111 protein-coding genes and 3 tRNA genes (2 of these 114 only partly in view) are annotated in these 111,048 nt (G+C 72.2%); 72 read left to right on the top strand and 42 right to left on the bottom strand.

Going from position 1 to position 111,048, the window contains the following annotated elements; translation table 11 throughout:
• The 5 genes from obgE to ABT158_RS27260 all read left to right on the top strand — a co-directional run.
• Positions 1–215, top strand: the final stretch of a protein-coding gene (gene obgE, locus ABT158_RS27280; RefSeq protein WP_352358007.1) for a GTPase ObgE. The gene continues 1,138 nt to the left of window position 1, outside the view; 215 of the gene's 1,353 nt are visible here — the last part of the coding sequence; its start codon lies off the left edge, out of view; its stop codon occupies positions 213–215.
• 198 nt (positions 216–413) lie between these two features.
• Entirely contained in the window at positions 414–1,535 is a 1,122-nt protein-coding gene (proB, locus tag ABT158_RS27275; protein WP_502911572.1) for a glutamate 5-kinase, read from the top strand.
• Between the two features lie 10 nt (positions 1,536–1,545).
• Complete coding sequence (locus tag ABT158_RS27270) at positions 1,546–2,829, top strand: glutamate-5-semialdehyde dehydrogenase (RefSeq protein WP_352358005.1); 1,284 nt, start codon at positions 1,546–1,548, stop codon at positions 2,827–2,829.
• 50 nt (positions 2,830–2,879) lie between these two features.
• Positions 2,880–3,056 carry a hypothetical protein gene (locus tag ABT158_RS27265; RefSeq protein ID WP_352358003.1) on the top strand — a complete coding sequence of 59 codons (177 nt, stop codon included), beginning with the start codon at positions 2,880–2,882 and terminating at the stop codon, positions 3,054–3,056.
• Between the two features lie 91 nt (positions 3,057–3,147).
• A complete protein-coding gene (locus ABT158_RS27260; protein ID WP_352358001.1) occupies positions 3,148–5,124 on the top strand; it encodes a serine/threonine-protein kinase in 1,977 nt (658 codons plus the stop codon).
• 21 nt (positions 5,125–5,145) lie between these two features.
• Here the strand turns inward: ABT158_RS27260 and ABT158_RS27255 are convergent, their stop codons facing one another.
• The gene (locus ABT158_RS27255) at positions 5,146–6,177 is read right to left on the bottom strand and encodes a M48 family metallopeptidase (RefSeq protein ID WP_502911571.1); all 1,032 of its coding nucleotides are present in this window, start codon (positions 6,175–6,177) and stop codon (positions 5,146–5,148) included.
• Positions 6,178–6,264: 87 nt separating this feature from the next.
• Between ABT158_RS27255 and nadD the strand changes: the two genes are divergently transcribed.
• From nadD to ABT158_RS27240, 3 genes are all read left to right on the top strand, one after another.
• Positions 6,265–6,882, top strand: coding sequence for a nicotinate-nucleotide adenylyltransferase (gene nadD / locus ABT158_RS27250; RefSeq protein WP_352357997.1), 618 nt, complete (start codon positions 6,265–6,267; stop codon positions 6,880–6,882).
• A 91-nt stretch (positions 6,883–6,973) separates the two neighbouring features.
• Positions 6,974–7,369 carry a ribosome silencing factor gene (rsfS, locus tag ABT158_RS27245; protein ID WP_125639389.1) on the top strand — a complete coding sequence of 132 codons (396 nt, stop codon included), beginning with the start codon at positions 6,974–6,976 and terminating at the stop codon, positions 7,367–7,369.
• Positions 7,366–7,995: a histidine phosphatase family protein gene (locus tag ABT158_RS27240; protein WP_352357994.1), complete on the top strand. Its 630-nt coding sequence runs from the start codon at positions 7,366–7,368 to the stop codon at positions 7,993–7,995. Before rsfS ends, ABT158_RS27240 begins: the two co-directional genes overlap by 4 nt.
• A gap of 9 nt (positions 7,996–8,004) precedes the next feature.
• Here ABT158_RS27240 and ABT158_RS27235 read toward each other — a convergent pair whose 3' ends face one another.
• Positions 8,005–9,192, bottom strand: a complete 1,188-nt coding sequence (locus ABT158_RS27235; RefSeq protein ID WP_352357992.1) for an FAD-dependent monooxygenase — start codon at positions 9,190–9,192, stop codon at positions 8,005–8,007.
• A 155-nt stretch (positions 9,193–9,347) separates the two neighbouring features.
• Between ABT158_RS27235 and ABT158_RS27230 the strand changes: the two genes are divergently transcribed.
• Both ABT158_RS27230 and ABT158_RS27225 read left to right on the top strand, forming a co-directional pair.
• Positions 9,348–10,259, top strand: coding sequence for a TetR/AcrR family transcriptional regulator C-terminal domain-containing protein (locus ABT158_RS27230; protein WP_352357990.1), 912 nt, complete (start codon positions 9,348–9,350; stop codon positions 10,257–10,259).
• A 66-nt stretch (positions 10,260–10,325) separates the two neighbouring features.
• Positions 10,326–10,398 (top strand) — tRNA-Ala (locus tag ABT158_RS27225).
• 45 nt (positions 10,399–10,443) lie between these two features.
• Here the strand turns inward: ABT158_RS27225 and ABT158_RS27220 are convergent.
• Entirely contained in the window at positions 10,444–10,926 is a 483-nt protein-coding gene (locus ABT158_RS27220) for a hemerythrin domain-containing protein (protein WP_352357988.1), read from the bottom strand.
• Positions 10,927–11,066: 140 nt separating this feature from the next.
• The gene (locus ABT158_RS27215) at positions 11,067–12,038 is read right to left on the bottom strand and encodes a helix-turn-helix transcriptional regulator (protein WP_352357986.1); all 972 of its coding nucleotides are present in this window, start codon (positions 12,036–12,038) and stop codon (positions 11,067–11,069) included.
• Positions 12,039–12,084: 46 nt separating this feature from the next.
• Between ABT158_RS27215 and ABT158_RS27210 the strand changes: the two genes are divergently transcribed.
• On the top strand, positions 12,085–12,540 hold the full coding sequence (locus ABT158_RS27210; RefSeq protein WP_352357984.1) for a hypothetical protein: 456 nt from the start codon (positions 12,085–12,087) through the stop codon (positions 12,538–12,540).
• 21 nt (positions 12,541–12,561) lie between these two features.
• Here ABT158_RS27210 and ABT158_RS27205 read toward each other — a convergent pair whose 3' ends face one another.
• From ABT158_RS27205 to ABT158_RS27190, 4 genes are all read right to left on the bottom strand, one after another.
• Complete coding sequence (locus ABT158_RS27205; RefSeq protein ID WP_352357982.1) at positions 12,562–12,831, bottom strand: hypothetical protein; 270 nt, start codon at positions 12,829–12,831, stop codon at positions 12,562–12,564.
• Positions 12,832–12,915: 84 nt separating this feature from the next.
• Complete coding sequence (locus ABT158_RS27200; RefSeq protein WP_352357980.1) at positions 12,916–13,392, bottom strand: hypothetical protein; 477 nt, start codon at positions 13,390–13,392, stop codon at positions 12,916–12,918.
• 36 nt (positions 13,393–13,428) lie between these two features.
• Positions 13,429–15,225 (bottom strand): Na+/H+ antiporter NhaA, encoded by a 1,797-nt coding sequence (gene nhaA, locus ABT158_RS27195; RefSeq protein WP_352357978.1) that lies wholly within the window; start codon positions 15,223–15,225, stop codon positions 13,429–13,431.
• Positions 15,226–15,315: 90 nt separating this feature from the next.
• Positions 15,316–16,686 carry a Dyp-type peroxidase gene (locus ABT158_RS27190; RefSeq protein ID WP_352357976.1) on the bottom strand — a complete coding sequence of 457 codons (1,371 nt, stop codon included), beginning with the start codon at positions 16,684–16,686 and terminating at the stop codon, positions 15,316–15,318.
• A gap of 141 nt (positions 16,687–16,827) precedes the next feature.
• On the opposite strand from ABT158_RS27190, the gene ABT158_RS27185 reads away from it, so the two are divergent.
• Positions 16,828–17,427, top strand: coding sequence for a TetR/AcrR family transcriptional regulator (locus tag ABT158_RS27185; protein WP_352357974.1), 600 nt, complete (start codon positions 16,828–16,830; stop codon positions 17,425–17,427).
• A 41-nt stretch (positions 17,428–17,468) separates the two neighbouring features.
• Entirely contained in the window at positions 17,469–17,849 is a 381-nt protein-coding gene (locus tag ABT158_RS27180; protein ID WP_352357972.1) for a hypothetical protein, read from the top strand.
• Here the strand turns inward: ABT158_RS27180 and ABT158_RS27175 are convergent.
• The gene (locus ABT158_RS27175) at positions 17,825–18,319 is read right to left on the bottom strand and encodes a 2-thiouracil desulfurase family protein (RefSeq protein ID WP_352357970.1); all 495 of its coding nucleotides are present in this window, start codon (positions 18,317–18,319) and stop codon (positions 17,825–17,827) included. The two genes, ABT158_RS27180 and ABT158_RS27175, sit on opposite strands and share 25 nt — an antisense overlap.
• 79 nt (positions 18,320–18,398) lie before the next feature.
• On the opposite strand from ABT158_RS27175, the gene ABT158_RS27170 reads away from it, so the two are divergent.
• From ABT158_RS27170 to ABT158_RS27150, 5 genes are all read left to right on the top strand, one after another.
• Positions 18,399–18,761: a hypothetical protein gene (locus ABT158_RS27170; protein ID WP_352357968.1), complete on the top strand. Its 363-nt coding sequence runs from the start codon at positions 18,399–18,401 to the stop codon at positions 18,759–18,761.
• Complete coding sequence (locus tag ABT158_RS27165; protein ID WP_352357966.1) at positions 18,758–19,135, top strand: hypothetical protein; 378 nt, start codon at positions 18,758–18,760, stop codon at positions 19,133–19,135. The genes ABT158_RS27170 and ABT158_RS27165 overlap by 4 nt, the downstream gene beginning before the upstream one ends.
• Before the next feature lie 31 nt (positions 19,136–19,166).
• The gene (locus tag ABT158_RS27160) at positions 19,167–19,778 is read left to right on the top strand and encodes an SRPBCC family protein (RefSeq protein ID WP_352357964.1); all 612 of its coding nucleotides are present in this window, start codon (positions 19,167–19,169) and stop codon (positions 19,776–19,778) included.
• Positions 19,779–19,959: 181 nt separating this feature from the next.
• Positions 19,960–21,141 (top strand): CynX/NimT family MFS transporter, encoded by a 1,182-nt coding sequence (locus tag ABT158_RS27155; protein ID WP_352357962.1) that lies wholly within the window; start codon positions 19,960–19,962, stop codon positions 21,139–21,141.
• A complete protein-coding gene (locus tag ABT158_RS27150; RefSeq protein ID WP_352357960.1) occupies positions 21,138–21,959 on the top strand; it encodes an alanyl-tRNA editing protein in 822 nt (273 codons plus the stop codon). Before ABT158_RS27155 ends, ABT158_RS27150 begins: the two co-directional genes overlap by 4 nt.
• A gap of 25 nt (positions 21,960–21,984) precedes the next feature.
• On the opposite strand, the gene ABT158_RS27145 is transcribed toward ABT158_RS27150, so the two are convergent.
• Positions 21,985–22,725 (bottom strand): dienelactone hydrolase family protein, encoded by a 741-nt coding sequence (locus tag ABT158_RS27145; RefSeq protein ID WP_352357958.1) that lies wholly within the window; start codon positions 22,723–22,725, stop codon positions 21,985–21,987.
• A gap of 50 nt (positions 22,726–22,775) precedes the next feature.
• On the opposite strand from ABT158_RS27145, the gene ABT158_RS27140 reads away from it, so the two are divergent.
• From ABT158_RS27140 to ABT158_RS27105, 8 genes are all read left to right on the top strand, one after another.
• Complete coding sequence (locus tag ABT158_RS27140) at positions 22,776–23,195, top strand: MarR family winged helix-turn-helix transcriptional regulator (RefSeq protein ID WP_352357956.1); 420 nt, start codon at positions 22,776–22,778, stop codon at positions 23,193–23,195.
• Between the two features lie 50 nt (positions 23,196–23,245).
• Complete coding sequence (locus ABT158_RS27135; protein ID WP_352357954.1) at positions 23,246–23,461, top strand: hypothetical protein; 216 nt, start codon at positions 23,246–23,248, stop codon at positions 23,459–23,461.
• Between the two features lie 3 nt (positions 23,462–23,464).
• Positions 23,465–23,995 (top strand): Clp protease N-terminal domain-containing protein, encoded by a 531-nt coding sequence (locus tag ABT158_RS27130; protein WP_352357952.1) that lies wholly within the window; start codon positions 23,465–23,467, stop codon positions 23,993–23,995.
• A gap of 105 nt (positions 23,996–24,100) precedes the next feature.
• A tRNA-Ala gene (locus ABT158_RS27125) sits at positions 24,101–24,173 on the top strand.
• A 139-nt stretch (positions 24,174–24,312) separates the two neighbouring features.
• Positions 24,313–25,110, top strand: a complete 798-nt coding sequence (locus ABT158_RS27120) for a hypothetical protein (RefSeq protein WP_352357950.1) — start codon at positions 24,313–24,315, stop codon at positions 25,108–25,110.
• On the top strand, positions 25,107–26,225 hold the full coding sequence (locus ABT158_RS27115) for a sensor histidine kinase (protein ID WP_352357948.1): 1,119 nt from the start codon (positions 25,107–25,109) through the stop codon (positions 26,223–26,225). The genes ABT158_RS27120 and ABT158_RS27115 overlap by 4 nt, the downstream gene beginning before the upstream one ends.
• Complete coding sequence (locus ABT158_RS27110; protein WP_352357946.1) at positions 26,222–26,863, top strand: response regulator; 642 nt, start codon at positions 26,222–26,224, stop codon at positions 26,861–26,863. The genes ABT158_RS27115 and ABT158_RS27110 overlap by 4 nt, the downstream gene beginning before the upstream one ends.
• A 76-nt stretch (positions 26,864–26,939) precedes the next feature.
• The gene (locus ABT158_RS27105; protein WP_352357944.1) at positions 26,940–27,386 is read left to right on the top strand and encodes a MarR family winged helix-turn-helix transcriptional regulator; all 447 of its coding nucleotides are present in this window, start codon (positions 26,940–26,942) and stop codon (positions 27,384–27,386) included.
• Here the strand turns inward: ABT158_RS27105 and ABT158_RS27100 are convergent.
• From ABT158_RS27100 to pdxR, 3 genes are all read right to left on the bottom strand, one after another.
• The gene (locus tag ABT158_RS27100; protein WP_352357942.1) at positions 27,383–28,879 is read right to left on the bottom strand and encodes a pyridoxal-dependent decarboxylase; all 1,497 of its coding nucleotides are present in this window, start codon (positions 28,877–28,879) and stop codon (positions 27,383–27,385) included. The two genes, ABT158_RS27105 and ABT158_RS27100, sit on opposite strands and share 4 nt — an antisense overlap.
• 87 nt (positions 28,880–28,966) lie before the next feature.
• Positions 28,967–29,152, bottom strand: a complete 186-nt coding sequence (locus tag ABT158_RS27095; RefSeq protein ID WP_352326433.1) for a DUF4236 domain-containing protein — start codon at positions 29,150–29,152, stop codon at positions 28,967–28,969.
• A 36-nt stretch (positions 29,153–29,188) separates the two neighbouring features.
• Positions 29,189–30,634 carry a MocR-like pyridoxine biosynthesis transcription factor PdxR gene (gene pdxR / locus ABT158_RS27090; protein WP_352357940.1) on the bottom strand — a complete coding sequence of 482 codons (1,446 nt, stop codon included), beginning with the start codon at positions 30,632–30,634 and terminating at the stop codon, positions 29,189–29,191.
• Positions 30,635–30,705: 71 nt separating this feature from the next.
• Here pdxR and ABT158_RS27085 point away from each other — a divergent pair, with 71 nt between their 5' ends.
• The 12 genes from ABT158_RS27085 (at position 30,706) to araA (ending at position 45,460) form a co-directional block, all read left to right on the top strand.
• Positions 30,706–31,455, top strand: a complete 750-nt coding sequence (locus ABT158_RS27085) for a metallophosphoesterase (RefSeq protein WP_352357938.1) — start codon at positions 30,706–30,708, stop codon at positions 31,453–31,455.
• Positions 31,456–31,907: 452 nt separating this feature from the next.
• Positions 31,908–32,885 (top strand): ABC transporter substrate-binding protein, encoded by a 978-nt coding sequence (locus ABT158_RS27080; protein ID WP_352357936.1) that lies wholly within the window; start codon positions 31,908–31,910, stop codon positions 32,883–32,885.
• A gap of 52 nt (positions 32,886–32,937) precedes the next feature.
• Positions 32,938–34,446, top strand: coding sequence for a sugar ABC transporter ATP-binding protein (locus ABT158_RS27075; RefSeq protein ID WP_352357934.1), 1,509 nt, complete (start codon positions 32,938–32,940; stop codon positions 34,444–34,446).
• On the top strand, positions 34,446–35,459 hold the full coding sequence (locus tag ABT158_RS27070) for an ABC transporter permease (RefSeq protein ID WP_352357932.1): 1,014 nt from the start codon (positions 34,446–34,448) through the stop codon (positions 35,457–35,459). Before ABT158_RS27075 ends, ABT158_RS27070 begins: the two co-directional genes overlap by 1 nt.
• 5 nt (positions 35,460–35,464) lie before the next feature.
• A complete protein-coding gene (gene yjfF, locus ABT158_RS27065; RefSeq protein WP_352358048.1) occupies positions 35,465–36,439 on the top strand; it encodes a galactofuranose ABC transporter, permease protein YjfF in 975 nt (324 codons plus the stop codon).
• A gap of 208 nt (positions 36,440–36,647) precedes the next feature.
• Positions 36,648–37,766: a multiple monosaccharide ABC transporter substrate-binding protein gene (chvE, locus tag ABT158_RS27060; protein ID WP_352326442.1), complete on the top strand. Its 1,119-nt coding sequence runs from the start codon at positions 36,648–36,650 to the stop codon at positions 37,764–37,766.
• 61 nt (positions 37,767–37,827) lie between these two features.
• Complete coding sequence (gene mmsA / locus ABT158_RS27055; RefSeq protein ID WP_352357930.1) at positions 37,828–39,357, top strand: multiple monosaccharide ABC transporter ATP-binding protein; 1,530 nt, start codon at positions 37,828–37,830, stop codon at positions 39,355–39,357.
• Between the two features lie 5 nt (positions 39,358–39,362).
• Positions 39,363–40,622 carry a multiple monosaccharide ABC transporter permease gene (gene mmsB / locus ABT158_RS27050; protein ID WP_352357928.1) on the top strand — a complete coding sequence of 420 codons (1,260 nt, stop codon included), beginning with the start codon at positions 39,363–39,365 and terminating at the stop codon, positions 40,620–40,622.
• 71 nt (positions 40,623–40,693) lie between these two features.
• Positions 40,694–41,677 carry a LacI family DNA-binding transcriptional regulator gene (locus ABT158_RS27045; protein WP_352358046.1) on the top strand — a complete coding sequence of 328 codons (984 nt, stop codon included), beginning with the start codon at positions 40,694–40,696 and terminating at the stop codon, positions 41,675–41,677.
• A 53-nt stretch (positions 41,678–41,730) separates the two neighbouring features.
• A complete protein-coding gene (gene araB / locus ABT158_RS27040) occupies positions 41,731–43,350 on the top strand; it encodes a ribulokinase (RefSeq protein ID WP_352358044.1) in 1,620 nt (539 codons plus the stop codon).
• A gap of 11 nt (positions 43,351–43,361) precedes the next feature.
• Positions 43,362–44,009, top strand: coding sequence for an L-ribulose-5-phosphate 4-epimerase (locus ABT158_RS27035; protein ID WP_352357926.1), 648 nt, complete (start codon positions 43,362–43,364; stop codon positions 44,007–44,009).
• The gene (araA, locus tag ABT158_RS27030) at positions 44,006–45,460 is read left to right on the top strand and encodes an L-arabinose isomerase (protein WP_352357924.1); all 1,455 of its coding nucleotides are present in this window, start codon (positions 44,006–44,008) and stop codon (positions 45,458–45,460) included. The genes ABT158_RS27035 and araA overlap by 4 nt, the downstream gene beginning before the upstream one ends.
• 6 nt (positions 45,461–45,466) lie before the next feature.
• Here araA and ABT158_RS27025 read toward each other — a convergent pair whose 3' ends face one another.
• Positions 45,467–45,814, bottom strand: a complete 348-nt coding sequence (locus ABT158_RS27025) for a PLDc N-terminal domain-containing protein (protein WP_352357922.1) — start codon at positions 45,812–45,814, stop codon at positions 45,467–45,469.
• Positions 45,815–45,880: 66 nt separating this feature from the next.
• On the opposite strand from ABT158_RS27025, the gene ABT158_RS27020 reads away from it, so the two are divergent.
• The 3 genes from ABT158_RS27020 to ABT158_RS27010 all read left to right on the top strand — a co-directional run bounded on the left by ABT158_RS27020 (position 45,881) and on the right by ABT158_RS27010 (position 48,410).
• The gene (locus tag ABT158_RS27020) at positions 45,881–47,086 is read left to right on the top strand and encodes an FAD-binding protein (protein WP_352357920.1); all 1,206 of its coding nucleotides are present in this window, start codon (positions 45,881–45,883) and stop codon (positions 47,084–47,086) included.
• Positions 47,087–47,177: 91 nt separating this feature from the next.
• A complete protein-coding gene (locus ABT158_RS27015) occupies positions 47,178–47,969 on the top strand; it encodes an LLM class flavin-dependent oxidoreductase (protein ID WP_352357918.1) in 792 nt (263 codons plus the stop codon).
• A 36-nt stretch (positions 47,970–48,005) separates the two neighbouring features.
• Positions 48,006–48,410, top strand: a complete 405-nt coding sequence (locus ABT158_RS27010; RefSeq protein WP_352357916.1) for a DUF3224 domain-containing protein — start codon at positions 48,006–48,008, stop codon at positions 48,408–48,410.
• A 29-nt stretch (positions 48,411–48,439) separates the two neighbouring features.
• Here ABT158_RS27010 and ABT158_RS27005 read toward each other — a convergent pair.
• Positions 48,440–48,512: transfer RNA gene (locus tag ABT158_RS27005), tRNA-Ala, on the bottom strand.
• A 94-nt stretch (positions 48,513–48,606) separates the two neighbouring features.
• Here ABT158_RS27005 and ABT158_RS27000 point away from each other — a divergent pair.
• A complete protein-coding gene (locus tag ABT158_RS27000) occupies positions 48,607–49,272 on the top strand; it encodes a tRNA-dependent cyclodipeptide synthase (protein WP_352357914.1) in 666 nt (221 codons plus the stop codon).
• 25 nt (positions 49,273–49,297) lie between these two features.
• Here the strand turns inward: ABT158_RS27000 and ABT158_RS26995 are convergent, their stop codons facing one another.
• On the bottom strand, positions 49,298–50,788 hold the full coding sequence (locus ABT158_RS26995; protein WP_352357912.1) for a vWA domain-containing protein: 1,491 nt from the start codon (positions 50,786–50,788) through the stop codon (positions 49,298–49,300).
• A gap of 271 nt (positions 50,789–51,059) precedes the next feature.
• Positions 51,060–52,079, bottom strand: a complete 1,020-nt coding sequence (locus tag ABT158_RS26990; protein ID WP_352357910.1) for a type III polyketide synthase — start codon at positions 52,077–52,079, stop codon at positions 51,060–51,062.
• A 196-nt stretch (positions 52,080–52,275) separates the two neighbouring features.
• On the opposite strand from ABT158_RS26990, the gene ABT158_RS26985 reads away from it, so the two are divergent.
• Complete coding sequence (locus ABT158_RS26985) at positions 52,276–53,223, top strand: helix-turn-helix domain-containing protein (RefSeq protein WP_502911573.1); 948 nt, start codon at positions 52,276–52,278, stop codon at positions 53,221–53,223.
• Between the two features lies 1 nt (position 53,224).
• Here the strand turns inward: ABT158_RS26985 and ABT158_RS26980 are convergent, their stop codons facing one another.
• Positions 53,225–53,881 (bottom strand): TetR/AcrR family transcriptional regulator, encoded by a 657-nt coding sequence (locus tag ABT158_RS26980; RefSeq protein ID WP_352357906.1) that lies wholly within the window; start codon positions 53,879–53,881, stop codon positions 53,225–53,227.
• Between the two features lie 22 nt (positions 53,882–53,903).
• On the opposite strand from ABT158_RS26980, the gene ABT158_RS26975 reads away from it, so the two are divergent.
• The gene (locus ABT158_RS26975; protein WP_352357904.1) at positions 53,904–55,235 is read left to right on the top strand and encodes an MFS transporter; all 1,332 of its coding nucleotides are present in this window, start codon (positions 53,904–53,906) and stop codon (positions 55,233–55,235) included.
• Positions 55,236–55,524: 289 nt separating this feature from the next.
• On the opposite strand, the gene ABT158_RS26970 is transcribed toward ABT158_RS26975, so the two are convergent.
• From ABT158_RS26970 to ABT158_RS26960, 3 genes are all read right to left on the bottom strand, one after another.
• Positions 55,525–56,388: a pyridoxamine 5'-phosphate oxidase family protein gene (locus ABT158_RS26970; RefSeq protein WP_352357902.1), complete on the bottom strand. Its 864-nt coding sequence runs from the start codon at positions 56,386–56,388 to the stop codon at positions 55,525–55,527.
• Positions 56,389–56,832 carry a VOC family protein gene (locus ABT158_RS26965; RefSeq protein ID WP_352357900.1) on the bottom strand — a complete coding sequence of 148 codons (444 nt, stop codon included), beginning with the start codon at positions 56,830–56,832 and terminating at the stop codon, positions 56,389–56,391.
• Positions 56,833–56,920: 88 nt separating this feature from the next.
• Positions 56,921–57,496 (bottom strand): CGNR zinc finger domain-containing protein, encoded by a 576-nt coding sequence (locus ABT158_RS26960; RefSeq protein WP_352357898.1) that lies wholly within the window; start codon positions 57,494–57,496, stop codon positions 56,921–56,923.
• 98 nt (positions 57,497–57,594) lie between these two features.
• Between ABT158_RS26960 and ABT158_RS26955 the strand changes: the two genes are divergently transcribed.
• Both ABT158_RS26955 and ABT158_RS26950 read left to right on the top strand, forming a co-directional pair.
• Complete coding sequence (locus ABT158_RS26955) at positions 57,595–58,218, top strand: TetR/AcrR family transcriptional regulator (RefSeq protein WP_352357896.1); 624 nt, start codon at positions 57,595–57,597, stop codon at positions 58,216–58,218.
• On the top strand, positions 58,215–59,696 hold the full coding sequence (locus ABT158_RS26950) for an FAD-dependent monooxygenase (protein ID WP_352357894.1): 1,482 nt from the start codon (positions 58,215–58,217) through the stop codon (positions 59,694–59,696). Before ABT158_RS26955 ends, ABT158_RS26950 begins: the two co-directional genes overlap by 4 nt.
• Here the strand turns inward: ABT158_RS26950 and ABT158_RS26945 are convergent.
• Positions 59,655–60,269, bottom strand: coding sequence for a TetR/AcrR family transcriptional regulator (locus ABT158_RS26945; protein ID WP_352357892.1), 615 nt, complete (start codon positions 60,267–60,269; stop codon positions 59,655–59,657). The two genes, ABT158_RS26950 and ABT158_RS26945, sit on opposite strands and share 42 nt — an antisense overlap.
• Before the next feature lie 38 nt (positions 60,270–60,307).
• Here ABT158_RS26945 and ABT158_RS26940 point away from each other — a divergent pair, with 38 nt between their 5' ends.
• Both ABT158_RS26940 and ABT158_RS26935 read left to right on the top strand, forming a co-directional pair.
• Entirely contained in the window at positions 60,308–60,757 is a 450-nt protein-coding gene (locus ABT158_RS26940) for a hypothetical protein (protein ID WP_352357890.1), read from the top strand.
• Positions 60,758–60,795: 38 nt separating this feature from the next.
• Entirely contained in the window at positions 60,796–61,560 is a 765-nt protein-coding gene (locus ABT158_RS26935; RefSeq protein ID WP_352357888.1) for a class II aldolase/adducin family protein, read from the top strand.
• Between the two features lie 5 nt (positions 61,561–61,565).
• Here the strand turns inward: ABT158_RS26935 and ABT158_RS26930 are convergent, their stop codons facing one another.
• Positions 61,566–62,516 carry a GlxA family transcriptional regulator gene (locus ABT158_RS26930; RefSeq protein ID WP_352357886.1) on the bottom strand — a complete coding sequence of 317 codons (951 nt, stop codon included), beginning with the start codon at positions 62,514–62,516 and terminating at the stop codon, positions 61,566–61,568.
• A 71-nt stretch (positions 62,517–62,587) separates the two neighbouring features.
• Here ABT158_RS26930 and ABT158_RS26925 point away from each other — a divergent pair, with 71 nt between their 5' ends.
• Positions 62,588–63,856 (top strand): MFS transporter, encoded by a 1,269-nt coding sequence (locus ABT158_RS26925; RefSeq protein WP_352357884.1) that lies wholly within the window; start codon positions 62,588–62,590, stop codon positions 63,854–63,856.
• A complete protein-coding gene (locus tag ABT158_RS26920) occupies positions 63,856–64,524 on the top strand; it encodes a peptidyl-tRNA hydrolase (protein WP_352357882.1) in 669 nt (222 codons plus the stop codon). The genes ABT158_RS26925 and ABT158_RS26920 overlap by 1 nt, the downstream gene beginning before the upstream one ends.
• On the opposite strand, the gene ABT158_RS26915 is transcribed toward ABT158_RS26920, so the two are convergent.
• Positions 64,514–65,479: a DUF3616 domain-containing protein gene (locus tag ABT158_RS26915; protein WP_352357880.1), complete on the bottom strand. Its 966-nt coding sequence runs from the start codon at positions 65,477–65,479 to the stop codon at positions 64,514–64,516. The two genes, ABT158_RS26920 and ABT158_RS26915, sit on opposite strands and share 11 nt — an antisense overlap.
• A gap of 170 nt (positions 65,480–65,649) precedes the next feature.
• Here ABT158_RS26915 and ABT158_RS26910 point away from each other — a divergent pair, with 170 nt between their 5' ends.
• The 6 genes from ABT158_RS26910 (at position 65,650) to ABT158_RS26885 (ending at position 71,908) form a co-directional block, all read left to right on the top strand.
• Positions 65,650–66,444: a hypothetical protein gene (locus tag ABT158_RS26910; protein WP_352357878.1), complete on the top strand. Its 795-nt coding sequence runs from the start codon at positions 65,650–65,652 to the stop codon at positions 66,442–66,444.
• Between the two features lie 37 nt (positions 66,445–66,481).
• On the top strand, positions 66,482–68,401 hold the full coding sequence (gene ftsH / locus ABT158_RS26905; protein ID WP_352357877.1) for an ATP-dependent zinc metalloprotease FtsH: 1,920 nt from the start codon (positions 66,482–66,484) through the stop codon (positions 68,399–68,401).
• A gap of 101 nt (positions 68,402–68,502) precedes the next feature.
• Positions 68,503–69,093 (top strand): DUF937 domain-containing protein, encoded by a 591-nt coding sequence (locus tag ABT158_RS26900; RefSeq protein WP_352357875.1) that lies wholly within the window; start codon positions 68,503–68,505, stop codon positions 69,091–69,093.
• 28 nt (positions 69,094–69,121) lie between these two features.
• Positions 69,122–69,703 carry a Maf family protein gene (locus tag ABT158_RS26895; protein WP_352327805.1) on the top strand — a complete coding sequence of 194 codons (582 nt, stop codon included), beginning with the start codon at positions 69,122–69,124 and terminating at the stop codon, positions 69,701–69,703.
• 10 nt (positions 69,704–69,713) lie between these two features.
• A complete protein-coding gene (locus tag ABT158_RS26890) occupies positions 69,714–70,493 on the top strand; it encodes an EI24 domain-containing protein (RefSeq protein WP_352357873.1) in 780 nt (259 codons plus the stop codon).
• A gap of 311 nt (positions 70,494–70,804) precedes the next feature.
• A complete protein-coding gene (locus tag ABT158_RS26885; RefSeq protein ID WP_352357871.1) occupies positions 70,805–71,908 on the top strand; it encodes a DUF4192 domain-containing protein in 1,104 nt (367 codons plus the stop codon).
• Between the two features lie 44 nt (positions 71,909–71,952).
• On the opposite strand, the gene ABT158_RS26880 is transcribed toward ABT158_RS26885, so the two are convergent.
• Positions 71,953–72,297: a hypothetical protein gene (locus ABT158_RS26880; protein ID WP_352327808.1), complete on the bottom strand. Its 345-nt coding sequence runs from the start codon at positions 72,295–72,297 to the stop codon at positions 71,953–71,955.
• Between the two features lie 130 nt (positions 72,298–72,427).
• On the opposite strand from ABT158_RS26880, the gene ABT158_RS26875 reads away from it, so the two are divergent.
• The gene (locus tag ABT158_RS26875) at positions 72,428–73,024 is read left to right on the top strand and encodes a DUF1707 and DUF4870 domain-containing protein (RefSeq protein WP_352357869.1); all 597 of its coding nucleotides are present in this window, start codon (positions 72,428–72,430) and stop codon (positions 73,022–73,024) included.
• 607 nt (positions 73,025–73,631) lie between these two features.
• Here the strand turns inward: ABT158_RS26875 and ABT158_RS26870 are convergent.
• From ABT158_RS26870 to ABT158_RS26855, 4 genes are all read right to left on the bottom strand, one after another.
• Positions 73,632–74,429 (bottom strand): septal ring lytic transglycosylase RlpA family protein, encoded by a 798-nt coding sequence (locus ABT158_RS26870; RefSeq protein ID WP_352357867.1) that lies wholly within the window; start codon positions 74,427–74,429, stop codon positions 73,632–73,634.
• A 764-nt stretch (positions 74,430–75,193) separates the two neighbouring features.
• Positions 75,194–76,717 carry an ATP-dependent DNA ligase gene (locus ABT158_RS26865; RefSeq protein WP_352357865.1) on the bottom strand — a complete coding sequence of 508 codons (1,524 nt, stop codon included), beginning with the start codon at positions 76,715–76,717 and terminating at the stop codon, positions 75,194–75,196.
• A 108-nt stretch (positions 76,718–76,825) separates the two neighbouring features.
• Entirely contained in the window at positions 76,826–77,200 is a 375-nt protein-coding gene (locus ABT158_RS26860; RefSeq protein WP_352357863.1) for an FKBP-type peptidyl-prolyl cis-trans isomerase, read from the bottom strand.
• Positions 77,201–77,339: 139 nt separating this feature from the next.
• Positions 77,340–78,779 (bottom strand): GuaB1 family IMP dehydrogenase-related protein, encoded by a 1,440-nt coding sequence (locus ABT158_RS26855; RefSeq protein WP_352357861.1) that lies wholly within the window; start codon positions 78,777–78,779, stop codon positions 77,340–77,342.
• A 96-nt stretch (positions 78,780–78,875) separates the two neighbouring features.
• Between ABT158_RS26855 and ABT158_RS26850 the strand changes: the two genes are divergently transcribed.
• Positions 78,876–79,328 carry a GyrI-like domain-containing protein gene (locus ABT158_RS26850; RefSeq protein ID WP_352357859.1) on the top strand — a complete coding sequence of 151 codons (453 nt, stop codon included), beginning with the start codon at positions 78,876–78,878 and terminating at the stop codon, positions 79,326–79,328.
• Between the two features lie 10 nt (positions 79,329–79,338).
• Here ABT158_RS26850 and ABT158_RS26845 read toward each other — a convergent pair whose 3' ends face one another.
• Positions 79,339–79,857: a TetR/AcrR family transcriptional regulator gene (locus tag ABT158_RS26845; RefSeq protein ID WP_352357857.1), complete on the bottom strand. Its 519-nt coding sequence runs from the start codon at positions 79,855–79,857 to the stop codon at positions 79,339–79,341.
• Between the two features lie 82 nt (positions 79,858–79,939).
• Between ABT158_RS26845 and ABT158_RS26840 the strand changes: the two genes are divergently transcribed.
• Positions 79,940–81,166 carry an FAD-dependent monooxygenase gene (locus ABT158_RS26840; RefSeq protein ID WP_352357855.1) on the top strand — a complete coding sequence of 409 codons (1,227 nt, stop codon included), beginning with the start codon at positions 79,940–79,942 and terminating at the stop codon, positions 81,164–81,166.
• 7 nt (positions 81,167–81,173) lie between these two features.
• On the opposite strand, the gene ABT158_RS26835 is transcribed toward ABT158_RS26840, so the two are convergent.
• Complete coding sequence (locus tag ABT158_RS26835) at positions 81,174–82,295, bottom strand: CaiB/BaiF CoA transferase family protein (protein ID WP_352357853.1); 1,122 nt, start codon at positions 82,293–82,295, stop codon at positions 81,174–81,176.
• Between the two features lie 222 nt (positions 82,296–82,517).
• On the opposite strand from ABT158_RS26835, the gene ABT158_RS26830 reads away from it, so the two are divergent.
• The 4 genes from ABT158_RS26830 (at position 82,518) to ABT158_RS26815 (ending at position 87,778) form a co-directional block, all read left to right on the top strand.
• Positions 82,518–84,056: a serine/threonine-protein kinase gene (locus tag ABT158_RS26830; RefSeq protein WP_352357851.1), complete on the top strand. Its 1,539-nt coding sequence runs from the start codon at positions 82,518–82,520 to the stop codon at positions 84,054–84,056.
• Positions 84,053–85,036, top strand: coding sequence for an NAD(P)-dependent oxidoreductase (locus tag ABT158_RS26825; protein ID WP_352357849.1), 984 nt, complete (start codon positions 84,053–84,055; stop codon positions 85,034–85,036). The genes ABT158_RS26830 and ABT158_RS26825 overlap by 4 nt, the downstream gene beginning before the upstream one ends.
• A gap of 130 nt (positions 85,037–85,166) precedes the next feature.
• A complete protein-coding gene (locus ABT158_RS26820) occupies positions 85,167–86,516 on the top strand; it encodes an FAD-binding oxidoreductase (protein ID WP_352358042.1) in 1,350 nt (449 codons plus the stop codon).
• A gap of 2 nt (positions 86,517–86,518) precedes the next feature.
• Positions 86,519–87,778, top strand: coding sequence for a class I SAM-dependent methyltransferase (locus ABT158_RS26815; RefSeq protein ID WP_352357847.1), 1,260 nt, complete (start codon positions 86,519–86,521; stop codon positions 87,776–87,778).
• Between the two features lie 92 nt (positions 87,779–87,870).
• Here ABT158_RS26815 and ABT158_RS26810 read toward each other — a convergent pair whose 3' ends face one another.
• Positions 87,871–88,248 carry a hypothetical protein gene (locus ABT158_RS26810; protein WP_352357846.1) on the bottom strand — a complete coding sequence of 126 codons (378 nt, stop codon included), beginning with the start codon at positions 88,246–88,248 and terminating at the stop codon, positions 87,871–87,873.
• 93 nt (positions 88,249–88,341) lie between these two features.
• Between ABT158_RS26810 and ABT158_RS26805 the strand changes: the two genes are divergently transcribed.
• The gene (locus ABT158_RS26805) at positions 88,342–88,704 is read left to right on the top strand and encodes a DUF488 domain-containing protein (protein WP_352357844.1); all 363 of its coding nucleotides are present in this window, start codon (positions 88,342–88,344) and stop codon (positions 88,702–88,704) included.
• Positions 88,705–88,717: 13 nt separating this feature from the next.
• Here the strand turns inward: ABT158_RS26805 and ABT158_RS26800 are convergent, their stop codons facing one another.
• Genes ABT158_RS26800 through ABT158_RS26790 form a run of 3 tightly spaced genes read right to left on the bottom strand, consistent with a single transcriptional unit; the run spans position 88,718 to position 91,803 of the window.
• Positions 88,718–89,728 carry an aminoglycoside phosphotransferase family protein gene (locus ABT158_RS26800; protein ID WP_352357842.1) on the bottom strand — a complete coding sequence of 337 codons (1,011 nt, stop codon included), beginning with the start codon at positions 89,726–89,728 and terminating at the stop codon, positions 88,718–88,720.
• A gap of 9 nt (positions 89,729–89,737) precedes the next feature.
• On the bottom strand, positions 89,738–90,271 hold the full coding sequence (locus ABT158_RS26795) for an HAD family hydrolase (RefSeq protein ID WP_352358040.1): 534 nt from the start codon (positions 90,269–90,271) through the stop codon (positions 89,738–89,740).
• On the bottom strand, positions 90,268–91,803 hold the full coding sequence (locus ABT158_RS26790) for a long-chain-fatty-acid--CoA ligase (RefSeq protein WP_352357840.1): 1,536 nt from the start codon (positions 91,801–91,803) through the stop codon (positions 90,268–90,270). Before ABT158_RS26790 ends, ABT158_RS26795 begins: the two co-directional genes overlap by 4 nt.
• A 198-nt stretch (positions 91,804–92,001) precedes the next feature.
• On the opposite strand from ABT158_RS26790, the gene ABT158_RS26785 reads away from it, so the two are divergent.
• Both ABT158_RS26785 and ABT158_RS26780 read left to right on the top strand, forming a co-directional pair.
• Positions 92,002–93,546, top strand: coding sequence for a GMC family oxidoreductase (locus ABT158_RS26785; RefSeq protein WP_352357838.1), 1,545 nt, complete (start codon positions 92,002–92,004; stop codon positions 93,544–93,546).
• Positions 93,547–93,600: 54 nt separating this feature from the next.
• Positions 93,601–94,854: a cytochrome P450 gene (locus tag ABT158_RS26780; RefSeq protein ID WP_352357836.1), complete on the top strand. Its 1,254-nt coding sequence runs from the start codon at positions 93,601–93,603 to the stop codon at positions 94,852–94,854.
• Here ABT158_RS26780 and ABT158_RS26775 read toward each other — a convergent pair.
• A complete protein-coding gene (locus ABT158_RS26775; RefSeq protein WP_352357834.1) occupies positions 94,829–96,310 on the bottom strand; it encodes an FAD-dependent oxidoreductase in 1,482 nt (493 codons plus the stop codon). The two genes, ABT158_RS26780 and ABT158_RS26775, sit on opposite strands and share 26 nt — an antisense overlap.
• 50 nt (positions 96,311–96,360) lie before the next feature.
• Between ABT158_RS26775 and ABT158_RS26770 the strand changes: the two genes are divergently transcribed.
• Positions 96,361–97,047 (top strand): TetR/AcrR family transcriptional regulator C-terminal domain-containing protein, encoded by a 687-nt coding sequence (locus ABT158_RS26770; protein ID WP_352357832.1) that lies wholly within the window; start codon positions 96,361–96,363, stop codon positions 97,045–97,047.
• Here the strand turns inward: ABT158_RS26770 and ABT158_RS26765 are convergent.
• Positions 96,977–97,618, bottom strand: a complete 642-nt coding sequence (locus ABT158_RS26765; protein ID WP_352357830.1) for a TetR/AcrR family transcriptional regulator C-terminal domain-containing protein — start codon at positions 97,616–97,618, stop codon at positions 96,977–96,979. The two genes, ABT158_RS26770 and ABT158_RS26765, sit on opposite strands and share 71 nt — an antisense overlap.
• A gap of 47 nt (positions 97,619–97,665) precedes the next feature.
• Here ABT158_RS26765 and ABT158_RS26760 point away from each other — a divergent pair, with 47 nt between their 5' ends.
• Positions 97,666–98,070: an ester cyclase gene (locus tag ABT158_RS26760; RefSeq protein ID WP_352358038.1), complete on the top strand. Its 405-nt coding sequence runs from the start codon at positions 97,666–97,668 to the stop codon at positions 98,068–98,070.
• Here ABT158_RS26760 and ABT158_RS26755 read toward each other — a convergent pair.
• Positions 98,012–99,349, bottom strand: coding sequence for an MFS transporter (locus ABT158_RS26755; RefSeq protein ID WP_352357828.1), 1,338 nt, complete (start codon positions 99,347–99,349; stop codon positions 98,012–98,014). The two genes, ABT158_RS26760 and ABT158_RS26755, sit on opposite strands and share 59 nt — an antisense overlap.
• Positions 99,350–99,423: 74 nt before the next feature.
• On the opposite strand from ABT158_RS26755, the gene ABT158_RS26750 reads away from it, so the two are divergent.
• Entirely contained in the window at positions 99,424–100,263 is an 840-nt protein-coding gene (locus ABT158_RS26750) for an alpha/beta fold hydrolase (RefSeq protein WP_352357826.1), read from the top strand.
• A 48-nt stretch (positions 100,264–100,311) separates the two neighbouring features.
• On the opposite strand, the gene ABT158_RS26745 is transcribed toward ABT158_RS26750, so the two are convergent.
• Entirely contained in the window at positions 100,312–101,493 is a 1,182-nt protein-coding gene (locus tag ABT158_RS26745) for an RNA methyltransferase (RefSeq protein ID WP_352357824.1), read from the bottom strand.
• 229 nt (positions 101,494–101,722) lie between these two features.
• Here ABT158_RS26745 and ABT158_RS26740 point away from each other — a divergent pair, with 229 nt between their 5' ends.
• Positions 101,723–102,964, top strand: a complete 1,242-nt coding sequence (locus tag ABT158_RS26740) for a cytochrome P450 (RefSeq protein ID WP_352357822.1) — start codon at positions 101,723–101,725, stop codon at positions 102,962–102,964.
• A gap of 24 nt (positions 102,965–102,988) precedes the next feature.
• Here the strand turns inward: ABT158_RS26740 and ABT158_RS26735 are convergent, their stop codons facing one another.
• Complete coding sequence (locus tag ABT158_RS26735; protein WP_352357820.1) at positions 102,989–104,683, bottom strand: hypothetical protein; 1,695 nt, start codon at positions 104,681–104,683, stop codon at positions 102,989–102,991.
• 537 nt (positions 104,684–105,220) lie between these two features.
• On the opposite strand from ABT158_RS26735, the gene leuS reads away from it, so the two are divergent.
• Positions 105,221–107,668: a leucine--tRNA ligase gene (gene leuS / locus ABT158_RS26730; RefSeq protein WP_502911570.1), complete on the top strand. Its 2,448-nt coding sequence runs from the start codon at positions 105,221–105,223 to the stop codon at positions 107,666–107,668.
• Positions 107,669–107,672: 4 nt separating this feature from the next.
• On the opposite strand, the gene ABT158_RS26725 is transcribed toward leuS, so the two are convergent.
• Positions 107,673–108,641 (bottom strand): TIGR03557 family F420-dependent LLM class oxidoreductase, encoded by a 969-nt coding sequence (locus ABT158_RS26725; protein ID WP_352357816.1) that lies wholly within the window; start codon positions 108,639–108,641, stop codon positions 107,673–107,675.
• 49 nt (positions 108,642–108,690) lie between these two features.
• A complete protein-coding gene (locus ABT158_RS26720; protein ID WP_352357814.1) occupies positions 108,691–109,113 on the bottom strand; it encodes a hypothetical protein in 423 nt (140 codons plus the stop codon).
• 156 nt (positions 109,114–109,269) lie between these two features.
• Here ABT158_RS26720 and ABT158_RS26715 point away from each other — a divergent pair, with 156 nt between their 5' ends.
• Positions 109,270–111,048, top strand: the 5' portion of a protein-coding gene (locus ABT158_RS26715) for a S41 family peptidase (protein ID WP_352357812.1). Its footprint extends 1,368 nt past the window's final position; 1,779 of the gene's 3,147 nt are visible here — the first part of the coding sequence; the start codon lies at positions 109,270–109,272; the stop codon falls past the right edge of the window.

Here is a 111,048-nt window from a genome sequence, read left to right as displayed (position 1 = left end):
AGACCGACTTCAGCAACGACGAGGCCGTCGGGTACCTGGCCGACCGGCTCGAACGGCTGGGCGTGGAGGAGGAGCTGGTCAAGGCGGGCGCCAAGGCGGGGGCCGAGGTGGTCATCGGGCCGATGGAGGGCGGGTACGTCTTCGACTGGCAGCCGACGCTCAGCGCCGAGTCGGTGCGGCAGGGGCCCCGCGGCTCGGACAACCGCCTGCGCTGACCGCTGCCGGGGGTGACGGCCGTCTTGGCGTGGCCGTCGGCTGGTGACCGCGGCCGGAGGTGGTGGTCGTGGGGCTGGATCGCTGTCGTTCTGCGGGGGCGGAGCTGTAGGTGGCGGTCGAGCGGCGGGACCGCTGCGGTTCTGCGGGGGGTGAACGGGGGACGGGGGTGGGGGTGGGGCGCGGATAGGCTGTCAGGCGTGCGGGAACAGATCAGCTCAGCGTCGAGGGTCGTCGTCAAGGTCGGCTCCTCCTCGCTCACCACCCCCCAGGGCATGATCGACGTGGACCGGGTCGACGCCCTGGTCGACGTCCTGGCGGCACGGCGGCGTGCCGGGGCGCAGATCGTGCTGGTGTCGTCGGGAGCGATCGCGGCGGGTCTCGGCCCGCTGGGGTTGTCGGCGCGGCCACGCGACCTGGCCACCCAGCAGGCGGCGGCCTCCGTCGGCCAGGGGGTGCTGGTCGCGCGCTACACCTCCTCCTTCGCCCGCTACGGCCTGCGCGTCGGCCAGGTGCTGCTGACCGCCGACGACATGATGCGCCGCGCCCACCACGCCAACGCCCAGCGCACCCTGGCCCGGCTGCTGGAGCTGGGCATCGTGCCCATCGTCAACGAGAACGACACGGTCGCGACCGACGAGATCAGGTTCGGCGACAACGACCGGCTCGCCGCGCTGGTCTCCCACCTGATCCACGCCGACGCGCTGGTGCTGCTGTCCGACGTCGACGCCCTCTACGACGGCCCGCCCAGCCGGCCCGGCTCGCGCCGGCTGGCCGAGGTGCGCGGCCCGGAGGACCTGGTCGGCGTCGAGCTGGGCAGGAACGGCGCGGCGGTCGGCACCGGCGGCATGGTGACCAAGGTCCAGGCGGCCAGGATCGCCACGGGCGCGGGCGTGCCGGTCGTGCTCACCGCCGCCGCCCACGCCGCCCAGGCGCTCTCCGGGGCCGACATCGGCACCTACTTCCACCCCGGCGGCCGGCACCCCGGCACGCGGCTGCTGTGGCTCGCCCACGCCACCACCGGGCGCGGCCGGCTGCACCTCGACCAGGGGGCGGTCGAGGCGATCGTGGGCCGGCGCAAGTCGCTGCTGCCCGCCGGCGTGACGTCCGTGGAGGGCGAGTTCGCCGCGGGCGACCCGGTCGACCTGTGCGGGCCGCAGGGCGGCGTGGTGGCGCGCGGCCTGGTCAACTTCGACGCCGTGGAGATCCCGGGGCTGCTCGGCCGCTCCACGAAGGAGCTGGCCAGCGCGCTCGGTCCGGAATATGAACGCGAGCTGATCCACCGCGACGACATCGTCATACTGGAAGCCCGTCACCAGTGAGGAGCACGCGATGTCCGAGGAGTTCCTGAAGGTCGCCCGCGCGGCACGAGAGGCCGCCGCCGAGCTGGCCCCGCTGCCGCGGGCGCCCAAGGACCGGGCGTTGCGGGTGATCGCCGACGCCCTGGTCGCGCACGCGGCCGAGATCGTCGAGGCCAACGCCGAAGACGTCGAGCGGGCGCGGGCCCAGGGCACGTCCGAGGCGATGATCGACCGGCTGCGGCTCGACGTGGCCAGGATCGAGGCCGTCGCCGAGGCCGTGCGGGAGGTCGCCGACCTGCCCGACCCGGTCGGCGAGGTCGTCCGGGGCAGCACGCTGCCCAACGGGCTGGAGCTGCGGCAGCTCAGGGTGCCGCTGGGCGTGATCGGCATCATCTACGAGGGGCGTCCCAACGTCACGGTCGACGCCGCCGCGCTCTGCCTCAAGAGCGGCAACGCGGTGCTGCTCAGAGGCTCGTCGAGCGCCTACTCCTCCAACACGGCGCTGGTGCGGATCATGCAGGACGCGCTCGCGGGCACGCAGGTGCCCGCCGGGGCGGTGCAGCTGGTGCCCGGTACGACGCGGGAGTCGGTCAAGGAGCTGATGCGCGCCCGCGGGCTGGTCGACGTGCTGATCCCGCGCGGCGGGGCGGCGCTGATCAACTCGGTGGTCGAGGAGTCCACGGTCCCGGTGATCGAGACCGGCGTCGGCAACTGCCACGTCTACGTCGACGCGGAGGCCGATCTCGACCTGGCCGTGCAGATCCTGGTCAACTCCAAGGCGCAGCGGCCGTCGGTGTGCAACGCGGCCGAGACGTTCCTCGTCCACGAGGGGGTCGCCGACGCGTTCGTGCCGAGGGCGCTGCGGGCGCTGGCCGAGGCGGGGGTGACCGTCCACGGCGACGAGCGCATCGCCGGTTACGGCGAGGTCGTGCCGGCCACCGACGACGACTTCGCCACCGAATACCTGTCGCTCGACATCGCCGCCGCCGTCGTCGGCTCGCTGGAGGAGGCCGTGGCCCACATCCGGCGCTACGGCTCCGGGCACACCGACGCGATCGTCACCCGGTCGCAGCCGGCCGCCCGCCGCTTCGTCTCGCTCGTGGACTCCGCGGCCGTGGCGGTGAACGCCTCGACCAGGTTCACCGACGGCGGCGAGTTCGGGTTCGGCGCGGAGATCGGCATCTCCACGCAGAAGCTGCACGCGCGTGGCCCGATGGGCCTGCCGGAGCTGACCTCCACCAAGTGGATCTACACGGGAGAAGGGCATCTGCGCACCTCAGAAGGCACTGTGGTGCCCGGACCGGCTTGCGGTTAGTCGGCGTGTCGGGCTGACCCGCGGCCCGCGGCCTGGGTTGACTGGGTGTCATGGAAATTGTCGTCGCCCTTGTCTTCTCGGCCGCGGTGCTGTTCGGCGCCGACCGTCTGCTGCTGTGGCTGGAGAGCCGCGGTCACGTCAACTGGCGCAGGAAAGGCCGCAAGCCCCTGGCCGAGGAACCCACGACCGAGCTCGACAGCATGCTCTCCGACCGTTCACCCCGATAAAGCTTCAACGGCTCCGGCGCGCCGCGGGCGTCAACTGTCGTCCCAGCGCTAGGGTTGTGTCCCTTATGGGCGCGCCGGGCGGGGAGGGACGGTGAGCAAGCTCGGCAAGGTCGGGCCGTACAGCCTGGTCGAGCGGCTCGGCCGAGGGGGCATGGGCGAGGTCTACCTCGCCACCACCCGCCGTGGCGAGCAGGTCGCACTCAAGGTTCTCCACGACCTGGCCGAGGACGAGATGTCCCGGGTCAGGCTGGAGCGCGAGGTGCGCGCGCTGCGCAGGGTCGAGAGCCCCTACGTGGCCAAGGTGCTCGACGCCGACCTGAGCTGTGCCCGGCCCTACCTGGTCATGGAGCACATCGAGGGCGTCACGCTGCTGGAGCGCGTACGCCAGAGCGGGCCGCTCGACCTGGGCCAGCTCGTGCACATGGCGCAGGGCATCGCCGCGGCGCTGGCCATCATCCACGCGGCCGGGGTCGTGCACCGCGACCTGAAGCCGGGCAACATCATCATGGGCACCGAGGGGCCGGTCCTCATCGACTTCGGCATCGCGCAGGTGCTCGACGCGACCCGGCTCACCATGACGGGCACGTTCCTCGGCACGCCGGGCTACACCGCGCCGGAGATCTTCGCCGACGAGCAGGTCGACTCGCCCGCCGACGTGCACGCCTGGGCCGCGACGGTGGCGTTCGCGGCGACCGGGCGGCCCACGTTCGGGCGCGGCACGGCCGAGGCGCAGATGTACGCGGTGCTGAACGGGCAGGCCGACCTCAAGGGCGTGCCGGTGGCGCTGCTGCCGCTGGTACGGGCGGCGCTCAACCGGGAGCCCGGCAAGCGGCCCACCGCGGCGCTGCTGGCCGACCGGCTCTCCCGGCTGGCCAAGGCCACCAACGGGCCCGACGGCGACGCGCCCGCGGCCGCCGAGGAGGCGCCCAGGGGCGAGAGTGCACGAAGCCGGGCGAACGGCACGACGGCCGAGGTCCCCGCGCCTCGCGGCCGGGCCGGCACGGAGGGCAAGACGCCCGTGCCGCGCGGCCGTACGGGCACCGACGGGAAGACGCCCGTGCCGCGCACGCGTACCGGCGTGGACGGGAAGACGCCCGTACCCAGGAACCGGACGGAACCGCCCACGGCGCGCAACCGGACGGAACCGCCCGCCGCGCGGAGCCGGGCCGACGGCGCCGCCTCGGCCGCCCGCCCCAGGCCGGGCGCGGACGGACCGGCCTCCGCCCCCCGCCCCAGGCCGGGAACGGAGAGCACCCGCGCCAGGACCGGCACGGAGGGGACACGGCCCCGCACCGGCACGGAAGGGACGCGCACCCGCACCGGCACGGACGGCACGCGGGCCAGGACCGGCGCCGACGGGACGCGGGTCAGGGCCGACGGCGCGGTTCCGCCGCCGCGGAGCAGGACGAACACCGACGGCAAGGCCGCCACACCCCGGACCAGGACCGGCGCCGACCCCAAGACGGGCCCGCGCGCCCGGGCGACGGCGGCCGTGCGGAGCAGGTCACAGGACGGCCGGCGGGCCAGGCTCAGAGGCGAGGCGCCGACCACGCTGCCCGCGGGCAACACGGCGCTGCTGCTGCTCGCGGTGCTGGCGGTGCCGTGCGTGGTGACGTCGGTGATCTGGCCGATCGCCTCGATCGCCATCACGACGGCGTTCGTGGTGCTGACCAGGACGCTCTGGATGAGTCATTGGCTGGTCAGGAAGCGCAGCGCGCGTCGCATGCGGATCGCGCTGCGCGTGTTGCTGTTCCCGTTCGCGCTGACCGGGGCGGCGGCGACCGCCGTGGCGTGGCCGGGAGTGCCCGTCGCGGTGGCGTCGGGCGGTGCGCTCTGGGTGACCGGTGGCGGTCAGATCGACTCCGACTGGTGGCAGCAGCCGGCGCCCGTGACGGTCGCGGCGGTGGTGTTCGGCATGTTGTGCGGCGGTATCACCGGGCGCGAGATCGAGCGGATCGGCGGCAAGCTGCCGGAGTTGCGCAGGGAAGGGCTGCGCGCACTGGCCGTGCTGGGCGGGTTCGTCGCCCTGTGCGCGGCCGCCGTGCGCGCGATCGCCCTCCTGCTGTAGGCGGCGAGGACGGCCGGCCGGTCAGCCCTGGCCGCCGTCGCGGCGCGAGAAGCGGTTGAAGATGCGCTCGCCCGCGTTCACCGCCCCTTCGGCCACGTCGCGCAGCACGCCGATGAAGGGGTCCTGCGACTGGGACCAGGAGGCGCGGTAGGACTCGGCCGCCGCCTTGATCTCGTCGGTGACGCGGGCGTTGGCGTCGTCCTCCCTGCGGGGGTAGTCGCCGCCGATGATGCGGTCGTACTCGCCGCTGCGCTGCCACTTGTCGAGCTCGGCGACGCGCACCACGGCGAACGGGTGGGTGGTGCCGAGCAGGTTGAGCACCTTGAGGAAGCCGTCGCGCAGGTCGCCCGCGGTGTCGTACTCCTGGTACTGCTCCAGGAACGCCTCGATGTTCATCTCGTGGGTGTAGGCGCCGCCGGCGAGCTTCATCAGGGCGCGCTTGGCCGACTCGGGGTTCTGGGCGGTCAGCAGGCCGCCGCGGTCGGAGGAGAGCTCCGACTTGCGGTACCACTCCTCCAGGCCCGCGACGATCGCGCGCAACCCGATGTAGCCGAGCGGGATCCAGGCGACGCGCGTGGCGAGGCGGGTGAGGATGTCGAGCATCGTCCGGTAGACCGCGTGACCCGACAGGATGTGCGAGGTCTCGTGGCCGATGACGAAGCGCTGCTCCTCGTCGTCCATGAGGTTGAGCAGGCCGGTGGTGACGACGATGAACGGGTCGTCGAAGCCGATGGCCTTGGCCTGGACCTGCGGGTCCTGCTGGACGTAGATCTCCGGGATGCGGTGCAGGTCGAGGATGTAGGCCGCGTCGCGCCCCATGTCGTACAGGGAGCGGAACTGGGTCTCGCTGACGCGCACGGACGACGCCAGGTACATCAGGCGAAGGCGGCGCTCACTCACAAGACCGGACATCTGCTTGAGAACCGTGTCGAACCCACTCAACTTACGCAGAGCGACCAGGGCGGACCGGTCTGCGGGGTGTTCGTAGGCTCGGGACGAGATGCCGGGCAGTTGGACGCGGTTGCGGTCCGGGGTGGTCGTCATGCCCGGCATGCTACGTCCGCAACGGATGTGATGCGCGGACATCACCAAGGGGGGTGCCGTCATGTTCGGGTACCGCGTCCGCGTAGGGTCCGACTCATGATGAACGCGCCTGGGGTCCAGGGGAAGCGGCGGGTGGGTGTGATGGGCGGGACCTTCGATCCCATCCACCACGGCCACCTGGTCGCGGCAAGCGAGGTCGCCCATCACTTCGACCTCGACGAGGTCGTGTTCGTGCCGACCGGGCGGCCGTACCAGAAGTCCGGACGCGAGGTGTCGGCGCCCGAGGACCGCTATCTGATGACGGTCATCGCCACGGCCTCCAACCCGCGCTTCTCCGTGAGCAGGGTGGACGTGGACCGCCCCGGCCCCACCTTCACCATCGACACGCTGCGGGACATCTCCAACGTCTACGGCCCGCAGGTGGACCTGTACTTCATCACCGGCGCCGACGCGCTCGGCGCGATCCTGGGCTGGCAGGACGCCGACGAGCTCTTCGAGCTGGCGCACTTCGTGGGCTGCACCCGCCCCGGGCACACCCTGCACGATCCCGGGCTGCCCGAGGGCAGGGTGACCCTGCTGGAGATCCCCGCGCTGGCCATCTCGTCGTCGGAGTGCCGTCAGCGGGTGTCCAAGGGGGAGCCGATCTGGTATCTGGTGCCGGACGGAATCGTCCAGTACATCAACAAACGAGGGCTGTACCACGGGGAAGGCTGAAGCTCTCCGCGCCGTGGGTGAGGGGTTTCGGCCTGGAAGGGTACCCTCGGTATATGGGCATGCTGCCGACACAGGAGGACAGACCCGCATCGTGACCGCATCCGACAGATCCGTTCAGCTCGTCCAGATCGCCGCCGAGGCCGCGGCCGACAAGCTGGCCGATGACATCCTCGCCTACGACGTGAGCGAGCAGCTCGTCATCACCGACGCCTTCCTGCTCTGCTCCGCCACGAACGACCGCCAGGTCCGCGCCATCGTCGACGAGATCGAAGACCGGCTGCGCACCGAGGCCGACGCCAAGCCCGTGCGCCGCGAGGGCGAGCGCGAGGGCCGCTGGGTGCTGCTCGACTACATCGACATCGTCGTGCACGTCCAGCATGAGGAAGACCGCACGTTCTACGCGCTCGAGCGCCTGTGGAAGGACTGCCCGGCCATCGGCCTGCCGGAGAGCGTCATGCTCGCCAACATGCAGCGGGCCCGCAGTTGAGCAGGCGGATCGTCTGCCTCCGCCACGGACAGACCCTGTGGAACGTGGAGCACCGATTCCAGGGCCACTCCGACATCCCGCTCGACGAGACCGGCGTCGCGCAGGCGGCCAGGGCCGCCTCGCTGCTGGCCTCGCTGCGGCCCACCCTCATCGTCTCCTCCGACCTCCAGCGCGCCCATGACACGGCCCTGGCGCTCGGCAGGCTCGTGGGGCTCGACGTGACCGTCGACAAGGACTTCCGCGAACGCGGCGGCGGCCAGTGGGAGGGGCTGACACGCGACGAGATCGCCGCGCGCTGGCCCGAGGAGTACGTCGCCTGGGAGGCCCCCGACGGCGAGCCCGTCTCGGAGGTCGCGACTCGGGTGGCCGCCTCCATGCGCAAGTGGGCGGCCAAGCTCGGCGACGACGGGCTCCTGGTCGTCGCCTCGCACGGCGCCGCGCTGCGCCTCGGCATCTGCGAGCTGCTCGGCCTGCCCGAGGAGCTGTGGCCGGCGCTGGGCGGGCTCGGCAACTGCTCCTGGTCGGTGCTGCAGGAGGGCCGTCAGGGCTGGCGGCTGCTCGAACACAACGCGGGCACCCTGCCCGAGCCCATCAGCAGCGACGACCGCCCTGACGCGGAGGCGTAGCCGACCGGCTCAGGCCGGCTGCGCGGGGCGGCGAGCGCCCTGCCGGGGATGGTCCGGCAGCGTGACGGCGCTCGCGGCCTTGTCCGTCATCCGCTTGACCATGCCCTTGCCCGGCAGGTACGGCAGCATGCGCATCATCTGGTTCCGCAGCCGGATCCGCGCCCGCGTGCCCGGCACGAGGTATTTGTCGGCCCCCTCGGCCTGCTTCTGGCACACCTCGACGTACGGTCGCATCCGCCGCTCGTAGGCCTCGAAGGCGGCGCTGTGGTCGCCGGGGGCCGCGGCCAGCTCGGCGGCCAGCACGTACGCGCCGATCATCCCGAGCCCCGTGCCCATGCCGCCGGGGCCGGGGGCGTACCCGGCGTCGCCGACCAGCGCCACCCGGCCGGACGACCACCGGGGCAGCACGACCTGGGCGGCCTGCCAGAAGTAGAAGTCCTCGGCCCTGTCCATGGCCGCCAGCAGGGACGGGACCTGCCAGCCCACTCCCTGGAACGCCCGCGCCACCAGGGCCCGCTGCGCCGCCTGGTCGCGGTGGCCGACGTCGAGCGGGGGCGTGGCGAAGTCGAGCGAGGCCCTGGTCCGGCCGTTCGTCCGGACGATGGTGGCGCAGCGGCCCGGCACGTTGTGCATCAGGCCGTCGTGGTCCAGCCCGTACGTGCCGGGGACGGAGAAGACGGCGCCGTAGAAGCCGAGATGGCGCAGGGGAGTGGCAGGGAAGGCCAGCTCGCGCACCTTGCTGCGGATGCCGTCCGCGCCGACGACCAGGTCGAACGTGCGGGGTGCGGCCTTTTCGAAGGTCACGTGCACGCCGTCGGGGCGCTCGGTCAGGGAGGTGATCGAGTCGCCGAGGAGGCGTTCGGCGGGGGCGGCCTCGTTCAGGATGCGGGTCAGGTCGCCGCGCAGGATCTCCACGTCGCCGCTGAACACCTCCGACGGCAGCCTGGCCAGCCGTCTGCCGCCGCCGTCGACGATGGCGATGTCGCCCATGCCGGTCTGGGCCGCCCTGATGGCGTCCAGCACGCCCATGCGCCTCAGGACCTCCAACTGGGGTCCGCCACGGAAGTCGACGGCCTGGCCGCCGGTGCGCAGGGCGGGGGCGCGTTCGACGACGGTCGGGCGGAACCCGAGGCGGCCCAGCCAGTGGGCGAGCGTGGGCCCGGCGACGCCGCCGCCGGAGATGAGTACGGCCTTCACGGTTGCCTCCTTTGGTAGTGCGCCATGTACGTTGTACGCGTACCGTAGGTTCCGGTTTTCCGGCAGGCAAGAGGGTCGCCCGGCGCACTAGTGCGGTGAGAAGGTGCGGACGGGTGCGCCGAGCCTGGTGCACTAGTGCTGAGTAAGGGGTGGCCGTGGATCGGCCCGTGTATCTGCGGATCGTGGCGGAGCTGCGTGACCGCATCGCCGCCGGCGAGCTGGCGCCGGGGGACAAGGTGCCCTCGACCCGGCAGATCATCCGCGAGTGGGGCGTGGCGATGGCCACCGCGACCAGGGCCCTCGGCAGGCTGCGCGAGGAGGGGCTCACGCGGGCCGTGCCGGGGGTCGGGACCGTGGTCGCCGGGCCCGTGCGGCGGGCGGCGCAGGACCTCACCGCGCGGCGCGTCGTGCGCGAGGCGATCAGGGTCGCCGACCGGGAGGGGCTGGCCGCCGTGTCGATGCGCCGCCTGGCCGCCGAGCTCGACGCCTCGGCCATGTCCCTGTACCGGCACGTGGCGGGCAAGGACGAGCTCGTCCGGCTCATGATCGACGCCGTCTACGGCGAGGAGCCGCCCGCCGGGCAGCCGCCGCGCGGCTGGCGGGCCCGGCTGGAGCTGGAGCTGCGGCAGCTGTGGCGGGTGCACCTGCGGCATCCGTGGCTGGCGCAGGCGGTCTCGCTGACCCGGCCGCAGCTCGTGCCCAACGGCATGGCGTCCACCGAACGGCTGCTGCGCGCACTGGACGGGCTCGGCCTCGACGCCGGCACCATGCTGCACGCCGCCGTGTCCCTGGTGAGCTTCGTCCGGGGCGCCGCCGTGACCCTGGAGGCGGAGCTGCAGGCGCGTACCGAGACCGGGGTGACCGAGGACGACTGGCTGAGCGAGCACGAAGGGGAGATGGCGGAGTTGTTCGCCTCCGGCGCCTTCCCGACCCTGGCGAAGGTGGTCACGGATCCCGGGGTGGATCTGGACCTGGACTCCGTCTTCGAGTTCGGGCTGCGTGGGCAGCTCGACGGGCTCGCCGTGCTGGTGGCACGGGCGCAGCGGGGACGGCGGCCGGGCGATTAGGCGAAAGGGCGCGGATGGCTATATGCTCTCGGAGCGCCGCAACGGGTGATCCCGCAGCGGTGACCAGGGGCTATGGCGCAGTTGGTAGCGCGCCTCCATGGCATGGAGGAGGTCTGGGGTTCGAATCCCCATAGCTCCACACAGATTGTTTCCCTGGTTCGGGCAGATCGGGCCCGGCCGCGTGTCAGTCCAGGAACGCCGGAGCCCGCCACGTCGCGGCGGGCAGGGCGTTGAGGGCGGCGACGATCCGCTTCTCCTCGTAGACGAAGTGCGATTCCAGCAGGGCCGACAGGCCGTCCAGCTCGGTGCGCACGTCACGGGTGGCGGGCGCGTCGGCGGTCAGCAGGGTCTCCAAGTCGCGCAGGATGGCGGCCACCTGCTCGTGGTCCCGGCGCAGCTCCGCAAGGACGGGGCGCAGTTCGGGGAACTCGGCGGCCAGCACCGGGAAGGCCGTGGCGTCCTCGCCGGTGTGGTGGGTGGTGATCGCCGAGCAGAAGGTCAGGCAGTGGGTGCGCAGGTCGCGCAGGGAGCCGCCGCGGCCGGCGGTCTCGCGCAGCCTGGCCAGCTCCTCGCGGAGCCGGAGGTGCACGTCGATCAGCTGGTTGCCGAAGGCCGCCAGACGGCGGGCCGGCTCGGGGAAGTCGTTCATGGTCGTGTCCGATGTCACGGCGCCTCCATGCCCGCGGCGGTCTCCTGGCCGGGTGCACTGCGACGCTGATCCGGGATCAGATCATGCTTTTCGCGGCGAATCAACTCGGCGGGCCGAGCCCCGTGAAGGCCCGGCCCTGGAGCGGCGGGTCCCCGGCGTCAGGCGTAGCGCCGGGCCAGCTCGGCCGCCGCCGCGCCCAGGGCCTCGCGCAGCGCGGGCGGGGACAGCACCTCGACGTCAGTCCCGAGCCGCAGGAACTCGCCGAGCGCGTGGTCGTGCGACTCGATCGGCAGGGTGACCCGCGTCCAGCCCTCGGCGTCCGGCGGCTCGGCGGTCTCCCGGGCGGCCGCCGCGACGCCGGGCGTCATGAGGTCGGGCAGGCGTTCCAGGCCGCGCGGCGACAGCCGCACCACCGCCTCGCCGCGCCGCAGCCGGGCCTCGAACTCGGCCAGGTATCCCTGCCAGTACGCCGCCAGGGAGAAGTCGTCCGGCCTGGCGAACGTCTCCGGGAGGGCGTGCAGGTCGAGGATCTGGGAGACGCGGTAGGTGCGTACGTGCTCGCCGCAGCGCGCCACCAGGTACCAGCGGCCCGCCTTGACCACCAGCCCGTACGGCTCCAGCCGCCGTTCCACCTCCTGCGGCGCCTTCCACCGCCGGTAGGTGACCTGGACGGGCCGCTCGTTCCACACGGCGTCGGCCACGGCCGGCAGGTACGTGACCGGCTCGGCGTCCCGGTACCAGGAGGGCGCGTCGAGATGGAAGCGCTCCTGGATGCGGCCCGCGCGGTCGCGCAGCTCGACGGGGAGCGCGGCCATCAGCTTGAGCTGGGCGGCGGTCACCACCGCGCCGAGGCCCAGCTCGGCCGCCGGCCCCGGCAGCCCGGCCAGGAACAACGACTCGGCCTCGTCGGCGGTCAGCCCGGTGAGGCGGGTGCGGTAGCCGGCGAGGAGCTGGTAGCCGCCGTTGGGCCCGGCGTCGCCGTAGAGCGGGATGCCGGCGGCGTGCAGGGACTCCATGTCGCGGTAGATCGTGCGGACGGAGACCTCCAGGCGCTCGGCGAGGTCGTGGGCCGTCATGCGGCCGCGCGTCTGCAACAGCAGCAGGATCGAGACCAGGCGGGAGGCGCGCACGGTCACTGACACTACATGTCAGTGACCCGGCCGTACGTTCGCCCGCATGAACGACTTCGACTTCCTCGCCGGCACCTGGGACGTGGCCAACCGCAAGCTCCTCAAGCCGCTGGCCGGCAGCGACGAATGGGACGAGTTCCCCGGCCGCTCGGTCGCGACCCGGCACTTCGACGGCGCGGCCAGCGTCGACGAGATCGCCTTCCCCACCAAGGGCCGGCACGGGATGACCGTGCGCGTCTACAACCCCGCCACCCGGCAGTGGTCGATCTACTGGGCCAGCAGCGCGACCGGCACGCTGGACACCCGGCCCATGGTGGGCGCGTTCACCGGGAACCGGGGCGAGTTCTACGGCGAGGAGACCCACGAGGGCCGGCCGGTGCGCTGCCGGTTCATCTGGACCGTCGTCGACGAGCACCGGGCCAGGTGGGAGCAGGCCTTCTCGGCGGACGACGGCCAGACCTGGGAGACCAACTGGACGATGGATTTCACCCGGACGTCCTGACCGAGGGGCTTCGTCCGGCCCTCAGGACGCCTGGCCGCGCACCCACAGGACCGTGGCCACGGCCAGCACCGCGACCAGCAGCAGGAGCCCGCCCACCAGGACCACCCACCGCCAGGCCGACTTCGGCGGCGGCGGGGGCTCGTACAGGGGGACGTCGGGGAGCATGTCGGGGGTGTAGGGCAGGCTCTGCGTGTACGGCGCCTCCGGGGGGCCCTGGGGAGGGTGCTCCGGGTGCGGGACACGATGTCGGACGGTCTGGTTCGGGTCCGGCTCCTGCGGCTCTCGCTTCATGATCCCCTCAGACGCGGCTCTGGAGGTGGGTTTCATCGACATTGTCATACTTGCCGGTGAAACGCGGTCCAGACGTCGGAAGGCTCAGTAACCGCTCTGATCGCCCCCGTGCGGCGGCTGCGGCGGCTGCCAGCCACCCTGCGGGCCGGGCTGGGGGCCGCCCTGGGGGCCGGGCTGCTGGTAGGGCTGGTGGTACGGCTGCTGGGGCTGCTGCCAGCCGGGACCCTGCGGCCGCTGCTGCTGGGGGGCGGCGCGGCGCGCGACGACGGCCCAGATCAGCAGCCCGATGCCGGTCAGGTGGAACAGCGAGGAGATGAGGTAGGCGAACGGCAGGACGGCCATCATGCTGGAGCCGTACGACTCGATCAGCGTCTGGGTCAGGATGCTCAGGACGAGGTTGATCAGCGTGCCGATCAGCAGCAGGCCGCAGCCCGACATGCCGAGGGTGGCCGCGCGGCCCACGTGCCGTCTGTTCATCCCGATCAGGACGATGCCCACCACCAGCAGCAGGGCGGTGATGAGGGTGGGGAGCAGGTTCGTGAGCATGTTGAGGAAACTCATGGGGCGACTCCAGCCAGAAGGGGGACTCGGGCGACGTTACGGGGATCCGCGCAGTTCTTCCACCGCACGGGTGATCGACTGCAGGTCGAGGCCGCCCTTGTGGCGGCGGCCGTTCAGGAACAGGGTGGGGGTGCCGCGCACGCCGCTCTCCTTGCCCGACGCCTCGTCGAGCGCGATGCGGGAGGCGTGCCCGGCCACGTCCGCCCAGGGGTCGACGTCGAGCTCGGCGGCGTAGTGTTCGAGGTCGGCGTCGGTGAGGAAACGCTGGTTGTCGTAGAGGATGTCGTGCATCTCCCAGAACCGGCCGCGGTCGGCGGCGGCCTCGGCGACGACGGCGGCGGACGCGGCCCGGGGGTGCAGCGTCCGGATCGGGAAGTGCCGGAAGACCAGCCGGACGTCGGGGTTGCGGCGCAGGATCTCGTCCAGGACGGGGTGGAGCCGGCCGCAGTAGGGGCACTCGAAGTCGCCGTACTCGACGATGGTCACCTTGGCGGTCGCCGGACCCCGTACGTGGTCGTCAGGGCCGACCGGCACCGACAGCACGTCGGGCAGCTCCTCGTCGGGCTCGGCCTCGGGCGGCGCGCAGACGCCGCCCCGGTCCCAGGCCAGCCGGAAGACCACCCAGCCCAGCGCGGCGGACAACAACGACCCGGCCAGGATGCCGATCTTGGCCTGGCTCTGGATCGCCGGGTCGTCGAAGGCCAGGTCGACGATGAACAGCGCCACCGTGAACCCGATGCCGGACACCGCCGCGCCGCCCAGCAGCTGCCCCCACACCAGGTTCCCTGGCAGGATGCCCCAGCCGAACCGCAGCGGCAGCCACGTGCCGAGCGAGATCCCGGCGAACTTCCCGAGCAGCAGCCCCAGCGCGATGCCGAGGGAGATCGGCGAGGTCAGCGCCGCCCGCAGGGTCTCGCCGTCGAGCCGCACCCCGGCGTTGGCCAGGGCGAACACCGGCACGATCACGTAGCTGCTCCAGGGATGCAGGCGGAGCTGGAGCCGTTCGTTGACCGAGACGGCACGCTGCACGCGCCGCGAGGCCTCCCTGGCCGCCCGCGCGCTCGGCTCGGTGGTGAACTCCTGGACGGCCTCGCCCGCCAGCAGCAGCTTCTGGTCGCTGGGGGCGTAGACGAACACGAGGACGCCGAGCGCGATGCCCACGAGCGTCGGATGGATGCCGCTCTCCAGCGTCGCGACCCACAAGCCGAACCCGAGCGCGATGTAGGCCGGCGCCCGCCAGATCTTCAGCCAGCGCAGCAGCACGATCGCCGCCAGCAGCACGACGGCCACGACGAGCGCGGTGAGCTGGAGGCCGGCCGTGTAGAAGATCGCGATGATCATGATGGCCAGCACGTCGTCCACGATGGCCAGCGTCAGCAGGAACGCCCGCAGCGGGTCGGGACAGCGCGCGCCGACGACGGCCAGCACGCCCAGCACGAACGCGGTGTCGGTGGCGATCGGCACACCCCACCCGCCCGCGCCGGGGCCGCCGAGGTTGAGCGCGAGGTAGACGCCGGCGGGCACCAGCATCCCGCCGAGCGCGGCCACGGCCGGGACGGCGATCAGCCGCCGGTCCCTGAGCTGCCCGAGCCGCACCTCGTAGGAGACCTCCAGGCCGATCAGGAAGAAGAACACGCTCATGAGGCCGTCGTTGACCCAGTGGCGCAGGTCGAGGGAGAACACCGCGTCGCCGAACGAGATGCCCATGGGCAGGTGCCAGAACGACTCGTAGGTCCCGGCCCACGGCGAGTTGGCCCAGACCATGGCCAGGGCGGTGGCCACGAGCAGCACGCTCGTGCTGCCCGCCTCTGTCTTGAAGAACGCCCGCAACATCGTCAGATCTCCCCCCGGAGATCCGATCTTAGAACCCGCCCCGGAGGCGGCCGGGCCCGGCGGGGGGTGTTCCCCGCCGGGCCCGGGGGGTCACAGGTTGCGGAGATAGGCCAGGGACGGCGCGAAGAAGTACTCGCCGCCCTTCATCGTGATCGTCTGCGCGACCTGCGCCTGCGGGGCCGACGGCTCGGCCCGGCCCCACACCTTCGGCCAGCTCACCTTGGCCTCGCGGGCTCCCTGCCCGATGAGCGGGTCGTGGCCGGTCGCCGGGTTCTGGAAGTCCTCGTTGTTCGCCCAGCTCTGCTGGGTGAACTCGAACTGGGCGAGCAGGCTGCTGTTGAACGCCATGAACAGCAGGCCGACCTCGCCGCTCGGGCGGCTGCCGGGCGGGGAGTCGTCCCAGGGGTCGTCGGTGCGGTCGCCGTAGGTCTGGCCCCGGCGGGCCATGAGGACCTCACGGCCGAACGATCGCGGGTTCGTCTTCCTGATGTGCCCGCTGAAGGGGCACTTCGAGCCCGGGTCGTCGTCGAAGGTGAAGTCGTTGGCAACCGGGCCCCCGCCCGGCTTCTGCTTGAGCGTGACGGGGGTGCCGTCCTTGAAGCGGCCGACGAGCATGGCGCCCGCGCGGTCGCGGTCGGCGCCGAGCAGGCCGAGGGCGTCGGCCAGGTCCTGCTCGATCTCCTTGAACGCCCGTACGTTCTGCTCCAGCTTCCTGAAGACCAGGTAGCTGCCGAAATGCCGCTCCGGGTGCGGCGCGAAGGGGTCGGCGACCAGGATGTTGGAGAGCGGGAAGGCGGGGTCCCAGTGCTCCTTCGGCTCCTTGTCCACCTCGTCCCGCACGAACAGCGGCTGGCTGCGGCCGTCCACGTACCCGAAGTGCTCGATGCCGTCGCCGGCCGGGTTGCGCATGCCGTGGCCGGTCTCCTCGCCGAGCAGCCGCGCGCTCGCGGGCAGCTCGCCGAGGATCTGCTCGCGCAGCTCCTCGACCCGGTCCTGGCGGGCGTCGCCGATGAGGATGACGGCGTGGATCTCCCGCTGGTAGGCGGGCTCCCACTCGGTCACCGGCGGGTCGTCCAGCTCGGCGCCGCGCCGCTTCATGCCGTCGCGGAACGCCTTGTCGCCGAACCTGCGCACGTCCTCGACGGAGTGGCCGAGGTCGCGGTAGCCGGCCTTGCTGATGCCAACGCCGACGTACGGCGTGCCGCGCCGGCCGTTCGCGCCGAACTCGCGCACCTCCTCAAGGTGCCGGCGCGCCGACTTCATCTTCGTGACGGCGACGTGCCGCAGGAACGCCTTTCCCGCGGCGACGTCGTTGAACCTGACGAACAGCACGGACAGATGCTCGCGCACGTGCGCGCGGAGAATGTTGGGCTGGAGATTGTCCAGCATCTCCTTGGTGTCCGCGTCGAGCTTGGCCGAATCCCAGGCCAGGGGTTGTGCGTTGTTCAGGTCGACAGCCATTGTCGCCGAATCCTTTCCCCGTTTCGAAATGAATCGGGCCCCCTGCATCTGTACGACTCCCGGGAATGCGAGAAAGTTTCCCGTTGATCAGGTCGGTTCGATTTCCACATCAAACCCGGCGGACCCGTACATAATGACCGGATGAAGAACCGGGGCTGGGGACGTTCCAGCGGCACCCGCGACACGCTGCTGCGCGCGGCCCGCGAGGTCTTCCTGGCCAAGGGGTACGCCGAGGCCACCGTCGCCGACATCGTCGAGACGTCGGGCATCAGCGTCGGCAGCCTCTACCACCATTTCGGCGGCAAGCCGGGCCTGTTCCTCGCCCTGTGGGAGCAGTTCATGCGCAGCCAGGAGGAACGCACCTCCCGCGCGGCCAAGGCCACCGCCGGCGCCGGCGCGGAACGGTTCCTGGCCGGCGCCCGCGCCTATCTGGAGGGCTCGTGGGAGCAGCGCGACGTGGCCAGGCTGTTCCTGGAGAACGACGGCCCGGCCGAGTTCACGACCCTGCGCAGGCAGCGCGGCTGGGAGTGGATCGGCGGCAACAAGCGGCTGCTCGGCCTGGCGGACACGCCGGAGGGCAACGTGCTGGTCGTGCTGCTGACCACGGTGATGGGCGAGGCCGGGCGCGAGGTGGCGGCCTGCGAGTCCGACGGGGACGCCCAGGTGACCATCGACGAGGTGATCCGGATCGTCCGCCGCATGCTGGCTACGACGGGCGGTGTACCGCGGCCTTCGCCCTGAGGACGATTCCGCCGGCCCCCCACGATGCGAGCGTGTAGCCCATGGACGCACTGCGCAAAGCCCTCGGCGCGCTCTCCCTGGCCTACGCGCTGATCTTCGCCGGGGCCGCGCTGCTGCACGCGGGCCTCACGGTCGGCCCGCTGTCCCAGCCGGTCGTGCCGCCCGCGGTGGTCGTGGAGACGTTGTGCGCCCTGGGCCTGCTCGCCGGCGGCCACGGCGCGCTGACCCGCCGCCGGTGGGCATGGGACGGCCTGGTCTACACCCACGCGGGCGCCCTGGGCGGCGTGCTGATCGGCATCCTGGCGCTGGCCCTGCACCCGTCGGCGGCCACGACCCTGAGCACCTGGTTCCACGACACGATGGCGGTGCTGCTGGCCGCCGGGCTGGCCGGGGCCTTCTACGCCTCCAGAGCGCGCAGGTGATCGGCCGCCTCGGGCAACTGGTCCTCGGTGAACACCCGGACGCCGTGCGCTTCGAGCAGGGCGGTGGTCACCCCCTGGCCCGGCACCCGCCGGCTGCCGAACGTTCCGTCATAGATCGCCAGCGCGCCGCACGAGGGGCTGCCCTCCTTGAGCACGGCCAGCCGGACCCCGGCCGAGCGGGCGGCCTCAAGCGCCGCCCGCGCGCCCGCCACGAACTCGGCCGTCACGTCGGAGCCGTCGCCGGCCAGCACGCGGGCGTCGCCGGAGAGCACCGCCGCCCCGCCAGCGCCGCCCTCGATCTCGGCCGCCGGGCGCGGAACGGGCAGCCCGCCCGCCACCTCGGGGCAGAAGACCACCAGCCGGCCCTCCGCCCGCCAGCCCGCGAGCAGGGCGTCGGCGCTGGTCTTCGCGCCGCCGTCGTAGCGGACCCGGCGGCCCATCAGGCAGGCGCTGACGAGGATTCTCTGCACGTCCCCGATCCTACGAGCGCGACCGGCACCAGCGGGACGGCGGCGAGGGCGACCTGCACGGGCGCTAACCTGTGTCCCGATGAACACCACCGTCGCCACGATCGTCATCGCCGGCTCCCTGCTGCTCATGCTGGCGAGTCTGGTCGTCGCCGTCCGCGACCGGCCCATGGGCATGGTCCTGCTGGTCGGCTTCGCCGTGCTGGAGGTGGCGATCCTGGTGCAGGCCGGGTTCGTGATCGCGGCGGTGAGCGGCGGCGAGGGGCCGCCGGAGAAGGCCACGCTGTTCGGGTACATCGGCGGTCAGGTGCTCATCCCGCCCGCCGGGGTGTTCCTCGCGCTGGCCGAGCGCAGCCGGTGGGGCACGGCGATCCTGGTCGTGGCCGGGTTCGCGATCGCGGTGATGAACGCGCGGCTGCTGCAGATCTGGCAGGGCGTGGCGTGAGCGCGCCGATCGGCACCGGCCCCGGGCGCGCGCTGGTCGCCGTCTACGGGCTGTTCTCGCTGGCGGCCGGGGCGCGGGCGGCGGTGCAGATCGCCACCAGGTTCGGCGAGGCGCCGCTGGCCTACGCGCTGTCGGCGTTCGCCGCGCTGGTCTACGTCGTGCTCACCGTCGCCCTCGTGCGCGGCGCCCGCCGGCTCGCGCTCGGCGCGCTCGTCATCGAGCTGGCCGGCGTGCTGCTGATCGGCACCGCGAGCGTGGCCGACCCGGCGGCCTTCCCCGACGCCACGGTGTGGTCGTCGTACGGCAAGGGCTACCTGTTCATCCCGCTGCTGCTGCCCTTCGTGGGCCTCTACTGGCTGCTGCGCAGGCGTTAACGCCGGGCGTGCGCGGGCAGGGACAGACCCCATGAGCACGATCGAGCACTCAGTAGACGTCAACGTCCCGATCCGCGTGGCCTACAACCAGTGGACCCAGTTCGAGAGCTTCCCCGAGTTCATGGAGGGCGTGGAGTCCGTCAAGCAGATCTCCGACACGCTCACCGAGTGGGTGGTCGAGATCGCCGGGGTCCGCCGCGAGTTCCAGGCCGAGATCACCGAGCAGCACCCCGACGAGCGCGTCGCCTGGCGCGGCACGGACTCGCCGCACCACGCGGGCGTGGTCACCTTCCACCGCATCGACGCCGACACCACCAAGGTCACCCTCCAGATGGAGTACGACCCCGAGGGCGTCGTGGAGACCGTCGGCGACGCGCTGCAGATCGTCCGGCTGCGCATCAGGAACGACATGGAGCGGTTCAAGTCGTTCATCGAGTCGCGCGGCGGCGAGACGGGCGGCTGGCGCGGCGACGTCCCCGGCGCCCACCAGCACGAGCACGGCTCCACCTACGGCGACAGCGGCGCGCCGGTCCCGCCCGGCACCGTCGGCGGCGGCGACTACCCGCCGAGCGGCACCCTGCCGCCCCCCGGCCCGGTTCCCCCGCGCAACCAGCCCCCGGAGGGCCCGAGCCCGATCCTGTAGGACGGGATCTCCCCCGAGAATCTCAGCCCCCGCCCCGGGGGCTTTCTCATGTCCAGGAATAAAGGGACATTTCGGTCCTGTTAAGGTGGTGATTCGTCCCATGATTTGATGAGTGGAGGACCTGACCAGCATGAGCGTGCTCGCCCAAGAGGCCCGTGGCAGAACAGGCAGAACCGCCCCCTTGGCGTGGCTTCTCGTGCTGGGCATCGTTCTGGCGGCGCTGAACCTGCGCACGGCCGTCACCAGCGTCGGGCCGCTGCTCGACCAGCTCGCCGGGGCGCTCGGCATGAGCAGCGTCGGCACCGGCCTGCTCACCACGCTGCCCGTGCTGGCCTTCGCCGGCGTCGGCGCGGTCACCCCCACCCTGGCCCGGCGGATCGGCGAGCACCGGCTGCTGCTGCTGGCGCTGGTCACCCTCGGCACGGGCATGCTGGTCCGGTCGCTGGTCGGGTCGGCCCCGGTGTTCCTGCTGAGCAGCGCGGTCGCGCTGTCCGGCGGCGCCGTCGGCAACGTGCTCATCCCGACGCTGATCAAGCGTCACTTCCCCGGGCGTACCGGGATCATGACCACCGTCTACACCACGGCCCTGGCGGCGGGCACCATGCTGGCCGCCGCCGCGACCGTGCCGATCGAGCGCGCGTCGGGGGACTGGCACATCGCGCTCGGCGTGTGGGCGGCCCTGGCCGCCGTGGCCGCCATTCCGTGGCTTGCGCTGCTGCGCAGTGAGCCGGAGCGGGACACGGGCAGCCGGGACGCGGGCATCTCGACCCTGCTCAGGAGCAGGCTCGCCTGGATGGTGGCGATCTACTTCGGCACCCAGTCGATGATCGCCTACATCATGTTCGGGTGGCTGGCCACGATCCTGACCGACGGGGGATACACCTCCTCGCAGGCCGGGATCATGCTCGGCGTGTTCACCGCCCTGAACATCCCGGTCTCGATCCTCGTGCCGACGATCGCCGCGCGCTTCCGCGACCAGCGGCCGGTCGTCGTGGGGCTGGTCGTGTTCTACGCGATCGGCTTCCTCGGGCTGTGGTTCGCGCCCTCCTCGACCGCCATGGTCTGGGTGGTGTTCGTGGCGGTCGGCATGGGGTCGTTCCCGCTGGCGCTGGTGATGCTGGGGCTGCGCACCCGTACGCCGGAGAGCACGGCCGCGCTGTCGGCCTTCGGGCAGAGCGCCGGATATCTCATCGCCGGCGCCGGCCCGCTGCTGGTCGGGGTGATCTACCAGATGACCGGCGGCTGGTCGCTGACGTACGTGCTGATCTTCGGCGTGATCGCCGTCCAGCTCCTCACCGGCCTGTACGCCGGCCGCGACCGCTATCTGGAGGACGAGCGCCGCCCTGCCACAATGACCAGGTGAGATCCACTGTCGTCACCTTCCCCAACGGCCGGGTCAGCGGCCGTTCCCCGATTGTCGGGGCCGTGCCGGTGGGGGACCGGCACGGCCTCGTCACCGCCGAGACGCCGTTCCACCCCCTCGACCACACCTGGCCCGACCAGCCCGCAGACCGGGGGACGATCGGCGAGCTGCCGGTCCTCGACTGCGTGACAGGGGCCCAGTCGAACGACGGTGAGATCTTCGTCGGCGAGTCCATCCCGGTCCGGCGGGGCGCCGAGGGCTGGGAGTGGCTGGTCGTCCACGTCACCGACACCCCGCTGCCCGTCGGCGCGGAGGTGGACCTGGAGGTGGACGCCGGCTACCGGGCGGCGCTCTCGGCCGGCCACACCGCCTGCCACCTGGCCGCGCTGGCGCTCAACGCGGCCCTCGCGGACAGGTGGCGCAAGGAGGTGCGGCAGGACCGGCTCGGCCACCCCGACTTCGACCAGACGGCGATCACCTCCTCGCGCATCCTGCCGCACGGCAGCGTGGACGAATACCGCCTCGGCAAGTCGCTGCGCAAGAAGGGCTTCTCCGCCGACGACCTGGACCTGACCGAGCTGGCCCGGCGGGTGAACGAGCAGCTCGGCATATGGGTGGCGGCCCGGGCGCCGGTCCGGCTCGACGTGCCGGGGCCCGGTCTGACCGCGTTGCGCACCTGGCACTGCTCGCTGCCCGAGGGCGAGGCGTCGATCCCGTGCGGCGGCACGCACGTGCGCGACACGGCCGAGCTGGGCACGGTCGAGGTCGCGTTCACCCTGGAGGAGGCCGCCCTCACCATGCGCACCACCTGCGGCTAGGCGAGCCCTTTTGCGGGAGCCCGGGTCAGGCTCTCGCGGCCAGGAAGGCGAGGACCCGGCGCCACGCGTCCGCGCAGATCGCCTCGTGCTCGCCGTGGGCCTCGTCGAAGAAGCCGTGCGGGGCGCCCGGGTAGACGACGATCTCGTGCTCCACCCCGGCCCCGGTCAGTGCGGCCCCGAACGCGGCCACCTGGTCGGCCGGGATGCCCTCGTCGGCCCCGCCGAACAGGCCGAGGATCGGCGCGCCCAGCTCGGCGGCATGCTGGGCGGGGCCGGGGCCGTACGGGCCGGCGATCCCCGGCGCGCCGTAGAACCCGATCACGCCGGCGAACCCGAACCTGGGCGCCGAGGCGAAGAACGCGTTCCGGCCGCCCATGCAGAAGCCGAGCGCCACCGCCGGACGTCCCAGGCGCTCGGTCGCGGCCTGGAGGTCGGCCTGGATGTTCTCCCTGGTCAGCTTGGGGATGTGCGCCATGACCTGGAACGACTCGCCGCGGTCGTCGTCGGTGGCGGTCCTGCCGTAGTAGTCGAGGGCGAGCGCCGGATGGCCCTGCTCGGCCAGCCGTACGGTGAGCTGCTTGTAGAAGCCGTGCAGGCCGCGGACGTCGGGCAGGATCACGACGCCGGGCCCGCTCACCCGCTCGGGGCGGGACTCATAGGCGGCGAACGACGTGCCGTCGGCGGAGGTCAGGCGGAGGTCGGCGGAGCGGGTGCCGGTGATCGGCGGTTGCGGGCGCGGTGGTGCGGCGTCGTTGTCGTAGCACATAGTGCCGGGAAACTACCAAAGCTGGATTGATAAAGCTAGACTTGGCTTTTGTGCTCGCCAAGGAACTGCGGATCTCGGTCGGGCGGCTCGCCCGCCGCATCCGGCAGCTTTACACCAACGCCTCGGGCGACGACGTGTCGTTCACCGAGCTCGCCGTGCTCTCCCGCCTCGACCGGGACGGGCCGCACACCTCGGCCCAGCTCGCGCACCTGGAACGCATCACCGCCCAGGCGATCGGCACCGTCCTGGGCGGCCTCCACCAGCGCGGCATGGTGGCCCGCGAGCCCGACCCGGCCGACCGGCGGCGGGTGATCACCGCCATCACCGGCTCCGGCCGCGCCGCGCTGGTCAGCCGGGAACAGGTGATCACCGAACGCCTGGCCGCGGCCGTCGACTCCCTCACCCCCGACGAGCGCGAACGCCTCGCCGCGGCCCTGCCCGTCCTCGCCGACCTGGCCGAACGGCTCTGAGGCGTCAGCATGTGTTGACAAGCGGCCCGCTGTCAGCACATGCTGACACCATGGACGTCACCGAACTGGCCGGGGCGGCAGCCGACCGCGACCCCGGAACGGGCCTCGCGGCGGTGGCCGCGCTCAGGGCCCTGCTGGAGGAGCTGGAGGCCGTCCACGTCAGCAACGCCCGCGCGGCGGGGTGGTCGTGGGAGCAGATCGCCGGCGCGCTCGGGGTCCGGCGGCAGTCCGCCCATCGCAAGCACGCCCGCAGAACGGGGAGGTAGCAGGTGTTCGACAGGTTCACGGAAGGCGCCCGCCGGGCGGTGGTCCGGGCCGGGATCCTCGCGCTCGACGCCCACCGCGCCACGCTCGGCGCCGACCTCCTGCTGCTGGGCGTGGCCGAGGTGCGGCCGTTCTCGCTGTCGTCGTTCACCGCCTCCGGCGCCGGCCTGCGCGCGCGCGTCGACCTGGGCGACGCCCGTGCGCTGCTGGCCACCCTAGGCATCGACCTCGACGAGGTGCACCGCCGCACCAGGGCCGGGACGGACGCGCCCGGCCAGTGGGCCCTGCGCCGGTCCAGGCTGCGCCCGCTGCGCGTCACCCTGGACGGGCCCCTGGGCACGATCCCGCTGGCCATGCACGCCAGGAAGGCGATCGAGGTGGCCATGTGGAAGCCGGGGCCGGTCACCGGCGAACGGCTGCTGTGGGGCCTGCTCGCCGACGGCGCGAACGGCGCCGGCCGCCTGCTCCGCGAGGCCGGGGTCGACGTGGCCGCGCTGGTCAGGGAGGCGGGCATCCCGTCCCGCCGCGCCGCCTGACGGCACGCCGTTCGGGGCGGGCCGGAGAGCTCCTCCGGCCTGCCGGGGCGCGGGATCCGGCGTGACGCGAGGGGTCCGGAAGTCCGATACACTTGGTGATCGCAAGGGGCTATGGCGCAGTTGGTAGCGCGCCTCCATGGCATGGAGGAGGTCTGGGGTTCGAATCCCCATAGCTCCACAGCAGAAGAAGGTGGCGTCCGTGAGGGCGTCACCTTTTTTCGTGCCTACGCCAGGCCGTGTCAATACCTCTCAGGTCACCTCTTGTCCGGACCTGGGGGAGACGCGGGCGGCCGGCTGGAGCCGCGATCGTCGAGGGCATGCGACTTCAACGACTCCAGATCTCGGCGCTCTCCGTCCTCGCGCTCGTCGTGGCGCTCGCGCTCGCGCCGCTGCCGGGGCTGCCGTACACCATGGGGTTCGCGCCGCACTGGGTGACCGTGCCGGCCGCCGGGGTGGGGGCGGTCTTCGTGGTGCGGCCGCATCCGGCGGGGCTGCTGCCCGTCCTGCTGTTGCTGTGGTCGGCGGGCGGGCTCGTGCTCGACGTCTTCCGCGCCTTCTTCGCGCTCACCGGCATCCCCGCCGGGGAGTTCGCGCAGGTCGACTGGCCCGGGATGGCGCTGCGCGGGCTCAGCCTGGCGGGCTGCGCGCTGCTGGGCGCGCTGCTGCTGCCGCGCGTCAGGGTGCCCGCCGGGCCCTGGCTCGGGTACGCCGCCTTCGCCCTCGGGTTCGTCTACCCCCTGGCCAAGCTCTACTGGTCGGCGGGCGGCACCCTGCTGCGCCCCGCGGACTACGGCGAGGGCTTCCCGTACGGCGAGACGATCATGCTGGTCATCGGCGCGGCCGGCTCGCTGGCCCTCGTGCAGAGGTGGGGACGGTCGCTGCCGCGGCGGCTGGTGCTGGCCGGCGGTTGGACGGGCGCCGCCATGTTGACCACTATGGGAGCCATGTCCGTCCTCGGCACGTTCTCCCAGCTTCTCGGCCTCACCCACGGGCCCGTGCCGCTGTCCGAGCCCGCCACGGTGGCGGCGGTCGCGGTCGTGTACGGGAGCTGGCTGCTGTTCGGGCTCGCGGTCGCCGGGGCCACCCTCTCCTACCAGCGCACGACGGCACGATGACGCCCCGCCGCGCCGACGTGGTCCTGGCCCTGGTCGCCGGGGTGACACTGTTCCCGCTCTCCCTGACGGTGGCGGTGTTGTCGGCGCCCGGCGTGCGGGCGGTCCTGCTGGCGGGGGCCTGCCTGGCGGCGCACGCGGCCGTGGCGTACCGGCGGCGGACGTGGGCGTTCCTCGTGGTCGCCGCGGCCTTCGCCGTCCAGGTCGCGGTGACCGGGCTGTTCCTCGTGCTGCCGTCGTCGGCGCTGTTCCCGCTCGCGGTCTACTCCTGTGCCGCCCACGCCCGGCGGCACCCGCCGCTGGTGGTCGGCCTGGCGGGGGCGGGGGCGGCGGCGGCCAGGTTCGCGACCGACTCCAGCGTCGCGGCGGCCGGGCTCGGGCCGGACCCGTGGCTGCTGCTGGCGCTGCTGGCCGCGGTGGTGGTCGCGGCGTGGGGGCTCGGCCTGTACCGGCGGACCCAGCTCGCCCATCTCGACCTGCTGCGGGAGCGGGCCGGCGAGGCCGCGGCGCGGGCCACCGCCGAGGAACGGGCCAGGATCGCCAGGGAGATGCACGACGTGGTCGCCCACGCGCTGGCCGTCATCGTCGCCCAGGCCAGGGGCGGCCGGTTCGCGCCCGCGCGGGCGGCCGAGATCCTGGCCGCGATCGAGGAGACCGGACGCGCGGCCCTCACCGACATGCGGGCCGCCGTCGGCGTGCTGCGCGCCACGCCCGGTGACGGGCCGCCGCCCGGACTGACCGGCCTGCCGGACCTGGTGGCGCGGACCAGGGACGCCGGGCTGCCCGTCCAGGAGATCGTGCGCGGCACGCCGCGTCCCCTCGGGCCGGGGGCCGACCTCGTCGCCTACCGCGTGGTGCAGGAGGCGCTGACGAACACGCTCAAGCACGCGGGCGCGGGCGCGCGCAGCACCCTCCGGCTGGAGTGGACGGACGACGCCCTGCGCATCACCGCCGGCGACGCGGGCGGCACCGCCTCCGCCACGACGTGCGGTGACGGGCCGGGGAACGGGCTGGCGGGCATGCGCGAGCGGGTGACCGCGCTGGGCGGGACCCTGGACGTCCGGACGGAGGAGGAAGGCGGGTTCGTCGTCGAGGCCCGCCTTCCGTACCCGGCATGACCATCGGCGTGTACGTCGTGGACGACCAGCGGCTGGTGCGCACCGGCACGGTGATGGTGATCGACGCCCAGGACGACATGCGCGTGGTGGGGGAGGCGGGCGACGGGATGGAGGCGCTGGCCGGGCTGCGCGGGGTGACGGCCGACGTGGTGCTCATGGACGTCCGCATGCCGCGCATGGACGGCGTCGAGGCGACCCGGCGGCTGCTGGCGACCCCCGGCGCGCCCAAGGTGATCGTCCTGACCACCTTCGACCTGGACGAGTACGCCTTCGCCGCGCTGCGGGCCGGCGCGTCGGGCTTCCTGCTCAAGGACGCCCCCGCCGAGGAACTGCTGGCCGCGGTGCGGACCGTCCACCGGGGGGACGCGGTGATCGCCCCCTCGACCACCCGCCGCCTGCTCGACCACGTCGCGCCGCACCTGCCGGACGCCGGGCCCGACCCGCTGACCGAACGGGAGCGGGAGGTGCTGCGGCACATCGCCTGGGGCGAGACGAACGCCGAGATCGCGGGCGCGCTGTTCCTGTCCGAGGGCACCGTCAAGACCCACGTCGGCCGCATCCTGGCCAAGCTCGGGCTGCGCGACCGGGTCCAGGCGGTCATCTGGGCCTACGAGCACGGACTGAACCGCCGCCCCTGAGTGATCGTGCACCGGACGCGACGGGCCGTCGAATCATTCATGCTCTGAATGATGTATCGGCACTACCATTGTGCGGGTGGACGAAGTCAAGCCGGTGTCGGTGGCGGGGACGATGGCCTTCAGGATCGGGACGCTCGGGGCGATCCTGACCGAGCGGTTCACGGCCGCGCTCGTCCCGCTCGATCTCAAGCCCAAGCACGTCGGGCTGATGACCCTGCTGGAGGCGCGCGGCGCGGCCTCGCAGCTCGACGTCGCCAAGGCCATGGGCGTCGCGCCGAGCCTGGTGGTGACGCTGGCCGACCACCTCGAACGGCTCGGCGCGATCTCCCGGGTGCGCGACCCCGGCGACCGGCGGCGTCAGCTCCTCGACCTCACCGCCGAGGGGCGCGCGCTGCTCGGCCGGTGCCTGGAGGTGACGCTGGAGCTCGACGCCGAGCTGACCGGCGGGCTCGGCCCGCGGGACCGGGCCGTGCTCGCCAGGGTCCTCAGCACGCTGGCCGCCCAGGCGGGGCTGCCGGTCTAGGCGTCGCGGGCGGTCTCCCGGGCGGTCTCCTCGGCGGTCTTTTCTGCCACGGCGGCGTGTCCCTGGCGGATGTCGGCCCAGGCCCGGTCCACGTGGCGGAGTTCGGTGGCGGGGCCGCCGACGGCCATGCGGAGCACGATCCGGCCGCCGATCGCGGTGTGCGTCAGGTAGAGGGAGCCGCCGGCGTTCAGGGTCTCCATCAGGCGCAGCGTGGCGGCGTCGGCGTCGGCGGGCGGCAGGCCGGGCCAGCGGGGGCGGAAGCAGACCAGGCCGAGCGGGTGCGGCTCGTGCAGTTCGAATGCGGGGTCGGCGGCGATCAGGGCAGCCAGGTGCTGGGCCAGGGAGACGCCCTTGCGGATGTGGGCGCGCAGGCCCTCGGCGCCGTACCAGCGGATCACCGACCACAGTTTCAGCGCTCGGAACCGGCGGCCCAGCGGGATCTGCCAGTCGCGGTAGTCGACCACCGAGCCGGCCGTGGTCGCGGCGTTGCGCAGGTACTCCGGCAGGATCGACAGCGCGCCGAGCAAGGGGGCGCGGTCGGCCGTCCACAGGACGGTGCAGTCGAAGTTGGTCAGCAGCCATTTGTGCGGGTTGGTGGAGTAGGTGTCGGCGTACTCCGCCACGCCGTCGTTGAGCCCGCGGAACTCGGGGCAGACGGCGGCGACCCCGGCGTAGGCGGCGTCCACGTGCAGCCAGACGTCGTGCTCGCGGCACACCTCGCCGATCTCCGGCACCGGGTCGACGGCGGCCGAGGAGGTGGTGCCGACGGTGGCGCAGACCATCGCGGGGACCGCGCCGGCGGCCTTGTCGGCCGCGATCAGCTCGCGCAGTCGTCCCGGGTCCATGGCCAGCGTACGGGGGTGCACGTCCACCACCCGCACGCCGTCGGAGCCGAGGCCGGCGACGCGGGCGGCCTTCTCCAGCGAGGAGTGCGTCTGCGACGAGACGTAGATCGTGTACCGCTCGGCGACGCCCGTGCGGGCGACCCGGCCGCCGCTCGCCCGGTGCAGGGCGGCCAGCAGCGCGACCAGGCAGGCGCTCGACGCCGAGTCCTGGATCACGCCGCCGCCGCGCGCGTCGGTCCTGAAGTGCGCGGGCAGGCCGAGCAGGCTCGCCAGCCAGTCCACCACCACGGTCTCCAGCTCGGTGCAGGCGGGGCTGGTGACCCACAACATGCCCTGCACGCCGAGGCCGCTGGAGAGCAGGTCGCCGAGGATGGCGGGGCCGCTGGCGTTGGAGGGGTAGTAGGCGAAGAAGGCGGGGTGCTGCCAGTGGGTGATGCCGGGCAGCAGGATGGTGTTCAGGTCGTCCAGGACGGCCTCGAACGGCTCGCCGTGCTCGGGCGGCTCGGCGGGCAACGCGCGGCGGACGTCCCCCGGCTCGGCCCGTGACATCACCGGACGGGACTCGATGCCCGCCATGTAGTCCGCGATCCAGTCGACGACCTGCCTGCCGTGGCGGCGGAACTCCTCGGGGGTCATATGGGCGTTCATGCCTACAGATCATCATCCGGGCGGCGTCCGGGGAAGACGGGAACGGGCCGGAGGCCGCGCGCCTCCGGCCCGTCGTTCCGGCGGGGGTCAGCGCCCGCTGAGTGTCTTGCGCCAGTGGAAGCCGCCGGGCAGGTTGACCGACAGCGTACGGCGGCCGTCGGCGGTACGCGTCACCCTGAACAGCCGGTTGCCCCAGCTGTGTCCAACGCCGCCGCGGGACAGGTTCAGCCGGACCGGGCCCAGCTTGATCGTCTTGCGGTAGCTCCAGCTCATCGGACTCCTCCGTTGAGGTCGGTGAGAGCCGGTCAACTACCCGGAAAGGCCGAAATTATCGGGGTTTTCGGCGCTGGAGGCGCTTCCCTCGGCCGACGCCCAGGTCAGAGCGTCGGCCAGGGCGTCCAGGGCGGCGGGGAAGGCGCGTTCGGAGGGGGCGGCGTACCCGATCAGCAGGCCGCCGGGGCCGGGTGTCTGGCGCAGCGGGCTCAGGCCGCGCAGCGCGATGCCGCGCCGTTCACAGGCCGCCAGCACGGCGGACTCGGCCGGCCCGGACGGCGGGAGCAGCAGCAGGGCGCGCAGCCCGGCGGCCACGCCGGGCAGGCGCGCCCCGGGCAGCGGGGCGTCCGGTCCCGGGCCGAGCCGCGACAGCAGCAGGTCGCGGCGGCGGCGGTAGCGCAGGCGCGCGGCGCGGACGTGCCGGTCGTAGTCGTGGTCGTCGATCAGCCGGGCCAGGACGAGCTGGCCCAGCACCCCGGTGTGGAGGTCGGCGTGCAGCTTGGCCTCGGCGACCGGGCCCACCAGGGCGGGCGGGAGCGCCATCCAGCCCAGGCGCAGCGCCGGGGAGAGCGACTCGGAGGTGGTGCCGCAGTAGACGACCTGGTCGGGGGCCGTGCCCTGGAGGGCGCCCACGGGACGGCGGTCGTAGCGGAACTCGCCGTCGTAGTCGTCCTCGATGACCGGGCCGCCCCACTCGCGCAGCAGGCGGCGGCGGGCCGGGGCCAGCGGGACGCCGGTCGGGTACTGGTGCGCCGGGGTCAGCACGGCGGCGGCCACCCCGGACGTGAGGTCGCCGGTATGGGCGCCCTGCCCGTCCACCGGGAGGGGGACGATCGTGCGGCCGGCGCGGCGCAGGACCTCGCGGTAGAAGTCGTGACCCGGGTCCTCCATGGCGATCGGGCCCGCGCCGAGCACGCCCGCCAGCAGGTTGAGCGACTGGACGAAGCCCGTGGTGACGACGATCCGGTCGGGGGTGGTGCGCACGCCGCGGGTCCTGCCGAGGTAGCCGGCCAGGGCGGTGCGCAGTTCGATCCGGCCGCGGGGGTCGCAGGGGCCGAAGACGTCGGCGGGGGCCGCGGCGAGCACGTGGCGGGTGGCCCGCAGCCAGGCGCGTGCGGGGAAGGCCGACACGTCCGGCTGGCCGGGACGAAGGTCGTGCACCGGCTGGGCCGGCCCGGCGACGGAAGGAGAGCGGATCGGCGCGGGGGCGGGTGGAAGGGCGTCGGCGACCTCGGTGCCCGAACCCGGGCGGGTGGTGAGGTAGCCCTCCTCGGCGAGCTGGTCGTAGGCGGCGCTCACCGTGCCGCGGGCCAGGCCCAGCCCGGCCGCGAGCGCCCTGGTCGAGGGCAGGCGGGTGCCGGGCGGCAGCCGCCCGTCGCGGACGGCGGCGCGCAGCGCGTCCTCGACGGCCCGCCGCCATCCGAGTGCGGGATCGAGCTCCAGATGCAGGTCAACTCCGGAACTGGCCCAATATTTCGCCACAAAACCGGATCTTACGGGTGGGCCGGTGGGCGGTTACCGTCGAGGGCGTACCTCGAAAGGAAGTTCTGCCCATGCTCGTGATCGCCCATCTCAGCGACATCCACCTCGGCGGCTCGGACCGGTCCGTCGAGCGCGCCGACGCCGTCATGCGCTGTCTGGACGCCCTCCCGTACGACCTCGACGCGGTGCTCGTCACCGGCGACATCGCCGACCACGGTCTGCCCGAGGAGTACGAGCAGGCGCGCAAGCTGCTGACCTCGCGCCACCCGGTCCTCGTGTGCCCCGGCAACCACGACGTCCGGGAGGAGTTCCGGCGGGTGCTGCTCGCCGAGCCGGCCGCCTCCGGGCCGGTCAACCGGGTCCACCGCACCGGCGGGGCCGTCTACGTGTTGTGCGACTCCTCCGTCCCCGGCCGGCCCGAGGGCCACCTGGACGACGAGACGCTGACCTGGCTCGACGGCGTGCTCGGCGCGGAACGCGGCCTGCCGGTGTTCGTGGCCTTCCACCACCCGCCCGTGACGCTGCACTCGCCGGTCGACACGATCATGCTCCGGACCCCGGAACGCCTCGCCGGCCTGCTGGCCGGGCACCCGCACGTGACGGCCGTGCTGGTCGGCCACGCCCACACCGCGGCGGCCACCACCTTCGCCGGCCGCCCGCTGCTCGCCGCCCCCGGCGTGGTGTCCACGCTGCGGCTGCCGTGGGAGGGCGCGACCACGCTGGCCGGCTGCGCCGACTACGAACTCCCGCCGGGGCTCGTCTTCCACGTGCTGGACGACGACGGCCGGATCACCACCCACCACCGCGTCGTACCGGTCTGAGGACGGACGGCGGCGGGCCGGGAGGCCACCGGCTTCCCGGCGCCGGGACGGTTCGCTCCATGGGGGGCTCCTCGAACGAGGGGACTGTTAGCGCTACCAGTCGAAGTGACCGCTAACAAAGGTGATCGGCGTCACGTTAGGGAGGGAATGCCCCTGGAGTCAAGGGGTGTCCGGCGTGACGTGACCGTGATGCGGAGGGCCCTTGACGGATGTGCTTGTTAACGTTCACAGTCGTGGCCAAGCCAGGAAAGGAGCGGTCGCGGGATCGGTCCGGGGTCGTCTCCCCTCGGTCGCGGCCGAGGAGGCGAGGTGGCGGCCCGCCTCCTGGCACCCCGCGGTCGCCGGTACGCGAGACGGGCACGGCCCGACGGGACCGCGCAGGCCCCCGAGGCAGGAAGGCGCCGGCAGCCGGCTTCGGTTGTTAGCGCTCACATGAGAAGGGAACCCCCCACGTGTTCAAGAGGATCTCGGCGCTGGTGCTCGCCGGGCTCACCGCGATGTCGGTGGCGAGCTGCGGCGGAGGCAGTGGCGGCAGCGGCGGCAGCGGCGACGGCTCGATCACCATGGGCTTCGCCCAGGTCGGCGCGGAGAGCGGCTGGCGCACCGCGAACACCAAGTCCGTGCAGGACTCGGCCAAGAACGCGGGCGTGACGCTCAAGTTCTCCGACGCCCAGCAGAAGCAGGAGAACCAGATCAAGGCCATCCGCTCCTACATCCAGCAGAAGGTGGACGTCATCGCCTTCTCGCCGGTGGTGGAGTCCGGCTGGGACACGGTGCTCAAGGAGGCCAAGGACGCGAAGATCCCGGTCATCCTGACCGACCGCGCCGTCGACTCCAAGGACACCTCCCTGTACAAGACCTTCCTCGGCTCCGATTTCGTCGAGGAGGGCAAGAAGGCCGGTCAGTGGCTGGTGCAGGAGTACAAGGACGCCAAGGACCCGGTGAACATCGTCGAGCTCCAGGGCACCACCGGCTCGGCCCCCGCCAACGACCGCAAGGCCGGGTTCGCCCAGGTAATCGGCGCCGACCCGAAGTTCAAGGTGATCGCCTCGCAGACCGGCGACTTCACCAGGGCCAAGGGCAAGGAGGTCATGGAGGCCTTCCTGAAGTCCAACCCGGACATCGACGTGCTCTACGCCCACAACGACGACATGGGCCTGGGCGCGATCGAGGCCATCGAGGGCGCGGGCAAGGTGCCCGGCAAGGACATCAAGATCATCACGGTCGACGCCGTCAAGGACGGCATGCAGGCCCTGGCCGACGGCAAGATCAACTACATCGTCGAGTGCTCGCCGCTGCTCGGCCCGCAGCTCATGGACCTGGCCAAGAAGGTCGTCAAGGGCGAGCAGGTGCCGGCCCGCGTGGTGACCGAGGAGACCACGTTCACGCAGGAGCAGGCCAAGCAGGTCCTGTCCAGCCGTCAGTACTGATCGCGCGGGCCGGGCCCGGTGGCCCGGCCCCTTCAGGCGGAAGGGGAGGCGCATGGCCGCACCCGTGCCGGTCCTGACGATGAACGGGATCGGCAAACAGTTTCCCGGGGTCAAGGCCCTGGACGGCGTGGACCTGCGGCTGCTGCCCGGCGAGGTGCACGCGCTCATGGGCGAGAACGGCGCCGGCAAGTCCACCCTGATCAAGGTGCTCACCGGCGTGCATCCCGCCGACTCGGGCACGATCGAGCTGGGCGGACGCCCCGTCGCCTTCGCCGGCCCGGCCGAGGCGCAGCGGGGCGGCATCAGCACGGTCTACCAGGAGGTCAACCTCTGCGCGAACCTGTCGGTGGCCGAGAACATCTTCATCGGCCGCGAGCCGCGCAGGTTCGGGCGCATCGACTGGAAACGCGTGCGGGCCAGGGCCGGCGAGCTGCTGAGCGGGCTGGACCTGAGCATCGACGTCTCGGCGCCGCTGTCGGCGTACTCGCCGGCGGTGCAGCAGATGGTGGCCATCGCGCGGGCGGTCGACATCGAGGCCCGGGTGCTGATCCTGGACGAGCCCACCTCCAGCCTGGACGCCGACGAGGTGCGGCAGCTCTTCCGGGTGATGCGGCGGCTCAAGGAGGAGGGCATCGCCATCCTCTTCGTCTCCCACTTTCTCGACCAGATCTACGAAATTTCGGACCGTATGACGATCCTGCGCAACGGACGGCTCGTCGGCGAGTACCTCACCCGCGAGCTGCCCCAGCTCGACCTGGTCGCCAAGATGATCGGCCAGGAGCTGGCCGCGCTCGACCGCCTGCACGGCGAGGCCAGGGTCTTCGACCGCCCGCTGGTCGAGGCGCGCGGGCTGGGCCGGGCCGGGGCCGTCGAGCCGTTCTCGGTCACCATCCACGAGGGCGAGGTCGTGGGGCTGGCCGGGCTGCTCGGCTCGGGGCGTACCGAGGTCGCGCGGCTGCTGTTCGGCGCCGACCACGCGAGCGGCGGCGAGCTGTCGGTCGGCGGCGCGCCCGCCGCGCTGCGCACCCCGCGCGCGGCGATGAACCACAAGATCGCCTTCTGCTCGGAGAACCGCAAGGAGGACGGCCTGATCCCCGACCTCACCGTGCGCGAGAACATCATCCTGGCGCTCCAGGCCACCCGGGGCTGGACCAGGCCGGTGCCGCGCGAACAGCAGGACGAGCTGGTCGCCCGGTACGTCAAGGCCCTGCGGATCAGCCCGCCCAACCCCGAGCACCTGGTGCGGAACCTGAGCGGCGGCAACCAGCAGAAGGTGCTGCTGGCGCGCTGGCTCATCCTGGAGCCCCGGCTGCTCATCCTCGACGAGCCCACGCGCGGCATCGACGTCGGCGCCAAGACCGAGATCCAGCGCCTGGTCGCCGAGCTGTCCGACGGCGGCATGGCGGTGTTGTTCATCTCCGCCGAGCTGGAGGAGGTGCTGCGGCTCAGCCACAAGGTCGAGGTGCTGCGCGACCGGCGGCTGGTGGCCGAGCTGCCCAACGACGAAGCCCTCACCACGGACGTGCTGATGGAGACGATCGCGAGCGGAGGGCGGCCCTGATGCGGCGGCTGTTGTGGCCCGTGGCGGTGCTCGCGCTGCTGCTGGCCCTGAACGTGTTCTTCACCCCCAGCTTCCTGTCCGTCCAGGTCAGGGACGGGCACCTGTACGGGAGCCTGATCGACATCCTGCGCTTCGGCGCGCCGCTGATCCTGGTCTCGCTGGGCATGACGCTGGTCATCGCGACCGGCGGCATCGACCTGTCGGTGGGCTCGGTGGTGGCGATCTCGGGCGCGCTGGCCTGCCTGCGGATCAGCGAGGACGCCGGCGTGCTCGCCGCCGTGGCGCTCGCGCTCGGGCTGTGCCTGCTGCTCGGCGCGTGGAACGGGTTCCTGGTCGCGCAGGCCGGCATCCAGCCGATCATCGCCACGCTGATCCTCATGGTGGCCGGGCGCGGCCTGGCCCAGCTCATCACCGACGGGCAGATCATCACGGTCAACAGCCCGTCGTACAAGCTGATCGGCGGCGGGTATCTGCTGGGGGTGCCGTTCGGGGTGCTGCTGGTGCCGGTGGTGCTGGCGGTCACCGTGTTCCTGACCCGGCGGCTGGCGCTGGGCCTGCTGATCGAGTCGGTCGGCGGGAACGCCGAGGCCAGCCGGCTGGCGGGCATCAGGTCGCGCGGGATCGTCGTCATGGTCTACGCCTTCGCCGCCCTGTGCGCGGGCATCGCCGGGATCCTGATCAGCTCGAACGTCTCCAGCGCCGACGGCAACAACGCCGGCCTGTGGATCGAGCTGGACGCGATCCTGGCCGTGGTGATCGGCGGCACCTCGTTGTCGGGCGGCCGGTTCTCGCTGGGCGGGACCGTGGCCGGCGCGCTCGTCATCCAGACGCTCACCACGACGATCTACTCCATCGGCGTGCCGCCCGAGACGACCCTGCTGTTCAAGGCGCTGGTCGTGACGGCGGTCTGTCTCGTGCAGTCGCCGTCGTTCCGCGCGAAGGCGCTGCGCCGGCGCGGCGGCAGCGCGCCGCCCAGCCCGGCCCCCGAGGAGAAAGTGCGGGTGACCCTGTGACGACCATGACCGTGGGCCGGGTCGCGTTGCCGGCCCGCCACCTGCCCGTGCTGGTGACGGCGTGCCTGTTCGTGGCGATGTTCGTCGTCGGCGGCCTCCGGTACGAGGGGTTCGCCAGCGGGCAGGTGGTGCTCAACGTCTTCATCGACAACGCGTTCCTGCTGGTGGTGGCGGTGGGGATGACGTTCGTGATCCTGGCCGGGGGCATCGACCTGTCGGTGGGGTCGGTGGTGGCGCTGTCCACGATGATCTCGGCGTCGCTGATGTCGGGGCCGGGGTGGCCGCCGTACGTGGTGGTGCCGGTGGTGCTGGCCGTCGGGTCCGGGCTCGGGCTGGTGATGGGGTACATCGTGCACGCCTTCGACATCCAGCCGTTCATCGTGACGCTGGCCGGGATGTTCCTGGCCCGGGGGCTGTGCTACACGATCGGCACGGACTCGATCCCGATCGAGGACCCGACGTTCACGGCGTTCGCGCAGACCAGGATCGACCTATTCGCCGGTCTGTGGATCTCGCCGAGCGTGCTCATCGCGGTGGGGGTCGTGCTGGTGGCGGCGTACGTGCTGCACTACACCCGGCTCGGCCGGGCCGTGTACGCGACGGGCGGCAGCGAGCAGTCGGCGCTGCTCATGGGCCTGCCGGTGGGCCGGACGAAGATCACGGTCTACGCGGTGAGCGGCTTCTGCTCGGCGCTCGGCGGCGTGCTGCTGTCGTTCTACATGCTCTCGGGCTACGGCCTGCACGCCGTGGGCATGGAGCTGGACGCCATCGCCGCCGTGGTGATCGGCGGCACGCTGCTCACGGGCGGCAGCGGCTTCCTGCTCGGCACGGTGCTCGGCGTGCTGGTGCTCGGCCTGATCCAGACGATCATCAGCTTCGAGGGCACGCTCAGCTCCTGGTGGACCAAGATCTTCATCGGCCTGCTGCTGTTCGTCTTCATCGTGCTGCAGCGGGTCTTCAGCGCGCGCCCAAGGCGCTGACCTGCGAGGAGACTGCTGCGAAAGTTACCTAAAGGTTTCCGTCAGGTTATCCTCAACCGTTGACATCGTCTTTGTTAGCGATAACAATCGGCGGGAACGAAGCGAGAACTTTGTTCTGATTCGGCACGTTCTGTGACTGAGTCCTCTGCAAGATCGGCAGTTAACGCTCACATTCCGCTGCCGCAACCCCCATTGCAAGGAGTGCCACATGAGGTTGGGACGTATCGGGGGCGTGGTGTCCGCCATCGCGCTCGCCGCGACCATGACGGCCTGCGGCTCCAGCCAGAAGACGGTCGACGCCGACGCCTCCACGTCGGCCGCCGCCGGCGGCGCGGGCGCCCTGATCGGCGTCACGATGCCCACCAAGTCGTCCGAGCGGTGGATCCACGACGGCGACAACGTCAAGCAGCAGCTCGAACAGCTGGGCTACAAGGTCGACCTCCAGTACGCGGAGAACGACATCCCGACGCAGGCCAACCAGATCGAGAACCAGATCACCAAGGGCGCCAAGCTCCTGATCATCGCCTCGATCGACGGCACCGCGATCACCTCGCAGCTCCAGCAGGCCGCCGACGCCAAGATCCCGGTCATCTCCTACGACCGCCTGATCCGCAACAGCCCCAACGTCGACTACTACGCCACCTTCGACAACTTCAAGGTCGGCGTGCAGCAGGCGACCTCGCTGCTCAAGGGCCTCGGCGTGGACGACGGCAAGAAGGGCCCGTTCAACGTCGAGCTGTTCGGCGGCTCGCCCGACGACAACAACGCCACGTTCTTCTGGAACGGCGCCATGTCGGTGCTCCAGCCGAAGATCGACGACGGCACCCTGCTGGTCAAGAGCGGCCAGAAGGACTTCAAGACCGCCGCCATCCTGCGCTGGGACCCGGCCACGGCCCAGAAGCGCATGGAGGACATCCTCACCAAGACCTACACCGGCGGCACCAAGGTGGACGGCGTGCTGTCCCCGTACGACGGCCTGTCCATCGGCATCCTGTCGGCGCTCAAGAGCTCCGGCTACGGCACCAGCGGCCAGCCCTACCCCGTCGTGACCGGCCAGGACGCCGAGCTCGCCTCGGTCAAGTCGATCATCGCCGGCGAGCAGTACTCCACCATCTTCAAGGACACCCGCAAGCTCGCCGAGCAGACGGTGAAGATGGCCGACGCGGTCCTCAAGGGCGGCAAGCCCGAGGTGAACAACACCAAGGACTACGACAACGGCAACAAGGTCGTCCCCTCCTACCTGCTCGACCCGGTGATCGTGGACAAGAGCAACTACAAGGAGATCATCGTCGGCGGCAACTACTACACCGAGGACCAGCTCAAGTAAGGGCCCGCCCCGGGGGACCGCGGTCCCCCGGGGGCACTTCCCACACCTGAGCGAGGGGCATATGACCGAGCACATCTTGCGGATGAGCGGGATCACCAAGACGTTCCCCGGTGTCAAGGCGCTGCAGGACGTCAACCTGGCCGTCCGGCGCGGCGAGATCCACGCCATCTGCGGCGAGAACGGCGCCGGCAAGTCGACGCTGATGAAGGTGCTGTCCGGGGTCTACCCGCACGGCGACTACGAGGGCGAGATCACCTTCGAGGGCGCGCGCTGCGAGTTCGCCGGCATCCGCGACAGCGAGCACGCCGGGATCGTCATCATCCACCAGGAGCTGGCGCTCAGCCCGCAGCTGTCGATCGCGGAGAACATCTTCCTCGGCAACGAGCGCGCCCGGCGCGGCTTCATCGACTGGAACCGCACCAACTACGAGGCCGCCGAGCTGATGCGCCGCGTCGGCCTCCAGGAGAACCCCACCACCACGGTCTCCGACCTCGGCGTCGGCAAGCAGCAGCTCGTCGAGATCGCCAAGGCGCTGTCGAAGGAGGTGAAGCTGCTCATCCTCGACGAGCCGACCGCCGCGCTCAACGACGACGACTCGGCCCACCTGCTCGACCTGCTGCGCGGCCTGCGGGACGAGGGCATCACCTGCGTGATCATCTCGCACAAGCTCAACGAGGTGACCGCGATCGCCGACTCCGTCACGATCATCCGCGACGGCCGCACGATCGAGACCCTGGACATGGCCACCGACCACGTCACCGAGGACCGGATCATCTCCGGCATGGTCGGCCGCGCGCTGGACAACCGCTTCCCGCCGCACGAGTCGACGATCGGCGAGGAGGTCCTGCGGATCGAGGACTGGACGGTGCACAGCCCGAGCCAGCCCGGCCGCAAGGTCGTGGACGGCGCCTCACTCACCCTGCGCAGGGGCGAGATCGTCGGCCTGGCCGGCCTGATGGGCGCCGGGCGCACCGAGCTGGCGATGAGCCTGTTCGGCCGCACGTACGGCGTGCACATCTCCGGCAGGGTCTTCAAGGACGGCGAGCCGATCGAGATCCGCAACGTGCAGGACGCGATCCGCCACGGCCTGGCCTACGCTACCGAGGACCGCAAGCGGTACGGCCTCAACCTCATCGAGGACATCAAGCGCAACATCAGCGCCGCTGGGCTCAAGGGCCTGGCCCGGCGCGGCTGGGTGAACGAGAACGAGGAGTACAAGGTCGCCGAGGAGTTCCACCGGAGCATGAACATCAAGGCGCCCAGCGTCAACAGCGTCGTCGGCAAGCTGAGCGGCGGCAACCAGCAGAAGGTCGTGCTCTCCAAGTGGATCCTGACGCAGCCTGACGTGCTCATCCTCGACGAGCCCACCCGCGGCATCGACGTCGGCGCCAAGTACGAGATCTACACGATCATCAACCGCCTCGCCGACCAGGGCAAGGCCGTGCTGGTGATCTCCAGTGAGTTGCCTGAGCTGCTCGGCCTGTGCGACCGCATCTACACGCTCTCCGAAGGTCGCGTCACCGGCGAGGTCCCCCGCCGGGAGGCCACCCAGGAAAGCCTCATGCATCTCATGACCAAGGGACAGGAGTAGCTCCGATGAGCAGCATCACGCCCGCCGACGTGCAGGTCGGCGCGGGAGGCGACGGGGGAGCGCCGCGGCGGCCCGGCCGGGTGTCGCTGGGCGGCCTGTCGCTGAACCTGCGTTCGAGCGGCATCTACATCGCCTTCGCGCTGATCATCGTGCTGTTCTCGATGCTCACCGACGGCGCGTTGCTCCAGCCGCAGAACATCTCCAACATCATCGTCCAGAACTCCTACGTCCTGATCCTGGCGATCGGGATGATCCTGGTCATCATCGCCGGGCACATCGACCTGTCGGTCGGCTCGGTGGTGGCGGTCACCGGGGCGCTGGCCGCCGTGCTCATGGTGAACATGGGCCTGCCGTGGCCGCTGGCCCTGCTGATCACGGTCGCCGCCGGCGCGCTGATCGGGGCCTGGCAGGGGTACTGGATCGCCTACTTCGGCATCCCGGCCTTCATCGTCACGCTGGCCGGCATGCTGCTGTTCCGCGCGCTCACCATGACCGTGCTCGGCAACCAGGGCATCGGCCCGTTCCCCGACCAGGTCCGTACGCTGGCCAACGGCTTCACCGACGGCTACCTCGGCAACGTGGGCCTCGGCCCGCTGGGCGGCGCCGACCTGTTCAGCCTGCTCATCGGCCTGGTCGCGATCGGCGGCATGGTCGCCGCGCAGTGGCGCACCCGCAACGCCCGCAGGGGCTACGGCCAGTCGGTCGAGCCGATGGCCGTGTTCGCGCTGAAGATGGCGGCCGGCGCCGCGCTGATCCTGTTCCTGGTCGTGCAGCTCGCCCGCTTCAAGAACCTGCCGTGGGTGCTGGTGCTGCTGGCCGCGCTGGTGCTGGCGTACTCGCTGATGGCCAACCGCACGGTCTTCGGCCGGCAGATCTACGCCATCGGCGGCAACCTCCAGGCGGCGGTCATGTCCGGCGTCAAGGTCAAGTCGGTGGTCTTCTGGATCTTCGTCAACATGGGCGTGCTGGCCTCCGTCGCCGGCATCATCTTCGCCGGCCGGCTCAACCAGGCCGGCCCGACCGCGGGCAACAGCTTCGAGCTGGACGCCATCGCGGCCGCCTTCATCGGCGGCGCGGCCGTCCAGGGCGGCGTGGGCAAGGTCGTCGGCGCGATCACCGGCGGTCTGATCATGGCTGTCATCAACAACGGCATGTCGCTCATCGGCTCGCCCAGTGAGCGCGTGATGCTCGTCAAGGGCGCCGTGCTGCTGGCCGCCGTCGCGTTCGACGTGTGGACCAAGCGGCGCGCCGGCGCCTCCCGCTGACCACCGCAGGCCCGGCAAGCCCCGCGAAAGGAGAACCCGTGGTACCGAGCCCCAGGCCGCGTCCGCCGGTCATGGCCGACGTGGCCAAGGAGGCCGGCGTGTCGCACCAGACGGTCTCACGGGTGCTCAACGACCACCCGAACGTCCGGGCCGACACCCGCGCCCGGGTGGAGGAGGCGATCCTCCGGCTGGGCTACCGCCGCAACCTGGTCGCCCGCGCGCTGGTCACCAAACGCTCGCGCACCCTCGGGGTGGTGAGCTTCGACACCACCCTGTACGGCCCGGCCAGCATGGTCTACGGCATCGAGCAGGCGGCCAGGACCGCGGGGTACTTCGTCAGCATCGTGAGCCTGAAGTCGATCGACGCGGCCAGCGTCCGCGACGCGCTCGACTACCTGGCCGAGCAGAGCGTGGACGGGGTGGTGGTGGTCGCGCCGCAGCGCTCGGCCGCCTCCGCCCTGGAGAGCCTGCCGGCCGGGGTGCCCGCGGTCGTGGTCGAGGGCGCGCACGGCGCCGACGTCTCCGCGGTCTGCATCGACCAGGTCGAGGGCGCCAGGCTCGCCACCCAGCACCTGCTCGACCTGGGCCACGAGACGGTATGGCACGTCACGGGGCCGTCCGACTGGCTGGAGACCGAGGGGCGCGTCGAGGGCTGGCGCGCCACGCTGGAGGCGGCCGGCCGCCCGGTGCCCGAGCCGCTGCCCGGCGACTGGAGCCCGCGCGCCGGGTACGCGGCCGGCCGGCGCCTGGCCGGGATGGACGGGGTCACCGCGGTGTTCGCCGCCAACGACCAGATGGCGCTGGGCGTGCTGCGCGCGCTCAGCGAGGCCGGGGTGCCGGTCCCCGGGCGGATCAGCGTGGTGGGCTTCGACGACATCCCCGAGTCCGAGTTCTTCTCCCCACCGCTCACCACGGTCCGGCAGGACTTCGACGTGGTGGGCCGCCACTGCATCGAGGTGCTGCTGCGGCAGATCGACGCCGGGCCGGCGGCGTACGAGCGCATGGTGGTGCGTCCCAGCTTCGTCGTCAGGTCCAGCACCGCGCCGGCCCGATAGCCGGCAGGCGAACAGACAACTCTCTGGAGTGCAATGTGAACGCTAACAAGTTCGTGGTCGGAGTGGACTTCGGCACGCTGTCGGGGCGCGCGGTCGTCGTCCGCGTGTCCGACGGCGCGGAGCTGGGCAGCGCCGTCCACGAGTACGCCGAGCGCGTCATCGAGCACACGCTCCCCGGCACCGGCGTGCGGCTCGGCCCCGACTGGGCGCTGCAGTCGCCGCGCGACTGGCTGGACGTGCTGCGCGTGGCCGTGCCCGGGGCCCTGGCCGCCGCCGGGGTCGCCGCCGAGGACGTGATCGGCATCGGCACCGACTTCACCGCCTGCACCGTCCTGCCGACCACGGCCGACGGCACACCCCTGTGCTTCGAGACGCCCGAGCAGCCGCACGCCTGGCCGAAGCTGTGGAAGCACCACGCCGCCCAGCCGCACGCCGACCGCATCAACGAGCTGGCCGCGCGGCGCGGCGAGAGCTGGCTGCCGCGCTACGGCGGCAAGATCTCCTCGGAGTGGGAGTTCGCCAAGGCCCTGCAGGTCCTGGAGGAGGCCCCCGAGGTGTACGCCAGGGCCGAGCGCTGGATCGAGGCGGCCGACTGGATCGTCTGGCAGCTGTCCGGCGTCGAGAGCCGCAACATCTGCACCGCCGGCTACAAGGGCGTCTTCCAGGACGGGAGCTACCCCTCCGAGGACTTCCTCACCGCGCTGAACCCTGCCTTCGCCGGCTTCGCCGGCAAACTGGCCACCGGCGTGGTCGGCGACGACGTCGGCGGCGTCACCCTGGCCCCCCTCGGCGGCCTGGCCGGCGTCCTGACGGCGCGGGCGGCCGGATGGACCGGCCTGCCCGAGGGCATCGCCGTGGCCGTCGGCAACGTGGACGCCCACGTCACCGCCGCCGCCGCGGACGCCGTGCGCCCCGGCCAGATGGTGGCCATCATGGGCACCTCCACCTGCCACATCATGCCCAGCGACCGGCTGGCCGAGGTGCCCGGGATGTGCGGTGTCGTCCGGGACGGCATCGTGCCCGGCCTGTGGGGCTACGAGGCCGGCCAGTCCGCCGTCGGCGACATCTTCGCCTGGTACGTCGACACCTTCGGCACCGAGGGCCACGAGCGCCTGACCGAGCTGGCCGAGCGCCAGGCCGTCGGCGCGCACGGGCTGGTCGCGCTCGACTGGTTCGGCGGCAACCGCTCGGTGCTCGTGGACCACGACCTGTCCGGCGTGATCGTCGGCCAGACCCTGGCCACCAGGCCCGAGGACGTCTACCGCGCGCTCATCGAGTCCACCGCGTACGGCGCCCGCATGATCGTCGAGACGTTCGAGAAGTCCGGCGTGCCCGTCGAGGAGTTCGTGGTCGCCGGCGGGCTGCTGAAGAACCGCTTCCTCATGCAGGTCTACGCCGACGTGCTGCGCCGCCCGCTGTCGGTCATCGGCTCCGACCAGGGCCCGGCGCTCGGCTCGGCCGTGCACGCCGCCGTCGCCGCCGGGGCCTACCCGGGCATCGAGGAGGCCGCCGCGGCGATGGGCAAGCGCACGCCGGCGGCGTACGTGCCGGACGAGGCCCGCGCCGACGCCTACGACCGCCTGTACGCCCAGTACCGCGACCTGCACGACCACTTCGGGGACGGGCGCATGCTGCACACCCTCCGCGCGATCAGGAACGAGGCCGCCAAGTGAACCACGAGGCAATGAGAGCGACCGTCGCCGGGCTGCACGCCGAGCTGGTGCACTACGGCCTGGTCGTCTGGACCGCGGGCAACGTCTCGGGCCGCGTCCCGGGCGAGGAGCTGTTCGTCATCAAGCCGTCCGGGGTCTCCTACGACGAGCTGACCCCGGAGAACATGGTCGTCTGCGACCTCGACGGCAACCTCGTCGAGGGGGCCCACGCGCCCTCCAGCGACACCGCCGCGCACGCCTACGTCTACCGCGAGATGCCCGAGGTGGGCGGCGTCGTGCACACCCACTCGACCTACGCCTCGGCGTGGGCGGCCCGCGGCGAGGCCATCCCGTGCGTGCTGACGGCCATGGCCGACGAGTTCGGCGGCGAGATCCCGGTCGGCCCGTTCGCGCTGATCGGGGACGACTCCATCGGCCAGGGCGTCGTGCGGACGCTCAAGGGCCACCGCTCGCCGGCCGTGCTCATGCAGAACCACGGCGTCTTCACCATCGGCAAGGACCCCAAGGCCGCCGTCAAGGCCGCCGTGATGTGCGAGGACGTGGCCCGCACCGTCCACGTGTCCAGGCAGCTCGGCACGCCGCTGCCCATCGGCCCGGCCCACATCGACCGCCTGTACGACCGCTATCAGAACGTCTACGGACAGAGGAGCCCGCGTTGAACATCTGGTTTCTGACCGGCAGCCAGGGACTGTACGGCGAGGACACGCTGAGCCAGGTGGCCGAGCAGTCGCGGCGCATTGCCGAGCAGCTTCCCGTGCCCGTGCAGTGGCGGCCCGTGCTGACCGACGCCACCGCGATCAGGCGCGTCATGCTGGAGGCCAACGCGGACGACGAGTGCGCCGGCGTCATCGCCTGGATGCACACCTTCTCCCCGGCCAAGATGTGGATCGCCGGCCTCGACGCGCTGCGCAAGCCGCTGCTGCACCTGCACACGCAGGCCGACGTCGAGCTGCCGTGGAGCTCCATCGACATGGACTTCATGAACCTCAACCAAGCCGCGCACGGCGACCGCGAGTTCGGGTTCGTGCAGACCCGGCTCGGCGTGCCGCGCAAGACCGTCGCCGGGCACGTCAGCGACCCGGCCGTCGGCGCGCGCGTCGAGGCGTGGGCGCGGGCGGCCAGGGGCGTGGCCGAGGTGCGGGCGCTGCGGCTGGCCCGCTTCGGCGACAACATGCGCGACGTGGCCGTGACCGAGGGCGACAAGGTCGAGGCGCAGCTGCGCTTCGGCGTCTCGGTCAACACCTACGGCGTCAACGAGCTGGTCGAGGCCGTGGACGCGGCCTCCGACGCCGACGTGTCGGCGCTGGTCAAGGAGTACGCCGAGCTGTACCGGGTGGCCCCCGAGCTGCTCGGCGAGCGCCACGAGTCGCTGCGGTACGCCGCCAGGATCGAGCTCGGCCTGCGCGGCTTCCTGGAGCGCGGCGGCTTCCGCGCCTTCACCACGAACTTCGAGGACCTCGGCGGCCTGCGCCAGCTCCCCGGCCTGGCCGTGCAGCGCCTGATGGCCGACGGCTACGGCTTCGGCGGCGAGGGCGACTGGAAGACCTCGGTCCTGCTGCGCACCCTCAAGGCCATGAAGCCGGGCGGCACGTCGTTCATGGAGGACTACACCTACGACCTGACGCCCGGCAACGAGCTCATCCTCGGCGCGCACATGCTGGAGGTCTGCCCGTCCATCGCCGCCGGGACGCCGTCCTGCGAGATCCACCCGCTGAGCATCGGCGGGCGGGAGGACCCGGTGCGGCTGGTGTTCGACGCCGCGCCCGGCCCCGGCATCGTCGTCGGCCTGGCCGACATGGGCGACAGGTTCCGCCTGGTGGCCAACGAGATCGACATCGTCGCGCCGCCGCAGCCGCTGCCGAAGCTGCCCGTGGCCCGCGCCGTCTGGTCGCCGCGGCCGAACCTGCGCACCTCGACCGAGTCCTGGCTGACCGCCGGGGCGCCGCACCACACCGTGCTGTCCACGGCCGTCGGGCGCGAGGAGCTGACCGACCTGGCCGACATGCTCGGCGTGGAGCTGCTGGTGATCGACAAGGACACCACGACGGCGCAGTTCACCAAGGAGCTGCGCTGGAACCAGGCGTACTACCGGCTGGCCCAGGGCTTCTAGTCGCTTCTAGTCCTCCGGCGGCTTCTTCGGGGCGTTCCTGCGCTGCTCCTCGGCGCGTTCGCGGCAGCGGCGCAGGAACTCGGCGTCGGCGTCGGGGTCGGTGGCGGCGAACCGCCCCGGGCGGTCGTACTCGGGGAACGCGCTCGGGCGCGAGGCCGCCTGCGGGGCGCGTTCCGGACGGCCCGCCACGAGCCAGACGATCGAGCCGACCAGCGGGAACAGCAGGACCACCAGCACCCATACGATCTTGGGCAGGTTCCTGCAGACCGCGTCCGGCGTGGTGATCACGTCGAAGAGGCAGTAGAGCCACAACACGAGGGTGGCCAGGCCCATGGCCTCGGACAGATACAGCACGGGGCCGAACGTAGTGACGGGCGGGGGAGTCGGCAAGGGAAACCGGATGAATAGGGTGAAGCCGTGATGTTGACCAACTGGGCGGGCAACACCGCCTTCCGGGCGCGGGCCGTCCACCATCCCGCCTCGCTCGACGAGCTGTGCGGCCTGGTGGCCGGAAGCGACCGGGTGCGGGCCCTGGGCAGCGGTCATTCCTTCAACGACGTCGCCGACACCACCGGCGACCTCGTCGTCCTCGACCGCATGCCCGCGACGATCGAGATCGACAGCGCGGCGCGCACGGTCCGGGTCGCGGCCGGCACGACGTACGCGCGGCTGGCCGAGGCGGTGCACGCGGCCGGGTTCGCGCTGGAGAACATGGCCTCGCTGCCGCACATCTCGGTCGCCGGCTCGGTCGCGACCGGCACGCACGGCTCCGGCGACGCCAACCGCTGCCTGGCCGCCGCCGTGTCCGGGCTGGAGCTGGTCACCGCCGACGGCTCGCTGCTGTCGTTGTCCCGCGGGGACGACGACTTCGCCGGCGCGGTCGTCTCGCTGGGCGCCCTCGGCGTCGTCCACACGCTGACGCTCGACCTCGTACCGGCCTTCGAGCTGCGCCAGTACGTCCGCGAGGGCCTGACGCCCGACGCGCTCGACGGGTTCGACGACATCATGGCCGGCGGCTACAGCGTCAGCCTGTTCACCGACTGGCGCGACACCCGGATCTGGCTCAAGCGCCGCGAGGAGTTCACCGCCGGGTCCTGGCACGGCACCCGCCCCGCCCCGGCCCCCCGCCACCCGCTGCCCGGGATGCCCGCCGCCGCCTGCACCACGCAGCTCGGCGTGCCGGGCCCCTGGCACGAGCGGCTGCCGCACTTCCGCCCCGACGCCCCGCCGAGCGGCGCCGGCGACGAGCTCCAGTCGGAGTTCCTGCTGCCCCGCGCGCACGCGGTCGCCGCGCTGCGCGAGCTGTACGCCGTCGGCGACCGCGTCCGCCCGGCCCTGCAGATCTCCGAGGTGCGCACGATCGCCGCCGACGACCTGTGGCTCAGCCCCTTCCGCGACCGCGACAGCGTCGGCGTGCACTTCACCTGGATCAGGGACGTCGCCACCGTGCTCCCGGCGATCGACCTGGTCGAGCGGACGCTGGCCCCCTTCGGCCCGCGGCCCCACTGGGGCAAGCTGTTCACCCGCCGCCCCGGCTGCCCCGCCCGCTTCCGCGAGCTGGCCGGGCGGCTGGACCCGGCGGGCACGTTCGCCAACGACTTCGTCCGGCTACTGCCGGAGGAGTAGCGGCCCGCGCCGGGCGTGCGCCCGCCGTCGTAGCGGGCCACCGGTCCGGCGGACGATGTGCCGGCCGGGCCGTCGCGGCATCGTGGAGCGCATGACCGATCACCCGTTCAGATTCGGCGCCGTCGCCGGTTACGCCCCCACCGCGCAGGCCTGGACCGGGCTGGCCCGCAGGGTCGAGAGCCTGGGCTTTTCCACCCTGCTCGTCCCCGACACGCTCGGGACGCTGTCGCCGTTCGCCGCCGCGGCCGCGGCCGCCGCCGTCACTACGACGCTGCGCGTCGGCACGTACGTGATCAGCGCCCCGTACCGCACGCCCGAGACCGTGGCCTGGGAGACCGCCACCCTGCACACCCTCACCGGCGGACGCTTCGAGCTGGGGCTGGGCGCCGGCCGTCCGGGCGCCGAGCAGGACGCGGCGGCGCTCGGCGTGCCGTTCGGCACCCCGGCCGAGCGCGTGGCACGCCTGGCCGCGACGATCGACGCGGTCAAGGACGTGCCGATCCTGGTCGCCGCGACCGGCGCCCGCGTGCTGGGGCTGGCCGCGCGCAAGGCCGACACGGTGGCGCTCGGCGTGCCGCCGCAGCACACCGAGGACCAGGTCGCCGCCAAGCTGGACGAGCTGTACGAGCTGGCCGGCGACCGCTTCCACGACCTGGAGCTCGGCATGAACCTGGTGGCCGCCGGCGGCGAGCCGCCCGCCTGGCTGACCGGCCGCTTCGGCCCGCTCGGCCCCGAGGCCACCGGCCTGCTCACCGGCACGCCCGACGAGATGGCCGACGTCCTGCGGCGGCGCAGGGACCGGCTCGGGATCTCGTACGTGACGGTGAACGCCCAGTTCGTCGACGCCTTCGCGCCCGTCGTGGAACGTCTGGCCGGTACCTGACGGAAGCTGACAGGTAAGCCCGGCAAGATGCTTCCCATGACCGCACAGGGAACCTTCGACACCGCCGGCTGGGACGCCAAGCCGCCCTTCGACGACCGCGACGGCGTCGCGCTCGGCCTCGTCAGCATGACCAAGACCTTCCACGGCGACCTGACCGGGACGAGCGTCGTCCATCTGATGGTGGCCTCGACCCCGGTGGAGGACTCGCGCGCGTACGTGGCGCTGGAACGCATCGAGGGCACCCTGGAGGGCCGGAAGGGCGGCTTCGTCGTGGCGCACCAGGCGCTGAGCGACCGCGGAGGCCAGTCGCTCAGCATCACGATCGTGCCCGACTCGGGCGTCGGCGAGCTGACCGGCATCACGGGACGGATGACCATCACCATCGCCCCGGACGGCACGCACTCCTACACCCTGGACTACGAGCTGCGGGAGAGGAGGTGACCCGGGCGAACGCCCGGGTGGATGAGGGGTGGAGCTATGGGGATTCGAACCCCAGACCTCCTCCATGCCATGGAGGCGCGCTACCAACTGCGCCATAGCCCCTTGCTGCGGTCACAAGTGTATCGGACTCCGGGACCCGCCACACACATGCGCGTACCAGGCATACGCTGAGTCAAATCTTGCTACTCTCCGTGCCATGTCCAGCGTGCAGGCCGTCCCGTTGACCCCGCGGTGCGCGAAGATCCTCGCCGCTCGTGAGCATGCCGTCGTCGAGGTCAGCGCGTTCAACGGGTTCTTCACCCTGCGGGCCATCCGCAGCCTGCTGGAGTGGGCGACCCGCACGTTCACCGGCGTGCACGTGCTCGTGCCGGGCGTCGAGCTGGCCGGCACGCTGGTCGCGCGGGGGCTCCCGTCCGGGGCGGCGCTGATCAAGGCGCGGTCGGCGGCCAACAACACGCGCAACCGGGTGATCCGGGTGCTCGAAGGCATGGGCGCGGCCAACGCCACCGTCTTCGACTGGAACGAGCTGGCCGGCAACCGCGCCTACCGGCGCTCCCGGCGGGAGCTGGAGCGGCTGGCCGCCAAGGACGCCGCGTTCCGCGCCCGGTGCGTGGCGGCGGTGCTGCCGAGCGTCGGCGGCCAGGAGCTCAGCCCCGAGCAGGCCGCGAACGCGCTGCCGTTCCTGCTGGCCGGGCTGCCGCTGGTGCTGAACAGCCCGGCGATCCTGCGCACGGGCTCGTCGGTGTTCTGCCACCCCGAGCCCATGCCGCTGGTGGGGGAGCTCTACGCGGGCACACTGCCCGTCTCGCGCTCGCCCCACCAGGGCTTCGTCGCCTCCCGGCCGGCCCCCGACCCCGCCTGACCCGCCGCCTGATCCCGCCGGGCGGTCAGCCGACCGAGCGGGCCTTGTCGATCAGGGTGACCAGCTCGGCGACCATCGGGTCCTCCGAGCTCCCCGACAGGCGCTCGGCGTGCTCGCGCAGCGCCGGCAGGTCCAGGCCGAACGCCTTCCTGTCGCGCAGGTAGACCGCGAAGGCGGCGACCACCACGTCCACCTGCAGCCGGATCGGCGTGCCGGTCCAGATCGAGGGCTGCAGCTCGTCGGCCCGCAGCGACTTGCCGGCCTCGGAGGCCGCCCGGGTGTCGGGGTCCTGCCAGCGCACGGTCGCCTGGGCGAGCTGCCCGCGCGCGCCCGGCTTGAGGTGGAGGGCGTACAGGGCCGTGACCGAGTGGCCGGGGCCGATCTCGCCGCCGTCGCGGCTGTCGTCGCGGAACTCCTCGGCCGACATCGCGCGGTTCTCGTAGCCGATGAGCTGGTAGCTCTCCACGACCGAGGGGTTGAAGACGACCTGCGCCTTGGCGTCGCGGGCCCGTACCTCGATGTTGGCCGGGAGCTGGGTGGTGAAGACCTTCTCGGCCTCCTGCTCGGAGTCCACGTAGACGGCCATGCCGTCGCCGTTGTCGGCCAGCTGCTCCATCAGCTCGTCGCCGTAGTCGCGGCCGACGCCGACGGTGAGCAGCGTGACCTGCTTGCCCGCGTACTCCTTGACCTGCCCGACGATGGTCCGCCACTCGGTGTCGCCCTGGTTGGCCAGGCCGTCGGAGAGCAGGACGACCCGGTTCGTGGCGGCGGCACGGAACGCCTGGGACGCCTCGCGGTACCCGGTCAGGACGCCGCTCTGCAGGTTCGTGCCGCCGGCGGTGGCCAGCTCGTCCACCGCGGCGTGCAGCTGGCTCCTGGCGGTGAGCGGCGTCATGGAGGCCAGCACCTCCGCCTCGTCGCTGAAGGCCACGAGCGACACCTGGTCGCCGGGCGCGAGCTGGTCGAGCAGCTTGTGCAGGGCCGACTTGACCAGGTCGAGGCGGCCGGTCTCGGCCATCGAGCCGGAGACGTCGACCACGAACGTGAGGTTGGCCGGGCGGCGCGCGGCCGCGTCGGAGGCGCGGGTCTGCAGGCCCACGCGGAGCACGGCCTCGTCGCGGCCGGGCAGCCGGGCGCCGTCCACGTGCACGGCGAAGCCGTCGTCGGAGGGCTGCGCGTAGTCCTGCGCGAAGGCGTTGACCCACTCCTCGGGACGGATCTCACCGGGCGCGGGCCAGCGCCCTTCCTGGAGCGTGCGGCGGGCGTAGCCGTACGAGGCGGTGTCCACGTCCAGGGCGAAGGTGGAGATCTGCGCCTTGGTCGTGTCCTGCTCGGATTCCTGGGTGCCGGCCGGGGACGCGCTCGGCGCGGGTTGACGCTGCGTGTCGGACAGGGGGGCCCGCGCGGCGCTGCCGGTGGACGATCCGCCGGAGCCGCCGCACGCGGCGAGTCCGAGAAGCGCGGCGAGCCCGACGCTGATGGCCAGGGGACGAATGGCTAAGGGGCGACATCTCATCACAACCACCTCCGCGTCCTATGACGGAGATCCGCGTGGCAGCGGCCGGGCCGGAGACGCAAGCGAGCGCAAACCGCGATCGTCACGTGATCAGTTGTGACAGATCGGGATTGATGGGGTGGGCGGGGATGTGCGGCGCGGACGGTCGCGCGGGCCCGGAGGAGGCCGCCGTCGCCCCGCCGTTACCGGCCGTCGCCCGTTCGTCATCGGTTTTCGCCCGTTCGCCGCCCGTTCGCCGCCCGCATGTCGGCCGGTCGTCGGCCGGTCGTCGTCACCAGTGGAGCAGGAGCAGTTCGGCGGAGAAGCCGGGGCCCAGGGCCATCAGGACGGCGGGCCGCCCGGCGTGCCCGCGGGTCTCCTGGAGCACGTGCAGCACCGAGACCGACGACAGGTTCCCGTACGTCCGCAGCGACCGCCACGTCACGTCCAGGGCCCTGGGGTCGAGGTCGAGGCTCTGCACGATCTTGTCGATGACCTTGGGGCCGCCGGGGTGGCAGATCCACGTCGGCACCTGGTCGGGGGTCAGGCCGTAGTCGGCCAGAAAGGCCCTGATGTCGTCGGCCAGCACCTGGTCCACGAAGTGGGTGAGGTCGGCGTCGAGCACGATGTGGAAGCCGTGGTCCCCCACCTCCCATCCCATCAGGTGCTCGGTGTCGGGGTAGAGCCTGCTGCGGGTGGCGACGACCTCGGGGCCCCGGCCGCGCCCGGTGGCCACGACGGCCGCCGCGCCGTCCCCGAACAGGCCGCTGGCGATCATGTTGGCGATCGAGGAGTCGTCGCGCTGGATGGTCAGCGAGCACAGCTCCACGCAGACCAGCACGGCGGCGTGGTCCGGCCAGCCGCGCAGGTAGTCGTGCAGGCGCGACAGGCCCGAGGCCCCGGCGGCGCAGCCGAGGCCGAACACGGGCACCCGCTTGACGTCGCCGCGCAGCCCGAGGCGCTGGGCGAGCTTGGCGTCCAGCGAGGGCGTGGCCAGGCCGGTGGTCGAGCAGAACAGCAGGTGGTCGATCTTCCCCGGTGGCACGTCGGCCTTTTCGAGGGCGCCTCGGACGGCCTGTTCGCCCAGGTCGAGGGCGATCTCGACGTACATGGCGTTGGCGCGGGCGAAGGAGTCGAGCTTGGTGTAGCCGTCCAGCGGGAGTGCGAGGTTGCGGCCCACGACGCCGGTGGCCGCGTGGAAGCGCCGCAGCAACTCCTCGTCGCAGTCCGTCAGACGGGAGAACGCTTCGGTGATCTCCGCCTGCTCGTAGCGGTGATCGGGGAAAACGGTCTCTACCCCCGAAATATGCATATATCACTCCTGCCGCAGGGAGCCGAGCGCTAACCTGCTCGCGCCGGATATGGGCGGTTAATATGCGTATGTGCCGCTTCCGACCTCCGGCCGACCGCCCTCGACCTCCGCCGCCCCGCGTCCGGCCCCCGCCCGGCCGCCGGTACCGGGTCCGCCTCCAGTTCCGGCTCCGGTACCGCTGCCGGTGCCCGCCCGGTTGCCCACCGTCGCCGTGCTGGCCTTCGACGGGATGGCGCCGTTCGAGCTGGGGTGCGTCGTGGAGTTCTTCGGGCTGCCCCGGCCCGAGCTGGACGTCCCCTGGTACGACCTGAAGGTGTGCGCCGAGACCCCCGAGCCGCTGCGCGTGGTCGGCGGGTTCACCATGCAGGCCGCGCACGGGCTCGACGTCCTGGCCGGGGCCGGGACGGTGATCGTGCCCGGCGTGGCGGACGTCCGGGGCGAGGTCTCGGGCGAGCTGGTCGAGGCGCTGCGCCTGGCCCACGGCCGGGGCGCCCGGATGGTGTCGATCTGCTCCGGCGCGTTCGCGCTGGCCGCCGCCGGCCTCCTCGACGGCCGCGAGGCCACCACCCACTGGAGGTACGCCGACCTGCTCCAGCGGCGCTTCCCCGCCGTCCGCGTCAACCCCTCGGTCCTGTACGTGGACGGCGGCGACGTGCTGACCAGCGCGGGCAGCGCCGCCGGCCTCGACCTGCTCGTCCATTTGGTACGCAACGACCACGGGCCGAACGTGGCCAACGCGGTCGCCCGCCGCCTGGTCGTCCCGCCGCACCGGGAGGGCGGTCAGGCCCAGTTCATCGAGGCCGCCGTCACGCCGGTGGCCGACGACGGCGGCGTGGCCAGGGCGATGGGGTGGGCGCTCGACCACCTGGCCGAGCCGATCGGCGTGGCGGACCTGGCCGCGGTGGCGCACATGTCGCAACGCTCGTTCATCAGGCACTTCAAGCGGCAGACCGGGACCAGCCCGCTGCGGTGGGTGATCTCGCAGCGGGTGGCGGCGAGCCTGACGATGCTGGAGTCGACGGCGGCGCCGGTGGAGGAGATCGGGGCGGCGGTCGGGTTCGAGAGCCCGGCGACGTTCCGCCACCACTTCACGCGCGCGATGCGCACCTCGCCCTCCGCCTACCGCCGCGCCTTCGGCCCCTGACTCAACCCGTCGCCCTGGGGCGGGGGAGCAGGCCGTCCACCAGGGCGCGCAGCCCCAGCTCGTAGGTGTCCGCGGCGGTGAGCTCGGCCCAGCGGCCGCCCAGTGCGGCCAGGCGGGGCAGGGCGGCCGGGTCGAGGCCGGCGAAGACCTGGTCGCGGTAGGTCGGCCCGCCCTCCTCGCGCCTGCGCCCGGCCGCCGCGCGGACGGCGATCTCGCCCGCCGTGTAGTGCCAGATGATCCGGTAGAGGTGCACGGCGCGCTCGGCCGTCAGGCCCGCGTCGAGGGCCGCGTCGATGATCTTCTCCGGGTACCACAGCGCGCCGACCGCGAGCAGGTCGTCGGCGCGCAGCACGTCCACCGCCCAGGGGCAGCCGGCCACTCCGTCGCGCATGGCCAGGGCCACGACGACCACCCGTTCGCGCGGGTCGGCGGGCAGGTCGGGGCGCGGCAGCCCGGCCGCGTACTCGTCGAGCAGGAGCAGCAGCAGCTCCTCCTTGTCGCGGACGTGGTGGTAGAGCGCCATCGGCGTGCTGCCGACCTCCTTGGCCAGCCTGCGCATGGTCAGCCCGCCGACGCCGTCGGCCTCGATGACCCGGTGCGCCGCTGCCACGATGTCCGCCCGCGAGATCCGGGGCGGCCTTCCAGTGCGTGCGGGCATGCCGTCATGTTACTTTCTATACATGTATAAAAAGACATCCCCCTGGACGGCGGTGGTGGTCCTGGCGTTCGCCGTCGCCGTCGGGTCACTTCAGATGACCGTCGTCGTCCCGCTGCTCCCGCTGCTCCAGAGGCAGTTCGGCGCGTCGCCCACCTCCGTCTCCTGGACGCTCACCGCCGGGCTGCTGTCCGGCGCGGTCGCGATCCCGCTGCTGTCCCGGCTCGGCGACATGTACGGCCGCCGCCCGGTCGCCCTGTCCGCGCTCGCCCTGCTCGTGGCCGGTTCGGCGGTCGCCGCGCTGTCCGGCGCGCTCGGCGCGGTCGTCGCCGGACGGGTGCTCCAGGGTGTGTCCGCCGCGCTGCTCCCGCTGGCCATGGGGCTGGCCAGGCAGGCGGTCCCCGCCCACCGGCTGGCCACGGCGATCGGCGTGCTGAGCGCCACCATCGGCGTGGGCAGCGGCGGCGGCATGATCCTGGCCGGGCTGGTCGGCGGCGACCACCGGGCCATGTTCTGGATCCTGGCGGCGCTGGGCGCGCTGAGCCTCGTCCTGGTGGCGGCGCTGGTGCGGGAGGCGGCGCCGGCCGGGCGCGCTGGGCGTCCCGACCTGGTGGGGGCCGTGCTCGTCGCCGGCTGGCTGGTCTGCCTGCTGCTCGCGATCAGCAAGGGCGGCGCCTGGGGCTGGACGTCGCCGCCGACGCTGGGGCTGCTGGCCGGGGCGGTCGTGCTCGCGGTGGTGTGGGTGGTCACGGCCCGGCGCACCGCCTCGCCGCTGATCGAGATCCCCATGTTGCTGCACCGGGGCACGGTCGGGGCCACGGTGGCCTCGTTCCTCATCGGGTTCGCGCTGTTCGGCGCGATCACCACGCTGTCGGCGGTCGCCCAGGGCGCCCTCGGGGCCTCGGTGCTGCAGGTGGGGCTGTACCTGCTGCCGACCACGGTGCTGATGCTCGCCGTCTCGATGCTGGCCGGGCCGCTGATGCGGCGCTTCCCGGCCGCGGCGCTGGTCTCCGGCGGCTCCGCGCTGGTCACCGCCGCCGCGGTGTGGCTGGTGGTCTTCCGCGACACCGCCGCCGACCTGTACGGGGCCGCCGCCGTCCTGGGCCTCGGCGTCGGCCTGGTGTACGCGGCGCTCGGCACGATGGCCGTCGAGCACGTCGAGCCGGCCAAGACCGCGGCGGCCGGCGGCGTGAACGCGCTGGTCAGGGTCGTGGGCAGCAGCCTGGCCGGAGCCGTCGGCGCGGCGGTGTCGGCCGCCGGGGGAGCGGGCTGGAGCTTCGGCGTCGCCGCCGGGGCCGCCCTGCTGGCCGCCGTGTTCGCGGCCGTCCACCGGGCGAGGGCGGTGGCGTGGGCATGAGCGCGGAACAGCGCCTGATCGCGTGGGGTGACGAACTGGTGAAGTTGCACGACGGCTTCCGGCGGGAGCCGGGCACGCCTGCGGGCCGGCGGCGCGGGGTCCGACCTGCGCACGCACTGCCTGGCCTTCTGCGACGCCCCGCACGCCCACGGACGCGGGCGCGGGCGACGAGCTCGACCGGCTGGCCGCCGAGCTGGAGGCCCACCTGGACTACGAGGAGGAACAGCTCGTCCCGCTGCTGAACGGCGTGACCTCGATGCCCGCGAACCTCTGAGCCCGCCGCCCGTCGTCAGCGGGTGACGGGCGGGTTGAAGCGGTGGTGCTCCGGCGGGGTCCAGCCCGCCCCGACCGTGCCGTCCACCTCCGTGTACGCGGTCAGCTCGAACCGCACGGACCGCTGCTCCGCGGCCCAGTCCACCTCCGCCCGGCCGGTCAGGTGGAGGGTGCGGCCGGTGTCCCAGTCGACGAACAGCAGCCCGGCGGCCGGGTCGAGCTCCAGGTTGCCGAGCGTCATGTACATCGAGTTGCCGACGTAGTCCGGGAACTCCAGCGACTTCGGTCCGGTCACCCGGACGAACCCCGGGTTGCCGCCGCGATGGGAGACGTCGGCCCCCAGGCCCGCGGCGCGGGTGGCGATGAAGAACGTGTCGGCCTGCTCGATCCACTCGACGTGGCCCGGCGCGAGCCGCGTCCCGCCGCCGACGACCTCCGGGACGCCGGGCGCGGCGGTGGGCTCGCGGGCCTGGATGTACTTGGGGCAGTTGGAGTACACCTGCTCCGTCCAGATCACCAGGCCATCGCCCGCCTGCACGGCGGTGCCGTTGACGCGCATCCGGCGCCGGGTGCGCGGCTCTATGGCCAGCAGCCCGATGTCGCGTTCCGCCGTGAACAGGCCCCGCAGCGGCGCCGCGGGCAGGGCGCGGACGGTGATCGTGCGGTCGTCGTCGGCGTCGGCGAACCCCGGCGGCCCGGTCAGCACGTCGGCCCACACCTGGCCGAGGTCGTCGGCCGCGCCCGCGACCAGCAGGCGCTGCGCCCGCAGGAACGCGGCGGCCACCTCGGGGATCTCGGGACGGGTGCGCGAGCTGCCGAACGCGCCCGGCGTGCGCACCCCGGCGCGGGCCTGGACGGCGATCTCCCCCGGATGTCTCATTTAGAAGAATCCGCAGGTGGGAGCGCCGGCCGTGGGCGCGGGACGATCGCCCGCGGCGCCGGGCGCGGAGATCTCCAGCCGGATGCCGTCGGGGTCCTCGAAGAACACGCCGCCGGAGGAGGCGCCCTCGCCGTGCGGCACCACGCCGTCGTGGTGCAGCTTCGCGCCGATCTCCCTGATGACCTGCTCGGCCCTGCGCACCGCGTCGAGGTCCTCGACCTGGAAGGACAGGTGGTGCAGGCCGGGCAGGGCGGTGGGGAAGCGGCCGTCGCTCTGCTGCCAGAGCGTGACGACGAGCTCGCCGTCCTGGGCGAGGAGGGCGTAGCGGCGGCCGTCCTCGGCGGACTCGTGGGCGACGGTGAAGCCGAAGACGCGGCCGTAGAACTCCTTCGACCTGTCGAGGTCGGTGACGTTGAGCCCGACGTGCCCGGTCCGGAATGACATACGACTCTCCTCGTCTAACGGTTGCACGACTGATTGGCCGTTAGAAACCAATATAACGGCAAAAATGGTGCGCTGGCGTTAGAGAGGGTTATTTCTTGTGTTCCCGGTAGTGCCGCGCCGCCCGTGCGCGGTTGCCGCACGCCGGTGAGCACCACTCCTGGCGCGGGTGCTCCTTGACGAAATAGAGCACGCAGCGCGGGGCTCCGCAGGTGCGGAGCAGGACGCGGTCGGGTCCGGCCAGGAACTCCACCGTCGCGACGGCGAGCCGCCCGCGCAGGCGGGTGGACGGGTTCGCCTTGGTCGCGGGGGCCATGGTCAGCGCCGGCTCGCCGGTCCACGACAGTTGCGGGGCCATGGGGGCGGCCAGGGCGGTCGCGTTGACCAGGGCCAGCGACTCGGCGAAACCGGGCAGGTCGGCCGCGTCCGCGACGCTCGGCGGCTCCGGGGCGATCGCCCTGGCCAGCAGCGCCCGGACGGCCTGGCGCAGCCGTACGGCCTGCTCGCGCAACTCCTCCGTGGCGGTGAAGCCGGGCGGCAGGCCCAGGTCGGTCGCGTGCTCGCGGAGCCATTCGGTCATCGCGGCGGCGTCGCGCAGCCGGTCGACGGGCCCGGAGCGGTCGGCCCTGACCGTGCCGGCGAACTCCATGGTCAGCGTGGTGGACATGCCTCCAATCTAACGTCTGCTCATCGATGCTGCCGTTAGGTAAAAAACTGCGTACCCAGAAACATTGCGTAATCAGAAAAAATGCATACTCTGAAAAGGTGACCGGATTGAGGGAACGGAAGAAGCAGGCCACCCGCGAGGCGCTGATGGACGCGGCGCTCAGGCTGGCCCTGGAGCGCGGGCTGGAGAACGTCCGGGTGGAGGACGTCGCCGAGCTGGTCGGCGTGTCGCCGCGCACGTTCAACAACTACTTCTCCAGCAAGTACGAGGCCCTCGCCGCCCGCCACACCGACCGCGTCCGGCGGACGGTGGCCGTGCTGCGCGCCCGTCCGACGGCCGAGCCGCTGTGGGAGGCGCTGATCGCGGCCGTCGCCGAGCCCTGGGAACACGCCCTGACCAGCCCGGGGCCGCCCGACGCCGACCGGCTGGCCCTCACCAGGCTGCTGGCCGAGGAGCCCGCGTTGCGCGCCGAGGCCCTGAAGGCCCAGTTCGCGGCCGACGGCGAGCTGGCCGCGGCCGTGGCCGAGCGCACGGGCACCGATCCGGACGAAGACCTCTACCCGCACCTGGTGGCGGCCACGGTGAGCGCCGCCGTGCAGGTGGCCGTCGGCCACTGGCTGCGCTCCGACCCGCCCGTCCCGCTGGTGCCGGTGCTGCGCGAGGCGCTGCACCGCCTGGCCGCGGGGCTGCCCGCCCCCCACCCCGAAGGAGAGACCCCATGACCACGACCGACCCCGCGGTCGCGGACGTCGTCATCGCCGGCGCCGGTCCCAACGGCCTGATGCTGGCCTGCGAGCTCAGCCTGGCCGGCGTCCGGCCCGTCGTGCTCGAACGCCTGCCTGCCCGCAGCGACCGGCCCAAGGCCAACGGCGTCATCGGCCAGGTCGTCGGCCTGCTGCACCAGCGCGGGCTCGCCGCGGTGCCCGCGCCGGTGCCCGCGTTCGTCTTCGGCGCCATGCCGCTCGACCTGGCCGGGCTCGACGGCAACCCGCTGCGGGCGCTGCCCGTCCGGCAGCCGGAGCTGGAGGAGCTGTTCGAGCGGCGGGCCGCCGAGCTGGGCGTGGAGATCCGGCGCGGCCACGAGCTGACCGGCTTCGAGCAGGACGCCGAGGGCGTCACGCTCGCGGTGACGGGCCCCGAAGGCCCCTTCGAGCTGCGGACGCGCTACCTGGTGGGCTGCGACGGCGCCCACAGCCTGGTCAGGAAGCGGGCCGGCATCGGCTTCCCGGGGGTGAGCGCGCCCGACGTCGTCAGCCGCACGGCCCACGTCACCGTGCCGGGGGCGGTCGTGCGGCCCGGCACGGCCGAGATGGAGGTGCCCGGCCACGGCACGTTCGTGCTCTACGCCTGGCACCGGACCGAGCGCGGCGCGTACGCGCTGCTGCCCACGGGGCCGGGCGAGCTCTCGGTCACCGCGATGGAGTGGGGCGGCGAGGCCCCCGGCGACGACGTGCCGATGACGATCGGCGAGCTGCGCGCGAGCCTGGCCCGCGTGCTCGGGGCCGACCTGCCGCTCGCCCCGCCCACCGGCGCGGGCCCCCACCTGCTCCGGCGGCTGAACGGCCGGGAGACCCGGGTGGCCGACCGCTACCGGGCGGGCCGCGTCCTGGTCGCCGGCGACGCCGCCCACGTGCACTCGGCCATGGGCGCCCCCGGGCTCAACCTCGGCCTCCAGGACGCCGCCAACCTGGCCTGGAAGCTGGCCGCCGAGATCCAGGGCTGGGCGCCCGCGGGCCTGCTCGACACCTACGACGCCGAGCGCAGGCCCGCCGCCGAGCGGGTGGCCCTGCACTCCAGCGCCCAGCTCGCCCTGGCCGCGCCGGGCCCCGACGTGACCGCCCTGCGCGCGCTGTTCGCCGAGCTGCTGGACGACGACGCCAACCGGCGGCGCGTCGCGGCGCTCATGGCGGGCTCCGACCTGCCCTACCCGACGCCCGGCAGCGGGCATCCCCTCGCCGGCCGGTTCCTGGCCGACCTGCCCGCCGAGCCCGCCTCCCGGGCCCGTCCGCTGCTGCTCGACCGCACCGGCGAGCTGCGGGTGCGCCACGCGCGGGTGGAGACGGTGACCGTGCCGTCGTGCCCGGCCGAGGCCGTGCTGGTGCGCCCCGACGGCTACGTGGCCTGGGCGGGCACGCCGGACGAGACGCTGACGCAGGCGCTAGAGACCTGGTTCGGCAAGGGTGTCGAGGTGGCGGCGTAGACAGCGGCGCATCAGGCCGGGCGTCATCCGCTCGGGGTGCAGCACGCCCTCGACCGTGAGCCCGTCGATCAGCGCGCACAGCCGTTCGGTCTCCACCTCGACGTCGGCGTCCAGGCGGCGGTGCGCGGCGATGCCCTCGATGATCCGGCCGACCAGGCGACGCATGCCGTCGTACGCCTCGCGGGCCTGCGGCCGCAGCTCCGGCCGGGTGCGCGCGGCCGTCGTGAAGGCCAGCCAGACCGCCGCCTCCTCCAGCCGCGGCTCGTCCAGGGGCAGCAGCTCCGACAACATCTGCTCCACCAGCTCGGCCCGCTCCTCGCCGTTCCGCGCGGCCAGCAGCGGGCCGACGCGTTCCTCCAGACGCGCGCTGATCCGCTCGATCGAGGCGCGCATCGCGAAGGTCATCAGCTCGGTGTGCCCGGCGAAGTAGTGGCGGACCGAGCCGATGGCGAGCCCGGCCTCCTCCGCCACGTTCCGCAGCGACGCCTGCTCGAACCCGGCGCGGCGCACGACCCGGAACACGGCGTCGGCCACCTCGTCGCGGCGGGCCTCGGGATCCACGACTTTCGGCATGTTGTCCTTTATAGCACGGCCCTGCTAATTTATTTAGCATGGACGTGCTACTAATCGCCGCGCTCGTCGTCTACTCCGTGGCCCGGCGCATGATCGGCCAGCCGCTCGTCGCCAAGGACGTGTACGCGCCGCCGGTCATCCTCATCGGCATCGGCCTCCACGGCCTGCTCGGCCTGCGCCCCACCGCGCTCGACATCATGTGGCTGGCGGTCACCGCCCTGATCGGCGTCGCCTTCGGCGCCCTGCGCGCGGCCACCACGCAGGTCTTCCCCAAGGACGGCGTGCTCTGGCAGCGCTACACCTGGCGGACGCTGGTCGTGTGGGTCGTGACGTTCGCGATCAGCTTCGGCGTGGGCGCGCTGGCGCTGGCCGCCGGCATGCACCAGGAGGTGCGCTCGATCCCGCTGTCGATTGGCGTCGGCCTGCTCGGCGAGGCCCTGGTGATCCTGGCCAGGTCGCGGACGGCGGGCGTGCCGTTCAGGCGTTAGTCTGCGGTCAGAACAACATTCTGTGCACGAGGAGAGCCATGCCGGACAACCTCATCTTCCGCCTGCCGCCGACGTTCGAGACGATCGAGGAGGAGCGGCGGCACCGCAAGGAACGGCTCGCGGCGGCGCTGCGCATCTTCGGCAGGTTCGGCTTCGAGGAGGGCGTGGCCGGGCACATCACCGCCCGCGACCCCGAGCTGAGTGACCACTTCTGGGTCAACCCGTTCGGCATGTCGTTCAAGCACGTCAGGGTCAGCGACCTCATCCTGGTCAACCACGAGGGCCAGGTCGTCGAGGGCCGCTACCACGTCAACGAGGCCGCCTTCGCCATCCACTCGCAGGTCCACCAGGCCCGCCCCGACGTCGTCGCGGCCGCCCACAGCCACTCGATCCACGGCCGCGCCCTGTCCGCGCTCGGCCAGACCATCGAGCCCATCACCCAGGACGCCTGCGCCTTCTACCAGGACAACGCGCTGTTCGACGACTACACGGGCGTCGTGACCGACCTGGAGGAGGGCAAGCGCATCGCCGCGACGCTGGGCGGCAACAAGGCCCTCGTGCTGCGCAACCACGGCCTGCTGACCGTCGGCGACACGGTCGACGCGGCCGCCTGGTGGTTCATCACCATGGAACGCTCGGCCCAGGTGCAGCTCCTGGCCAAGGCCGCCGGGCAGGTCGTGCCCATCGAGCCCGACAACGCCGCGCTCACCCACCAGCAGATCGGCAACGACCTGGTCGGCTGGATCAACTACCAGCCGCTGCACGACCAGATCGTGCGCGAGCAGCCCGACCTGTTCGAGTAGGGCTCTCAGGAGCTGCGGAAGGTGTGCCGGTAGGTCAGCGGCGCGACGCCGACGGCCGCGTGCAGGTGCTGCCGGAGCGAGACCGCCGTGCCGAAGCCGGAGCGCCTGGCCACCTCCTCCACGCCGAGGTCGGTGGTCTCCAGCAGCCGCCTGGCGTGGCGGACGCGGTGGCCGGACAGCCATTTGGCCGGGCTCATCCCGGTCTCCTCGCGAAAGCGCCTGGTGAAGGTGCGCACGCTCATCCTGGCGTGGGCGGCCAGCGCGGCCAGGTCGAGCGGGGCGTCGAGGTGGGCCAGCATCCAGTCGCGGGTCGCGGCGGTGCCGCCGGCGCCGTCGTGCGGCAGGGGGCGCTCGATGTACTGCGCCTGGCCGCCGTCCCGCCAGGGCGGCATCACGCAGCGGCGGGCGGCCCTGTTGGCCACCTCGGTGCCGTGGTCGCGCTTGATCACGTACAGGCACAGGTCGAGGCCCGCCGCCACCCCGGCCGAGGTCAGCACGTCGCCGTCGTCCACGAAGAGCACGTCGGGGTCCAGCTTGACCTGGGGGAACAGGGCGGCGAACCGGGCCGCCTCGCGCCAGTGCGTGGTGGCCGGACGGCCGTCCAGCAGGCCCGCCGCGGCCAGCACGAACGCGCCCGTGCAGATCGACATGACCCGCGGCCGGTCCTGCAACGCGGCGCGCAGGGTGGCGGTGATCGTGCCGTCCTTCATTGCCCGGCCCGCGTGGATGCCGGGGACCAGCACCGTGTCGGCCGTGTCCAGCACGTCGAGGTCGTGGTCGGGCAGCACGGTGTAACCGGCCGTGCAGCGGACCGGCTCGCGGTCGGGGGAGCAGGTCACGACCTCGTAGAGCTTCTCGCCGTCCGGCGTCTCGGCCGACTGGAAGACCTGGCCGGGCACGCCGAGGTCGAGCGGGGCGAAGTGGTTCAGCACGACGACCGCGACACGATGGGCCATGGCCCGATTCTTGCACATATTGGCTTTCGGGCCACTCGCGCCGTCAAAATGCGATGAATCAGGATTGGCGCATGACGTTGAGCACCACCCCCGCCCCCACGCGGACCCGCAGGATCCACCGCGCCTGGTGGGTCGCGGCCGTGGCCTTCGTGGCCATCCTCGGCGCGGCCGGCTTCCGCGCCACCCCCGGCGTGCTGATCACCCCGCTGCACGACGAGTTCGGCTGGAGCACGGGCACGATCTCGCTGGCCGTGTCGATCAACCTGGTGCTCTACGGGCTGACCGCGCCCTTCGCCGCCGCGCTGATGGACCGCTTCGGCATGCGCCGCGTGGTGTCGCTGGCCCTGCTGCTGGTCGCGGTGGGCAGCGGGCTCACCGTGATCATGACGGCGAGCTGGCACCTGCTGCTGTTCTGGGGCGTGTTCATCGGGCTCGGCACCGGGTCGATGGCGCTGGTGTTCGCCGCCACGGTGACCGACCGCTGGTTCGTCCGGCACCGCGGGCTGGTCACCGGCATCCTGACCGCGGCGGGCGCGACGGGGCAGCTCATCTTCCTGCCCGTGCTGGCCTGGCTCGCCGAGGGGCCGGGCTGGCGGGCCGCCTCCCTGACGGTGGCGGGCGCCGCGCTCGCGGTGGTGCCGTTCGTCTGGTGGCTGCTGCGCGACCACCCCGAGGAGGTGGGCACGACGGCGCTCGGTGCCGAGGCGGGCGCCGTACGGACCGGGCCGGCCGGCGGGAACGCGGCGGCGCGGGCGCTGACGGTGCTGCGCTCGGCCGCGCGCACGCGGCCCTTCTGGTTCCTCGCCGGCGGCTTCGCGATCTGCGGCATGAGCACCAACGGCCTGGTCGGCACGCACTTCATCCCCGCCGCGCACGACCACGGCATGGCCGAGCCGGTCGCCGCCGGCCTGCTCGCGATCATCGGGATCTTCGACATCGCCGGGACGGTCGCCTCCGGCTGGCTCAGCGACAAGGTCAACCCCAAGCTGCTGCTCGGCGTCTACTACGGACTGCGCGGCCTGTCGCTGATGCTGCTGCCCGGCCTGTTCGCGGCCACCACCGAGCCCAGCATGCTGATCTTCATCGTCTTCTACGGCCTGGACTGGGTGGCCACCGTGCCCCCGACCGTCGCCCTGTGCCGCCAGATCTACGGCCAGGACGGCGCGGTCGTGTTCGGCTGGGTGTTCGCCTCGCACCAGGTGGGCGCCGCCGTGGCCGCCGTGGGCGCCGGCCTGACCCGCGACCATCTCGGCGCCTACGACCTGGCCTGGTACGCCGCCGGCGCCCTCTGCCTCCTGGCCGCGGGAATGTCCCTGGCCATCCGGCATGCTAGACGGTGATGAACGAGACCGAACTGATGGTCCTCCCCCTCGTGGTCAGGATCGAGAGGGCCGCTCCCCCCGAGCGCACCGACGCGCTGGAGGCCGCCGCCATGGCCGTGCTGAGCCTGCTGGACGACCCGGGGGAGTGGGCCGCCGAGCTGCACGCCTGGCAGTCCACCGGCAAGATCCGCAAGGTGGTGCGGCGCGCCAGGGGCGCCGAGTGGCGCAGGGCCGCCGCGCTTCCCGGCCGCACGGTCGAGCACCGCACGGCGCAGGTGCGGGTGCACCCGCCCGTCCCGCTCGACGCCTGGCCCAAGGACCTGGCCCGGCTCCAGGTGGGCGGCACCGAGCTGAGCGACGCCGCCGAGCCCGGCGACCCGCCCGCCGGCCCGCCGGTGCTGTGGGAGAACCCCGTGCTGACCATGTCGGCGGGCAAGGCCATGGCCCAGGCCGGGCACGCCGCGCAGCTCGCCTGGTGGGCCAGTGACGAGGCCGAGCGGGCCGCCTGGCGGGCCGACGGCCTGGCCGTCTCCGTGCGCGCCGCGCCCGGCAGGGACGACTTCGACGCCAAGGTGGCCGCCGGGCTGCCCGTGGTGCGCGACGCCGGGTTCACCGAGATCGAGCCGGGTTCGTGCACGTTCGTCGCCGAGGCGCCCTGGCTCCTCGGGCGGGTCGCTAGATCGTGAAGACGTCGGCCAGCACGCCGCCCGCCGGGGTGATCCGGGCGGGCGACGGGCTGTCGTAGACGACCATGAGCCGGCCGTCGGGCAGCACGGCCAGCCCCTCCGGATGGTCGTCGCCGACGCCGTAGGGCAGCTCCAGGACCGTCTCCAGGTCGTGCGCGGGCACCAGCCCGCCGCCCTGCCGCTCCCGCCAGCGCACGACCCGCACCGGGCCGTCCAGGCTCATCGTCGGGCCGGTGAGCAGCAGCAGGTCGCCGCCGTGCGGGCACATGTCCCGCACGCCCAGCCCGCCGAGGTCGAGGAAGTGCTTGCGGTACGGCCCGTCGAGCCGTAACCGGCCGCCGCCGTCGTCCACCGGACGGATCTCCAGCACCACCGCCCAGCCGCGCAGCACCGGCCCGCGCAGCCCCAGGTAGACCCGCTCGCCCACGACCGCGATGCCCTCGATGTCGAGCCCGTTGTCCTTGCCCGGCAGCGCCAGGAACGGCGCCAGATGGCGGTCGCCGGACAGCATGGCGGCGACGTTGCGCTCGCCGGAAAGGATCGCGCCGGGCAGCGGACGCTCGCCGGTCCCGTCCAGCGGCAGGCGGACCAGGATGAACCGGTTCTCCTCGCGGACGACCGTGCCCAGCCGCCTGATCGACTTCTCCGGCGAGCCCGGCTTGGCCTTGCGGCGTTTGAGGCTGTGCGAGCCGACCGCCCACAGATGGCCGTCGGCCCTGGCCAGGCCCTCGATGTCGGCCTCGTCGAAGCGTCCGGCGGGCAGGTCCACGTAGTCGGCCAGGAAGAAGGAGCGTTCGTCGCCGAAGTGGTCGCCGGTCCAGGTGAGCCGCTCGACGGTGGCGGTCTCGTCGCCGGCCACCCACAGTCCCGACGGCTCCCACCTGACCGCGGAGAGATTCGTGTGCGTCTGGGCGAACCGGGAGTCCTCGCCGAACCGCAGTTCCACCTGTTCCACCCCGCCATGATTGCACTTCGGTCGCTTCACACACGCAATGGCGGGATATGTCGTACGCTCCCGTCGTGCTCCATGGGGAAGATGAGACCGAGGGTTCACGAGTGAGAACCACAGACCGCCCTGCGAACCCTGTTTCACCGCCCAGGCGCTCCCGCATCGGCGATGTCCGCATGCGGTCGATCTATCGGGGGCTCGCCGTTGTGGCGGCCGTGGCGGTCGGCGCCACAGTGATCGTCCTGGCGCTCCCGTCCGGGCCGGACGAGGTCGTGGCGGGGCCGGTAACCGCGCCGCCGGCCGCACCCGCCTCGTCCGCACCCGCCTCGTCCGCGCAGGCCCCCACGCCGTCGGCCACCCCCACGCCGACGTCGTCCGCCACGCCGACGTCCGCTCTCACCCCGACCCCGTCGCCGGGCGCCTCGCTCGCCCCCGGCTACACCGCCATGCAGGCCCTGTACGCCGACCCGCGGGTGCCCCGCCTGACCGGCCGCGTCAAGCGGATGGCCCTGCCCCGGCCGGCCAGGCGCCTGGTGAAGGACACGCGCACCGGCCTGGCCGTGCCCCGGCTGGGCAAGCCGTGGAAGACGCACGGGGCGGCGCCGTTCACCAGCAAGCAGGTGCTGCCGGCGGTGCGCGGCGGCATGCTGCGCGGCATGCTGGTGACCTGCCCGCTGCCGATCATGGAGCAGAGGTCGCCGCGCGACACGGCGCTGCTGGCCGCGCGCTGGACGCTCAACCACCACCCCAAGGGCTCCAAGATCAGCTGGCTCGCCTCGCAACGGGTTAAAACCGGATGGATGCTCGTATATCGCGTCAAATACGGCAAACATTCCTCCCGAGCGGCCGTCGTGGTCATGGACGGGGGAATGAGCAAGCCAGGACTTGCGTTCGTCACAGTGCCTGACTCGCAGAGAAAGCGTTGGCGTGATATTGGCCGCGTGGTCTCAGGAGTGCGTGTTCTAGGCTAGAAAGATCATGTATGCGGCGATGTGGGGGAGTGACGCCGTGGAACGCTCTGGACCGCCGCAGGCACCGAACAAGGGCAAGGTCAAGCCGCCCTGGCGCTCGGAAGGCCTGCCCGGTTCGCCAGGCGGGCGGCCGAAGATCAACTGGTGGCGCTTCGTCGTCACCTTGCTCGTGGTGTACGCGGGCTTCTTCGTCGTCTCCTCCCTGGTCGACAACAACTCGGTCGAGACGATCTCCTACACGGAGTTCACCAAGCAGGTCGAGGCGAAGAACGTCAAGGACATCTACGCCCAGGGGCTGTCGGTCGAGGGCGACCTGAGGAGCGCGGCCAAGAACCCCGAGAGCAACGAGTCCTACACCAAGTTCCAGACCGAGATCCCCGCCTTCGCCAACACCGACCAGCTCGACCAGCAGCTCAAGTCGGCCCAGGTGGAGACCACGTCCAAGCCGCTGACCCGCGGCTTCTTCTCCAACCTGCTGCTGTCGCTGCTGCCCGTGCTGCTGCTGGCCGGCCTGTGGATCTGGGTCATGCGCCGCGGCGCCAGTATGATGGGCGGCGGCCTGAGCGGGCTGGGCAAGTCCAAGGCCGCCAAGCCGGTCGAGGCCCACAAGGTGCGTGTCACGTTCGACGACGTCGCCGGCATCGACGAGGTGGAGAACGAGCTCGTCGAGGTCGTCGACTACCTGAAGGACCCCGGCAAGTACCGCAGGCTGGGCGCCAAGCTGCCCAAGGGCGTGCTGCTGGCCGGCCCTCCCGGCACCGGCAAGACGCTGCTGGCCAGGGCCGTGGCGGGCGAGGCCAAGGTGCCGTACTTCTCGGCCAGCGCCTCCGAGTTCATCGAGATGATCGTCGGCGTGGGCGCCTCGCGCGTCCGCGACCTGTTCGAGGAGGCGCGCAAGGTCGCGCCCTCGATCGTGTTCATCGACGAGATCGACGCCATCGGACGGGCCCGCGGCGGCGCGGGCGGCATCGGCGGCCACGACGAGCGCGAGCAGACGCTGAACCAGATCCTCACCGAGATGGACGGCTTCTCCGGCGCCGAGGGCGTGATCGTCATCGGGGCCACCAACCGGCCCGAGATCCTCGACCCGGCGCTGCTGCGTCCCGGGCGCTTCGACCGCACGGTGCAGGTGGGCCTGCCCGACGCGGCCGGACGCACGGCCATCCTGGAGGTCCACTCGCGCGGCGTGCCGCTCGACGGCGAGGTCAGCCTCGACCGCATCGCCAAGACCACCCCCGGCATGACCGGCGCCGACCTGGCCAACCTGGTCAACGAGGCCGCACTCCTCGCCGCCAAGCGCGGCAAGGAGAAGGTCGACATGTCCGACTTCGCGGACGCGCTGGAGAAGCTCCAGCTCGGCGCGGCCCGCAGCATCGTGATGCCGGAGGAGGAGCGCACCCGCACCGCCTTCCACGAGGCCGGGCACGCCCTGCTCGGCATGCTCCAGCCCGGCGCCGACCCGGTCAGGAAGATCTCGATCATCCCCCGCGGCCGGGCGCTCGGCGTCACGCTGTCCACCCCCGACACCGACCGCTACGCCTACGACGAGCCGTACCTGCGCGGGCGCATCACCGGCGCGCTCGGCGGCATGGCGGCCGAGCAGGTCGTCTACGGCATCATCACCACCGGCGCCGAGAACGACCTCGAACAGGTCACCATGATCGCGCGCGGCATGGTGGGCCGCTGGGGCATGTCGGAGAAGATCGGCCCGCTGACCATCCTGCCCAACGACGGCTCCTCGCCGCAGGCGTCGCCGGCCACGCTGGCCACCGTCGACGAGGAGGCGCGGCGCATCGTGGACGAGTGCTACGAGCGCGCCGTCCAGGTGCTCACCGAGAACCGCGAACGGCTCGACGGCATCGTGGCGGCCCTGCTCGAACACGAGACGCTCGACGAGGCGAGCGCGTACGCCGCCGCCGGCCTGGCCAGCGGCAGCAAGCAGCCCGCCCTCGACTGAGCCCCGCGGGAGACCCGCCTTTCCCGAGACTTAGGGGAACCCCGGCCTTGCCTCGATCACGGCCGGGGAACGTCTCCCGCGACTCGGATCGGGGGACTGCCTTGACACTGAATGACGAGCTTCTCGCCCAGCTCGGCGACTCAGGCGTAGACCAGATCGCCGGCATGCTCGGCACCGACACGGCCACGGCGCGCAAGGTCGTCGAGGCCGTGGCCGGCACCGTCATCGGCGGCATGGCCCGCAACGCCGAGCACCCCGACGGCGCCGAGGCCCTGCGCAGTGCCCTCGACGACCACGTCGACGCCGACCCCTTCAACGGCGACGTGGCCTCGCTGACCCGCGACGGCCACAGCATCCTCGGCCACGTCCTCGGCGGCCAGGGCACCGAACGGGCCGCGGCCGGGCTCTCGCAACTGGCCGGCGTCAGCTCCGGCACCATCATGCGGCTGCTCCCGCTCGTCGCCCCCATGGTCATGTCCCTCCTGGCCGGCCGCGCCGCCAAGGCCAACATGGACGCCTCCGCCCTGGCCGCCGACCTGCGCGCGGAGCACGCCTCGCTGCCCGGCGGCCTCGGCCAGCTGCTCGACGGCCTGCTGAGCGGCATCTTCGGCGGCACCGTCCCGGCCCAGGGCGGCCCGTACGACCCGGCCGACCGGCAGCCCGCGAGGGGCGCCCCCAACCACGACTGGTGACCGCGCGGGCCTTCGGTAAGCTGGGACGGTGATCGTTCTGGCCTCTGCCTCGCCCACCCGCCTCACCGTTCTGCGCAACGCCGGCCTCGACCCCAAGGTGATCGTCTCCGGGGTGGACGAGGACGCCTTCTCCGCGCACTCGCCGGCGGCGCTCAGCCTCGTCCTGGCCAAGGCCAAGGCGCAGGCCGTCGCGAGCGGGCTGGAGGAGGGGCTGGTCATCGGCTGCGACTCGATCCTCGAGCTCGACGGCCGCCCCTACGGCAAGCCCGGCACCCCCGAGGAGGCCGTCGAGCGCTGGCGCATCATGCGCGGGCGCACCGGCCGCCTGGTCACCGGCCACTGCGTGATCGACGTGCCGGCCGGCCGGCAGGCGGCGCAGGTGGCCACCACCGTGGTGCGCTTCGGCCAGCCGTCGGAGGAGGAGATCGCCGCCTACGTCGCCACCGGCGAGCCGCTCGGCCTGGCCGGCGGGTTCAGCATCGAGGGCCGCGGCGGCTGGTTCGTCGAGGGCATCGAGGGCGACCACGGCAACGTGCTCGGGGTGTCCCTGCCGCTGCTGCGCGAGCTGTTCGACGAGCTGGGTTACGCGGTCACGTCGTTCTGGCGCTAGCCTGCCGGGCATGCGATCTCTGCGCGACTTCGCCGCCGGCGTCGGCTTCTTCTTCCAGGGTCTCGGCTGGGTGTCGCGGCACGGCCGGTGGTGGCTGTTCGGGCTGATCCCGGCGGTGATCGCGTTCGCCGTCTACGTGGCGGCGCTGATCCTGCTCGGCACCCACGCGCGCGACCTGGCCGAGTTCTTCACCCCGTTCGCCGACTCGTGGAGCTGGGCCGACCTGTTCCGCACGCTCGTCGGCATCGCGCTCTTCCTCGGCGGGCTGGCGCTGGCGGTGCTGACGTTCACGGCGCTGACGCTGGCGATCGGCGAGCCGTTCTACGAACGGCTCTCGGCCGAGGCCGACCCGCTGCCCGGCGCGGTGGAGCAGCCGTGGTGGCGTACGCTGCCCCGCTCGATCAGGGACAGCCTGGTCACCCTGTTCTACGTGCTGCTGTTCACCGTGCCGCTGTTCTTCCTGGGGTTCGTGCCGGTGATCGGCCAGACGGTGGTGCCCCTGGTCGGCGCCTTCGTCTCCGGGTTCTTCCTGACGGTCGAGCTCACCACGCTGGCCCTCGAACGCCGGGGGGTGGCCAGGAAGGAACGGTTCGCGCTGCTGCGCCGGAACATGGCGACCACGCTGGGGTTCGGGGTGGTGGGGTTCCTGCTGTTCCTGGTGCCGTTCGTGGCGGTGGTGGCCATGCCGGCCGCGGTGGCCGGCGCCGCCTTGCTCGTACGCGCCCGCACAACCGCCACCCCACCCCCCGACCCCACCCCCAACCCCACCCACCTGACCCCACCGGCATAAGCCCATCCGCACGCCCTGCCCCGCCTCGCCCCACCCGCGTGATCCCCACCCGCGTGATCCCCACCGGCCTGACTCCCCACCTGCGTAACCCCTCACCGGCGTAACTCCCCACCCGCGTGATCTCAGCGGCGTGACCCCCACCCGCGTGGCCCCCACCGGCCTGACTCCCCACCCTGCGGCTCCGCCCCCTGACCTGCCGGTTTGTTTCATTCGCGCGCGTCGTCCACAGGGTGGGCCGTCGGGGCGCTCGTCGTCCACAGAACCGCGCTCGGGCGCTTTCGCGGCGTGCCTGCCCGGCACCCTTGACGCTCATGACGACCAACGCCCCGGCCCCCTGCCTCACGCTCACCAGCCCAGCCGACATCCTGGCCGCCGTCCCCTATCTGGTCGGCTTCCACCCCCACGACAGCCTGGTCGTGGTCGGCCTCCACCGGGGCCAGGCCATGGTGGCCGCGAGGTGGGACCTCCCGTTCCCCCGGGGCACCCTCGACCCCCTCACCGGCCTGCTGTCCCGTGAAGGCGTCACCGAGCTGGTCATCGTCGGCTACGGCGGAGGCGACACGGTCACACCCGCCGTCGACGAGGCCAGGCGGCTCGCCGCCGCATCGGAGATCCGCGTGGGCGAGGCCCTCCGCGCCCACGAGGGCCGCTACTGGTCCTACGTCTGCGACCTGCCCCGGTGCTGCCCGCCCGAAGGCACCCCGTACGACCCGACCACCAGCCAGATCGCCGCCGAGGCCACCGTGCGCGGCCTGGTCGCCCTCCCCGACCGCCGCAGTCTCGAACGCACGATCGCCCCCGCCGCCGGCCCGGTCCGCATGGCGATGCGCCAGGCCACCGCCACCGCCGTCGCCGAGGTCCGCGCCCGCCTGGTGGCCGCCCCAGACCTGGACACCTTCGCCCGCGGCTACGTCGCCGAGGCCCTCGCCGAAGTCCGCGCGACCCTGACCGCCCACCCCGGCGGCGTCCGCCTCGACGACATCGCAGCCGCCCGGCTGGGCCTGGCCCTGACCGTGATCAGAGTCCGCGACGAAGCCTGGACCATGATGCGCGAGGCCCACCTGCCCCTGTGGAAGGACCTCACCCGCCGCCTGGAGCCCCGCTTCGTCCCGCCGGCCGCCTCCCTGCTGGCCATGGCGGCCTGGCGCTCGGGCGACAACATCCTGGCCACCATCGCCCTCGAACGCGCTCTCACCACCGACCCCCACTACTCGATGGCCAACCTCCTGATGCACGCCCTGCAGAGCCTGCTCTCACCCGCCGTCGTCCGGGACCGCCTGCCCAGCCCCGCCGAGCTCGACACCGCCATGGGCCCGGCCAACGGCGGCTGGCTGATCCCCATGCTCGGCCTGCTCGACGACGTCCCGTCCCCGCCGGTGCCCGACCGGCACGAGGGACTGGGTGGGAGCGCATGAAGAAAGGGTGCCGGTGGCTTCCACCAGCACCCTTCCCGCCGGAACTACAGGCTGCCTTCTTCGCGGCGCCGGCGCTCGTTGTACGCCCGCATCCGAGGGGGATAGCCCGTCAGCTGCACGTCGTACACCGGTAACGCCAGATCTCGGGCCACCTTGTGGATCACCGCGGGCGACCCGACCCTGCGCCTGGTCCACTCGCCGTCGTCGGCCACCGCCACAGCGGTCGTGTCGGTGGCGAACGTCTCAGGCTCGACGTAGAACTCGACGCCACGCCGCGAACGTGCGAAGGCGATGAGCGCTTCGATGTCGGCATCGGTCGCCTCGCGGTCGAACCGCGCGATCTTCTGCCCGCGCAGCCGACGGATACCGTAGCGGTCTCGCCATCTCATGGATCCTTTTTATACCGTCCGGAGCGCCGGTGTCGGGGATGATCTCGGGGACAGCTCGGGGTTTCTCCCGATGGCACGTCCGGCTCCGAGGCCGCAGTATGAAAGTTGACTGCCGATTCCAAGGAGAGGCATGACCATCATGGCTGGGGTACCCAAGACCCCCGGGCCGGGACAGGTGCCGCCAGCTCATCTGCGCGTCACCCACCAGGACCGAGAGCACGTCGTCGAGCACGTCAAGGCTGCCTACGCGGAGGGCCGCTTCGACAAGCTGGAGTTCGACGACCGGCTGGAACGTGCGATGACCGCGCGTACGCACGGCGACCTGATGCCCATCATGAACGAGCTGTACGGGACGATGGCGGTGCCGAGACTCGCGCCGCCGATGCCCCGGCCGGTCCGTCCGGAACGGGCTCCGGAGAGCAACGAACGCCTCCAGGCCGCCTTCGGCCACCTGCTGGTGGCCATCGGGATCCCGGTGGTGGGCCCGTTGATCCTGCTGCTCACGTCGGCCAAGACCTCGCCGTACCTGCGACGGCAGGCGCTGGAGGCCCTGAACTTCCAGCTCACCGTGGTGGGGGTGAGCTGCATTCTGTCGGTCACCGTCATCGGCATCGTGCTGCTGCCGCTGATCTGGGTCGGCGCCGTCGTCATGGGCATCGTCGGTGGCATCTCGGCCCTGTCCGAGAGCAGCTTCCGCTACCCGCTGACGGTCCGCCTGGTCAAGTGACACCTCCCGGCAGCACGCGGGGGAGCCTGCTCTCAACGAAACGGCGGCGTGCGCCCGGGGTGGAGAAAGGCCGCCGCGCGACGGCGGCTGATGAACGGACGCGCGGATCGCAGATGCGGGGGCCTCGCGGATAGCGGATGTCGGGGGGATATCCGGAAGATTGACCGCGACGTCCGAGAATCCGGATCAGGACCAAGCGATGCCGGGGCCCAGGGAACTCAGATCGGGCCCAAGGGACGTCGGGGGACGTCCCCGGTAATGGCGGGGACCGGGGGCCGGGGCACGCGATATCCGGACCAAGGGACGTCGGGGACGTCCGGGGACATCGGGGGCGTCCCCGGGGTGCGGGGGATTCCGGGTCGGGGGGCCTGAGGGGTCACGGGATCATGGCCGGATCGAGGTGTCCGGGGATGCGGAGGGGCAGGGAATCTGGGGTCGAGGACCAGGAGGCATCAGCGCCGCGACCGGGGAGCGGGACCGAAGGATGTCGGGGGACATCTGGGGTGCCGAGTGCCCGGAGGTTCGCGTGGCGATGGTGCCGTAGAGGCCCGGCCCGCCCCCAGGGGACGAATGAGCGGGGGCAGGGCCGAGGAGAGACCGGACGCGGTCAGCGGGCCAGGACTTCGTAGCGGACGGTCATCACGCCCGCGCCCAGGCTGCCGATCGCGTCGAACGCGGCCCTGGAGAGGTCGAGGCACCGGCCGCCCACGTACGGGCCGCGGTCGTTGATGCGTACGGTGACCGACGAGCCGTTGCGCGGGTTGGTGACGCGGACGCGGCTGCCCAGCGGAAGGGTCTTGTGGGCGGCGGTCATGGCGGAGGGGTTGAAGCGTTCGCCGCTGGCCGTCATCTGGGGCTCGCCGTAGTACGAGGCGCCACACGTCCCGGAGGACAGGACGCGGACCTTCGGCTTCGTGGCCCGGAGCTTGACCGGCTTCACGGTTTTGGTCGTCTTCTTCGCCGTGTCGGACGTTGCCGCGTCGGATGCCGCCGTGTCGGACGAGGCCGTGTCGGAGGCCGACGGCTCGGTGGCGTCGGGCCGGGCGGCGGCGGGGGCCTTCGGCGCGGGGTTGGCGCCGTGCGGGGAGTTCGGGACGTTCTTCGCGCTCGGCCCAGAAGCGGTGGAGGGCGAGGCGCTGGGGCTCGAAGCCGTGAGAGCCGGGGTGGTGGTCCTGGCCTGGGAGACGTTGGCCGCGACCGGCGGGTTGGGGCTGCCGGTGGAGGTGGTCGCCGTGGCGGCGTCCTTGGCGGAGGTGGTGCCGGGGGCGTCGTTGCCGACGGCGGCCCAGGCGGTGGTCGAGGCGGCGGCCACTACGGCGGCCCCCGCGGCGATGGCGGTCCAGCGGCGCTTGCCCGGGGAGAGCTTGCGGTCGTTGGGGGACGATTTGTGGGAGTGCTGGCCCAAGGTAAACCACGGTCCTAGCTAGGGGACAGGAAAGAGAAAGGCCAGGTCAAGGGGGGTGGGAGGCGTGTGACGGCCTGTCCGCCCGCAAGGGATGGGGATCCGGCGGGCGAGGACGAACATATGCGACAAACAGCAGGTAAAGACAACTTAATGCGACATACAGTGACATATCTCACTTAAGGGCGCAAGAGGCCCAGAACGCCGAGCGTACGCCGAGGATCTTGGGGTTTCCGAAGAACGACAGAACTCGTCTAACACCACGCTCCAGGCCAACCCGACAACCTCGGCGCACAAACGGACCAACCTGATCTATGACCGCAACCGGGCCGACCTGAGCCAAGGCCGCGAACGGCCCAACCGCCCCTCAGGTCGTGAGCGAGGGAATCCGCCTCGGCAGAACCCGGCGACAAGACGGCCGACCCCTCCACGACGCTCTTCACTCGCCGCTGTGGCTGGTTCTCGGGCGTGCAGTCCCCCTGGGAAGGGGCAGGGGAATGCGGGCCAAGGCGGGCTGTCCCAGCGTGCTGGCCTTTGGGAGCTGCTTTGCCTGCTCCCCGGACAGGCAGCCCGTCTGGCGGCGTGCGCGGGGGGATGCGATGGCAAGGCGGGGCACCCCCTGCTCACCAGCGTCACGCGTTGCTCCGCCTGCTCTCCAAGCGTGCGATTTGTCCGCGGAGTGCGTGCGCGTGGGATCTGCTGGCAAGGCGGGCCAGCGGTCGTTGGGTGCGGATATGCAGGGCGGCCGTGCAGTCCGGCAGGCGTGGTCAGAGCATGAGGGAGCGGACGGTGGCGACGGTGTCGGCGTCTTCGGGGCGTTTGTCCGGGCGGTAGCGCAGCACCCGGGCGAAGCGCAGCGCCATCCCCCCGGGGTAGCGCGGCGAACGCTGCACGCCGTCGAAGGCGACCTCCACGACCAGCTCGGGCCGCAGCTTGACCGCCCACTCGTCGGTGGGGCCGTCGGCGAGTTCGAGGAAGCGTTCGGTCTGCCAGGCCAGCAGCTCGTCGGTGAGCCCCTTGAACGTCTTGCCGAGCATGACGAACCCGCCCTCGGGGTCGCGCGCGCCCAGGTGCAGGTTGGACAGCTTGCCCTCGCGCCGGCCATGGCCCCACTCGGCCGCCAGGACGACCAGGTCGAGCGTGTGCCGGGGCTTGACCTTGATCCAGCCCGCGCCGCGCCGGCCGGCCGCGTACGGCGAGGACAGGGACTTCACCACCAGGCCCTCGTGCCCCGCCTTGACCACGTCGGTGAAGAACTTCTCCGCCTCGGCCACGTCGGCGGTGATCAGCCGCGGCGTCAGCAGGCCGGGCGGGACGGCGCGGGCCAGGGCCTCCTGGCGCTGCGAGTACGGCAGGTCGAGCAGGTCGGCGCCGTCGGCGCGCAGCGCGTCGAAGAAGAACACGCTGAGCGGGGTCTGCTCGCGCAGCCTGGCGACGTCGGTCTTGCTGGAGACGCGGCTCGCGGTCACCTGGAACGGGTGGGGACGCCCGTCCGGCCGCAGCGCGAGGACCTCGCCGTCGAGCACCAGGTCGGCGGAGTCGAGCCCGAGCACCGCCTCGACCAGCTCGGGCACCTGCGCGGTGATGTCGTCGAGGGTGCGGGTGAAGACCCGCACCTGCGTGCCCGAGCGGTGGGCCTGCACGCGTACGCCGTCGAGCTTCCACTCCAGGGACGCGGGCGAACCGGCCTTCTCCAGCGCGGCGGCCACGTTGGGCGCGCTGCCGGCGAGCATGGGGGAGACCGGCCGCCCCACCTCCAGCTTGAACGCGTGCAGCGCCGCCACGCCGCCCGTCAGCGCCGCCGCGCCCACGGCGGGCAGCCAGCCGCGCAGGGTGAGCGCCCGCCGCACGTCGGCCGACGGCGCGCCGGACGCCTTGGCCAGCGCTTCGATCATCACGCCGTCGAGGGCGCCCTGGCGCAGCTCGCCGTTGAGCAGCCTGCGCATGAACTGCTGCTCCTGGCTGGTCAGCCCGGCGAACAGCTCGGCGACCAGCGCTCTGCGCGCCGCCTGCGAGCCGGGGCCGGAGACGGCCTTGATGCGGGTCAGCAGCGCGTCGACGGTCGTGAGGGTGGCAGTGGCGGCGAGTTTGGGCTGCGGGACGTCCTCCAGCGAGCGCCAGCCCACGCCGACCTGGCGCTGCGGCAGGTCGCCCGACAGGTAGGCGATGGCGATCTCCGCCTCGTCCGGGCCGACCCGGGCGAGCAGCTCGGCCAGATGCCCGACCTTGCCCAGCCGTGCGGAGGTGCGCGTCACCGCGTCGGAGGTCCGGACCACGTCGATCAGAAGCACACCGCTATCGTGCCTCACCACGCCGACATTTCCCCACCCGATATGTCCCGGGTTTTCCAAAGCAGGGGTAGCCGGGCGGGCCGCCGTCGGCGGCCCGCCCGGTCCGGTCTAGCTGACGCCGAGCAGGTCGACCACGAAGATCAGCGTCTCGCCGCCCTTGATGCGCGGCGGCGCGCCGCGGTCGCCGTAACCGAGGTGCGGCGGGATGACGAGCTTGCGACGGCCGCCGACCTTCATCCCGGCGACGCCGCGGTCCCAGCCCGCGATGACGCGGCCGCCCCCGAGCGGGAACTCGAACGCCTGGCCGCGGTTCCACGACGCGTCGAACTCCTCCCCGGACGAGAACGAGACACCCACGTAGTGGACGCTGACGTTGTGGCCCGGCTTGGCCTCGGGGCCAGTGCCTTCGACGAGGTCGACGATCTCCAGGTCGGCGGGCGGGTTGCCCTCGGGGAAGTCGATCTCGGGCTTCTCGAGTGCCACGAATGTGCTCCTGTTGACGATGACAATAACCCGACGACTCTATGCCGTCGGGGTACGGCCGTCGTTCATGGCCGCCCCTTCTCCCGGCGCCGGGCCGCCAGAAGCCGGGAGAAAGGGGCACGTCACCGGCGCCGGTGGGTCACCAGCTCTGGTGCAGCGGCATGCCCTCCGCGTAGCCGGAGGAGCTCTGGACGCCGACGACGGCCCGCTCGTGGAACTCCTCCAGGTTCGCCGCGCCCGCGTACGTGCACGACGACCGCAGGCCCGCGACGATCCCGTCGATCTGGTCCTCCACGCTGGGCCGCTTGGGGTCGAGGTACATGCGCGAGGTCGAGATGCCCTCCTCGAACAGCGCCTTCCTGGCCCGGTCGTAGGCGGAGTCCTCGGCCGTCCTGAGCCGTACGGCCCGGGAGGAGGCCATGCCGAAGTTCTCCTTGTACTTGCGCCCGTCGGCGTCGGTGCGGGCGTCGCCGGGCGACTCGTACGTGCCGGCGAACCACGAGCCGATCATCACGTTGGACGCCCCGGCCGCCAGCGCCAGGGCGACGTCGCGGGGGTGCCGGACGCCGCCGTCCGCCCAGACGTGCCTGCCGAGCCGGCGGGCCTCGGCCGAGCATTCGAGCACCGCCGAGAACTGCGGCCGTCCGACGCCGGTCATCATCCGCGTGGTGCACATGGCGCCCGGCCCCACGCCGACCTTGAGGATGTCGGCCCCGGCCTCGACCAGGTCGCGCACGCCCTCGGCGGTCACCACGTTGCCCGCCGCGACCGGCACGCCGGGGTCGAGCGCCCGGACGGCGCGCAGGGCGGCGATCATCTTCTCCTGGTGGCCGTGGGCGGTGTCCACGACCAGGCAGTCGGCCCCGGCCTCCAGCAGCTCCTTGGCCTTGGCGGCGACGTCGCCGTTCACGCCGACGGCCGCGGCGATGCGCAGGCGGCCCTGGGCGTCGAGCGCGGGCTGGTAGAGGGTGGCCCGCAGCGCGCCCGTGCGGGTGAGGATGCCGACCAGCCGGCCCTCGTCGTCCACGATGGGCGCGAGGCGGTGGCGGCCCTCGTGCAGGCGGTCGAAGGCGGCGCGCGGGTCGAGCCCGGCGGGCAGCGTGAGCAGCTCGCTCGACATGACCTCCGACAGCTGCGTGTACATGTCCACGCCCTGGCAGTCGGCCTCGGTCACCACGCCGACGGGCCGGTTGTCCCAGTCGACGACGATGACCGCGTTGTGGGCGCGCTTGGGCAGCAGTTGCAGCGCCTCGCCCACGGTGTCGTGCGGGGTGAGGGTGAGCGGCGTGTCGTGGACCAGGTCGCGCTTCTTGACCCAGTCGACCACGTCGGCGACGACGTCGAGGGGGATGTCCTGGGGGATCACGGTGATCCCGCCGCGGCGGGCCACGGTCTCGGCCATGCGGCGGCCGGCGACCGCGGTCATGTTGGCGACGACTATGGGGATCGTGGTGCCCGTGCCGTCGTTCGTGGAGAGGTCGACCGCGAGCCGCGATCCGACCGAGGAGCGCGACGGCACCATGAACACGTCGCTGTAAGTCAAATCGTAACGAGGCTCTTGGTCGTTGAGAAACTTCACGTTCATCCATCTTATGGGGTGACAGGTCCACCAAGGGGTTTCCCCCGTTCTCCGGGGCTTATGATCGGCCGGGGACACATTTGGGGGAGGTAAGTCGTGGACATCGTCGAACGGGCCGAGCTGACCGTCGTGGGCTTCGCCGTACGCACGACGAACGCCGACGAGGCGGATCCGGCGCGGGCCGCGCTGCCCACGCTGTGGCAGCGGGCGGGCGCGCCGGGGGCCTTCGCGCACGTGCCGGGCCGCATCGACGAGAACCTCTACGCGGTGCTGACCGACTACGAGAGCGACCACACCGGCGCCTACACGCAGATCGTCGGCATCGGCGTGCGCACGGTGCCGCGCCTGCCCGAGGGCATGGTGGCGGTGCGCGTGCCGGCCGCCAAGTCGATCAGGCTGGAGGTCCGCGGGCAGCTGCCGCAGGCGCTGATCGAGGCGTGGCAGCAGGTGTGGCAGCACACCGAGTCGGGCGGCCAGCCCTCCCGCGCCTTCACCACGGACCTGGAGGTCCACCACTTCGAGGGCGCCGACCTCTACGTGGCCGTCTAGGCCCCGGGAGTCACAGGCCGAGCGCCCCGGCCGCCGCCGCGACGGCCGTCGGCTTGACCTCCTCCAGGGGGAGGCCGGCGTACTCGACCGTGCAGTCGGCCATGCCGCCGAGCGCCACTGTGGCGCGGATCTGCTGGGCCTGCGTGAGGTCGGGGCCGAGCAGCAGGGCGATCAGCTCGCGCCGCCATTCGAACATGCGCTGGCCCAGGTCGAGGTAGGCCAGGATCGAGAGGTCGCGCACCATCATCCCGGTCACGTCGCGGTGGCGCCACATGAGCTCGAAGTAGTCGTCGAGCAGCGCGCGCGGGTCGCCGGGCTCCTGCCTGGCGGTGAAGCGCTCGAAGTCCTCCACCAGCGGCTGCACGATGCTGCGCACCAGGTCGTCGCGTGAGGCGAAGTGGTAGTAGAGCGCGGGCTTGGTGATGCCCAGCCGGTCGGAGATCTGGCGCAGGCTGGTGTTCTGCACGCCCTGCTCGGCGAACAGCTCGCGGGCCACCGCCTGGATTCGGGACTTGGTGTCACTGGGCATGCCTGAAGTTTATCCCTTACCTACCGTTAAGTAAGGACGCGTGCTAGCGTGGACTTACCAACCGTTAAGTAAGGAGGGGGCCATGAAGGTCCTCGTCTCGGGCGCCAGCGTCACCGGGCCGGTGCTGGCGTACTGGCTGACCAGGTACGGCTTCGAGGTCACGGTCGTCGAACGCGCCCCGGCGCTCAGGAAGTCGGGCGGCCACGCGGTGGATCTGTTCCGTCCCGCCATGGACATCGTCGAGAAGATGGGCCTCCTGGAGCCGGTCACGGCCAAGAAGACCGGCACCGACCGGTTCAGGGTCCACCGCGAGGGCCGGGCGCGGCCCGTGGAGCTGGAGCTGCGGCGCATCCTCAGCGCCGTCTCCGACCGGCACGTCGAGATCATGCGCGACGACCTGAGCGAGGTCTTCTTCGAGGCCACCCGGCACGACGCCGCCTACGTCTTCGGCGACTCCATCGCCTCGATCTCCGAGGACGGCGAGGTGCGCTTCGACAGCGGCCGGCAGGACCGCTTCGACCTGGTGATCGGCGCCGACGGCCTGCACTCCAACGTGCGCCGCCTGACCTTCGGCCCCGAGGAGCGCTTCGCCACCTGGATCGGCGCGTACCTCGCCGTCGCCTCCGTCCCGAACTTCCTGGGGCTCGACGGCCGGATGGAGGCCATGGCGGGCGAGGGCTACATGGCCGCCGTCTACAGCGCCGCGCACATGGACGACGCGCGGGCCGGTTTCCTGTTCAGGACGCCGGAGCCGCTCGACTACCACCACCGGGACGTGGCCCGGCAGAAGGAACTGCTGCGCGAACGGTTCGGCGGCCTCGGCTGGCAGGTCCCCAGGATCCTGGACGAGGTGGACCGCGCGTCCGTCTTCTACTTCGACTCCATCACCCAGCTCAGGCTCGACTCCTGGTCACGCGGCCGGGTGACGCTGGCCGGCGACGCCGGTTACTGCCCGGGACCGGCCGTGGGCGGCAGCACGAGCCTGGCGGTCGTGGGGGCGTACGTGCTGGCGGGCGAGCTGGCCGCGCACGGCGGCGACCACCGCGCGGCCTACCCCGCCTACGAGGCCGGGATCGGCGAGTACGTGCGCCGCAGCCGCGCCTTCGCCCGCCGCGCGGCCAGGGGGATCGTCCCGGGGAGCCGCTTCGACGTGTGGGCGCTCACCCAGGGCATCCGGCTGGTCAACCACCTGCCGGTCGGCCTCACCAGGGCCGCGACCAAGATCAGCAGCAAGGGGGTGCGCCTGCACGACTCGATCCGCCTCAAGGACTACGCCGCGCACGCGCGACCGGTGACGTCCCGCCCCTGACGAAGGCTCAGGCCAGCACGCCCTGCTCCCGCAGCTTCTCCGCCTCAGCCGCCGGCAGCCCCCACGCGGACAGGTCCGTCAGGCGGGTGGCCGGCGACAGGTCCGGGTCCGGCACGCCGAGGAGGCGCGGCGCGGGCACCGGATGGGTCACGCCGCCGACCTCGGCGAACGTGCCCCGGGCGACGTTGTGCGGGTGCCGCGCGGCCTCGGCCATCGACAGGACGGGCGAGACGCAGGCGTCCGAGCCCTCGAACAGGGCCTCCCACTCGGCACGGGTGCGCTTGGCGAACTCCTCGGCCAGCCGGGCCTTGAGCGCGGGCCACTGCGTCCTGTCGTTGCGGTCGGGCAGGCCGGTCAGGCCCATCAGGTTCACCATGGCGTCCCAGAACTGCGGTTCGAGCGAGCCGACGGCCAGGAAGCCGCCGTCGGCGGTCTCGTAGGTGTCGTACTGGGGGGCGCCGGTGTCGAGCAGGTTGGTGCCGCGCGGGCCCCAGAAGCCGCTCTGCGCGGCCTGGTAGAACATCGAGAACAGCAGGGCGGCGCCGTCCACCATGGCGGCGTCGATCACCCGGCCCTTGCCGGTGCGCTCGCGTTCGAACAGGGCCAGCAGCACGCCGTAGGCGAGCATGAGGCCGCCGCCGGCGAAGTCGCCGAGGATGTTGATCGGCGGGGTGGGCTTGCCGCCCTCGCGGCCGAGCATCGACAGCACGCCGGAGATCGCGATGTAGTCGATGTCGTGGCCCGCGGTGGGCGCGAGCGGGCCGTCCTGGCCCCAGCCGGTCATCCGGCCGTAGACCAGCCGCTCGTTCACCGCGTGCAGGTCGGCGGGGCCGATGCCGAGCCGTTCTGCGACGCCGGGACGGAAGACCTCGATCACCACGTCGGCGTTGCGGGCCAGCTCCTTGAAGGCGGTCACGCCCTCGGGCGACTTCAGGTCCAGGCCGATCGTCCGCTTGCCGCGGTCCATGACGTCCGTACGGGGCCGGTCGGAGACGGCCTGCACCCGGTCGACCCGCAGCACCTCGGCGCCGTGGTCGGCCAGCATCATCCCGGCGAACGGCCCCGGGGCCAGCCCGGCGAGCTCCAGGACGCGCACTCCGGCCAGCGGGCCGCCACTACCCTTCGACATGGACATCTCCTCGACAGTCGCACCGGCAAACGCTTGGCTTCACGGCTCCGAACCTGCCTCAGTAGAACAACATTCGGCAAGTCGTGGCAAGCGGCCTTTTTGCGTCCTTCCCGCGAACTCGTGGGAGGTATGGGAAACTTGCCCACTGTTCGGGTGGTCTACAGATCGCCGGCGTCCAGCGGCTGTCTGCAGCAGGCGCTCGCGCCGCTACAGGGGTAGGACATGGTTTCGGAGAGCAACCGGCTTGTCGCCAGGCGCTACCAGTTACTGCGCGAACTGGGCCGCGGGGGTATGGGCGTCGTCTGGGAGGGCTACGACACGCTGCTCAACCGGCAGGTGGCCATCAAGGAGGTGCTGCTGCCCGAGGGGCTGTCGCCGGGCGAGCAGGAGCGCCACCTCATGCGCACCGCCCGCGAGGCCCGTACGGCGGCCAAGCTCAACCACCCCTCCGTGGTCGCGGTCTACGACGTGGTCGAGGAGGGCGGCCGGCCCTGGATCGTCATGGAGCTGGTCGCGCACCCCTCGCTCGAAGAGGTCGTGGCCACCTCGGGGGCGCTGCCCGTACGGCAGGCGGCCGACGTGGGCCGCCAGGTGCTGTCGGCGCTCAGGGCCGCCCACGAGGCGGGGATCCTGCACAGGGACGTCAAGCCCGCCAACATCCTGCTCGCCGACGACGGCCGCGCGGTGCTGATGGACTTCGGCATCGCCACGGTCGAGGGCGACGCCTCGCTGACCAGGACGGGCATGGTGACCGGCTCGCCCAGCTTCCTGGCCCCGGAACGGGTGCGCGCGGACGAGGCCGGACCGCCCTCCGACCTGTGGTCGCTCGGCGCGACGCTGTTCGCCGCGATGGTCGGCCGCTCGCCGTTCGACCGCGGCGAGGCCATGGCGACGATCAACGCGCTGCTCAACGAGGAGCCCGACTACCGGCGCATCCCGCCGATCATGCACCCGATCCTGAAGGGCCTGCTCCGCAAGGAGCCCGCCGACCGGGTGGACGCCGAGGAGGCCGACCGGCTGCTCGCGGCCATCGAGGTGGCGGCCAAGCCCGCCTACACCGACCTGCCGGAGAAGAAGCCGGGCAGCGGGCGCGGGCGGGCCGTGCTGGCCGTGGCCGCCGCCGCCGTCGTGGTCGTCGCGGGTGGCGCGGTCGCCTACTTCAAGCTCGCCACGCCCGCCGAGGGCGCCCCGCGCACCGCCCAGCCGGCCGCCGCGGCCAGCCCGCTGAGCCCGTCGCCCGCGCAGCAGCCCACGACGAGCCGGACGCCGTCGGCGACCCCCACGCCGACCGTGCGGCGGGTGCGCCCGGCCGTGCGCGCGTGGACCTCGCGGGAGGGCTGGTCGATCCTGCGCCCGATCGGCTGGCGGGGCGCGCTGCGCGAGTCCGTCACCGAATGGACGCGCCGCGACGGCAACGCCCACCTCGGCGTCGAGGCCCTGTACTCCAGCCTCGACGCCAACCAGATCCTGCGCGACTCGGAGGAGACGCTGCGGCAGGACGGCCAGGAGGTGATCAGCCGCGGCCGCCGCGTGGTCAACCACCGGGGCGTCAAGGCGGTCGAGTGGGAGTTCTCCTGGACCGGCGCCAGCGCCGCGGGCACCCACTGGATCAGGCCGGGCATGACCTACCACGAGGTGCGCCGCGCGGTGGTGTCCGGCGAGACGGCCTACATCCTGTCCTGGACGGTCACCCAGGACCAGTGGCTGCGCAACAGGACACTGATGCGACAGGTGATCGACAGCTTTACGGTGAAGGCATGAGCCCCTGGAACCTGCTCGCCCTGCCGCCGCTGCCCGAGGAGGCGACGCGCGGCCTGCTCGCCCCGCTCGGCGACCGGGTGACGGTCCGCGTGCCCGCCACCCGCGACCGGGCCGGGCTGCTGGCCGCGCTGCCCGAGGCCGAGATCGTGCTCGGCGACTGGACCTCCACGCTCGTGCTCGACGCCGAGGCGGTCAAGCACGCGCCCGCGCTGGCCTTCGTGCAGCAGCCCTCGGTGGGCGTCGACGGCCACGACCTGGCCGCCCTGGCCGAGGCCGGGGTGCCGCTGGCCAACACGCCGGGCGTCAGCGCCGTCGCGGTGTCGGAGTGGTGCCTGGCCGCCACGCTGTCGCTGTCGCGCCGGCTGGGGGCCGCCGACGCCGCCGTACGCGCGGGGGAGTGGCCGCAGCAGGGCCTGCGCCCGCGCGAGCTGAGCGGCCGCCGGGTCGGCGTCGTCGGCTACGGCCCGATCGGCGAGAACTGCGTGCGCCTGTTCGGCGCCCTGGGCTGCGAGGTCTCCTACTGGACCAGGTCCCCGCGGCAGGCGCCCGGCCGCGCCGACCTGGAGACGCTGGTGGCCGGCAGCGACGTGCTGGTCGTGGTGATCGCGCTGTCGGAGGAGACCCGCGGCCTGATCGACCCGCGCCGCATGAAGCAGGGCGCGCTGCTGGTCAACGCGGCCAGGGGCGGCGTCGTCGACCAGGCGGCGCTGGTCGCCGCGCTGCGCGACGGGCATCTCGGCGGGGCCGCGCTCGACGTGTTCGACACCGAGCCGCTGCCCGCCGGCGACCCGCTGCGCGACCTGCCCGACGTGCTGCTGTCGCCGCACGCCGCCGGGGTGACGCCCGAAGCGACGACGCGCCTGCTCACGGCCGTGCTGGACAACCTGACGGCGGCACTGGAGGGACGAGAGGTGCGTGCTGTGCTCAATGGGGTCTCACCTCTGGTTCGGCGTAGATTTCCGCATTTGCCTGCCACATAGGCGTTTCACCTGGCACGATGAACAGTTTTCGTGTCTTTAACGACCCCGGTCTGTTCGAGCCGGGCTGCGGGAGATACGGTCTTACGGACGATCTCTACCAGCTCAAGGGGGTGCTTCCGTGACGACGACGATGTCGACACACCAACGGGCAGTAGAGCAGATCCGGCAGTCCTACGCCGAGATCCCCGGCGACGCCGCTCCCCGGTTGGCCAAGTCCACGTCCAACCTGTTCAGGTTCCGTGACGGAGGCAGGACGGCCAAGCTGTCGGCCAGAGACCTCGACGAGGTCATCAGCGTGGATCCGGCGACGATGACGGCCGAGGTCCAGGGCATGACCACGTACGAGCACCTCGTCGAGGCCACGTTGCCGCACGGGCTCATGCCGTACGTGGTGCCCCAGCTCAAGACGATCACGCTCGGCGGCGCCGTCACCGGCCTCGGCATCGAGTCGACCAGCTTCCGGGACGGCCTGCCGCACGAGTCGGTCGAGGAACTGGAGATCCTCACCGGCGACGGCCGCATCGTCGTGGCCCGTGACGACAACGAGCACCAGGATCTGTTCCGCGCCTTCCCCAACTCCTACGGCACGCTCGGCTACGCCCTGCGCATCCGGATCAAGCTCCGCAAGGTCCAGCCGTACGTGCACCTGACGCACATCAGGTTCACCGACGCGGCCAAGTGCATGCTGGCCATGCAGGAGATCTGCGACAGCATGGTGCACGACGGCGAGCAGGTCGACTTCGTGGACGGCGTCTTCTTCGACCCGGAGGAGATGTACATCACGCTGGGCCGCTTCGCCGACCGCGCGCCCTACGTCTCCGACTACACCGGCATGCGCATCTACTACCAGTCGATCAGGCAGCGCAGCCGCGACTGGCTGAGCATCCACGACTACCTGTGGCGCTGGGACACCGACTGGTTCTGGTGCTCGCGGGCGTTCGGCGTGCAACAGACGGTGGTCCGCTCGCTGATGCCGCGCCGCTGGATGCGCTCCGACGTCTACCGCAGGCTCGTCGCCCTCGACCGGCGGACCGGGCTGACCGCCCGCATCGACCGCTGGCGCGACCAGCCCGTCCAGGAGTCGGTCATCCAGGACGTCGAGGTGCCGGTCGAGCGCGGCGCGCAGTTCCTGGAGTTCTTCCACGACAAGGTGGGCATGACCCCCGTCTGGATGTGCCCGCTGCGGTCGAGCTCCCAGTGGCCGCTGTACCCGCTGGAGCCGGGCAAGCTCTACGTCAACTTCGGCTTCTGGGGCATGGTTCCGCTGCCGCGCGGCCAGTTCGACGGCTACTACAACAGGCTCATCGAGGACTCGGTACACGAGCTGGACGGCCACAAGTCGCTCTACTCGACCTCCTTCTACGCCCGTGAGCAGTTCTGGGAGCTGTACAACGGTGATGCTTATTGGCCGGTCAAGCGGGAATACGACCCGAACGGTCGCCTGCTGGACCTGTACGAAAAGTGTGTACGGGGAAGGTGAGCATGGCTCTCGCAAGCATCTTTGAGAAGATCGTCGGCTCTGACGCGAACATCTCGTTCATGGCCTACGACGGCAGCAAGGCCGGTCCTGACGGCGCCGACCTCGGTCTTGAGGTCAAGTCGCCCATCGCGGTGGCCTACCTGGCACAGGCCCCCGGGGAACTGGGCCTGGCCAGGGCGTACATCTCGGGCCACATCGACGTGCACGGCGATCTGTACACCCTGCTCGACCGCATGTGGAACATCACCACCAACGACCTGACCGCGGGCGAGAAGCTGGCCGCCGTACGGTCGCTGGGCGTCAAGCCGTTGCTCATGCGGGTGCCGCCGCCCCCGCAGGAGGTGCGCCAGAGCGCCCTGGCCCGGCTCGGCTCGCGGCACGCCAAGCAGCGTGACGCCGAGGCGATCCACCACCACTACGACGTGTCCAACCGGTTCTACCGGTGGGTGCTGGGGCCGTCCATGGCCTACACGTGCGCGACCTACCCCGAGGAGGGCGCGACGCTGGAGGAGGCCCAGTACACGAAGTTCGACCTGGTGGCCAGGAAGCTCGACCTCAAGCCGGGCATGCGCCTGCTCGACGTCGGCTGCGGCTGGGGCGGCATGGTCATCCACGCCGCCAAGCACTACGGCGTCAAGGCGCTGGGCGTGACGCTGAGCCGCCAGCAGGCCGAGTGGGCCCAGAAGGCGATCGCCGACGAGGGCCTCCAGGACCTCGCCGAGGTGCGCTTCATGGACTACCGGGACGTGCGGGAGACCGGCTTCGACGCGGTCAGCTCCATCGGCCTGACCGAGCACATCGGCAAGGACAACGTCCCGTCGTACTTCGAGTTCCTCTACGGCAAGCTCAAGCCCGGCGGCCGGCTGCTCAACCACTGCATCACCCGTCCGACGGGCAAGGAGAAGACGTTCAACAAGGGCGGCTTCATCAACCGCTACGTCTTCCCCGACGGCGAGCTGGAGTCGGTGGGCTGGCTGATCAGGCAGATGGAGGACATCGGCTTCGAGATCCGCCACGAGGAGAACCTGCGCGAGCACTACGCCAAGACCCTGCGCCACTGGTGCGACAACCTCGACGCCAACTGGGACGAGGCCGTCCAGGAGGTCGGGATGGGCACGGCCAGGGTGTGGGCCCTGTACATGGCGGGCTGCATCGTCGGCTTCGAGCGCAACAAGGTCCAGCTGCACCAGGTGCTGGGCGTCAAGCTCGACGACGACGGCCGGTCCGGCGTGCAGCTGCGCCCGGCGGTCAACTGGCCGTGACGGGCGGGAGAGGGCCCGTCGCCCTCTCCCTGCGGCTCACCCCCGCCCCGAGGCGCTGTCCGAGCGGCCGGCTCACCCGGGTGTGGCCGCGGTCAGAGGCGGCCCACGGCGGCGACGGGCGCGCGGGTGTGCGGGCACGACCACGTCGCGACGCCGTCCACCACGGTCGCGGCCAGCGGGTGGGTGCCGGGATGCTCGGGGCACTCCGGCCACACCGCGGGCAGCCCCTGACCCCACAGCGCCTCGACCGCCCACTCCTGCGCCTGGTCGGCGAGGTCGGCCACCTGCTCGGCCGGGCCGCCGGCGACGCCGAGGCGCAGGCCCACGCCGCTGCCGTCGGGCGCGAACAGCATGAGCACCCGCTCGCCGCCCCGCAGCGGCGTCTCCTCCCGCAGGTCCGGCCGCACCCCGCAGGTGGCGCGCAGGTCGCGGAGCACGGGCAGCAGCGCGTCGGGGATCGGCTCGTCCACATCCCGGATCCTAGACGTCCCCCGGCCGGGTCCCTGAACGGCGCTTGGCATCGCCCGGCGTAGCGTGGTCCCACGGTCGAAGGGGGGCGGACGGTGACGGCTGGGAACAGGGTCCGGGTGCGCCGGGTCTACGAGGAGCCCGCGCCGGACGACGGCGCCCGGGTGCTGGTCGACCGGCTGTGGCCGCGCGGGCTGGCCAAGGCCGACGCCCACCTCGACGAATGGTGCAAACAGGTCGCTCCCTCCACCGAGCTGCGCACCTGGTACCGGCACGACCCCGACCGGTTCGCGGAGTTCGGCGACCGCTACCGGGACGAGCTGGCCGCGCCGGAGCGGGCCGAGGCGCTGGCCCACCTGCGCGAGCTCGCCGGGAAGGGCCCGCTGACCCTGCTCACCGCCACCAAGCAGCCCGAGATCAGCGAGGCCGCGGTGCTCGCCGAACTGCTCGGCGCCTGACCACCGGGGACGCTCAGCGGGCGGAGGTTCCGCCGGCGGCCAGGCCGTCGAGCGTGCCGTTGAGGAAGTGCCAGCTCAGCTCGGCGTCGCGGGTGCGGCCGTGCGGGGCGCGGAACAGGGCGACGTACTCGGCCACGTCGTCGAGGCTCCAGCGCAGCCGGTAGAGGGCCAGGGCGGCGGGGTCGGGCGTACGGCCGGTGGCGGCCGCGTACCTGGCCAGGTCGCCGGGGGTCCTGGCGACCAGCCACAGGTCCCGTTCCGGCACGGCCAGGCCGACGGTGTCCCAGTCGATCAGCAGGCAGCGGCCCTCGTGCCGGAGCAGGTTGCCGGGGTGGGGTTCGCCGTGGGTGACGACGGGTGGGCCGAGGTCGCGGCAGCCGCGGTCGAAGTCGCGCAGCCGGGCGTGCAGGGTCGCGGCGTGCCGGTCGAGCAGGGCTCGGGCCCGCTCGGCGTACGGGCCGCCGGTCCACGGGCGGCCGGTCTCGGCGAGGGCCCGCTCCAGCGCCGCCCGCCCGGCCGGCTGCAGCGGGCGGGACGGGGTAGACGGGGGCGGGGGCGTGCCGTGCAGCTCGGCCAGCAGGTCGATGACCTGGGCGCGGTCGTGCTCGGCCGGCTCGTCGTCGAAGCCGCCGGTGACGCCGTCGACGAACGGGAAGACGCTCAGCGCGTACCGGGGGGCGAGCGGGCGGAGCAGCGCGCCGCCGTGGAGGTCCGGCACGGGCGCGACCACGAACTTCAGGGTCGCGGACAGCGCCGCCGCCGTCTCCAGCGCCCGCCCCAGCTCCCCGAACGCCACTTGCGCCCCTCCGCCCAGGCCACCGGGAGCCGGTGAGGGGGCGGTGTGCGGTGCGGAGGGCAGGGTGGCGGCGGTGAGGAACCAGCGTCGTCCGTCGGCGCCGGTCGCGATCCAGTGGTGGTCGCCGAAGCCCACCGGCGCGTACGCCAGCCCGACGGCCTTGATCCCCCACGCCTCCAGGGCGGGCGCCAGCAGCGATTCGTCCAGATCCGCGGGCCTGTCACGCATCCGGCCACACTAGCGACCGCCCTCGCCGCCGGGCATCCCGATTAACAGCTCCATCGCCGCCAGCACGTCGTCCACCACCAGGTCCGCGCGGGGAGCCGCCGCGCCGGTCCCGCGGTCGATCCAGATCGTCCGCAATCCGGCCGCGCGCCCGCCCGCGATGTCCTTGTCCGGGTCGTCGCCCACCATCCACCCGCCGGCCGGGACGGCTCCGCACCGGTCGGCGGCGATCCGGAACAGCCGCGCGCCGGGTTTGCGCACGCCCTCCGCGCCGGAGATCGCCCACCCGTCCACCCGCTCGGCCAGCCCGGTACGCCGGATCTTGCCCGTCTGGTTGTCGGCCATCCCGTTCGTCACGATCCCGACCGCCCACCCCGCCGCCCGCAGCCGGTCGAGCCCCGCCAGCACCTCGGCCCGGCACTCCACCAGCCACGGCAGCCTGGCCCGGTAGGCCCGCCACAACTCCTCGACGGGCTCGGCAAGCGCGAAGCGCTCACGTACGCGGGCGAGAAGGCGCGGGCCGGGGCCCGCGCCGCGGCCCGTCAGCGGAGCTCGCGCTTGAGGATCTTGCCCGTGGCCGTCATCGGCAGGGCGTCGCGGAACTCGACGATCCTCGGGTACTTGTAGGCCGCCATGTTCTCCTTGGCCCAGGCGATCAGCTCGTCCTCGGTGACCGTCGAGCCGGGCGTGCGGATGACGTACGCCTTGACCTCCTCGCCGTGCGACTCGTGCGGGACGCCCACGACCGCCGCCAGCGACACCGCCTCGTGGGTCATGAGCACCTCCTCCAGCTCGCGCGGGTAGACGTTGAAGCCGCCACGGATGATCATGTCCTTGGCCCGGTCGACGATGGCGTAGTAGCCGTCGGCGTCGCGGGTGGCGATGTCGCCGGTGCGGAACCAGCCGTCCTTGAGCACCTCGGCCGTCGCCTCCGGGCGGCCGTAGTAGCCCTTCATGACGTTGTGGCCGCGGATGGCGATCTCGCCGGGGCCCTCGCCCTCGACCGTCTTCCAGTCGCCGTCGATCAGCTTCATCTCCACGCCCCAGATGGGGGTGCCGATCGTGCCGGGCTTGGTGGGCCGTCCGAGCTGGTTGAAGCTGGCCACGGGGGAGGTCTCCGACAGGCCGTACCCCTCCAGGATGCCGATGCCGAAGGTCTGCTCGAAGTCCTTCAGCACCTCCACCGGCGAGGACGCGCCGCCGGCTACGGCCACCTTCAGGCTGCGCGGCACCTCGGCGCCCTCGGCGTGGATCTTCGTGAGCATGCCCCAGTACATCGTCGGGACGCCGGCGAAGGTCGTCACGCTCTCCTTGCGCATGAGCTCCAGGGCCTCGCCCGGCTCGAAGCGCGGCATCAGCACGACCGTCGCGCCGCGCATGAAGGCGGTGTTCATGACGGTCGTCTGGCCGAAGGAGTGGAACAGCGGCAGCACCGCGAGGTAGGTGTCGCCGCCCTCGCTGCGCGGGAACATCCGGTCGCTGATCAGGGCGTTCATCAGCATGTTCTGGTGGCTGAGCTCGGCGCCCTTGGGCTGGCCCGTGGTGCCCGAGGTGTAGAGGATCACGGCGGTGTCCTCGGGGTCGGTCTGCACCGTCTCGAAGTCGGCCGGCACGCCGTTGAGCGCCGCCCACACCGTCTCGCCGTACGGGGACTCGGTGGCCAGCGGGGTGGCGGGCAGCACGAAGAAGTGCTCGCAGCCGTCCGCGGCCTCGAAGCCTGCCTTGCCGCGCTCGCCCAGCGGCAGCTCCGGCGAGCCCTCGAAGCAGAACAGCGCCTTGGCGTCGCTGTCGTCGAGGTGGTAGGCGATCTCGCGGCCCTGCAGCAGCACGTTCAGCGGCACCACGGTGGCGCCCGCCTTGAGGATGCCGAAGTAGACGAACGGGAAGTACGGCAGGTTGGGACAGGCCAGCGCCACCTTGTCGCCCTTGCCGATGCCCCGCGACACCAGCAGGTTCGCCACCTGGCGGGCGACAGTGTCGATCATGCCGTACGGCAGGCGCATGTCGCCGAAGACGATCGCCGTGCCGTCGGGGTTGTTTCTGGCGCTGTCCTCCAGGACGACCGACAAGTTGAGCATGAACGCCTTCCTCCTCTGTACGCGCTTGCCGCCATCTTGGCAGCCCCACATACCGACCGGTAGGGCGAATTTCATTCGGCCCTACTGCGGCCCGCTGAACGCGGGCCGCAGTAGGTAACCAAGGTTCGAAGGGCATATGGACGCGCCAGCTCACCTGGAGTAAGCAAGTGGCAGGTTACTTAGCCCCCTGGAGTGCTCATGCAGTACGACTACGTGATCGTCGGAGCGGGGTCCGCCGGGTGCGTGCTGGCCAACCGGCTGTCGGCGGACCCGTCGGTGTCGGTGGCGCTGGTCGAGGCGGGCGGGCATGACGACAAGCTGGAGATCCGCATGCCCGCGGGCTTCGCCAAGCTGTTCAAGACCGACTACGACTGGAACTTCACGACGGCCAAGCAGGGCGAGATGTCCGGCCGTGAGCTCTACTGGCCGCGCGGCCGGGTGATCGGCGGCTCGTCCTCGCTCAACGCGCAGATGTGGGTGCGCGGCTGCCAGGAGGACTACGACCAGTGGGGGGTGCCCGGCTGGACGTACGAGGAGGTCCTGCCCTACTTCACCAGGGCCGAGCAGCGCGTCGGCAGCAACCACGGCGGCGTCTACGGCACCTCCGGCCCGCTCTACGTCTCCGAGCTGCGCAGCCCCAACGTCACCACGGCGGCCTTCCTGCGGGCCTGCGAGGAGCTGGGCCTGACCCGGCTGGCGGAGCTGAACGGCCGCTCCAACGAGGGCTGCTGCCCCACCCCCGTCACCCAGAACCGCGGCCGCAGATGGAGCGCCGCGGACGCCTACCTGCGCCCGGCCGCCGCCAGGCCGAACCTCACCGTGCTCACCGGCGCGACCGTGGACCGCGTGGTGTTCGAGGGCTCCCGCGCCGTCGGCATCGAGCACAGCGGCGGCACCCTGGTCAGGGCGGCCAGGGAGGTCGTCCTGTCGGCGGGGGCGATCGGGTCGCCGTACCTGCTGATGCGCTCCGGGGTGGGCGCGGCCGACGAGCTGCGCGACGCGGGGGTGCCGGTCGTGCGCGAGCTGCCCGAGGTCGGCAAGAACCTCCAGGACCACCTCGCCTCCGGCGTGTACGTCGAGTGCAAGGAGCCGGTGACGCTGACCAAGGCCGAGTCTCTGGTGAACCTGCTGCGCTACATCGTGCTGCGCTCGGGCATGCTGACCACGAACGTCGGCGAGGCGGTCGCCTTCGTCCGGACCTCGGCCGAGGAGCCCGCCCCCGACATCGAGCTCGTCTTCGCCCCCGGCCCGTTCGTCGACCACGGGCTCACCCCGCCGACCGGCCACGGCCTGACCGTCGGCGTCGTGCTGCTGCAGCCGCAGAGCCGGGGCAGGGTCGGGCTGAGCGGCCGCGACGTGCTGATCGACCCCGGTTACCTGAGCGCGGAGGCCGACGTCAAGCGCCTGGTCGCCGGGCTGAAGACGGCCAAGCAGGTGTTCGCGACGAATGCCATGAAGCGGTACGCGGGCGGCCCGATGGCGCCGTACTGGGGGCCGGAGAGCGACGAGGAGCTGGCCCGGTGGGTGCGCGAACGCGGCGAGACCCTCTACCACCCCGTCGGCACCTGCCGGATGGGCGCCGACGAGGGGTCGGTCGTGGACCCGTCGCTCCGGGTGCGCGGTCTCGAAGGGCTGAGGGTGGTGGACGTCTCCGTCATGCCGACGCTCAACCGCGGCCACACGCACGCCCCGGCGATCATGATCGGCGAGAAGGGCTCCGAGTTGATCCTGGGAAACCGGTAGCCGCGACGCGGCGGACCTTGACGTAAGTGAGCACTTGCCCAAGGCTTGTATGGTATGACGCTCTCCGCGGATCTGGACATCTCGCAGATACCGTTCTGGGGACTGCCGCAGGCGGACCGCTTGGAGACCTTCCGCCGCCTGCGCCGGCTCGAACGGCCCCTCTTCGTGCCGGAGCAGACCGTGCCGTTCATCGGCGGCGGCCCCGGCTACCACGCCCTCGTACGCCACGCCGACGTCACCGAGGCCAGCAGGAACGCGGCCGTCTTCAGCAGCGAGCCGTGCTCCAACAGCATCCCCGACATGCCGCGCTGGCTCAGCGTCTACTTCGGCTCGATGATCAACATGGACGACCCGCGCCACGCCCGCCTGCGCAGGATCGTCTCCAGGGCCTTCACCCCGCGCATCCTGTCGAAGATGGAGGAGGACCTGGCCAGGGCCGCCGCCGAGATCGTGGACGAGGCGATCGAGCAGGGGCCGGGCGACTTCGTGGCGCAGGTCGCCGCCCGGCTCCCCGTACGGGTCATCTGCGACATGATGGGGATCCCGCCGAAATTTCATGATCTGGTGTTGCGGCGCACCAACGTCATCCTCGGCAACGCCGACCCCGAGTACACCGGCATCGACCCGAACTTCAGCCGCGTCAACGTCGCCCGCGGCCTGGCCAAGTTGCTGCGCGCCGGCTACTCGCTGAACCGGATGGCCGCCCGCCTCGGCGACGAGCGACGCAAACGCCCGACCGGCGACCTGGTCAGCCTGCTCGTGGGCGGCGAGGAGCGGCTCAGCCCGCAGGAGTTGGGGTCGTTCTTCATCCTGCTGGTGGTGGCCGGCAGCGAGACCACCCGCAACGCCATCGCCCACGGGCTGAAGCTGTTCACCGACCATCCGGACCAGCGGGCGCTGCTGCTGGCCGACTTCGACGCGCGCGTCGGCCGGGCGTGCGACGAGATCGTGCGCTACGCGACCCCGGTCATCCAGTTCCGCCGCACGCTGACCCGGGACCACGAGCTGAACGGCGTGCCGTACAAGAAGGGCGACAAGGTGCTGCTCTTCTACAACTCGGCCAACCGCGACGAGTCCGTCTTCACCGACCCGGACGTCTTCGACATCACCCGCGACCCCAACCCGCACGTCGGCTTCGGCGGCCCGGGGCCCCACTACTGCCTGGGCGCCCACCTGGCACGCAGGGAGATGAGCGTGATGTTCCGCGAGCTGTTCACCCGCCTGCCCGGCATCAGGACGGCCGGCGAGCCCGACTTCCTGCTGTCGAACTTCATCAACGGCATCAAGCACCTGCCGTACACGTTCTGACCGCCTCGGCCAGGCCGTCGTCCGCGCCGCGCCAGGCCACGAACCCGTCCGGCCGCACCAGCACGGTCCCGTACGGCCAGCCCTCGACCACGTGCACCGGGACGCCCGGGTCGGGCACCGGCGCGCCGGTGAACACGCTGAAATCGGGCCCGACCAGGTCGAGGCTGGACCGCTCGCCGATCCACACGTGCGGCAGCCGCGAGCCGGGTGAGCCGTCGAGGCAGAGCGTCACGTCCTCGGTGGAGGGCAGTCCCTCGACCGCCGAGGCGCCGCCGTAGCGGTAACCGACGTGCACGATCGGGGCGTTCACCGCGCCCGCCGCCGCCCTGAGCCGGGCGGCCTCGGGGCCGGAGCCGAAGTGCATCCGCAGGTCCCGCATCCGCAGCTGCGCCTGCTCCAGCGCCAGCAGCGCGACCGGCCGCCGTTCGTCGTGGTAGGTGTCCAGCAGCGCGGGCGCCGACCGGCCGGTCAGCACGCGGGCCAGCTTCCAGGCCAGGTTGTGGGCGTCGGCGACCCCCGTGTTCAGCCCGAACGCGCCCGTCGGCGGCACGGCGTGCGCCGCGTCGCCGGCCAGGAAGATCCGCCCGTCGCGGAACCGGTCGGCGACCTGGCCGCGGGCCCGCCAGCCGAGCACGCTGACGATCTCCAGCTTCAGCCCTGGGTCGCCGATCGCGGTCCTGAGCAGGTCGGGGCTCGGTTCCTGGGCGGTGTGGAAGACCCATTCGGTCTCGCCGTCGATCGCCATGAGCATGCCGGGCGCGTCGGGGGTGGTGAGCTCGGCGAGCGCGAAGCCGTACCCGTCGGTCAGGTGGCTCAGGTCGGCGTGGAACATGACGTTGTGCAGCTCGGGGCCGAGCGCGCCGGGGCCGGTCACGCCGATGCCGAGCGCCGCCCGTACCCCGCTGCGCACGCCGTCCGCGGCGATCACGTAGCGGGCGCGCAGGGTGCGGGTCCCGTCCGGGCCGGACACGACCGCCGTCACGCCGTCGGCGTCCTGCTCCAGGGAGAGCAGTTCGGTGTCGTACGCGACGTGCGCGCCGCGCTCGCGGGCGGCGTCGAGCAGCACCCGGTCCAGCCGGTTCTGCGGGCAGATGCCGCGCAGCCGGGCCGGGCTGTAGGCCGCCGTGTCGAACATCCGCGTCCGGGCGGGCAGCCCGGCCGCGATCGCGGCGAGGTCGGCGCTGGCCAGCGTGTCCACGGTGATCTTGCCGAGGGTCGCGTTCGTCATGTCGATGGCCACCTCGTCCACCGCCCGCTCAAGGCCGGCCTCGCGGAGCAGCTCGACCGTCCGCGGGCCGATGCCGGTGGCGCGGGGGTGCGCCCGCGGGCCGGGCTCGCGCTCGACGACCAGGGCGGGCACGCCGTGCCGGGCGAGGAACACGGCCGCGCTCAGCCCGACGCTGCCGCCGCCGACGATCAGGACGTCGGCGTTATGTGGGAACACTGTCTCCGTCATGGGAACACTGTAGCCACAGGCGTACGATGAAGGCCAGAGGGGGGAGCCGGATGTCACTGGTGTGGAGTCGCGAGCCGTACGCGCCGAAGCGTCAGGCCCTGAGCGTCGAGGCGATCGTGCGGGCCGCGATCGCGGTGGCCGACGCCGAGGGCCTCGACGCGGTGTCCATGCGCCGGGTGGCGAGCGAGGTCAAGTCGGGCACCACCTCGCTCTACCGCTACCTGGAGAACCGCGACGAGCTGCTCGACCTCATGGTCGACGCGGTGTGGGGGGAGGGCGAGCCCGGCCCGCTGACCGGAGACTGGCGGGCCGACCTGGCCGGGGTGGCCCGCGACCAGCGCGCGGGCGTGCTGCGCCATCCGTGGCTGGCCGCGCTGATGACGAGCAGGCCGGCGCTCGGGCCCAACTCGCTGCGCCGGGTGGAGCACGCGCTGTCCGCGGCCCGGCCGCTGACCTCCGACATCACCCGGGCCGCCGCCGTGATCGGGGTGATCGGCGACTACGTGCTGGGCGCGGTGGCCAAGGAGCTGGCCGAGCAGGAGGCGCTGCGCCGTACCGGGCTGTCGGAGCAGGAGTGGCGGGCCGCGGTCGGCCCCTACATCCGCGAGGTGATGGCCACCGGCGCCTACCCGGAGTTCAACCGGCGAGTGGCCGAGGCCGACGACCTCAGCTTCGGCGACCAGTTCGAGTTCGGGCTGGAGTGCCTTCTTCAGGGGTTCGCGGCGCGAATCCGCTGAGCAGGGCCGCCACGGCCAGCTCGAAGCGCTCCCGGTGGTCCTCGGGCGTGCCGAGGCCGTCGGCGACCGCCCGCGCCAGCACCGGATGGTCCGCCAGGTCCAGGTCGGGCTGCCGCGGGCTGTCCGGCCCCGCCTCGGCCAGCGTGTGCCCGATCACGAACGTCGACACCGCGTTGATGACGTGCAGCGCCTCCTTGGCCGTGAAGCCCGCCCGGGTCAGCGCGGCGGCGGCGCCTTCGACCATGGCCAGGGCTCCCGGCGTGGCCACCGGCCGGATCGCGACCACCGGCATGAGCGCGGGATGCCGCAGCAGCTCGGCCCTGATCGACTCGGCGAACGCCCGCATCCAGACCCGCCAGTCGCCGGAGGGCTCGATCCTGACGCGGGAGAGCACCAGCTCGACCAGCCCGTCGAGGACCGCGTCCTTGTTCGGCACGTAGTAGTAGAGCGTCATCGCCTCCACGCCCAGCTCCTTGCCCAGCTTGCGCATGGACAGCCCGGCCGCGCCCTCGCGGTCGAGGAGTTCGAGCGCCGCCTCCAGCACCCGCTCCCTTGACATCCGCTCTCTCATACACCGTAAGATACTGCTGTCTTACACCGTAAGAGAGAGGGTTGACCGTGATCACCGACTTCTTCGCCGCCGTCAACGAACGCCGTCTCGGCGACCTGGGCGACTATCTGGCCCCCGACGTCGTCGACCACAACAAGATCATCTTTGGTGAGCCGGACGAGCCCGGCGCCGCCCTCGAGGGCATCCGGATGCAGCTCGACGCGTTCGACCCGTTCCGCATCGAGGTCGAGGAGGTCGTCGCCGAGGGGGACAAACTGGTCGCCCGCATCCGCATGACCGGCACGCACTCCGGCACCCACCCGCGCATGCCCACGCCCACCGGGCGCAGCTTCGAGGTCGAGGCGATCTTCCTGGTCACCCTGCGCGAGGGGCGGATCAGCGAGATCCGCGCGGTCAGCGACCGGCTGGGCCTGTTCCTCCAGCTGGGCTGGGACTGGCCGGAGACCGACTGACCCGCCTGCCCGCCAGGGCCAGCGGCAGCAGCGCGCCCGCCAGCGCCAGCCCGGCCGCCACCAGCAACATCGTGGACACCCCCGACCGGTACGGCGCCGCCAGCACCGCCACGCCCACCGCCGTGCCGACCTGCTTGAGCGTGTTCACCGTCCCGGTGGCCATGCCCACCTGATCCATCGGCGCGGTCAGGCCGACCTGGTTGGCCACCACGTTGCCCGCGCCGAGCCCCAGGCCGCCGAGGAACAGCCCGGCCATGATGGGCGTCCACCGGTCGGCCGCCGGGATCGCCATCACCAGCAGCGCCACGGTGATCAGCGCCGGGCCGGCGGCGATCAGCACGCCCATGGGCCAGCGGTGCAGCACCTGGCCGACCGCGATCGGGCCGATGACCGCGGCCACGCTGAAGGCCAGGAAACGCACCCCGGCCTCGATCGGGCTCGCCTCCAGGGGGCCCTGCACGTACAGGGTGAGATAGGTGAACCCGCCCAGCAGCGCGGCCAGCATGAGCAGCGTCGTGGCCGAGCCGACCGCGAACACCCGGTTCCGGAACAGCCCGAAGTCGATCATCGGGGTCGCCGTCCGCCGCTCGGCGAACACGAACGCCGCCAGCAGCGCCAGCCCGGCCACCAGCAGCAGCGGCACGTCGTGGATGAGCGCCGGGATGATCGCGAACAGCGCCGCGGCGACCAGCACGACGCCCAGCGGGTCCAGGTGACCCCGGCCGCGCGACTCCGGCACCCGCTGCCGCAGCGCCATCACCACGAACACGCCGATCGGCAGGTTGATCAGGAAGATGGCCCGCCAGCCGAACGTCGCCGTCAGCACGCCGCCCACCACCGGGCCCAGCGTCATCGCCAGGCCGGAGACGGCGCTGAAGATCCCGAGCGCCCGGCCCCGCGCCGGGCCCTCCGGGTAGACCGAGGCGATCAGCGGGGTCGTGGTGCCGTACAGCGCGGACGCGCCCAGGCCCTGGACGCCCCTGGCCACGTCCAGCAGGGCGGCCGTGGGGGCCAGCGCGCAGGCCAGCGAGGCCACCGTGAAGACCGTCACGCCCACGGCCAGCATCCGGCGGCGGCCGTACCTGTCGGCCAGCACCCCGGCGGGCAGCAGGACGGCGGCCAGGGTCAGCGCGTACGCGTCCACCACCCACTGCACCTCGGCCAGGCTCGCCCCCAGGGCGGCGCGGATGTCGGGCAGCGCGATCGTCACGGCGGTCAGGTCCACCACCACGAGCACGATGGTCAGTGAGGCGAGAGCGAGAACCCATCCACGTCGCATGCCTGCTCCTCACGATGAAGGGCCCCTTGTGCAGTGGTACTCCCGGAAGGAGGCGAATGCTAGGTTTCGCAGTCATGGAGATCAGAACGATCCACGCCAACGGTGTGGAGTTCGCGTATCTGACCGTGGGGGAGGGGCCGCTGGCGTTGTGCCTGCACGGGTTCCCCGACACCGCGCACACCTGGCGGCACCTGATGCCCGAGCTGGCCGGACGCGGCTACCGTGCCGTCGCGCCGTTCAGCCGCGGCTACGCGCCCACCGAGATCCCGGCCGACGGCGCGTACGAGGAGGCGGCCCTGGTCGCCGACGTGCGCGCGCTGCACGAGGAGCTCGGCGGCGACGAGAACGCGGTGATCGTCGGGCACGACTGGGGGGCCTTCCCCGCCTACGCCCTGGCCGGGCGTTTCCGCCGGGCCGTCGCGCTCGCGGTGCCGCCGCCGGGCGCGCAGCTTCCCGGGCTGCTGGCGTACGAGCAGCTCAAGCGGTCGTTCTACATCTTCCTGTTCCAGACCGTGCTGGCCGAGCCGGCCGTCGCCGACCCGGCCTTCCTCGACCGGTTGTGGCGGGACTGGTCGCCCGGCCACGACCCGGCCGAGGACCTGGCGTTCGTCCGGCGCAGCCTGGGCGAGCCCGCCAATATGGCGGCGGCCATCGGGTACTACCGCGCCGCGCTCGGCACCACGCCCCCCTCGGGCCGCTACCCGGACGCCGACCCCGCCACCGCGGGCCCGGTCCTGTACCTGCACGGCGAGCGGGACGGGTGCATGGGCGTGGAGATGGCCAAGGACGCGGCCGGCAGCCTGCCGCCGGGGTCGCGGGTCGAGCTGGTGCCGGACGCGGGCCACTTCCTGCACCTGGAACGGCCCGCCGAGGTCAACCGCCTCATCCTCGACTGGCTCGGCCCCGCCGACTGACCGCGGCGCTCACCGGGTGGCGACCGGCCCTCTTTCCGACCGCGGCGATCATCGGGTGGCGCCTCGTCCGGCCCGGTCCCGCCTGCTCAGTACGGTGATCGCCGGGTGGCGTCCTGACAGGCTCACCGGGACCGCGTGTTCGATCGTGAACCCGCGCGGCGCGCCGCCCGGTGTCCCTCCGGGGCCGGGGTCGTCGTGGAGCAGCGCCACGGCCAGGCCGCCGGGTTCCAGCACCCGCCGCACCTCCCGCCACAACGGGTCCAGGCCGGGCCCGAGCAGGCCGCGCGGCGGCACCTGACGTCCCCAGGGCGGGTTCACCAGCACCCGCCGCACGCTTCCGTCCGGCACGGGGAGCCGTCCGGCGTCGGCGAGCCCCCAGCGGAACGGGCCCGGACCGTCCGGCGGCAGGGCGGCCCGCGCGTTCGCGGCGGCCGCCGCGACGGCGACCGGGTCGCGGTCGAACCCGACGAACCCGGCACCCCCGGAGAACCCGGAGAACCCGGGGAGGGCGGAGGGTCCGGATGGTCCGGAAAGCTCGGTAAGCCCGGCGGACCCGGCAAGCCCGGTGTGCGGTGTGAGTGTGAGGGCGTGTGCCTCGATGAGGGTGGTGCCCGCCCCGCAGCAGGGGTCGAGCACGACGCCGCCGAAGTCCTCCGCGCCCAGCCCGGCGAGCTGGGCCATCGCGGCGGCCAGCGGCGGGTGCAGCGTGCCCGGGATCGAGGACGTCTTGTACGGCCTGCGATGCAGCGGCCGGTCACCGGCCCGCCGGGCGATGACCGCCTGGTCGCCCTCGATCGTCACCCGCCACGCCGTCGCCCCCGCGGGCGGCCGGCCGCCGTCCCGCCGGGAGTGGTAGCGCAGCCGCCACGACCGGGCCAGCTCGGTCCCGACGGCGTCCTCGATCTCGTGCCTGGTGTAGTTGCGGCGTCCCACGAACGAGGCCGAGACCTCGACGTCGGGGCCGCCGGGCGGGCCGAGGTCGATGCCGCGGGCCGCCCGCGCCAGCCGGGCGAGCGCGGAGCGGCCGTGGCCGACCCCGTCCACCACGGCCGCGGCCAGCAGTACGTCGTCCGCGGTGCGCAATCCCAGGAGCCCGGCGCCGGGCCGGACCTCGAACCACACCTCCCGATGGCGGACGCCGACGACGACCCCGAGACGGGCATGTCGAATCTCCGCCGCGACCAGGGGTTCGGTGCCACGCACCGCCCTGGCCACCGCCAAGGTGAGCAACTGTTCTTCTCCCACGTAGCGACCCGGGACGGCGGCATGCCGCCCCGCATCACCGGCGGTGGGTCAGCCCACGGCCCGCCGGCGGATCGCTAGCCGAGGAGGAAGAAGAACGTCATGCGCGGCACCCTACAAAAGCCACGTCCGCACGAGCCACCGGTTTTTCCGGCAGCCACGTACGGTGTACGTCGAACCCATTGACGTAAGTGGTCGCTTTCCGAATGATGGCCCTATGACCGTCCTGGACTTCGACCTTTCGGACCGGAACTTCTGGGCCAGGCCCATGAGCGAGCGCGAGGCGGCGTTCGACCGGTTGCGCGCCCGCGAGACGCCGGCCTTCTTCGAGGAGATGGAGATGGCCGTCGCCCCCAAGGGGCCCGGCTACTACGCGCTGGCCAGGCACGCCGACATCCTGGAGGCGAGCCGCAACCCCGAGGTCTTCTGCTCCGGCGACGGCGGCGCGACGAACATCCCCGACATGCCCGCCGAGTTCGCCGAGTACTTCGGCTCCATGATCAACATGGACGACCCCCGGCACGCCCGGCTGCGCAGGATCGTCTCCCGCGCGTTCACCCCCAAGATGATCAAACAGTTCGAGTCGGACGTCGAGGCCGCCGCCGTGCGCATCGTGGACGACCTGGTGGCCGCCGGTCCCGGCGGCGACTTCGTCACCGACGTGGCCGCGCGCCTGCCGCTGAAGATCATCTGCGACATGATGGGCATCCCCGAGCGCGACTACCGGTTCGTCTTCGACCGCTCGAACGTCATCCTCGGCGGCTTCGACCCCGAGTACACCGGCGGCGACCTCGACCAGCTCGCCACCCGCCTGCTCACCGCCGGGATGGAGCTGCAGCAGCTGGTCCAGGACCTCGCCGCCCACCGCACCGCCAACCCCACCAACGACCTGACGTCCTCGCTGGTCAACGCCAACATCGACGGCGAGCGGCTGACGATGCAGGAGCTGGGGTCGTTCTTCATCCTGCTGGTGGTCGCGGGCAACGAGACGACCAGGAACGCCATCTCCTACGGCCTGCGCCTGCTCACCAAGAACCCCGACCAGCGCGCCCTGTGGCTGGAGGACGTCGAGGGCCGCGCCCCCGGGGCCGTGGAGGAGATCGTCCGGCTGGCCTCGCCGGTGAACTTCATGCGCCGCAAGGTCACCCGCGACCACGAGATGAACGGCCACCTCTACCGCGCCGGCGAGAAGGTGGTGCTGTTCTACTGGGCGGCGAACCGGGACGAGCGGGTGTTCGCCGACCCGTACCGCTTCGACATCACCCGCCACCCCAACCCGCACGTCGGCTTCGGCGGCCCGGGGCCGCACTTCTGCCTCGGCGCCCACCTGGCCCGGCGGGAGATCACGGTGATGTTCCGCGAGCTGCTGCGCCGGGTGCCGCAGATCGAGGGCGGCAGGCCCGACCGCCTGCACTCCTCGTTCATCAACGGGATCAAGCACATGGAGTGCACGTTCTGAGCCGGGCGCGGCGGCGTCCCGGGCTCAGGACTGCGCGGTCAGCTTGAGCTGGTTCATCACGGTACGGATGTCCGGCAGGAGCTGCTTGCCCTCGTCCGGGATCGACACGAACACGATGGCGGGCACGCTGCCGCCGGTGTTGACCGCCATCGTGACGATCGTGGCCTTCTCCGTGCCGGCGGTCATGGCGTACGCGATGAGCCGGCCGGTGGAGGCGCCCACCTTGATCGGCTGCTGCGCGATCTTCCTGACCTTGTTGCCGTCGGGGTAGAAGTCCTTGCGGGCCTGCAGCACCATGCGCCGGATGACCGGCTCCAGGTCGTCCTCCTGGTACAGGGAGGACAGGTTCGCCGGCAGCGGGCCCGACATGACCTGGGCGTACTTGTCGGGCGCGACCTCCGTGTACTGACGGGTGTCGTAGCCGAACGTGGACTTGACCGTGGCCCGCTGGTCGAGCTGCCAGCTGCCGCCCAGGCGGGGCAGGGAGACCCCGGCCGCCGCGTCGTCGACCCGGCCGGTCACCGGGGACGCCTTGCCCGGGTACTTGGGCAGGGCGGGGATCGTGGTGGAGCGCTTTCCCGTGCCCGCCTTGGTGGGGCCGGCCGAGACCGCGGGGGAGGAGGCGGTCTTGCCCTCCGGGGTGTCCTCGCCGGCCAGCGGGCCCGCGAGGAAGGCCCACAGCAGCGCCGCGACCAGGGCGATCACGACCGAGCCGCCGAGCGCGTAGATCCAGATGGGCTTGCCCGGCTCGTCGTCCAGGGAGTCGTGGTCGCCACCCTGGTACTCGTCGCCGAAGACGTTGTTCCAGAGCTCCTGCTGGCGGTCGGGGGGCGGGGTGCGCGAGCCGCTGATCTGACCGGCCGTCACGAACCGGCGGTCGGGGTCGGAGGGGTCGCGGTTCAGGTTCGAGCCGGGGCGCGGCTGGTCGGGGTGGCCGTCGCCGGGCATGCCCGGTCCGGCCGGGGGCGCGCCGACGTGGGCCGCCGCGAGCGGTCCGGGGGGCATCGCGGGGTCGCCCACCATGGTGTCGGCCTGGCGGCCGCCGTACATGACGGTGTGCTCGTCGGCCGGGGCGGCGGACGGCCCGCCGGGCCCGCCGGGCCCGTCGAGCGGCGACGGCGCGGGGTGGACGGGGGCGTCGAGCGGGCCGGACGCGCGGCCCAGCGTGAACGTGCGGTCCAGCGGGTCGGCGGCGGACGCCGACGGAGCGGGGGAGGGGCTGTTGGGCCAGGGCGCCGGCGTGGACAGGTTGGACCACGCGCCGGGGGACGGCGTCGGCGGCTGCGACCAGGCGGGCACCGGGTCCTGAGGCTGGGCCGGCTGCTGCTGCTGTTCCGGCCAGGAGACGGGAACCTCCTGGCGGGGGGCCTCGGGCCAGCCCTGCTCCTGCCGGGGCGGGTCGGGCCAGGACGGCCGCGCCGGCTCCGGCCACGACGCGTCGCCGCCCCGCTGCTGCGCGCGGGAGTCGTTGCGAGAGGGGTCGTTGCGAGAAGGGTCGTTCCGCGTCGAGTCGTGGCGCGGTGAGTCGTGGCGCGGTGAGTCGTTACGCGGTGAGTCGTTGCGCGGGACGTCGGGCCAGGAGGCGTCGGGGCGCGGCGGCTCGGGCCAGGAGGGCGCCTGCGGGGCCTCGGGCCAGGACGGCTGGGCCGGTGCGGCCTCCGGCCACGACATCGGCACGCCGGAGGACTCCTGCCCGCTGGACGGCCAGGAGGAAGGCACGTCGTTGCGGACCTCCGGCCAGGACGGTGGCAGGTGCGACGCTCCGGAGCTCGCGGAATTCTCCGTTGCCATTGCTGCCGGCCCTCCCGAGGTTGTGTCCGGATGTGCCGCTATATCCGGATTTGACGTACCAGGCATGATCTCATGGGATTTTCCAGGAGATACGGCTGGTTTCGCAGCGAAACGAGCGAAGCCGTGCGGATCGGTTGGCGGATCCTGCAGCGGCAGGTCGCCCTCCGGTCGATCTGGCTCAGCTGGGTACACCACGCGACGACAGTATTCTAAAGGGACATATGAGGTCACAACGGATACATCACCATCAGGTCTCGCTGGACCTGAAGGGTCTATTGTGCCTGCGCCGGTCGCCGGAGTATCTGCATTCCGTCGAAGACGTGCGCTAGGCTTGACACATGCGTTCCGCGACCCTGCTTCTTCGCGGGCCGCGACGGCCCTGAGAGGTCTCGCCGTCGCGGCTACCCCTCGTCGTGCACGAGGGGTTTTCTTATGGGTCCGAGTCAAGCCAGAAGGACAGTAGCCGTGAGTGAGTACGACCCGCAGGCGCTGCAGGCCAAGTGGCAGCAGCGATGGGAGGAACAGGAGCCCTACCGGGCGATCGAGGACGCGTCCGACCCCCGGGAGCGGCGCTACATGCTCGACATGTTCCCCTACCCGTCGGGCGACCTCCACATGGGCCACGGCGAGGTGTTCGCCATCGGCGACGTCGTCGCGCGCTACTGGATGCAGCAGGGCTACAACGTCCTGCACCCGATCGGCTGGGACTCCTTCGGCCTGCCCGCCGAGAACGCCGCGATCAAGCGCAACGCCCACCCCGCCGAGTGGACCTACGCCAACATCGAGACGCAGGCCAACTCCTTCCGGCGCTACGGCATCGCCTTCGACTGGTCGCGCCGCCTGCACACCAGCGACCCCGAGTACTACCGCTGGAACCAGTGGCTGTTCAACCGCTTCTTCGAGCGCGGCCTGGCCTACCGCAAGGGCGGCCTGGTCAACTGGTGCCCCAACGACCAGACGGTGCTGGCCAACGAGCAGGTCGTGGCGGGCAAGTGCGAGCGCTGCGGCGCCGACGTCGTCCGCCGCGAGCTGACGCAGTGGTACTTCAAGATCACTGACTACGCCCAGCGCCTGCTGGACGACATGGAGCAGCTCGACGGCTGGCCCGAGCGCCTGCTGACCATGCAGCGCAACTGGATCGGCCGCTCCGAGGGCGCCGACGTGCTGTTCGAGATCGAGGGCCGCGACGAGCCGGTCCACGTCTACACCACGCGCCCCGACACCCTGTACGGCGCCACGTTCTTCGTGGTCGCGGTCGACGCCGCGCTGGCCGACGAGATCGTCACCGACGAGCAGCGTCCGGCCTTCGAGGCCTACCGCGCCGAGGTCGCCAAGCTGAGCGACATCGAGCGCCTGTCCACCGACAAGGAGAAGACCGGCGTCTTCCTGGGCCGCCACGCGGTCAACCCGGTCAGCGGCGAGCGCATCCCGGTCTGGGCGGCCGACTACGTGCTGTCCGACTACGGCCACGGCGCGATCATGGCCGTGCCCGCCCACGACCAGCGCGACCTCGACTTCGCCAGGAAGTTCGAGCTGCCGGTCAAGGTCGTCGTCCACACCGGCCTGGCCGACCCCGGCGAGACCGGCGAGGCCACGCCCGGCGAGGGCACGCTGGTCAACTCCGGCCCCCTCGACGGGCTGACCAAGGCCGAGGCCATCGCCAAGATCATCGAGATCCTGGAGGCCGAGGGCCGGGGCACCGGCGCGGTCAACTTCCGGCTGCGCGACTGGCTGCTGTCCCGTCAGCGGTTCTGGGGCACGCCGATCCCGATCATCCACTGCGCCGACTGCGGCGAGGTGGCCGTCCCCGACGAGCAGCTGCCCGTCACTCTGCCCGACCTGCGCGGCGAGGCGCTGGCGCCCAAGGGCGTCTCCCCGCTGGCCAGCGCCACCGAGTGGGTCAACGTCGAGTGCCCCAAGTGCGGCGGTCCGGCCAAGCGCGACACCGACACGATGGACACGTTCGTCGACTCGTCCTGGTACTTCCTGCGTTACACCTCGCCCGGCTACACCGACGGGCCGTTCGACCCCGAGCAGGTGCGCAAGTGGGGCCCGATCGACCAGTACGTCGGCGGCATCGAGCACGCCGTCCTGCACCTGCTGTACTCGCGCTTCTTCACCAAGGTCCTGCACGACATGGGCATGGTGAGCTTCACCGAGCCGTTCCTGCGCATGCTGAACCAGGGGCAGGTGATCAACGGCGGCAAGGCGATGTCGAAGTCCCTGGGCAACGGCATCGACCTGGGCCAGCAGATCGACGCGTACGGCGTCGACGCCGTCCGCCTGACGATGATCTTCGCCGGTCCGCCGGAGGACGACATCGACTGGGCCGACGTCTCGCCGGCCGCCTCGCAGAAGTTCCTGGCCCGCGTGCTGCGCGTGATGTCGGAGGCGACCGCCGAGCCCGGCGTGTCGTTCGAGGGCGGCGACCCCGAGCTGCGCAAGGTCACCCACCGCACCATCGACGAGGTCACCAAGCTGGTCGAGTCGCAGCGCTTCAACGTCGCGGTGGCCCGCATGATGGAGCTGACCTCGGCCGCCCGCAAGGCCATCGACTCCGGTCCCGGCGCGGCCGACCCGGCGGTGCGCGAGGCCGCCGAGTCGCTGGCCGTCATGCTGTCACTGGTGGCGCCCTACGTCGCCGAGGAGGGCTGGGAGCGCCTGGGCCGCACCGGTCCGGTCGCCTTCGCCGGCTGGCCCGTCGCCGACCCCGCGCTGCTGGTGCAGGAGTCGGTCACGTGCGTGGTGCAGGTGGCGGGCAAGGTGCGCGACCGGCTGGAGGTCGCCCCCGACATCTCCGAGGACGAGCTGCGGGCCCTGGCCCTGGCCTCCGACAAGGTGGCCCCCTACCTCCAGGGCGCGCCGCGCAAGGTGATCGTGCGCGCGCCCAAGCTGGTCAACATCGTCCCGTAGGTGGCTAGATCCGGCGCAGGGCCGGCAGGAGCTCCTTCTCCGCCCAGTCGAAGAACGGCTCCTGCTGGTCGTGCCCGATCTGCACGAGCGCCACGTGCGTGTACCCGGCGTCGGCGAACTTCTTGACGCCCTGCACGACCGCGTCCAGGTCGTCGCCGCAGGGCACGCTCTCGGCGACGTCCTCGGGGCGCACCGAGCCGGCCGCGGCGGCGAAGTTCACCGGGCCGGGCAGCTCGGCCATGACCTTCCAGCCGCCGACGCCCGACCAGCGCCACAGCCGGTGGGCCCGCTCCTTGGCGGCCTCGGGGTCGGTGTCGTAGGCGATGGGGAGCTGGCCGTAGACCGGCTTGCCCTGGCCGCCCGCGGCGTGGAACTGCTGCACCACCTCGGGCATCGGGTCGTTGATGACCAGCACGTCGCCCAGCTCCGCGGCGATCTCGGCCGACCGGCCGCCGGAGGCGGCGATGCCGATCGGCACCTGCTCGTCCGGCAGGTCGTAGAGCTTGGCGGAGTCGACGTCGAAGAACTCGCCCTGGTAGGTGACGTACTCGCCGCTGAACAGCTCCTTGATGATCTGCACGGCCTCGGCGAACATCCGGTGCCTGGTGTCCACCGGCGGCCAGCCCTCGCCGACGACGTGCTCGTTGAGGTTCTCGCCGGCGCCCAGGCCCAGGGTGAACCTGCCCTCGCTCAGCACCCCCATCGTGGCCGCCTTCTGCGCCACCACGGCCGGGTGGTACCGCATGATGGGGCAGGTCACGTACGTCATGAGCGGCAGGCGCTCGGTCACCTGCGCCGCCGCGCCCAGCACCGACCAGCAGTACGGCGAGTGGCCCATCTCCTCGATCCACGGGAAGTAGTGGTCGGAGATGACCGCGTAGTCGAAGCCGACGCGCTCGGCGGTGGCGGCGTAGTCCACCAGTTCGCGGGCCGGGGTCTGCTCGGACATCAAGGTGTAGCCGATTTGTACCATGCGGTCGGGCTACCCAGGTTTGTCCGGATTAGGGTCGGGCGTCCGGAGATCAATCGTCACTGCGGAGCTCTTCGATCACCAGCCCGAGGCCGATGGCCAGCAGCCAGAGGTCCTTGGACAGGCCGATGCCCTGCTGGGTCGGGCGCAGGCTGCCCTCCTCGCGCATGCCCGGCGTCCTGAGGTAGAGCCCGAGCAGGCCGGCCGCGAACGCGGTCAGCCCCGCACCGGCCAGCAACGACGGCACGAACGGCAGGGCGAGCGCGGCCCCGAGGGCCAGCTCGCCCTTCGACAGCAGCCGGGTGAAGGCCACCGGGTCCTGGCCGCGCAGGAACGGGTACGTGCCCGCGGCCATGCCGTGCAGGCCGGCCGCCGTCTGTTCGTCGGCCTTGGTCTTGCCGATCCCGGAGTTGAGGATGATGGCGGCGGCGGCCAGGCGGCCCGGGAGCTGGTGTGGGCGGGCGAAAATTCTCATGATTCCTCACAGCGTGTGATTTATGGCGATTGGCTCCTTCCCTAGCGTTCCCCGCACATCCGGGACATCGGACGGTCTTGGCTGTTCGCGGACGGTGGACCGCTGCTCTGAGAGAAAATCTTTAGCTGGTTTGGTGTCTCGCATTAGTGTCTAGCTGTGACATATGGCGCATACCTGAGATATCCACATCTGTCCGGTGACCTGGTCACCTTCGTCGCCGACGACGATGTCTGGCTCGCCCCCGTCGCAGGCGGCCGGGCCTGGCGCTTCACCGCCGACCGCGTGCCGGTCTCCTCCCCGCGGTTCTCGCCCGACGGCTCGCGCATCGCGTGGACCAGCGGCAAGGAGGGCGCCCCCGAGGTGTTCGCGGCCGAGCTCGACGGCGCCGAGGGCACCCGGCTGACGCACTGGGGCAACGCCATGACCGGCGTACGCGGCTGGACCGCCGACGGAGCCGTGCTCGCGGTCAGCTCCACCGGGGAGGCGTCGCGCACCCGGCTGTGGGCGTACGCCGTCCCGCTCGACGGAGGGCCGGCCGAGCGGCTGCCGTACGGCTGGGTCGGCGAGGCGGCCGTCAGCGGCGCGAAGGTGGCCACGGTGTCGCCGGCCTGGCGCGAGCCGTCCCAGTGGAAGCGCTACCGGGGCGGCACGGCGGCCAAGATCTGGGTCGACGCCGACGGCGACGGGGAGTTCGTCCGGCTGTTCGCCGACAGCCCCGCCCAGTACTGGGCGGTGAACTGGGTCGGCGACCGGATCGTCTACCTGTCCGACGCGGACGGCGTGGGGAACCTCTACTCGGCCCTTCCCGACGGGTCCGACGTGCGCCGGCACACCAGCCACGACGAGTTCTACGCCCGTCACGCCACGAGCGACGGCGAGCGGGTGATCTACAGCCACGCGGGCGACCTGTGGCTGCTGGAGAGCCTGGACGCCGAGCCGTACAAGCTGGAGATCAAGCTCGGCGGCCCGCGGCCGGGACGGGCGCGCCGCCCCGCGCCCACGCGCGTCGGCGCCTTCTCCCCGGACCCGACCGGGCGCGCCAGCGCGGTCGAGATCCGCGGCACCGCGCACTGGGTGACCCACCGCGACGGGCCCGCGGGCGCGCTCCGGGTGGAACCCGGCGTGCGGGTGCGCCTGCCGCGCGCCCTCGGCGCCGACGGCCGGGCCGTGTGGGTCTCCGACGCCGGCGGCGAGGACGGGCTGGAGATCGGCACCCCCGGCGGCGAGATCAGGAGCCTGGCCGGCGGGCAGCTCGGCAGGGTGCTCGAACTGACCGCCGCCCCCGACGGCAAGCACGCGGCCGTGGCCACGCACGACGGGCGGCTGCTCGTCGTGGACCTGGAGTCGGGCGACCTGCGGGAGCTCGACCGCACCACCCAGGGCGACATCAGCGGCGTCACCTTCTCGCCGGACTCCGGCTGGCTGGCCTGGGTGCACCCCGACCACGAGCCGCTGTCGCAGATCAAGATGGGCCGCGTGGACGGCACGTCGGTGATCGACGTGACGCCGCTGCGCTTCTCCGACTACGACCCGGTGTTCACCAAGGACGGCAAGCACCTGGCCTTCCTGTCGGTGCGCACGTTCGACCCGGTGTACGACGCGCACGTGTTCGACCTGTCGTTCCCGGCGGGCTGCCGGCCGTACATCGTGCCGCTGCAGGCCGCCACGCCGTCGCCGTTCGACCCGTCGTTGCAGGGGCGGGGGTTCAACGGGGAGGACGACAAGCCCGGCAAGGACGACAAGAAGGACGACGCGCCGCCGCGTACCGAGGTGGACCCGGAGGCGCTGGCCTCCCGCGTGGTGCCCGTACCCGTGCCGGCGGGCCGCTACGGCAACCTCAGGACCGCCAAGGACGCGCTGCTCTGGCTCCGCCACCCCCTGACGGGCCAGCTCGGCGACGGCACCGAGCCGGTGAACGAGACCGTGCTCGAACGC

The organism is Nonomuraea sp. NPDC001636 (genome assembly GCF_040298265.1).
Classification (GTDB): domain Bacteria; phylum Actinomycetota; class Actinomycetes; order Streptosporangiales; family Streptosporangiaceae; genus Nonomuraea.
This window is presented reverse-complemented; position numbering and strand designations above follow the sequence as displayed.

What these genes read in the sequence shown, in the direction of transcription:
- ABT158_RS27075 (WP_352357934.1), top strand. Translation starts at nt 32,938, where the DNA reads ATGGCCGCACCCGTGCCGGTCCTGACGATGAACGGGATCGGCAAACAG.
- ABT158_RS27135 (WP_352357954.1), top strand. Translation starts at nt 23,246, where the DNA reads ATGGACGTCACCGAACTGGCCGGGGCGGCAGCCGACCGCGACCCCGGA.
- mmsB (WP_352357928.1), top strand. Translation starts at nt 39,363, where the DNA reads ATGAGCAGCATCACGCCCGCCGACGTGCAGGTCGGCGCGGGAGGCGAC.
- ABT158_RS26975 (WP_352357904.1), top strand. Translation starts at nt 53,904, where the DNA reads ATGTATAAAAAGACATCCCCCTGGACGGCGGTGGTGGTCCTGGCGTTC.
- ABT158_RS27205 (WP_352357982.1), bottom strand. Translation starts at nt 12,831, where the DNA reads ATGAAGCGAGAGCCGCAGGAGCCGGACCCGAACCAGACCGTCCGACAT.
- ABT158_RS26780 (WP_352357836.1), top strand. Translation starts at nt 93,601, where the DNA reads ATGACGCTCTCCGCGGATCTGGACATCTCGCAGATACCGTTCTGGGGA.
- ABT158_RS27270 (WP_352358005.1), top strand. Translation starts at nt 1,546, where the DNA reads ATGTCCGAGGAGTTCCTGAAGGTCGCCCGCGCGGCACGAGAGGCCGCC.
- ABT158_RS26785 (WP_352357838.1), top strand. Translation starts at nt 92,002, where the DNA reads ATGCAGTACGACTACGTGATCGTCGGAGCGGGGTCCGCCGGGTGCGTG.
- ABT158_RS27210 (WP_352357984.1), top strand. Translation starts at nt 12,085, where the DNA reads ATGAACGACTTCGACTTCCTCGCCGGCACCTGGGACGTGGCCAACCGC.
- ABT158_RS26825 (WP_352357849.1), top strand. Translation starts at nt 84,053, where the DNA reads ATGAGCCCCTGGAACCTGCTCGCCCTGCCGCCGCTGCCCGAGGAGGCG.
- ABT158_RS27100 (WP_352357942.1), bottom strand. Translation starts at nt 28,879, where the DNA reads ATGAACGCCCATATGACCCCCGAGGAGTTCCGCCGCCACGGCAGGCAG.
- ABT158_RS26725 (WP_352357816.1), bottom strand. Translation starts at nt 108,641, where the DNA reads ATGGTACAAATCGGCTACACCTTGATGTCCGAGCAGACCCCGGCCCGC.
- ABT158_RS27010 (WP_352357916.1), top strand. Translation starts at nt 48,006, where the DNA reads ATGACCGCACAGGGAACCTTCGACACCGCCGGCTGGGACGCCAAGCCG.
- ABT158_RS27000 (WP_352357914.1), top strand. Translation starts at nt 48,607, where the DNA reads ATGTCCAGCGTGCAGGCCGTCCCGTTGACCCCGCGGTGCGCGAAGATC.
- ABT158_RS27035 (WP_352357926.1), top strand. Translation starts at nt 43,362, where the DNA reads ATGAGAGCGACCGTCGCCGGGCTGCACGCCGAGCTGGTGCACTACGGC.
- ABT158_RS26790 (WP_352357840.1), bottom strand. Translation starts at nt 91,803, where the DNA reads ATGCTCAACTTGTCGGTCGTCCTGGAGGACAGCGCCAGAAACAACCCC.
- ABT158_RS26935 (WP_352357888.1), top strand. Translation starts at nt 60,796, where the DNA reads ATGCCGGACAACCTCATCTTCCGCCTGCCGCCGACGTTCGAGACGATC.
- ABT158_RS26920 (WP_352357882.1), top strand. Translation starts at nt 63,856, where the DNA reads ATGAACGAGACCGAACTGATGGTCCTCCCCCTCGTGGTCAGGATCGAG.
- mmsA (WP_352357930.1), top strand. Translation starts at nt 37,828, where the DNA reads ATGACCGAGCACATCTTGCGGATGAGCGGGATCACCAAGACGTTCCCC.
- ABT158_RS27020 (WP_352357920.1), top strand. Translation starts at nt 45,881, where the DNA reads ATGTTGACCAACTGGGCGGGCAACACCGCCTTCCGGGCGCGGGCCGTC.
- ABT158_RS26875 (WP_352357869.1), top strand. Translation starts at nt 72,428, where the DNA reads ATGACCATCATGGCTGGGGTACCCAAGACCCCCGGGCCGGGACAGGTG.
- ABT158_RS27185 (WP_352357974.1), top strand. Translation starts at nt 16,828, where the DNA reads ATGAAGAACCGGGGCTGGGGACGTTCCAGCGGCACCCGCGACACGCTG.
- ABT158_RS26720 (WP_352357814.1), bottom strand. Translation starts at nt 109,113, where the DNA reads ATGAGAATTTTCGCCCGCCCACACCAGCTCCCGGGCCGCCTGGCCGCC.
- ABT158_RS27095 (WP_352326433.1), bottom strand. Translation starts at nt 29,152, where the DNA reads ATGAGCTGGAGCTACCGCAAGACGATCAAGCTGGGCCCGGTCCGGCTG.
- ABT158_RS27170 (WP_352357968.1), top strand. Translation starts at nt 18,399, where the DNA reads ATGAACACCACCGTCGCCACGATCGTCATCGCCGGCTCCCTGCTGCTC.
- ABT158_RS27070 (WP_352357932.1), top strand. Translation starts at nt 34,446, where the DNA reads ATGCGGCGGCTGTTGTGGCCCGTGGCGGTGCTCGCGCTGCTGCTGGCC.
- ABT158_RS26880 (WP_352327808.1), bottom strand. Translation starts at nt 72,297, where the DNA reads ATGAGATGGCGAGACCGCTACGGTATCCGTCGGCTGCGCGGGCAGAAG.
- ABT158_RS26970 (WP_352357902.1), bottom strand. Translation starts at nt 56,388, where the DNA reads ATGAGACATCCGGGGGAGATCGCCGTCCAGGCCCGCGCCGGGGTGCGC.
- ABT158_RS26995 (WP_352357912.1), bottom strand. Translation starts at nt 50,788, where the DNA reads ATGAGATGTCGCCCCTTAGCCATTCGTCCCCTGGCCATCAGCGTCGGG.
- ABT158_RS27145 (WP_352357958.1), bottom strand. Translation starts at nt 22,725, where the DNA reads ATGTGCTACGACAACGACGCCGCACCACCGCGCCCGCAACCGCCGATC.
- ABT158_RS27120 (WP_352357950.1), top strand. Translation starts at nt 24,313, where the DNA reads ATGCGACTTCAACGACTCCAGATCTCGGCGCTCTCCGTCCTCGCGCTC.
- ABT158_RS26990 (WP_352357910.1), bottom strand. Translation starts at nt 52,079, where the DNA reads ATGCATATTTCGGGGGTAGAGACCGTTTTCCCCGATCACCGCTACGAG.
- nhaA (WP_352357978.1), bottom strand. Translation starts at nt 15,225, where the DNA reads ATGTTGCGGGCGTTCTTCAAGACAGAGGCGGGCAGCACGAGCGTGCTG.
- ABT158_RS26910 (WP_352357878.1), top strand. Translation starts at nt 65,650, where the DNA reads ATGCGGTCGATCTATCGGGGGCTCGCCGTTGTGGCGGCCGTGGCGGTC.
- ABT158_RS26885 (WP_352357871.1), top strand. Translation starts at nt 70,805, where the DNA reads ATGACGACCAACGCCCCGGCCCCCTGCCTCACGCTCACCAGCCCAGCC.
- ABT158_RS26925 (WP_352357884.1), top strand. Translation starts at nt 62,588, where the DNA reads ATGACGTTGAGCACCACCCCCGCCCCCACGCGGACCCGCAGGATCCAC.
- ABT158_RS26820 (WP_352358042.1), top strand. Translation starts at nt 85,167, where the DNA reads ATGTCGACACACCAACGGGCAGTAGAGCAGATCCGGCAGTCCTACGCC.
- ABT158_RS26770 (WP_352357832.1), top strand. Translation starts at nt 96,361, where the DNA reads ATGTCACTGGTGTGGAGTCGCGAGCCGTACGCGCCGAAGCGTCAGGCC.
- ABT158_RS26835 (WP_352357853.1), bottom strand. Translation starts at nt 82,295, where the DNA reads ATGTCGAAGGGTAGTGGCGGCCCGCTGGCCGGAGTGCGCGTCCTGGAG.
- ABT158_RS26775 (WP_352357834.1), bottom strand. Translation starts at nt 96,310, where the DNA reads ATGACGGAGACAGTGTTCCCACATAACGCCGACGTCCTGATCGTCGGC.
- chvE (WP_352326442.1), top strand. Translation starts at nt 36,648, where the DNA reads ATGAGGTTGGGACGTATCGGGGGCGTGGTGTCCGCCATCGCGCTCGCC.
- ABT158_RS26750 (WP_352357826.1), top strand. Translation starts at nt 99,424, where the DNA reads ATGGAGATCAGAACGATCCACGCCAACGGTGTGGAGTTCGCGTATCTG.
- ABT158_RS26765 (WP_352357830.1), bottom strand. Translation starts at nt 97,618, where the DNA reads ATGAGAGAGCGGATGTCAAGGGAGCGGGTGCTGGAGGCGGCGCTCGAA.
- ABT158_RS26950 (WP_352357894.1), top strand. Translation starts at nt 58,215, where the DNA reads ATGACCACGACCGACCCCGCGGTCGCGGACGTCGTCATCGCCGGCGCC.
- ABT158_RS27110 (WP_352357946.1), top strand. Translation starts at nt 26,222, where the DNA reads ATGACCATCGGCGTGTACGTCGTGGACGACCAGCGGCTGGTGCGCACC.
- ABT158_RS27115 (WP_352357948.1), top strand. Translation starts at nt 25,107, where the DNA reads ATGACGCCCCGCCGCGCCGACGTGGTCCTGGCCCTGGTCGCCGGGGTG.
- ABT158_RS26830 (WP_352357851.1), top strand. Translation starts at nt 82,518, where the DNA reads ATGGTTTCGGAGAGCAACCGGCTTGTCGCCAGGCGCTACCAGTTACTG.
- ABT158_RS26890 (WP_352357873.1), top strand. Translation starts at nt 69,714, where the DNA reads ATGCGATCTCTGCGCGACTTCGCCGCCGGCGTCGGCTTCTTCTTCCAG.
- ABT158_RS27160 (WP_352357964.1), top strand. Translation starts at nt 19,167, where the DNA reads ATGAGCACGATCGAGCACTCAGTAGACGTCAACGTCCCGATCCGCGTG.
- ABT158_RS27180 (WP_352357972.1), top strand. Translation starts at nt 17,469, where the DNA reads ATGGACGCACTGCGCAAAGCCCTCGGCGCGCTCTCCCTGGCCTACGCG.
- nadD (WP_352357997.1), top strand. Translation starts at nt 6,265, where the DNA reads ATGATGAACGCGCCTGGGGTCCAGGGGAAGCGGCGGGTGGGTGTGATG.
- ABT158_RS26815 (WP_352357847.1), top strand. Translation starts at nt 86,519, where the DNA reads ATGGCTCTCGCAAGCATCTTTGAGAAGATCGTCGGCTCTGACGCGAAC.
- ABT158_RS26740 (WP_352357822.1), top strand. Translation starts at nt 101,723, where the DNA reads ATGACCGTCCTGGACTTCGACCTTTCGGACCGGAACTTCTGGGCCAGG.
- ABT158_RS27015 (WP_352357918.1), top strand. Translation starts at nt 47,178, where the DNA reads ATGACCGATCACCCGTTCAGATTCGGCGCCGTCGCCGGTTACGCCCCC.
- ABT158_RS27190 (WP_352357976.1), bottom strand. Translation starts at nt 16,686, where the DNA reads ATGGCTGTCGACCTGAACAACGCACAACCCCTGGCCTGGGATTCGGCC.
- ABT158_RS27255 (WP_502911571.1), bottom strand. Translation starts at nt 6,177, where the DNA reads ATGCCGGGCATGACGACCACCCCGGACCGCAACCGCGTCCAACTGCCC.
- ABT158_RS26940 (WP_352357890.1), top strand. Translation starts at nt 60,308, where the DNA reads ATGGACGTGCTACTAATCGCCGCGCTCGTCGTCTACTCCGTGGCCCGG.
- ABT158_RS26960 (WP_352357898.1), bottom strand. Translation starts at nt 57,496, where the DNA reads ATGTCCACCACGCTGACCATGGAGTTCGCCGGCACGGTCAGGGCCGAC.
- ABT158_RS26965 (WP_352357900.1), bottom strand. Translation starts at nt 56,832, where the DNA reads ATGTCATTCCGGACCGGGCACGTCGGGCTCAACGTCACCGACCTCGAC.
- ABT158_RS26980 (WP_352357906.1), bottom strand. Translation starts at nt 53,881, where the DNA reads ATGCCCGCACGCACTGGAAGGCCGCCCCGGATCTCGCGGGCGGACATC.
- ABT158_RS26840 (WP_352357855.1), top strand. Translation starts at nt 79,940, where the DNA reads ATGAAGGTCCTCGTCTCGGGCGCCAGCGTCACCGGGCCGGTGCTGGCG.
- ABT158_RS27265 (WP_352358003.1), top strand. Translation starts at nt 2,880, where the DNA reads ATGGAAATTGTCGTCGCCCTTGTCTTCTCGGCCGCGGTGCTGTTCGGC.
- ABT158_RS27045 (WP_352358046.1), top strand. Translation starts at nt 40,694, where the DNA reads ATGGCCGACGTGGCCAAGGAGGCCGGCGTGTCGCACCAGACGGTCTCA.
- ABT158_RS26845 (WP_352357857.1), bottom strand. Translation starts at nt 79,857, where the DNA reads ATGCCCAGTGACACCAAGTCCCGAATCCAGGCGGTGGCCCGCGAGCTG.
- yjfF (WP_352358048.1), top strand. Translation starts at nt 35,465, where the DNA reads ATGACCGTGGGCCGGGTCGCGTTGCCGGCCCGCCACCTGCCCGTGCTG.
- ABT158_RS26755 (WP_352357828.1), bottom strand. Translation starts at nt 99,349, where the DNA reads ATGCGACGTGGATGGGTTCTCGCTCTCGCCTCACTGACCATCGTGCTC.
- ABT158_RS27085 (WP_352357938.1), top strand. Translation starts at nt 30,706, where the DNA reads ATGCTCGTGATCGCCCATCTCAGCGACATCCACCTCGGCGGCTCGGAC.
- ABT158_RS27200 (WP_352357980.1), bottom strand. Translation starts at nt 13,392, where the DNA reads ATGAGTTTCCTCAACATGCTCACGAACCTGCTCCCCACCCTCATCACC.
- ABT158_RS26930 (WP_352357886.1), bottom strand. Translation starts at nt 62,516, where the DNA reads ATGGCCCATCGTGTCGCGGTCGTCGTGCTGAACCACTTCGCCCCGCTC.
- ABT158_RS26800 (WP_352357842.1), bottom strand. Translation starts at nt 89,728, where the DNA reads ATGCGTGACAGGCCCGCGGATCTGGACGAATCGCTGCTGGCGCCCGCC.
- ABT158_RS26945 (WP_352357892.1), bottom strand. Translation starts at nt 60,269, where the DNA reads ATGCCGAAAGTCGTGGATCCCGAGGCCCGCCGCGACGAGGTGGCCGAC.